This is a genomic window from Streptomyces sp. NPDC054783 (assembly GCF_053611725.1).
In genome coordinates, this window is sequence record NZ_JBSHAY010000009.1 from 167,128 (window position 1) to 249,053 (window position 81,926).

General features: G+C 72.1%; 73 protein-coding genes, 1 pseudogene and 1 riboswitch (1 of these 75 running past the window's edge). Of the genes and pseudogenes, 43 read left to right on the forward strand and 31 right to left on the reverse strand.

The window, feature by feature from the left end; translation table 11 throughout:
- On the forward strand, positions 1–2,079 hold the 3' portion of the coding sequence (gene pcrA, locus ACWGJ5_RS18480) for a DNA helicase PcrA (RefSeq protein ID WP_453310722.1). It extends 438 nt beyond the left edge of the window; the window shows 2,079 of its 2,517 coding nt (coding positions 439–2,517); its start codon lies off the left edge, out of view; it ends in the stop codon at positions 2,077–2,079.
- A gap of 27 nt (positions 2,080–2,106) precedes the next feature.
- On the opposite strand, the gene ACWGJ5_RS18485 is transcribed toward pcrA, so the two are convergent.
- Positions 2,107–3,618: a peptidoglycan DD-metalloendopeptidase family protein gene (locus ACWGJ5_RS18485; RefSeq protein ID WP_453310723.1), complete on the reverse strand. Its 1,512-nt coding sequence runs from the start codon at positions 3,616–3,618 to the stop codon at positions 2,107–2,109.
- A 222-nt stretch (positions 3,619–3,840) separates the two neighbouring features.
- Positions 3,841–4,692 (reverse strand): esterase/lipase family protein, encoded by an 852-nt coding sequence (locus ACWGJ5_RS18490; RefSeq protein WP_453310724.1) that lies wholly within the window; start codon positions 4,690–4,692, stop codon positions 3,841–3,843.
- 225 nt (positions 4,693–4,917) lie between these two features.
- On the opposite strand from ACWGJ5_RS18490, the gene ACWGJ5_RS18495 reads away from it, so the two are divergent.
- Positions 4,918–5,340, forward strand: coding sequence for a cobalamin B12-binding domain-containing protein (locus ACWGJ5_RS18495; RefSeq protein ID WP_228621150.1), 423 nt, complete (start codon positions 4,918–4,920; stop codon positions 5,338–5,340).
- Here ACWGJ5_RS18495 and ACWGJ5_RS18500 read toward each other — a convergent pair.
- Positions 5,316–7,067, reverse strand: coding sequence for a DUF5691 domain-containing protein (locus ACWGJ5_RS18500; RefSeq protein ID WP_453310725.1), 1,752 nt, complete (start codon positions 7,065–7,067; stop codon positions 5,316–5,318). The two genes, ACWGJ5_RS18495 and ACWGJ5_RS18500, sit on opposite strands and share 25 nt — an antisense overlap.
- 317 nt (positions 7,068–7,384) lie before the next feature.
- Positions 7,385–8,740, reverse strand: a complete 1,356-nt coding sequence (locus tag ACWGJ5_RS18505; RefSeq protein WP_453310726.1) for an SWIM zinc finger family protein — start codon at positions 8,738–8,740, stop codon at positions 7,385–7,387.
- A 141-nt stretch (positions 8,741–8,881) separates the two neighbouring features.
- Between ACWGJ5_RS18505 and ACWGJ5_RS18510 the strand changes: the two genes are divergently transcribed.
- From ACWGJ5_RS18510 to sucD, 7 genes and pseudogenes are all read left to right on the forward strand, one after another.
- Positions 8,882–10,024, forward strand: coding sequence for an ATP-binding protein (locus ACWGJ5_RS18510; RefSeq protein WP_453310727.1), 1,143 nt, complete (start codon positions 8,882–8,884; stop codon positions 10,022–10,024).
- A pseudogene (locus ACWGJ5_RS18515) lies at positions 10,021–12,660 on the forward strand (DUF5682 family protein); the annotation flags it as partial. The gene ACWGJ5_RS18510 and the pseudogene ACWGJ5_RS18515, both read left to right, overlap by 4 nt.
- Before the next feature lie 398 nt (positions 12,661–13,058).
- A complete protein-coding gene (locus ACWGJ5_RS18520) occupies positions 13,059–14,237 on the forward strand; it encodes a VWA domain-containing protein (RefSeq protein ID WP_453310728.1) in 1,179 nt (392 codons plus the stop codon).
- Between the two features lie 152 nt (positions 14,238–14,389).
- Entirely contained in the window at positions 14,390–15,247 is an 858-nt protein-coding gene (locus ACWGJ5_RS18525) for a hypothetical protein (protein ID WP_453310729.1), read from the forward strand.
- Positions 15,248–15,445: 198 nt separating this feature from the next.
- A complete protein-coding gene (locus ACWGJ5_RS18530) occupies positions 15,446–17,656 on the forward strand; it encodes a hypothetical protein (protein WP_453310730.1) in 2,211 nt (736 codons plus the stop codon).
- A 452-nt stretch (positions 17,657–18,108) separates the two neighbouring features.
- Positions 18,109–19,287: an ADP-forming succinate--CoA ligase subunit beta gene (gene sucC, locus ACWGJ5_RS18535; RefSeq protein WP_453310731.1), complete on the forward strand. Its 1,179-nt coding sequence runs from the start codon at positions 18,109–18,111 to the stop codon at positions 19,285–19,287.
- 28 nt (positions 19,288–19,315) lie between these two features.
- Positions 19,316–20,200: a succinate--CoA ligase subunit alpha gene (gene sucD / locus ACWGJ5_RS18540; protein WP_453310732.1), complete on the forward strand. Its 885-nt coding sequence runs from the start codon at positions 19,316–19,318 to the stop codon at positions 20,198–20,200.
- A 285-nt stretch (positions 20,201–20,485) separates the two neighbouring features.
- On the opposite strand, the gene ACWGJ5_RS18545 is transcribed toward sucD, so the two are convergent.
- The gene (locus ACWGJ5_RS18545; RefSeq protein ID WP_453310733.1) at positions 20,486–21,562 is read right to left on the reverse strand and encodes a sigma factor-like helix-turn-helix DNA-binding protein; all 1,077 of its coding nucleotides are present in this window, start codon (positions 21,560–21,562) and stop codon (positions 20,486–20,488) included.
- Between the two features lie 96 nt (positions 21,563–21,658).
- Here ACWGJ5_RS18545 and ACWGJ5_RS18550 point away from each other — a divergent pair, with 96 nt between their 5' ends.
- Positions 21,659–23,767 carry a cell division protein PerM gene (locus ACWGJ5_RS18550; protein WP_453310734.1) on the forward strand — a complete coding sequence of 703 codons (2,109 nt, stop codon included), beginning with the start codon at positions 21,659–21,661 and terminating at the stop codon, positions 23,765–23,767.
- A 26-nt stretch (positions 23,768–23,793) separates the two neighbouring features.
- Here ACWGJ5_RS18550 and ACWGJ5_RS18555 read toward each other — a convergent pair whose 3' ends face one another.
- The gene (locus tag ACWGJ5_RS18555) at positions 23,794–24,612 is read right to left on the reverse strand and encodes a hypothetical protein (protein ID WP_453310735.1); all 819 of its coding nucleotides are present in this window, start codon (positions 24,610–24,612) and stop codon (positions 23,794–23,796) included.
- 293 nt (positions 24,613–24,905) lie between these two features.
- Between ACWGJ5_RS18555 and purN the strand changes: the two genes are divergently transcribed.
- A complete protein-coding gene (gene purN, locus ACWGJ5_RS18560; RefSeq protein ID WP_453310736.1) occupies positions 24,906–25,544 on the forward strand; it encodes a phosphoribosylglycinamide formyltransferase in 639 nt (212 codons plus the stop codon).
- A complete protein-coding gene (purH, locus tag ACWGJ5_RS18565; protein WP_453310737.1) occupies positions 25,541–27,112 on the forward strand; it encodes a bifunctional phosphoribosylaminoimidazolecarboxamide formyltransferase/IMP cyclohydrolase in 1,572 nt (523 codons plus the stop codon). Before purN ends, purH begins: the two co-directional genes overlap by 4 nt.
- A gap of 60 nt (positions 27,113–27,172) precedes the next feature.
- On the opposite strand, the gene ACWGJ5_RS18570 is transcribed toward purH, so the two are convergent.
- Positions 27,173–28,447, reverse strand: coding sequence for an MFS transporter (locus tag ACWGJ5_RS18570; protein ID WP_453310738.1), 1,275 nt, complete (start codon positions 28,445–28,447; stop codon positions 27,173–27,175).
- A gap of 66 nt (positions 28,448–28,513) precedes the next feature.
- On the opposite strand from ACWGJ5_RS18570, the gene ACWGJ5_RS18575 reads away from it, so the two are divergent.
- Positions 28,514–29,461, forward strand: coding sequence for a DUF5937 family protein (locus ACWGJ5_RS18575; protein ID WP_453310739.1), 948 nt, complete (start codon positions 28,514–28,516; stop codon positions 29,459–29,461).
- A gap of 9 nt (positions 29,462–29,470) precedes the next feature.
- Here the strand turns inward: ACWGJ5_RS18575 and ACWGJ5_RS18580 are convergent, their stop codons facing one another.
- Positions 29,471–29,839 (reverse strand): ATP-binding protein, encoded by a 369-nt coding sequence (locus ACWGJ5_RS18580; protein ID WP_453310740.1) that lies wholly within the window; start codon positions 29,837–29,839, stop codon positions 29,471–29,473.
- Entirely contained in the window at positions 29,836–30,045 is a 210-nt protein-coding gene (locus ACWGJ5_RS18585) for a hypothetical protein (protein WP_453310741.1), read from the reverse strand. The genes ACWGJ5_RS18580 and ACWGJ5_RS18585 overlap by 4 nt, the downstream gene beginning before the upstream one ends.
- Positions 30,046–30,151: 106 nt before the next feature.
- Between ACWGJ5_RS18585 and ACWGJ5_RS18590 the strand changes: the two genes are divergently transcribed.
- Entirely contained in the window at positions 30,152–31,006 is an 855-nt protein-coding gene (locus tag ACWGJ5_RS18590; protein WP_453310742.1) for a helix-turn-helix domain-containing protein, read from the forward strand.
- Positions 30,984–31,220, forward strand: a complete 237-nt coding sequence (locus ACWGJ5_RS18595) for a DUF397 domain-containing protein (RefSeq protein ID WP_453310743.1) — start codon at positions 30,984–30,986, stop codon at positions 31,218–31,220. The genes ACWGJ5_RS18590 and ACWGJ5_RS18595 overlap by 23 nt, the downstream gene beginning before the upstream one ends.
- An 11-nt stretch (positions 31,221–31,231) precedes the next feature.
- On the opposite strand, the gene ACWGJ5_RS18600 is transcribed toward ACWGJ5_RS18595, so the two are convergent.
- The 4 genes from ACWGJ5_RS18600 to ACWGJ5_RS18615 form a co-directional block, all read right to left on the reverse strand.
- The gene (locus ACWGJ5_RS18600; protein ID WP_453310744.1) at positions 31,232–31,717 is read right to left on the reverse strand and encodes a hypothetical protein; all 486 of its coding nucleotides are present in this window, start codon (positions 31,715–31,717) and stop codon (positions 31,232–31,234) included.
- Positions 31,718–31,824: 107 nt separating this feature from the next.
- A complete protein-coding gene (locus tag ACWGJ5_RS18605; protein ID WP_453310745.1) occupies positions 31,825–33,366 on the reverse strand; it encodes a serine/threonine protein kinase in 1,542 nt (513 codons plus the stop codon).
- On the reverse strand, positions 33,363–34,112 hold the full coding sequence (locus tag ACWGJ5_RS18610) for an FHA domain-containing protein (protein ID WP_453310746.1): 750 nt from the start codon (positions 34,110–34,112) through the stop codon (positions 33,363–33,365). The genes ACWGJ5_RS18605 and ACWGJ5_RS18610 overlap by 4 nt, the downstream gene beginning before the upstream one ends.
- Positions 34,113–34,265: 153 nt before the next feature.
- The gene (locus tag ACWGJ5_RS18615) at positions 34,266–34,823 is read right to left on the reverse strand and encodes a hypothetical protein (protein ID WP_453310747.1); all 558 of its coding nucleotides are present in this window, start codon (positions 34,821–34,823) and stop codon (positions 34,266–34,268) included.
- Between the two features lie 261 nt (positions 34,824–35,084).
- On the opposite strand from ACWGJ5_RS18615, the gene ACWGJ5_RS18620 reads away from it, so the two are divergent.
- From ACWGJ5_RS18620 to ACWGJ5_RS18645, 6 genes are all read left to right on the forward strand, one after another.
- The gene (locus ACWGJ5_RS18620) at positions 35,085–35,939 is read left to right on the forward strand and encodes a bifunctional methylenetetrahydrofolate dehydrogenase/methenyltetrahydrofolate cyclohydrolase (RefSeq protein WP_453310748.1); all 855 of its coding nucleotides are present in this window, start codon (positions 35,085–35,087) and stop codon (positions 35,937–35,939) included.
- Positions 35,929–36,393 carry a DUF3017 domain-containing protein gene (locus tag ACWGJ5_RS18625; RefSeq protein WP_453310749.1) on the forward strand — a complete coding sequence of 155 codons (465 nt, stop codon included), beginning with the start codon at positions 35,929–35,931 and terminating at the stop codon, positions 36,391–36,393. Before ACWGJ5_RS18620 ends, ACWGJ5_RS18625 begins: the two co-directional genes overlap by 11 nt.
- Positions 36,394–36,621: 228 nt before the next feature.
- Positions 36,622–37,782 carry a sensor histidine kinase gene (locus tag ACWGJ5_RS18630; protein WP_453310827.1) on the forward strand — a complete coding sequence of 387 codons (1,161 nt, stop codon included), beginning with the start codon at positions 36,622–36,624 and terminating at the stop codon, positions 37,780–37,782.
- 50 nt (positions 37,783–37,832) lie between these two features.
- Positions 37,833–38,501, forward strand: a complete 669-nt coding sequence (locus ACWGJ5_RS18635) for a response regulator (RefSeq protein WP_453310750.1) — start codon at positions 37,833–37,835, stop codon at positions 38,499–38,501.
- A 338-nt stretch (positions 38,502–38,839) separates the two neighbouring features.
- The gene (locus tag ACWGJ5_RS18640; RefSeq protein WP_453310751.1) at positions 38,840–40,468 is read left to right on the forward strand and encodes a DUF2690 domain-containing protein; all 1,629 of its coding nucleotides are present in this window, start codon (positions 38,840–38,842) and stop codon (positions 40,466–40,468) included.
- Between the two features lie 624 nt (positions 40,469–41,092).
- Complete coding sequence (locus ACWGJ5_RS18645) at positions 41,093–42,082, forward strand: malate dehydrogenase (RefSeq protein WP_453310752.1); 990 nt, start codon at positions 41,093–41,095, stop codon at positions 42,080–42,082.
- Between the two features lie 82 nt (positions 42,083–42,164).
- On the opposite strand, the gene ACWGJ5_RS18650 is transcribed toward ACWGJ5_RS18645, so the two are convergent.
- Complete coding sequence (locus ACWGJ5_RS18650; RefSeq protein ID WP_453310753.1) at positions 42,165–43,562, reverse strand: MFS transporter; 1,398 nt, start codon at positions 43,560–43,562, stop codon at positions 42,165–42,167.
- A gap of 102 nt (positions 43,563–43,664) precedes the next feature.
- On the opposite strand from ACWGJ5_RS18650, the gene ACWGJ5_RS18655 reads away from it, so the two are divergent.
- Positions 43,665–44,591 (forward strand): LysR family transcriptional regulator, encoded by a 927-nt coding sequence (locus ACWGJ5_RS18655; RefSeq protein ID WP_453310754.1) that lies wholly within the window; start codon positions 43,665–43,667, stop codon positions 44,589–44,591.
- Here ACWGJ5_RS18655 and ACWGJ5_RS18660 read toward each other — a convergent pair.
- The 3 genes from ACWGJ5_RS18660 to ACWGJ5_RS18670 are packed head-to-tail and all read right to left on the reverse strand — an operon-like array spanning position 44,568 to position 46,345.
- Positions 44,568–45,491 (reverse strand): GNAT family N-acetyltransferase, encoded by a 924-nt coding sequence (locus ACWGJ5_RS18660; RefSeq protein ID WP_453310755.1) that lies wholly within the window; start codon positions 45,489–45,491, stop codon positions 44,568–44,570. The genes ACWGJ5_RS18655 and ACWGJ5_RS18660 overlap by 24 nt on opposite strands.
- A 54-nt stretch (positions 45,492–45,545) precedes the next feature.
- A complete protein-coding gene (locus ACWGJ5_RS18665; protein WP_453310756.1) occupies positions 45,546–46,157 on the reverse strand; it encodes a DUF2637 domain-containing protein in 612 nt (203 codons plus the stop codon).
- Positions 46,158–46,180: 23 nt separating this feature from the next.
- Complete coding sequence (locus ACWGJ5_RS18670) at positions 46,181–46,345, reverse strand: hypothetical protein (RefSeq protein ID WP_453310757.1); 165 nt, start codon at positions 46,343–46,345, stop codon at positions 46,181–46,183.
- A gap of 324 nt (positions 46,346–46,669) precedes the next feature.
- Between ACWGJ5_RS18670 and ACWGJ5_RS18675 the strand changes: the two genes are divergently transcribed.
- The 5 genes from ACWGJ5_RS18675 to ACWGJ5_RS18695 are packed head-to-tail and all read left to right on the forward strand — an operon-like array spanning position 46,670 to position 53,737.
- Positions 46,670–48,190, forward strand: a complete 1,521-nt coding sequence (locus tag ACWGJ5_RS18675) for an aldehyde dehydrogenase family protein (RefSeq protein WP_453310758.1) — start codon at positions 46,670–46,672, stop codon at positions 48,188–48,190.
- 37 nt (positions 48,191–48,227) lie between these two features.
- Positions 48,228–49,760, forward strand: a complete 1,533-nt coding sequence (locus ACWGJ5_RS18680) for a GMC family oxidoreductase (RefSeq protein ID WP_453310759.1) — start codon at positions 48,228–48,230, stop codon at positions 49,758–49,760.
- On the forward strand, positions 49,757–50,857 hold the full coding sequence (locus ACWGJ5_RS18685; protein ID WP_453310760.1) for a quaternary amine ABC transporter ATP-binding protein: 1,101 nt from the start codon (positions 49,757–49,759) through the stop codon (positions 50,855–50,857). Before ACWGJ5_RS18680 ends, ACWGJ5_RS18685 begins: the two co-directional genes overlap by 4 nt.
- The gene (locus ACWGJ5_RS18690) at positions 50,857–52,782 is read left to right on the forward strand and encodes an ABC transporter permease (protein WP_453310761.1); all 1,926 of its coding nucleotides are present in this window, start codon (positions 50,857–50,859) and stop codon (positions 52,780–52,782) included. Before ACWGJ5_RS18685 ends, ACWGJ5_RS18690 begins: the two co-directional genes overlap by 1 nt.
- Position 52,783: 1 nt before the next feature.
- On the forward strand, positions 52,784–53,737 hold the full coding sequence (locus ACWGJ5_RS18695; RefSeq protein ID WP_453310762.1) for an ABC transporter substrate-binding protein: 954 nt from the start codon (positions 52,784–52,786) through the stop codon (positions 53,735–53,737).
- Between the two features lie 5 nt (positions 53,738–53,742).
- Here the strand turns inward: ACWGJ5_RS18695 and ACWGJ5_RS18700 are convergent, their stop codons facing one another.
- The 3 genes from ACWGJ5_RS18700 to ACWGJ5_RS18710 are packed head-to-tail and all read right to left on the reverse strand — an operon-like array spanning position 53,743 to position 55,402.
- Entirely contained in the window at positions 53,743–54,465 is a 723-nt protein-coding gene (locus tag ACWGJ5_RS18700; protein ID WP_453310763.1) for an isocitrate lyase/PEP mutase family protein, read from the reverse strand.
- Positions 54,462–54,905 carry a carboxymuconolactone decarboxylase family protein gene (locus ACWGJ5_RS18705; protein ID WP_453310764.1) on the reverse strand — a complete coding sequence of 148 codons (444 nt, stop codon included), beginning with the start codon at positions 54,903–54,905 and terminating at the stop codon, positions 54,462–54,464. The genes ACWGJ5_RS18700 and ACWGJ5_RS18705 overlap by 4 nt, the downstream gene beginning before the upstream one ends.
- Positions 54,902–55,402, reverse strand: a complete 501-nt coding sequence (locus tag ACWGJ5_RS18710) for a carboxymuconolactone decarboxylase family protein (RefSeq protein WP_453310765.1) — start codon at positions 55,400–55,402, stop codon at positions 54,902–54,904. The genes ACWGJ5_RS18705 and ACWGJ5_RS18710 overlap by 4 nt, the downstream gene beginning before the upstream one ends.
- A 47-nt stretch (positions 55,403–55,449) precedes the next feature.
- Between ACWGJ5_RS18710 and pdxR the strand changes: the two genes are divergently transcribed.
- Positions 55,450–56,838, forward strand: a complete 1,389-nt coding sequence (gene pdxR / locus ACWGJ5_RS18715; protein WP_453310766.1) for a MocR-like pyridoxine biosynthesis transcription factor PdxR — start codon at positions 55,450–55,452, stop codon at positions 56,836–56,838.
- A 15-nt stretch (positions 56,839–56,853) separates the two neighbouring features.
- On the opposite strand, the gene ACWGJ5_RS18720 is transcribed toward pdxR, so the two are convergent.
- Positions 56,854–57,681, reverse strand: a complete 828-nt coding sequence (locus ACWGJ5_RS18720; protein ID WP_453310828.1) for a DMT family transporter — start codon at positions 57,679–57,681, stop codon at positions 56,854–56,856.
- A gap of 126 nt (positions 57,682–57,807) precedes the next feature.
- On the opposite strand from ACWGJ5_RS18720, the gene ACWGJ5_RS18725 reads away from it, so the two are divergent.
- Together ACWGJ5_RS18725 and ACWGJ5_RS18730 are read left to right on the forward strand one after the other, a co-directional pair.
- Complete coding sequence (locus ACWGJ5_RS18725) at positions 57,808–58,155, forward strand: hypothetical protein (protein WP_453310767.1); 348 nt, start codon at positions 57,808–57,810, stop codon at positions 58,153–58,155.
- 12 nt (positions 58,156–58,167) lie between these two features.
- Entirely contained in the window at positions 58,168–59,352 is a 1,185-nt protein-coding gene (locus ACWGJ5_RS18730) for a glutathionylspermidine synthase family protein (protein ID WP_453310768.1), read from the forward strand.
- A 10-nt stretch (positions 59,353–59,362) separates the two neighbouring features.
- Here ACWGJ5_RS18730 and rocD read toward each other — a convergent pair whose 3' ends face one another.
- The gene (gene rocD / locus ACWGJ5_RS18735; RefSeq protein ID WP_453310769.1) at positions 59,363–60,568 is read right to left on the reverse strand and encodes an ornithine--oxo-acid transaminase; all 1,206 of its coding nucleotides are present in this window, start codon (positions 60,566–60,568) and stop codon (positions 59,363–59,365) included.
- A gap of 92 nt (positions 60,569–60,660) precedes the next feature.
- Positions 60,661–60,749, forward strand: a riboswitch (ZMP/ZTP riboswitch).
- 32 nt (positions 60,750–60,781) lie between these two features.
- Between rocD and ACWGJ5_RS18740 the strand changes: the two genes are divergently transcribed.
- The 3 genes from ACWGJ5_RS18740 (at position 60,782) to ACWGJ5_RS18750 (ending at position 64,159) form a co-directional block, all read left to right on the forward strand.
- Positions 60,782–62,233 (forward strand): glycine hydroxymethyltransferase, encoded by a 1,452-nt coding sequence (locus tag ACWGJ5_RS18740; RefSeq protein WP_453310770.1) that lies wholly within the window; start codon positions 60,782–60,784, stop codon positions 62,231–62,233.
- Positions 62,234–62,349: 116 nt separating this feature from the next.
- Entirely contained in the window at positions 62,350–63,375 is a 1,026-nt protein-coding gene (gene trpS, locus ACWGJ5_RS18745) for a tryptophan--tRNA ligase (protein WP_453310771.1), read from the forward strand.
- Between the two features lie 202 nt (positions 63,376–63,577).
- On the forward strand, positions 63,578–64,159 hold the full coding sequence (locus tag ACWGJ5_RS18750) for a 2'-5' RNA ligase family protein (protein WP_453310772.1): 582 nt from the start codon (positions 63,578–63,580) through the stop codon (positions 64,157–64,159).
- A gap of 14 nt (positions 64,160–64,173) precedes the next feature.
- On the opposite strand, the gene ACWGJ5_RS18755 is transcribed toward ACWGJ5_RS18750, so the two are convergent.
- Positions 64,174–64,914, reverse strand: a complete 741-nt coding sequence (locus ACWGJ5_RS18755) for a decaprenylphospho-beta-D-erythro-pentofuranosid-2-ulose 2-reductase (protein ID WP_453310773.1) — start codon at positions 64,912–64,914, stop codon at positions 64,174–64,176.
- A gap of 116 nt (positions 64,915–65,030) precedes the next feature.
- Between ACWGJ5_RS18755 and ACWGJ5_RS18760 the strand changes: the two genes are divergently transcribed.
- Complete coding sequence (locus ACWGJ5_RS18760) at positions 65,031–65,951, forward strand: YihY/virulence factor BrkB family protein (protein WP_453310774.1); 921 nt, start codon at positions 65,031–65,033, stop codon at positions 65,949–65,951.
- Here ACWGJ5_RS18760 and ACWGJ5_RS18765 read toward each other — a convergent pair.
- The gene (locus tag ACWGJ5_RS18765) at positions 65,899–67,119 is read right to left on the reverse strand and encodes a D-alanyl-D-alanine carboxypeptidase family protein (RefSeq protein ID WP_453310775.1); all 1,221 of its coding nucleotides are present in this window, start codon (positions 67,117–67,119) and stop codon (positions 65,899–65,901) included. The genes ACWGJ5_RS18760 and ACWGJ5_RS18765 overlap by 53 nt on opposite strands.
- A 91-nt stretch (positions 67,120–67,210) precedes the next feature.
- Here ACWGJ5_RS18765 and ACWGJ5_RS18770 point away from each other — a divergent pair, with 91 nt between their 5' ends.
- Complete coding sequence (locus tag ACWGJ5_RS18770) at positions 67,211–67,450, forward strand: SCO4848 family membrane protein (protein WP_228621101.1); 240 nt, start codon at positions 67,211–67,213, stop codon at positions 67,448–67,450.
- A gap of 241 nt (positions 67,451–67,691) precedes the next feature.
- Positions 67,692–69,251, forward strand: coding sequence for an ABC transporter substrate-binding protein (locus tag ACWGJ5_RS18775; protein ID WP_453310776.1), 1,560 nt, complete (start codon positions 67,692–67,694; stop codon positions 69,249–69,251).
- Here the strand turns inward: ACWGJ5_RS18775 and ACWGJ5_RS18780 are convergent, their stop codons facing one another.
- The 7 genes from ACWGJ5_RS18780 to ACWGJ5_RS18810 form a co-directional block, all read right to left on the reverse strand.
- Positions 69,252–70,031: a TetR family transcriptional regulator gene (locus tag ACWGJ5_RS18780; protein ID WP_453310777.1), complete on the reverse strand. Its 780-nt coding sequence runs from the start codon at positions 70,029–70,031 to the stop codon at positions 69,252–69,254.
- 39 nt (positions 70,032–70,070) lie between these two features.
- Positions 70,071–70,481, reverse strand: coding sequence for a VOC family protein (locus ACWGJ5_RS18785; protein ID WP_453310778.1), 411 nt, complete (start codon positions 70,479–70,481; stop codon positions 70,071–70,073).
- A gap of 113 nt (positions 70,482–70,594) precedes the next feature.
- Entirely contained in the window at positions 70,595–71,374 is a 780-nt protein-coding gene (locus ACWGJ5_RS18790; RefSeq protein ID WP_453310779.1) for a succinate dehydrogenase iron-sulfur subunit, read from the reverse strand.
- A complete protein-coding gene (gene sdhA / locus ACWGJ5_RS18795) occupies positions 71,374–73,128 on the reverse strand; it encodes a succinate dehydrogenase flavoprotein subunit (protein WP_453310780.1) in 1,755 nt (584 codons plus the stop codon). The genes ACWGJ5_RS18790 and sdhA overlap by 1 nt, the downstream gene beginning before the upstream one ends.
- A 19-nt stretch (positions 73,129–73,147) precedes the next feature.
- Positions 73,148–73,630: a succinate dehydrogenase hydrophobic membrane anchor subunit gene (locus tag ACWGJ5_RS18800; RefSeq protein WP_228621095.1), complete on the reverse strand. Its 483-nt coding sequence runs from the start codon at positions 73,628–73,630 to the stop codon at positions 73,148–73,150.
- A 5-nt stretch (positions 73,631–73,635) separates the two neighbouring features.
- Positions 73,636–74,016: a succinate dehydrogenase, cytochrome b556 subunit gene (gene sdhC / locus ACWGJ5_RS18805; protein ID WP_076087831.1), complete on the reverse strand. Its 381-nt coding sequence runs from the start codon at positions 74,014–74,016 to the stop codon at positions 73,636–73,638.
- Positions 74,017–74,207: 191 nt separating this feature from the next.
- A complete protein-coding gene (locus ACWGJ5_RS18810; protein WP_453310781.1) occupies positions 74,208–74,780 on the reverse strand; it encodes a 2-oxo-4-hydroxy-4-carboxy-5-ureidoimidazoline decarboxylase in 573 nt (190 codons plus the stop codon).
- 154 nt (positions 74,781–74,934) lie between these two features.
- Here ACWGJ5_RS18810 and ACWGJ5_RS18815 point away from each other — a divergent pair, with 154 nt between their 5' ends.
- The 7 genes from ACWGJ5_RS18815 to ACWGJ5_RS18845 all read left to right on the forward strand — a co-directional run bounded on the left by ACWGJ5_RS18815 (position 74,935) and on the right by ACWGJ5_RS18845 (position 81,560).
- The gene (locus ACWGJ5_RS18815; RefSeq protein WP_453310782.1) at positions 74,935–76,596 is read left to right on the forward strand and encodes a beta-N-acetylhexosaminidase; all 1,662 of its coding nucleotides are present in this window, start codon (positions 74,935–74,937) and stop codon (positions 76,594–76,596) included.
- A 101-nt stretch (positions 76,597–76,697) separates the two neighbouring features.
- Complete coding sequence (locus ACWGJ5_RS18820) at positions 76,698–77,255, forward strand: hypothetical protein (protein ID WP_453310783.1); 558 nt, start codon at positions 76,698–76,700, stop codon at positions 77,253–77,255.
- Between the two features lie 169 nt (positions 77,256–77,424).
- Positions 77,425–77,811 (forward strand): hypothetical protein, encoded by a 387-nt coding sequence (locus ACWGJ5_RS18825; protein WP_453310784.1) that lies wholly within the window; start codon positions 77,425–77,427, stop codon positions 77,809–77,811.
- A 177-nt stretch (positions 77,812–77,988) separates the two neighbouring features.
- Positions 77,989–78,621 (forward strand): RNA polymerase sigma factor, encoded by a 633-nt coding sequence (locus ACWGJ5_RS18830; RefSeq protein ID WP_453310829.1) that lies wholly within the window; start codon positions 77,989–77,991, stop codon positions 78,619–78,621.
- Positions 78,622–78,732: 111 nt separating this feature from the next.
- Entirely contained in the window at positions 78,733–79,479 is a 747-nt protein-coding gene (locus ACWGJ5_RS18835; RefSeq protein WP_453310785.1) for a hypothetical protein, read from the forward strand.
- A 279-nt stretch (positions 79,480–79,758) separates the two neighbouring features.
- Complete coding sequence (locus tag ACWGJ5_RS18840) at positions 79,759–80,421, forward strand: RNA polymerase sigma factor (protein ID WP_453310786.1); 663 nt, start codon at positions 79,759–79,761, stop codon at positions 80,419–80,421.
- Positions 80,421–81,560 carry a hypothetical protein gene (locus tag ACWGJ5_RS18845; protein ID WP_453310787.1) on the forward strand — a complete coding sequence of 380 codons (1,140 nt, stop codon included), beginning with the start codon at positions 80,421–80,423 and terminating at the stop codon, positions 81,558–81,560. Before ACWGJ5_RS18840 ends, ACWGJ5_RS18845 begins: the two co-directional genes overlap by 1 nt.
- Positions 81,561–81,926 lie beyond the last annotated feature (366 nt).

Genomic DNA, 81,926 nt, shown 5'->3' on the forward strand with positions numbered 1-81,926 from the left:
GCGATGTGGGTCATGACCTTCCACAGCGCGTGCGTGCGCATCCTGCGCCGCGAGTCGAAGAGGCTCGGCTTCACGTCGTCGTTCTCGATCTACGACGCCGCCGACAGCAAACGCCTCATGGCCCTGGTCTGCCGCGACCTGGACCTCGACCCCAAGCGCTTCCCGCCGAAGTCGTTCAGCGCCAAGATCAGCAACCTGAAGAACGAGCTGATCGACGAGGAGGACTTCGCCGCCCAGGCCACCGACGGCTTCGAGAAGACCCTCGCCCAGGCCTACGCGCTCTACCAGTCGCGCCTGCGTGAGGCCAACGCGCTCGACTTCGACGACCTGATCATGACGACGGTCAACCTGCTGCGTGCCTTCCCGGACGTCGCCGAGCACTACCGCCGCCGCTTCCGGCACGTCCTGGTCGACGAGTACCAGGACACCAACCACGCCCAGTACGCGCTGGTACGGGAACTTGTCGGCACGGGGGAGCGGTCCGCCGAGGAGGGCGGCACCCCGCCCGGCGAGTACGACCTCCCGCCCGCCGAACTGTGTGTCGTCGGTGACGCGGACCAGTCGATCTACGCCTTCCGGGGCGCGACGATCCGCAACATCCTGCAGTTCGAGGAGGACTACCCGAACGCGACGACGATCCTGCTGGAGCAGAACTACCGCTCCACGCAGACCATCCTGTCCGCCGCCAACGCGGTCATCGAGCGCAACGAGTCCCGCCGCCCGAAGAACCTGTGGACCAACGCGGGCGCCGGCGCGCGGATCACCGGTTACGTCGCCGACACCGAGCACGACGAGGCCCAGTTCGTCTCCGACGAGATAGACCGCCTGGTGGACGCGGGCGATGCCAAGGCCGGCGATGTCGCAGTCTTCTACCGCACCAACGCCCAGTCCCGTGTCTTCGAAGAGGTCTTCATCCGGGTCGGCCTGCCCTACAAGGTCGTCGGCGGTGTCCGCTTCTACGAGCGCAAGGAGGTCCGGGACGTCCTGGCCTACCTGCGCGTCCTCGCCAACCCCGAGGACTCGGTGCCGCTGCGCCGCATCCTCAACGTGCCCAAGCGGGGTATCGGCGAGCGCGCCGAGGCGATGATCGACGCCCTCGCCCAGCGGGAGAGGATCAGCTTCCCGCAGGCGCTCAAGCGCGTGGACGAGGCGTACGGCATGGCCGCGCGCTCCACCAACGCCGTCAAGCGGTTCAACACGCTGATGGAGGACCTGCGTACGATCGTCGAGTCCGGCGCGGGCGCCGCGACCGTCCTCGAGGCGGTGCTCGAACGCACCGGCTACCTGGCCGAGTTGCAGGCCTCCACCGACCCGCAGGACGAGACCCGTATCGAGAACCTCCAGGAACTCGCGGCCGTGGCCCTGGAGTTCGAGCAGGAGCGCGGCGAAGGCGCAGTGACATCGGGGGCCGCCGCCCCGGGCGCCACGCTGGCCGACTTCCTGGAGCAGGTGGCGCTGGTCGCCGACTCCGACCAGATCCCCGACGAGGACGAGGAAGGCTCCGGCGTCATCACCCTGATGACCCTGCACACCGCCAAGGGCCTGGAGTTCCCGGTCGTCTTCCTGACCGGCATGGAGGACGGCGTCTTCCCGCACATGCGCGCCCTCGGCCAGACCAAGGAACTGGAGGAGGAGCGGCGCCTGGCGTACGTGGGCATCACACGCGCGCGGGAGCGGCTCTACCTCACGCGGTCGACGATGCGCAGCGCCTGGGGCCAGCCGTCGTACAACCCGCCCTCCCGCTTCCTGGAGGAGATCCCGGGCACCCATGTGGACTGGAAGCGGACGGGAGCGACGGCGCCGGTGTCCTCCGGGCCTGCCTCGGGGATCGCGGCCTCGCTGTCCTCGACCCGCTCGCGGTCGTCGGCGTCGGGCGCGTCCGGGTTCGCCACGCGGCGCACCACGGAGAAGCCGGTGGTCGCGCTGACCGTCGGGGACCGGGTCACCCATGACCAGTTCGGGCTCGGCACGGTCGTCGCGGTGAAGGGCACGGGTGGGAACGCGGAGGCGACGATCGACTTCGGCGACGCCAAGCCGAAGCGACTGCTGCTGCGGTACGCGCCGGTGGAGAAGCTGTAGGGGTCCGGGGGCGAAAGCCCCCAGGTTCTACGTCGGGTCGAGCCCGTGGCTGCGCAGCCACGGCAGCGGGTCTATGGCCGCCCCGCCCGCGGGCCGTACCTCGAAGTGCAGGTGCGGGCCGGTGGAGTTGCCGGAGTTGCCGGAGTAGGCGATCGGCTCACCGGCCTTGACCGACGTCCCGGCGGGGACGCGGTAGCTGGACAGATGGCAGTACCAGGTCTCCGTGCCGTCCTTCGCCGTCACGATCATCATGTTGCCGTAGGCGCTGTTCCACTTGGTGGAGACGACACCGTCGGTCGCGGCCATCACCGTGGTGCCGTACGAGACGGGGAAGTCGATACCCGTGTGCACGGACATCCAGTTCACCCCGGCCTGGCCGAAGTAGGCGCTGAGCCCCCGCTGTGTGACCGGCAGCACGAACTTGGGGCGCAGCCGCTCCTTGAGCGCGGCCGCGGCAGCCGCCTTCCTCTTCTCCAGCTCCTGCTGGTTCTTGAGGTCGAGCCGCTCCTGCGTCCGGCTCGCCCGGTCGGCGAAGTCGTGGGCGCCGGCGGACAGGGTGTTGAGCTGGGTGTCCAGCTTGCTGTTGGCGGCCGAGGCCTTGACCGTGTGCGCGTCCGGCGCGGAGGCGGAGGTGTCCTGACCGTCGTCGGTCAGCGCGCCGACCGAGGCGGCGGCGATGCCGGCGACGCCCATCACACAGGCCGAGGGCACGGCGACGGTCAGCAGCGCGGAGCGCTTGGGGGTGGTACGACGTCGGGAGCGCGCGGCGTTGCGCGCGCCGGCGCGGGTCGTCGGCGCGCTTTCTTCCTGGTCGTCCAGCAGGCCGGGCCCGGCGGGCGGTTCGTCCGTGGCCCCCGACTCGTCGTCCCCGGCGTGGTGTTCGCCGAACGCGGTGTCCTCGTACGGCGCCTCGTCCTCGTACGGACCCTGCTGGTACGGCACCTGCGGGAAGGCCGCGGTCGACTGCGGGTCGCCGGCCTGGTCGAAGACGGTGGTGGCCTGCTGGCCGAACGGTTCGCCGGCCTGCTCGGCCGCCGCCGGCACGGCCTGGCCGCCGGAATTCCACTGCGTGGCGTCGAATGTGCCCGACTCGAAGGTCTGGGTGCCCCACGCCCACTGCTGGGTCGGTTCGGCGATGCCGGACTGGTCGGGCTGCAGCCAGGCGCTCGCGTCCCACTGGCCGCTGATGTCGTTGCCCGTCGCCTGGGCGGGGATGGTCCACGCGGTGGAGTCGTAGACGCCGGAGTCGTAGGCGGTGTGGTGCTGGGCCGCGTAAGGGTCGTAGGTCAGGCCCTGGCCGGTCTGCCACTGCGTGCTGTCGTACGTGCCGGTGTTCTGCTCGCCGGGCAGGCTGCCGAACAGCGGGTCCGCGGAGAAGGCGCCGGTGCCGTCCGGAAAACCGGTGGTGCCGTAGCTGCCGTACGTGGTGAAGTCACCGTAGACGGCTCCATGCGTTCCGTACGGCGCGTAGTGCGCGTCGGAGGCGTCGGAAGCCGGGGCCGGGGTGGTCATGGTCCCCGACGGGTGACGGTCGTTCACCAACTTCTCTTTCGCCTCGACAACAGGGGCTGCCAGAGCAGTGCGGCGACTGTACCCGCCGGTACCTGGGCGCGACAATCTTCGGCTGGTTTCGCGCCTGCCGTAAACGGGCATTCGGCGGTGTTTCGGGGGGCGCCGGACACGAGTTTGGCCGAGAGTTCGATTGGCGTTCGATGTGCGGTGACTGTTTGTCACCTGTACGTCACTCCGCCGTCGGATATGTCACGCCACCGTCAGATCGCCGGCGACCCGGTCTCCGGGGCGCGGGGTGTCGAGGGCCTCGCGTATCCCGGCCGCGACGGCGGGGTGTACGGGCAGGGCGAGATGCCCGATGCCGGTCACCCGGACGTTCTGCGCGTCGAGGTCGGGGTGCTCCAGGCAGGCCGTCTGCAGCGGCACCATCACGGAGTCCAGGTCGCTCCAGAAGCTGACGAACCGGGTACGGCAGCCGGGCGCGGGCCGAGTCAGCTCCTCGATGACCCCCGAACCGGGCCGCATCTGGCGCACGATGGGATGTGCGTTGGCGAGAGGTGCCGCGCTGGTCCCGGAGTGCGGTGTACCCAGCGTGACGAGGGTGCGCACCCGCAGGTCACCACCCAGACACTGAACGTAGTAACGGGCGATCAGTCCGCCGAGGCTGTGCCCCACGATGTCGACCCGGTCGCTGCCGGTGCGCTCGCAGATCTCCTCGACGTGCCGGCCTAGCAGCTCGGCGGCGGCGCGGATGTCGCAGGTCAACGGGGAGTAGTTGAGCGAGACGACGCGCTGCCTGCCGTGCTGGGCGAGGTTGCGGCGCAGTAACACGAACACGGAGCGGTTGTCGATGAAACCGTGCAGCAGCAGCACCGGCGGGCCGGACCGGACCGGCAGCGGGGCGGTGCCGTCGTCGGCCGGCGGGGCGGGGGAGCGGCGCTCCTGGGTGAGGCCGGTCGGATACAGCAGGAGATGGCCGGCCAGGATCGCGGCCTCGAGGGCGGTCGCCTTCAGCAGCGCCACGGAGATTCCGGCGATTCTGCCGGGCCACAGGCGCCGGCAGAACGGGAGAAAGAGTGGCAGTACCCCGGTGACCTTCATGGGCCGACCTCCTGTCGGCACGCCGGAGGACGGCTCGATCCCCCGTGTGCCCTGATGTCCCACCATGTGATTTCCCCCTCGCTGCGCACCGTAAAACTGCCGGTTGCGGGATGCTGGAGATAACGTTCGTTCACTTCGCGACGGGTGGCGGAACGCGCCAAAAGTGCGGTACTTGTCGTTACGGACGGAAGCGATCGCTTCCGTGGTCGTTTGATGGAGGCAGTGATGGGTGTGGCAGCCGGTCCGATCCGCGTGGTGGTCGCCAAGCCGGGGCTCGACGGCCACGATCGGGGGGCCAAGGTCATCGCGCGGGCCCTGCGCGACGCCGGCATGGAGGTCATCTACACCGGGCTCCACCAGACGCCGGAGCAGATCGTGGACACCGCCATCCAGGAGGACGCCGACGCGATCGGCCTGTCCATCCTCTCCGGCGCGCACAACACGCTGTTCGCCGCGGTGATCGACCTGCTCAAGGAGCGCGACGCCGAGGACATCCTCGTCTTCGGCGGCGGCATCATCCCGGAGGAGGACATCCCGCCGCTGAAGGAGAAGGGCGTCGCGGCGATCTTCACGCCGGGTGCGACGACCGCGTCGATCGTGGAGTGGGTGCGGGAGAACGTCCGTCAGCCGGCCGGGTCCGGCGGCTGAGCGGCTGCCGCCAGTGACTGAGCGGCTGCCTCCGGCGGTTGAGCGGCTGCCTGCGGCGGTTGGGCCGGCGGCTCGGTGCGGTCGTTGAGCGGGGGCCGCTCCGGGGTGAGTTCCGCGGCCATCTCCGCCCGCAGCCGCAACGTGGTCACCAGACGCTGGAACGCCTCCGCCCAGTAGCCTCCGGCTCCCGGCGCGGCATCCTCCCGTTCGTCCGGTATCGCCAGCAGCGCCTCGAGCCGGGTGGCCTCCGCGGGGTCCAGGCAGCGCTCGGCCAGCCCCATCACCCCGCTGAAGCTCCAGGGGTAACTGCCCGCGTCCCGCGCGATGTTGAGTGCGTCCACGACCGCCCGGCCCAGCGCCGCAGCCCAGGGCACCGCACACACCCCGAGCAGCTGGAACGCCTCCGACAGCCCGTGCGTGGCGATGAACCCGGCCACCCACGCCGCCCGTTCCGCCGGATCCAGGGCGGCCAGCAGCTTCGCGCGTTCCGCCAGCGACACCGCGCCCGGCCCGCCGGCCTCCGGCGCCGACGGTGAGCCGAGCAGCGCCCTCGACCACTCGGCGTCCCGCTGCCGCACCGCCGCCCGGCACCAGGCCGCGTGCAGTTCGCCCTGCCAGCCGTCCGTCACCGGCAGCGCCGTGATCTCCTGCGCCGTCCGTCCGCCGAGCCGTCCCGGCCACGTGCCCAGCGGTGCCGCCTCCACCAACTGCCCCAGCCACCATGAGCGTTCCCCTCTCCCTGCGGGAGGTGTGGCCACCACACCATCGCGCTCCATGCCGGAGTCGCACTCGAGCGGCGCCTCCACCACGATCGCCGGCGGGTTCCCCGTGCGGTCGAGGGCCACGCACGCCGCGGCCCGTACGGCCATGCGCGCGGCGAGCGCCGAAGCGGGCAGCGCCGAGAGCAGTTCCGCCGCGGTCGCCCGCACATTGCGGCTGCGGTCGCCCAACGCCTGTTCCAGGAAGGGCTCGTCCGCGGCGGACAGGCCCGTGCGCAGCGAGTCGAGGAACATCAGCCGGTCCTCCGCCCGCTCCGTCGGCCAGGTCGACGCGAGCAGTCCGCGCGCGAGCGCGGGTGTACCGGCGCGCAGGGCGCCCAACAGGGCCACCCGCTCGGCGAACAGTCCCTCCTGCCACAGCCTGCGCACCGCCTCGGTGTCGCCGGGCTCGGGCAGCGTGGCGCCACCGCCGGGTGCCGCGCGCAACGCGAAGCGCCAGTCCGCGTTCAGCCGGGCCAGCCACAGCGCCCGCGGGCCCGCGAACGCAAGCGCCGCCGGGCGCAGGTCCGTACGGCCACGGGCCGCGTCCAGCAGGGCGGGGAGCGTCTGCGGGGGTGCCGCGTACCCGTGCGCGTTGGCCGCCGCCAGCCACTGCGGGAGCAGCTCCATGAGGTCCGGCGAGCTGCCCCGGCGGCCACCGCTTCCGCCACCGGAACGGTCGGCCAGCAGCGTGGTGAGTCTGCGGGCCGCAGCGGGAGGCAGGGCCGGGCGGGGATCCTCGGGTGCCGGGTCCGGCCGGCGTGCCGAGCGTGCGGGACGCAGCCCGGCACGCCGCCGTACGGTCGCCACGGCGGCCTCGTCGAGCAGCGCCAGGGGTGCCTCGCGGCCGGACCCGGCGTACGCCACGGGGCGCCGGTCGGTACCGAGAAGAGCGGTGGTGACCAGGTCTTCCCAGGAGCCGGCCGGGGCCCTGCCGTCCACGTCGGTCGGGGTCGTCGTCCCGTTCATCGCGTTCCCTTCCCTGCGGGTGTCCGAGGGGTAGCCAGTGCGTTCTGCGTTCCGGCAGGCCGGTCAGCACGGCGGTGTTGCTTCGATGGGGTGTGCCCAGTGCTGTTGGTGCGGTACTGGTGGTTGGTCCGTGGCACCGGGCCGGCTCGGTGTGTGTGCCTAGCCGTGCCGGCGTTGTCCTCGCGGGCGGGTCGGCCGGGCCGGCTCGGCTGGGTGCGCCTGGCCGTGTTGGCGCGGTTCGGGCGCGTTGACCGGTGGCGCCGGGCCGGGGCGGTGTGTCTGGTCGTGCCGGTGCCGGTGCCGGGCCGGTAGGCCGGTCAGCACAGTGGAACCGGCTCGCCCGTGCCCTTCGGCCAGGCCGTGAGCGGGGTGAAGCCGCGGTGGCCGCACTCGCCGAAGACCGTGACCGGGGTGCCGCCCGACAGGGCGACCAGCCGCCACAGGCCGGGGCGGGAGCGGGCGGCCCGGGTCAGCGGCAGGGCGGAGTCCGCGTCGGCGTCGGCCAGCTGCCACTCGTCACCGTCCGGGACCGGTATCACCCGGCCCAGCGTCACCGGGACCGACTCCAGCCAGGGGTCGTCGCGCAGCGCCTCGCCGTACCGGGCCGCCGCCTCGGCCGTGCTCGTGCCCGGCGGGCGGAACGCGGCCGGTGCCGCAGGGGCGAACCGCTCGCCCAGGGCGGACCGGGACCGGCCTGCCCCCGGATAGGCGGACAGCTCCGCGTCCAGGGCCAGCCCGACCGGCAGGGACAGCTCCGGAGCCCGGCCCGCCGCACCGTAGGACAGCAGCAGCCGGGTGAGGCCCGAGGTTGCGCCGTGCACCCATATCCGGCGGGTCGTCAGTTTCGGGTCCACCTTGTCGTACTGGGCGAGGACCAGCCAGCGGTCGCGCAGCGGCGTGCCGTCGGCCGTGCCGGGCAGGCCCAGCCGGGAGCGGACCGTGGCCGCGAGGGCGTCCGGCAGGCGGTCGCGGCGCAGCCAGCCCTGGTCAAGCAAATGAAGCAGCGCGCACTCCTCCAGCAACCGGGCCGGCCAGCCCGCCCCCGATGCCGGGATGGCCCCCAACTCCCGTATTCGCGAGGCCAGTCCGGGCGCCTGGGCGTCGACCATACGGGCCGCCGTCTCGTCCCACAGGGCGTATCCCGCCTGTTCGGCCGCGGCCAGGCCGCCGCGCAGCAGGTCCGCGAGCCGATGCTCCAGCTCCGTGGCGCCCGCGGTGACCCGCTCGGTCCGGCGCTCGGCCCGCCGCCGAGCCGCCTCCGGATCGGCGGACCCGCTTCCGGAACTCCCCTCGCTCCGGCCCTGCTTGCTCTTCGCGCGCCTGCGCCTGCCCTCGAGCCACTGCTCGGCCCAGTCCGGCGGTTGCGCGGAAGCGGGCACCGAGCTGTCGTCAACCGTCCACAGCAGCAGCAGTCCGAGCGCGTGCTTGCACGGGAACTTACGGCTCGGGCAACTGCACTTGTACGCCGGTCCGTCCACGTCGGCGAGGTCGACCACCGTCTGGTACGGCCTGCTGCCACTGCCCTTGCACAGTCCCCACACCGTCCCTTCTCCGCTCCCCGCCTCGGACCACGGACCGGCCGTGCCGAGCTTGCCTCCCGCTTTGCGTGACACGGCGTCAGGCGCCAGTGACAGCACCTGCTCCGCAGTCCAGCGCAGCCCCTGCTCAGTCATGCCTCCGACGGTAGGTCCCGCCACTGACAATCCGTCCGGAGCGGGCGTTTGTGCAGGTCAGAGCGATTGTCAGTGGCGTGGTGCACGGTGGATGCCAGATCCGAACCGGCCGAGCTGGAGGGGGCCTCAGCCATGTCAGCCATGTCTGCGTCCGTGCGACCGACGACCGCCGAACCGACCGACGACGAGAACGCATCCGAGACCGCACAGGCGCTCCGGCCGCACGCCGAGCAGGCCTTCGCCGCCGAACTCGCTTCACTCGCCGCGCAGGACGACCGCCCGCGCCCGGCCCGCTGGAAGCTGTCGCCGTGGGCGGTGGCGACGTACCTGCTCGGCGGCACCCTGCCGGACGGCACGGTGATCACACCCAAGTACGTCGGCCCGCGCCGGATCGTCGAGGTCGCCGTCACCACCCTCGCCACCGACCGCGCCCTGCTCCTGCTCGGTGTGCCCGGCACGGCGAAGACCTGGGTGTCGGAGCACCTGGCGGCCGCCGTCAGCGGTGACTCCACCCTGCTGGTGCAGGGCACGGCAGGCACCCCGGAGGAGGCGATCCGGTACGGCTGGAACTATGCGCGGCTGCTCGCGCACGGACCGAGCCGCGACGCCCTCGTGCCCAGCCCCGTCATGCGCGCCATGGCCGAGGGCATGACGGCGCGCGTGGAGGAGCTGACCCGTATCCCGGCCGACGTGCAGGACACCCTGATCACGATCCTGTCCGAGAAGACCCTGCCCATCCCGGAGCTGGGCCAGGAGGTCCAGGCGGTCCGCGGGTTCAACCTCATCGCCACCGCCAACGACCGGGACAGAGGGGTCAACGACCTCTCCAGCGCGCTGCGCCGCCGCTTCAACACCGTGGTGCTGCCGCTGCCGGAGAGCGCGGACGCCGAGGTGGACATCGTCACCCGCCGGGTCGAGCAGATCGGCCGCTCCCTCGACCTGCCGGCCGCACCCGACGGCATCGAGGAGATCCGCCGGGTGGTGACCGTGTTCCGCGAGCTGCGCGACGGCATCACCGCCGACGGCCGCACCAAGCTGAAGTCACCCAGTGGCACGCTGTCCACGGCCGAGGCGATCTCGGTCGTCACCAACGGCCTTGCTCTGTCCGCCCACTTCGGCGACGGCGTGCTGCGCTCGGGCGATGTCGCCGCCGGCATCCTCGGCGCCGTCGTGCGCGACCCGGCGGCCGACCGGGTCGTCTGGCAGGAGTACCTGGAGACGGTCGTCCGGGAGCGCGAGGGCTGGACGGACTTCTACCGCGCGTGCCGGGAGGTAAGTGCATGACGGACGACGACAGCCGCTGGCCCAAGGCTCAAGGCTCCGGACCGCTCCTGCTGGGCGTGCGGCACCACGGCCCCGGCTCCGCCCGCGCGGTGCGCACCGCCTTGGACGCCGCCCGGCCCGCCGCCGTCCTGATCGAGGGCCCGCCCGAGGCCGACGCGCTGATCCCGCTGGCCGCCGACCCGGGTCTGCGGCCCCCGGTCGCCCTGCTCGCCCATGCAGTGGACGAGCCAGGCCGCTCGGCGTTCTGGCCGTTCGCCGAGTTCAGCCCCGAATGGGTGGCGATCCGCTGGGCCCTGGCACACGGTGTCCCGGCCCACTTCATCGACCTGCCGGCCGCGCACACGCTCGCGTGGGAGAAGGAGAAGGAGAAGGAGAAGGAGAAGGAGAAGGACCAGGAGCAGGACCAGGAGCAGGGGGACGCCGATGACGGCCGGGGCAGCGGCGAGCAGGTCCGGATCGATCCGCTCGCCGCGCTCGCCGAGGCCGCCGGACACGACGATCCCGAACGCTGGTGGGAGGACGTGGTCGAACACCGGGGCCCGGGGGAGCGGGACCCGTTCGCGCCCTTCGCCGCGCTGGAGGAGGCGATGGGCGCACTCCGCGAGCGGTACGGCGTCGGCGGGCACTCCCGGGACCTGGTCCGCGAGGCGCACATGCGGCTCCGGCTGCGTGCCGCACGCAAGGAGTCCGGCGACGAGGTGGCCGTGGTCTGCGGGGCCTGGCATGTGCCCGCGCTGCGCGAGAAGACCACCGTCACCGCCGACCGGTGCATGCTGAAGGGGCTGCCCAAGGTCAGGGCAGACCTGACCTGGGTGCCCTGGACCCACCGCAGGCTCGCCCGGTCCAGCGGGTACGGCGCGGGCATCGACTCGCCGGGCTGGTACGGCCATCTGTTCCACGCCCCCGACCGGCCCGTCGAGCGGTGGCTGACCAAGGTGGCGCGGTTGCTCCGCGAGGAGGACCGGATCGTCTCCTCCGCCCACGTCATCGAGGCCGTCCGGCTCGCCGAGACCCTGGCGGCACTGCGCGGGCGCCCGCTGCCGGGGCTGGGCGAGACCATCGACGCGGTGCGGGCGGTGATGGGGGACGGCTCGGAGGTGCCGCTGGCTCTGGTGCACGACCGGCTGGTGGTCGGGGACGTCCTCGGCGAGGTCCCGGAGTCGGCGCCCGCGGTGCCGCTGCAGCGCGACCTGGCCCGGCAACAGCGATCGCTGCGGCTGAAACCCGAGGCGCTGGAGCGCGATCTGGAGCTGGACCTGCGAGGTGACACCGACGCCGGCCGCAGCAGGCTGCTGCACCGGCTCCGGCTGCTCGGCGTCGGCTGGGGCGAGCCCGCGCGGTCACGGGGGAGCACGGGCACGTTCCGGGAGACGTGGCGGCTGCGCTGGGAGCCGGAGTTGTCGGTGCGGGTCGCCGAGGCGGGTGTGTGGGGGACGACCGTACTGGACGCGGCGCAGGCCAAGGCCGAGGTGGACGCGACCGCCGCGGGCACCCTCGCCGACGTCACCGCGCTCGCCGAGCAGTGCCTGCTGGCAGGGCTGCCGGACGCCCTGCCCGTGGTCATGCGGGCCCTCGCCGACCGGGCCGCGCTCGATGCCGACGTGGGCCATCTCGCCCAGGCCCTGCCCGCCCTGGTCCGCTCCCTGCGCTACGGCGACGTGCGCGGCACCGACACCGGCGCGCTGGCCGGCGTCGCCGCGGGCCTTGCCGAACGCATCTTCGTCGGCCTGCCCCCGGCGTGCACCGCACTCGACACGGACGCGGCGGCTGAGATGCGCGCCCATGTGGACGCCGTGCACACGGCGGTGGGTCTACTGGCGGAGACGCTGGCCGCGGCGGGCTCGGGGGCGGGTGGGAGCGCGGGTTCGGGAGCGGACGAGCACGCCGGTGCCGGTCCTGGTGCCGGTGCCGGTGCGAGCGCCGGTGAGCCGGGTGGCTCTGGTACGGGGGTCGGTGCGGGCGAGGGCGCCGGTGTCGGTGGCCCGGTCGGGCCGGGTGCGGGTGCCGATCAGGATGTCGGTGTGGATGCCCGCGGTGGTGGCGGTGCCGGCGTCGTCGGTGCCGGCGATCCCGGCGCGGATGCCGGAGGGCGCGCCGGGGTCGGTGCGGGTGGCGGTGCTCTCGTCAGTGCCGGACGCGGTGATCTGCGTGACCGTTGGCGAGCGGTGCTACGGGCCTTGTCGTCGCGCGACAGCGTGCCCGGTGTGCTGCGCGGGCGAGCAGCGCGATTGCTGTTGGACGACGGTGAGTTGGGGTCCGACGAGGCGGCCCGGCTGATGGGGCTCGCGCTGTCGCCGGGGACTCCGCCCGCCGACGCCGCCGCCTGGATCGAGGGCTTCGTCGGCGGCGGGGGCGGACTGCTGCTGGTGCACGACGAGCGGCTGCTCGGCCTGGTGGACAGCTGGCTGACCGGGGTCTCGGCGGAGTCGTTCACGGACGTACTGCCGCTGTTGCGCCGCACGTTCGCGGCGTATGAGCCCGGGGTGCGCAGAACGCTCGGCGAACTGGTCCGGCGCGGACCGGGAGAGCGGTCGGCCGGCTGGGCGGCTCCCGGGGCCATGACACCCGGCTTCGCCGCCGAACCGGACACCGAGCGCGCCGACGCCGTACTGCCGGTGCTGCGCCTGCTGCTCGGCCTGACCGACCCGACCGACCGGGACCCGACCGACCGGGACCCGACCGACCGGGACCCGACCGACCGGGACCCGACCGACCGGGACCCGACCGAGCGAAAAGCGGTCCGGGGGAAAACGGCCCAGCAGGAAACGGCTCCGCGGTCATCGGCCGAGTGCGCCCCCGTCCGGCGTGGCCCGACCGGGTGCGAGCCGCCTGCGCGGGGGATTTCCGGGACGGGGATACCCGAGGCTGGGATTCCGGGGATGGGAGAAGCCGAGACGAGGACGGCCGAGACGAGGACGGCCGAGCCGGATACCGATGAACGAGCCGGGTGTCACACGAGCAGGTGTGACACGAGCGGCTGTGAGACGAGTGGGTGTGGCACGACCGAGGACAGCAGCCTTGCGGTGGTGGGTGCATGACGGGCGAAACGGTGTCGTTGGAGGTCGACGAGCCGACGCGGGAGCGGTTGCGGCGCTGGCGGCTGGTGCTCGGTGGGGATCAGGCCGACGGGACCGGATGCGCACTGTCCGGCCGGGACGCGGCGATGGACGGCGCACTCGCCGCGCTCTACGGCAAGGGCGACAAGCCGCAGGCGGGACGGGACCGTTCGGCAGGGCTCGGGGCCTCGGCGCCGTCGGTGGCACGCTGGCTCGGGGACATCCGCACGTACTTCCCGTCCTCCGTCGTCCAGGTCATGCAGCGCGACGCCATCGACCGGCTCGGCCTCGCCTCCCTGCTGCTGGAGCCGGAGATGCTGGAAGCGGTGGAGGCGGACGTGCATCTGGTCGGCACGCTGCTCTCGCTGAACAAGGCGATGCCGGAGACGACGAGGGAAACGGCACGCGCGGTCGTGCGCAGGGTCGTCGAGGACCTGGAGAAGCGGCTCGCGAACCGTACGCGGGCCACCCTCACCGGCGCCCTCGACCGCAGCGCGCGGATCAGCCGCCCGCGTCACCACGAGATCGACTGGAACCGCACCATCGCGGCCAACCTCAAGCACTACCTGCCCGAGTACCGCACGCTCGTGCCGGAACGGCTCGTCGGATACGGGCGGGCCGCCCAGTCCGTGAAGAAGGAGGTCATCCTCTGTATCGACCAGTCCGGGTCGATGGCCGCGTCCGTGGTCTACGCGTCCGTGTTCGGCGCGGTCCTCGCCTCGATGCGGTCGATCGGCACCCGGCTGGTCGTCTTCGACACGGCGGTGGTCGACCTCACCGACCAACTGGACGACCCGGTCGACGTCCTCTTCGGCACCCAGCTCGGCGGCGGCACGGACATCAACCGGGCGCTGGCCTACTGCCAGTCGCGGATCACCCGGCCCGCCGAGACCGTGGTCGTGCTGATCAGTGACCTCTACGAGGGCGGCATCCGCGACGAGATGCTCAAGCGGGTGGCGGCGATGAAGGCGTCCGGGGTGCAGTTCGTGGCGCTGCTCGCGCTGTCGGACGAGGGCGCACCCGCCTACGACCGGGAGCACGCGGCGGCGCTCGGCGCGCTCGGTGCACCGGCCTTCGCCTGCACGCCCGATCTGTTCCCCGAGGTCATGGCCGCCGCGCTGGAGAAGCGGCCGTTGCCGATACCGGACACCGTGTGACGCCGGACACGAAAGAGGCGAGAACCGGACACGAAAGAGGCCAGAAAAGGGACATGACTACCCATCGGTAACAGGGGGCTTGCGCGGCCTCGGGCGCGCCGTGCAAGGATCGGCGGAGCCCATGTCGTGCCGAGCCGAGGATGTCCAGCTCCTTGACCTTCCCAGCAGCCCTCCTTGGTACCACCGTGCGCGCGCTGCGTACGGCGGCCGGGCGGCGTGCGCTCCAACTGGTGCTGCTGGTGGGCGGACTTTTCGCGCTGGGTTTCCTCTGCGGCGAACAGGCACACGCGGCCGACGGGACCCTGGTGCCGGCGCAGGCGACTTCGGTGCGGTCCGCGGGGACCGCCGCGCAGGAAGAGGGCGCGGTACAGGCCGTAGAGGCGGTCCGTACGGCGACCGGGCGGGTCGCCGGCCAGGTCCACACGGTCGGCGAACGGACCGTCACCCCCGTGCGCGACGTGCTCGACACCGTTTCCCGGACCGTCGAGACCACGGCAGCCCAAGCTGTGGCCGACGACCCCCGGACCTCGGCGCCCACCCTGCCGCTGCCCGACGTCACCCAAGTCACTGACGTGCCCGGCCGGCTGACGCCGGAGCCGAAGTCCACGGCACCCGCCCCGCAACGGCACAGCGGTACGGCGGCACCCGCTCCGGTGGAGCGGCAGAAGCAACGGCACGCCCGCGCCCATGGCCGTACCGCCGTCGGCGCACCGGCGCCGGTCGCCGTGTACGGCCCTGGGACCGCCCTCGTGCCGCAGCCCGTGATGCACACCTTCGCGCGCCACGGCTCCGCCGCCCTGGGCGTCCCCGGCCGGCCCACGCCCACCGGAGACTCCGAAGGCGTGCTCGGCAAGCAGGCCGCCGACGGCGGTGCGTCCCGCCACGGTGACGCGCACGCCGTCACCCTCGACGACCGGGCGCCCCTGCGGCTCGCGCCCGGCGCCGCCGCGCGCCTCGACGCGCCCCGTACCCGGGACCGGCACCGGGACATCCCCGTCTTCCCCGGCTAGGCAACAGGGCCGACCTCCCCGCCACGGACCTGTCGCGCGGGGGCGGAACAGGTCTGCCCCGTCCGTCCGGACCCTTCCAGCGATCAGCGCTGCCGGCCGTCGACGCGTTCAGCGCGACCGGCGGTCAGCGGTCTCCGGACGGCACCCCCAGCCGATTCCAGACGTTTCCAGCCGTTTCCGAAGGACTTGACGCACGCAATGAACAAGAACATTCGTCGTTCGATCGTGATAGCCGCCGGTGTCACCGGTGCCTGGGCGCTCGGCTCGACCGTCGCCAGCGCCGACGAGCTGTCCGCCACCTCCGTCACCGTGCCGGACGCGGGCACCGCGGCCGACGGCGCCACCGACTCCGTCGCCGGGACGGTCGACGGCGTCCTCACCGGCGTCCACGACACCGTCTCCGGCGTCCAGAACACCGTCACCGACACAGTCACCGACACGGTCTCCGGCCTGACCGGCGCGGCCGGCTCGGCTGCCTCGACCGCGAAGACCGGCACCGGTACCGGCACCAGCACCACCGACCAGGCCCGCCGCTACGTCGACGCCAAGGTCCCGACCGCCGCGACGATCCGGGGTGCGGAGGCCTTCCGGGGCGCTCAGGCGGCCCGCAAGGCGCGGGTGCACGTCCAGGCCGACGGCACGCAGGTCGACAGCGCGCACGTCGGCGGCACGCACCTCGACGGCGACGTTGCCCATGCCGCCCACACCGCCGCCCACGCCGCCTCGACCGCGTCCCGGGCCGTTGCCCAGGGCACTTCCGAGGACGAGATCGACTACCTCTTCGGCCCGCTGTCCTCCTTCGCTCCCGAGGTGGAGGAGGCCCTGGCCGCCGCCCAGAGCAAGCTCCAGGCCACCCAGGCGGCCGCGCGCCTGAAGGCGCGGGGCGTCGAGGGCGTCGTACGGACGACGGCGCAGCAGACAGCCGTCGCGGCGCAGGGCCGGACCTCCGGTGCCGCGAACGCCGTGCGCGGCACGGCGGCCGGGGCAGCCGGCGCGGGCCAGGCCTCCGTCGCCGGTGTGCCCGCACATGTCACCGGTACGGCCACCGGCGCCGAGGAGCGCGTCGTCGGCACGGTCCGGGCCGTGCCCGGCGCGGTCACCCCGGTGGTGCACGAGACGACCGCCGCGGCTGTCCCGCCGGTGGCCGCCACGGCGGTGAACGGCGCCGTGCCGGTCGTCGGCCGGGCGGCGACGGGCGTCCGGGGCACGGCCGGGCACGCGGTGGCGGGCGGGTACGGAACCGCCCAGGGCACCGTCACCGCCGTGCACGGGGTCGCCGGGGGCGCCGTCGCCGGGGCGCTGGGCGTCGCCGAGGGATCCGTGTCCGGTGGGTACGGAACCGTCGAGGGCGCCGTCCACGGGGTGCACGGGGTCGCCACGGGCGCCGTCGGCGATGTGCGGCCGGTGGGCGCGGGTGCGACGGCGTACGTCGGCGGGCCGGCCGGGCATGTCGGGCGGGACGCCACGGACGCGGTGCTGCCGCCGGTGGCCGCCGGTGCCGTGCACGGGGTCGGGCCGGTCGCCGGGCAGGCCGTCGTGGACGCGGGCGCCCTCGGTCACGGCGTGGTTGGTGACGTCCACCCCTTCGCCGGCGGCGTCGTCGGCGCCGTACCCCCGCTCGCGCACGGTGTGACCACGCGGACCGGAGCCTTCGCCGAGGGCGTCACGGCCCAGCTGCCGCCCTTCACGGCCGGGGTCACCGGTGCGACGGCACCGGTGACCGACACCGCGACGTACACCGCCGCACAGACGGCGGACACGGCCACGGGGACGGCGTACCAGGCGGCCGGTACAGCGGCGGGGACGGCGTATCAGGCGGCCGGCACTGCCACCGGTGCCGCGCACCAGATGTCCGGCACCGCCACAGGGACGGTGTACCAGACGGCCGGCACCGCCACCGGGACGGTGTACCAGACGGCCGGCACCGCCACCGGGACGGTGTACGAGACGGCCGGTACCGCCACCGGGACGGTGTACGAGACGGCCGGTACCGCCACCGGGACGGCGTACCAGACAGCCGGTACCGCCACCGTTGCCGCGCACCAGGCGGCCGGCACCGTCACCGGAACCGTGGCGCCGACCGTGGCGCCCCTGGCCGGTCAGGTCACCGGGGTCGTGCTGCCGGTGGCCGGTGGTGTCGGGGGGAGCGCCGGCGGGCTGGGCCGTGGTGTCGCGGGCGAGGCCGAGGCCTTCGCGGCCGGGGGCGCCGGTGTGGCCGCGCCGGTCGGCCGGCAGGCCGGAGGCTTCGCCCACGACGTCCACGGCACCGTCCGGGACGCCGGTGGCTCGCTCGCCGGGCACGCCGTCGGCGGGGCCGAAGGGGTCGCCCGTCCGGCCGTACCCCTGCGGGACTTCCGGGACGGGTACGGCGTGCCGGGCTTCGCATCGGGCATCCCGTACCAGGGCTGAGTACCGAACAGGGCTGAGAGCCCCAACCGCTCCGCGGGGTGTCCGGACCCGGATGGCCGAATGCCGTCGGCCCGTCCGGCCGGGGCCCCGCGGCCCGGGTGGGTGGTCCCCATTGGGGTGGGGATCAACCGCCCCGGCCCCGGCGCCACCGGGGCCGCCCCAGAGGCCTCACCGGGTCAACCCCAGCCCGGTGAGGCCTCGCACATCGCCACCAAGGCCGCCCCTCTCGGCACGCCGTGCCAGGAAACCAGGCATCATGTGACAGGTATCACCGCTCGTGTGTGACCCTCGATTTAGGGCGCCCCCTCAAGCGGCGATAACCTGCGAGACGGACATGCCGCGCGCTCGGACACCGTGTGCGCCTCCCTTGTGACAAGCGGACGTCACGTTGCCCTTCGCGGCACGCCCACGCATCCAACGAACCGCGAGATCACTGATAGGGACGGAAGCGCGTGGACCTGTTCGAGTACCAGGCGAGGGACCTCTTCGCCAAGCACGATGTACCGGTGCTGGCCGGTGAAGTCATCGACACGCCTGAGGCGGCGCGCGAGATCACCGAGCGTCTGGGCGGCAAGTCCGTCGTCAAGGCGCAGGTGAAGGTCGGTGGTCGTGGCAAGGCCGGTGGCGTGAAGCTGGCCGCCTCCGCGGACGAGGCCGTCGCCCGCGCGACGGACATCCTCGGCATGGACATCAAGGGCCACACGGTCCACAAGGTCATGATCGCCGAGACCGCTCCGGAGATCCTCGAGGAGTACTACGTCTCCTTCCTCCTCGACCGTGCCAACCGCACCTTCCTCTCCATCGCCTCCGTCGAGGGTGGCATGGAGATCGAGGAGGTGGCGGCCACCCGTCCGGAGGCCGTCGCCAAGACGGCGATCGACCCGATCGACGGTGTGGACGAGGCCAAGGCCCGCGAGATCGTCGCGGCCGCCAAGTTCCCGGCCGAGGTCGCGGACAAGGTCGCGAACGTCCTCGTCAAGCTGTGGGACACCTTCATCAAGGAGGACGCCCTCCTGGTCGAGGTCAACCCGCTGGCCAAGGTCGCCTCCGGCGAGGTCATCGCCCTCGACGGCAAGGTGTCGCTCGACGACAACGCCGAGTTCCGCCACCCCGACTTCGAGGAGCTCCACGACAAGGCCGCGGCCAACCCGCTCGAGGCCGCCGCCAAGGAGAAGAACCTCAACTACGTCAAGCTCGACGGCGAGGTCGGCATCATCGGCAACGGCGCCGGTCTCGTCATGAGCACCCTGGACGTCGTCGCGTACGCCGGTGAGAAGCACGGCGGTGTCAAGCCCGCCAACTTCCTGGACATCGGCGGTGGCGCCTCCGCCCAGGTCATGGCGAACGGCCTGGAGATCATCCTGGGCGACCCGGACGTCAAGTCCGTCTTCGTCAACGTCTTCGGTGGCATCACCGCCTGCGACGAGGTCGCCAACGGCATCGTGCAGGCCCTGAAGCTCCTGGAGGACCGCGGCGAGAAGGTCGAGAAGCCGCTCGTCGTCCGCCTCGACGGCAACAACGCCGAGCTGGGCCGGCAGATCCTCACCGACGCCAACCACCCGCTGGTGCAGCGCGTCGACACCATGGACGGCGCGGCCGACAAGGCCGCCGAGCTGGCCGCCGCCAAGTAAGCACTCAGGACGAGGACACCAACACACCATGGCTATCTGGCTCAACAAGGACAGCAAGGTCATCGTCCAGGGCATGACCGGCTCCACCGGCATGAAGCACACCAAGCTCATGCTCGGTGACGGCACGAACGTCGTGGGCGGCGTGAACCCGCGCAAGGCGGGTCAGACCGTGGACTTCGACGGCACCGAGGTACCCGTCTTCGGCAGCGTCGCCGAGGCCGTCGAGAAGACCGGCGCCAACGTCTCCGTCATCTTCGTGCCGGAGAAGTTCACCAAGGACGCGGTCGTCGAGGCCATCGACGCCGAGATCCCGCTGGCCGTCGTGATCACCGAGGGCATCGCCGTGCACGACACGGCGTCCTTCTGGGCGTACGCCGGCAAGAAGGGCAACAAGACCCGCATCATCGGCCCGAACTGCCCCGGCATCATCACCCCGGGCCAGTCGAACGTCGGCATCATCCCGGGCGACATCACCAAGCCGGGCCGCATCGGCCTGGTGTCGAAGTCCGGCACGCTGACGTACCAGATGATGTACGAGCTGCGCGACATCGGCTTCTCGACGGCCGTCGGCATCGGTGGCGACCCGATCATCGGCTCCACCCACATCGACGCCCTGGCCGCGTTCCAGGACGACCCGGAGACCGAGCTCATCGTGATGATCGGTGAGATCGGCGGCGACGCCGAGGAGCGCGCCGCGGCGTTCATCAAGGAGAACGTGACCAAGCCGGTCGTCGGTTACGTCGCGGGCTTCACGGCGCCCGAGGGCAAGACCATGGGTCACGCCGGCGCCATCGTCTCCGGCTCCTCCGGCACGGCGCAGGCCAAGAAGGAGGCCCTGGAGGCCGCGGGCGTCAAGGTCGGCAAGACCCCGACCGAGACGGCGAAGCTCGCCCGCGAGATCCTGGGCGGCTGAGCTTCTCAGCCGACCGTTGGCAGGCCCGTCCCGTTGGCCGGGGCGGGCCTTCCGGCGTCTATGCGAGCACAACGCCGCGAAGGGGCGTGGGGAACCGCACGCCGCGAAGGGGCGTGGGGAACCGCGCGACCAGCCACCACGCACCCGCACCCGGCAACGGCAAGGCACCCCCACGGCGGTCGGCCCTGTCGCGCCCGTCGACGAGTGGTCCTGTCGCGCCTGCCGGCGGTCGGCCCTGTCGCGCCCGCCGGTGAGTAGTCCTGTCGCGCCCGTCGGCGGCCAGTCCTATCGCGCTTCCGGAGCCAGCCGGTCCGGCCCCTTCGCGGCAGCGCTCCGCAACTTCGCCTGCAACGCCTGTTGCCCGCGCGACAGCGGCCCCATCACCCCCACCGGCGGAACTCCCTGCACCGCCTGCGCCGGCGCGATCGGCGCCTCGTAGTGCGTCGGTGCCGACCGCACCGTGAGCGTCGTCGCGCCGATGATCCCCACCGTGAACGCGATCGCCGCGCGCGTCCAGAACACGTTTCGCCGTTCGCCCTCCCGCCGTACCGGCTCCGGCCCGGGCGCGGGCAACTGCTCCGCCGAGGCCAGTACCAGCAGCCGGCGATGCAGCTCGGCGGGGTCGGCCAGCTCCGGCAGCCGCGCGGTCAGCGCGTCGCGGGCGTGGGTCAGCCGGCTCGCGGCGGCCGGCGTGCTCGCCTCGGTCTCCGCCGCTGTCTCCGGCAGGTCGAGGCCCACACCGTCGTACAGGACGAGCGTGCGCCGGTACGTCGGCGGCAGCTCCAGCAGGGCCCGCAGCAGCGCCCGGTCGGCCGGGTCGGTGGGCGGTGGCTCCGGGTGCCGGTACCGGGGCCGGAAGGGGTGCCAGGGGGAGAGCGCGCAGTCATGCGCCGCCGCCCGCACCCAGCCGCCCGGATCCCGGTCCCGGGCCACCTCGGGCCAGCGCTGCCAGGCCAGCTGGAACGCCCGCTCCACGGCCTCGCGGGCCAGTTCCCGGCGGCCGGTGAGCAGATAGGTCTGGCGTACGAGGGCGGGGGCACAGAACGCGTAGAGCGCGTCGAAGGCCTGAGCGGGCGTCAGCTGATCGGGAGCGGCTGCCAGAGGGGTCTCGGGGCCGGGGCCCGGTTCGACGGCTGTCGCCCTCTCGAGGGTCTCCTGGAGGACGAACGTCGTCAGCAGCCGGGCGTACGCCTCGCCCTCGCCGCCCTGCGGGACCCGGCGGCCGGCTTCCCAAGCGCGCAGCGTCGAGCGGCTGACACCGGCCCGGGCGGCGACCTGAGCCCGCGTCAGCGACCGGGAGCGGCGCAGGCGTCGGCGCTCCTTCGGCGGTGGCAGCGGACTGGCAGCGTTCTGCGTCGTCACCGTACGCCCTTCCGTGCGGAAAAGAACATAAACGTATATTGGGCGACACTACGGCGGTTCGCCTGTTACGACGGGAATGTGTGTGCCGTTGGGAGCATGGTGTACGTGAATCTGATGACCGCTCGCCGACCCTCGCTGTCGCCGCTGCTGACCCGGATGCGGGACCGCGAGCCCGGACTGGCCGCGAGCCTGCTGGGCGGCGCCGTCGCGGCCGGACTCGGCTTCGCCTCCTTCGCCGCGCTGCTGATGGTGCTGTGGGTCAGCTCTCCGTACCCCGACAGCGGTCCGGGCGGCGCACTGCATGTCGCCGGGGCGCTGTGGCTGCTGGCCCACGGCGTCGAACTGGTCCGCACCGAGACGCTCTCCGGCGCGCCCATGCCGGTGGGGGTGACTCCGCTGTTGCTGCTCGTGCTGCCCGTGTGGCTGGTGTACCGGGCGGCCCGGGACGCGGTGGACGCGCCCACCGAAGCCGACGGCCCGCCGCCGGTACCGGCGCACACGGTGTGGACCGGGGTCGTCCTCGGCTACCTCGGCGTCGGCGGCGCGGTCGCGCTGTACTGCTCGGGCGGCGAACTGCAGCCCTCCTGGTCCTGGGTGACGGTGTGTCTGCCGCTGGTCGCGGCCACCTCGGCGGCGGCCGGGGTGTGGTCGGCGTACGGCCGTCCGCGCGAGCCGGTGCTGAGTGCGCTGGGCGTGCTGCCGGGGCGCGTGCGCCGGGTGCTGTTCGGCGCGGACGAGCGCGCCCGGCTGGGTACGGCCGTACGCGCCACCGGTGCCGCCACGGCGGTGCTCCTCGGCGGCGGGGCGCTGCTGCTCGGGGTGTCGCTGGTGTGGCACGGCGGAGTGGCGCGGGTGTCCTTCGGCCAGTTGACAGAGGGGTGGACGGGACGGTTCGCCGTGCTCCTGCTCGGCGTCGCGCTGATCCCCAACGCGGCGCTGTGGGCCGCGTCCTACGCCCTCGGCCCCGGTTTCCTCCTCGGCGTCGGGCATGTGGTGCAACCCTTCGCCTCCGACCCGGCCCCGCTGCTGCCGCCCTTCCCCCTGCTGGCGGCGGTGCCGGACGCCGGTGCCGGTACGCCGCCGAACTGGGCGGCGGGGCTGGTGCCGGTGGCGGCCGGGATGACGGCGGGATGGTTCGTGGCGCGCGGGGCGGCAGGACGGCCGGAGCCGGGCGCACCGGCGTCGGCCCGCTGGTCGGTCGCCGGTACGGCCGGGGCCGTGCTGCTGACGGCGACGCTCTGCGCGGCCGGCCTCGCCCTGCTCGCCGACCTGGCCGGCGGCCCGCTGGGCGTGTCCGCGCTGGCCCGCTTCGGACCGGTGTGGTGGCAGACCGGGGGAGCGGCGGGGGCGTGGACGGCGCTGTTCGGGATGCCGGTGGCGCTGATCGTACGGGCGTGCCGGCTGTGGGCCGGGCGCGCGCGGGGCGGGCAGATCCCGGCGCAGGGGGCGGGGACGGAGAACTCCGGGAGCGGAAAGGAACAGGGGAGGACTACGGAGACGGCGAAGAAGCAGGAGAAGCAGGAGAAGCAGGAGAAGCAGGAGAAGCAGGAGAAGCAGGAGAAGCAGGAGAAGACCGCCACCGCCGAGGCCGAGAAGGCGGGTCGGGAGGAGGAGACGACCAAGGGCAAGGAATCAGCCAGGGGGAAGGAGCCGGGCAGGACCAAGGAGTCGGGCAAGGGCAGGACCCCCGCCCCCCGACCAGGGGTGGCCGTTCCCGACGAAGAGGAGATGTACGACTTCCTCCCGGCCGACGACCCGTTCCCCACGGACTGGCACGACGACCTCGCCCGCGCCTCACGCTGGGCGGCCCTGCGAGAGGCGGCCGCCCCCTGCGACCTGCCCGAAGCCTGGGCAAGCCCCGCAGCCCCTCCAACGGCCTCCACGGAATCGACGGATCCGGCGGAGTCGACGCCCGGTGTGGAGTCAACGTCGCGTGTGGAGTCAACGTCGCGTGTGGAGTCAACGTCGCGTGTGGAGTCAACGCCGTGTGTGGAGTCGATTCCCCCTGCCGAGTCCAAGTCCACGGCAGACTCAACGCCCATGGCGGACTCATCGGCCACTACAGGCTCGCCCACTGCAGACCCGATGCCCACGGCAGGCGCAGACCCCACCGCTGACGCAACGCCGCAGCCGGAGCCTCGGCCCGACCTCACCGGCCCGTCGTCCGGCATCCAGGAACCCCCTGACACCGCGACGGCCCGTTGACCGACCGGCGTGCGCCAGGCGGAGCCTCAGCTGTTGCCGACGCCCAGGACCCCCCGCAGCTCCTTCGGCAGCTGCTGCTGGCAGGACTGTTTGGCCTCGTGGGTGAGGGCGTCGTTCACGCACGTGTAGTAGTCGCGGTAGACGAACTGGACCGTGAACGTCGAGGCCACCAGGACCAGGGCCAGCGACGCGGTGACCAGACCGCCGACGGCTGCCGTGACCTGGGGGCGGCCGCCCGCGGGGGCCGCGGTGTTCGGGTCGGGTGTGCGCGGCTTGGCGCGCAGGGCGCTGACGCCCCAGTACAGCGCAAGCGCGCCCAGCAGCAGGGCCACGTACGGCCAGCTGAACAGGGCGAAGAAGACGGCCCACATGCCGGACAGCAGGGCGTAGCGCGCGCGGCGCTGGGCGGGGTCGGTCGGGTCCCAGCGCATGCCGCCGGGGCCGGCCGGCCCGCTCGGACCCTGGGGGCCGCCGCCGGGCCGCTCGCCGAAGCCACCGGGGGAGCGCCCGGGCTGGCGGTCGCTCCACTGGTCGCCCCACGGCGAACCGCCGCCGTGACCGGAGCCGTGCCCCTGGCCTTGACCGGAGCCCTGCCCCTGGCCCTGTCCGTGTCCGTGCGAGCCCTCGGGGCGGCGCGGCTGCCAGGGCCGGTCCGGCGCACCCTCGGGCGGCGGCGCGAAGGGATTGTCGTCCTGCGGCCCGCTGCCCCGTCCGTCACCGTCACGCCCGCCCTGGGGCGCATCCGGCGGCGAGGCCGGCCGCTCCCGCAGCAGTACGGCGCGACGCTCGCCTCCCCGGGCCGGGCGCAGAGGGAACGTCAGGAGTCGCAGGCTGCGATCGGGCATCAAAAGAGCGTCTTCCCCTAGGTCAATACGGCAGTCCGACGTGCGCTTCCACCCCGTGAACGCGCCGCATGACGACCGCGTTCCCGGGGCTGCCGGAGACAGCCCCCTTCTTGATTCCCCACGAACGCTACCTTCCGGCCACGCCCCCGTCCCGAGGGGGCCTTCTCGTGTGCCGGTATCGTTGCTGACGGTCGGCCGCTTCGTAGACTTCCCTGTATCGAGGGGCGTAACGCATTCGTGCGAATGTACAAAGCGCCGGCCGGAATCGTCGCCACCCCAGAAAGGGCCCCATCGTGGCCGCCACCCCCGCTGGCCCAGCGGTCAAGCGCCTCGTCGTGCTGGTCTCCGGATCCGGCACCAATCTGCAGGCGCTCCTGGACGAGATCGAGCGCACCGGAGCCGAGCGGTACGGCGCCCGGATCGTCGCCGTAGGGGCCGACCGCGCCGGCATCGAGGGGCTCGCCCGCGCCGAACGGGCCGGGCTGCCGACCTTCGTGTGCAAGGTCAAGGACCATGCGAGCCGCGAGGAGTGGGATGCCGCCCTCACCGAGGCCGTGGCCGCGTACGAGCCGGACTTCGTGGTCTCCGCCGGGTTCATGAAGATCGTCGGCAAGGAGTTCCTCGCCCGGTTCGGCGGGCGGTTCGTGAACACGCACCCCGCCCTGCTGCCCAGTTTTCCGGGGGCCCACGGCGTCCGTGACGCGCTCGCGTACGGCGCCAAGGTCACCGGCTGCACCGTCCACTTCGTCGACGACGGCGTCGACACCGGCCCGATCATCGCCCAGGGCGTGGTCGAGGTCCGGGACGAGGACGACGAGAGCGCGCTGCACGAGCGCATCAAGGAAGTCGAGCGAAGGCTGCTCGTCGAGGTCGTGGGGCGGCTCGCCCGCAACGGCTATCGCATTGAGGGACGAAAGGTAGTTATCCAGTGACCGCCGAGAGCATCGAGAGCGGCAAGCGGGCCATCCGTCGCGCGCTCGTCAGCGTCTACGACAAGACCGGGCTGGAAGACCTCGCGCGCGGGCTGCACGAGGCCGGTGTGGAGCTGGTCTCCACCGGGTCCACGGCCGGCCGTATCGCCGCCGCCGGCGTCCCCGTCACCAAGGTCGAGGAGCTGACCGGCTTCCCCGAGTGCCTGGACGGCCGGGTGAAGACCCTGCACCCGAGGGTGCACGCGGGCATCCTCGCCGACCTGCGGCTGGAGAGCCACCGGCAGCAGCTCGCCGAGCTCGGCGTCGAGGCGTTCGACCTCGTCGTCGTCAACCTCTACCCCTTCCGCGAGACCGTCGCCTCGGGCGCGAGCGACGACGAGTGCGTGGAGCAGATCGACATCGGCGGCCCGTCGATGGTCCGCGCCGCCGCCAAGAACCACCCTTCCGTCGCCGTGGTGACCAGCCCCGAGCGGTACGCCGACGTGCTCGCGGCCGTCAAGGACGGCGGCTTCGACCTCGCCGCCCGCAAGCGGCTGGCCGCCGAGGCGTTCCAGCACACCGCCGCCTACGACGTGGCCGTCGCCTCCTGGTTCGCCTCCTCCTACGCCCCGGTGGACGAGTCGCGGTTCCCCGACTTCCTCGGCGCCACCTTCGAGCGCAAGAACACCCTGCGCTACGGCGAGAACCCGCACCAGCCGGCCGCCCTCTACGTAGACGGCAGCGGCGGGCTCGCGGACGCCGAGCAGCTGCACGGCAAGGAGATGTCGTACAACAACTACACGGACACGGACGCCGCCCGCCGTGCCGCGTACGACCACGACGAGCCCTGCGTCGCGATCATCAAGCACGCCAACCCCTGCGGTATCGCGGTGGGTTCGGACGTCGCCGAGGCGCACCGCAGGGCGCACGCCTGCGACCCGGTCTCCGCGTACGGCGGTGTCATCGCCGTCAACCGGCCGGTGAGCCGGGAGATGGCGGAGCAGGTCGCGGACATCTTCACCGAGGTCATCGTCGCCCCGGACTACGAGGAGGGGGCCCTGCAGGCCCTCACCAGGAAGAAGAACATCCGGGTCCTGAAGGCCCCGGGCGCGCCCTGCAACCGGGTCGAGGCCAAGCAGGTCGACGGCGGTCTCCTGCTCCAGGTCACCGACCGGCTCCAGGCCGACGGCGACGACCCCGCGAACTGGACGCTGGCCAGCGGCGAGGCGCTGTCCGCCGAGGAGCTCAAGGAGCTCGCCTTCGCCTGGAAGGCGTGCCGCGCGGTGAAGTCCAACGCGATCCTGCTCGCCAAGGACGGCGCCTCGGTCGGCGTCGGCATGGGCCAGGTCAACCGGGTCGACTCCTGCAAGCTGGCCGTCGAGCGGGCCGGCGAGGAGCGGGCCCGCGGCTCCTACGCCGCCTCGGACGCGTTCTTCCCCTTCCCCGACGGGCCGGAGATCCTCATCGAGGCCGGTGTCCGGGCGATCGTCCAGCCGGGCGGCTCGATCCGTGACGAGCAGGTCGTCGAGGCCGCCAAGAAGGCGGGCGTCACGATGTACTTCACGGGCACGCGCCACTTCTTCCACTGAGCCGGCACCGGGCTGACACTGGGCCGACACCGCGTGACGCCGGGTCGGCCCAGAACCAGTTCAGCCGCCGAGTTCATGCAGGTGACGCACGTTCCGCAGCGGTGAGCAGAAGACGACGAGCCAGCTGCCGGTGATCAGTACGGCACCGGTGCAGATCGCCGCGCGGACCCCGGCGCAGGTCCCGATCACCCCGGCCAGCAGGGCGCCGACGGACAGCGCCCCGGTGAGCAGGAACCGGAACGTGGCGTTCATCCGGCCCAGCATCGCCGCCGGCGTCACCCGCTGGCGAGTGCTGACCGCGAGGACGTTGGCCAGGCCGGTCTGGACGATGGTGACCGTCCAGCCGGCCGCGCCCACCCACAGCAGGGGCCCTCGGGCCATCAGGGCGGTGAGCAGGGCGAAGGGTCCCGTGACCGCGCCGACGATCCACAGGGCCCGGCCGTGCCCGAGGCGTCGGCCGACCGCCGGCGCGACGAGCGCGCCGAGGAGGCCGCCGATGCCGCCGGCCGACAGCAGCAGCCCCAGCAGCCCTGCCGACAGGTGCAGCTCCTGCGTGAACAGCAGCACGAACGACACCTGGCAGAGCTGGATCGCCAGGTTGGTCACGGCGCCCTTGAGGGAGAGCGCGCGCAGCACCGGGTGGCCGAGCACGAAGCGCAGCCCCGCCGCCGTCTCAGCCCAGAGCCGGGGTTCAGCCGTACGCCGGGCCGGGCCCGGCTCGACGGCCCGGATCCGCGCGATCCACCACGCCGACCACAGAAAACCGAGCGCGTCGACGACGACGGCCGCCGCCGGCCCGATCAACTGCACCACCAGGCCGCCGAGCCCGCGCCCGGAGACGTCGGCGGCCTGATTCAGCCCGGCGAGCCGGGAGTTGGCGGCGACGAGCCGGTCCGCGCCGACGAGGCAGGGGACGTACGACAGGTGCGCGACGTCGAAGAAGACCGTCGCCACCCCGGTCAGGAACACGACCGCGTACAGCTGCGGAAGGGCCAGTACGCCGCAGGCCCAGGCCACGGGTATCGAGCCCATCAGCGCGCCCCTGCCCAGGTTGGCCGTGACGAGCACGGTCCGCCTGGGCATCCGGTCCACCCACGCGCCCGCCGGCAGGCCGACGATCAGGAAGGCCACCGTGCCGAGCGCGGACAGCAGGCCGACCTGTGCCGCCCCCGAGTGGAGCGCGGTCTGCGCCAGGACGGGGAGCGCCAGGAAGCTGACCTGCGCGCCGAGCCGACTGGCCGCGTCGGCCGTGTACAGAAGCCGGAAGTCGCGCTCGGTGAGGACACCGGGGTACCGCCGGTCCGCGGCGGGGGGTGCGAGGAGTGTGCGAGTCATGGCGCCCGAGGCTGGCGGGCGGACCGCACCGTCCGCCATGAGTTCAGAAATACCTAAACTCGGCAGGTGCTTGAGCTGGAGTTCACCACCGAGGACCTTGCGCTGACCCGTCTGGCGATCTCGCCGCTGTGGGAGACGATCGCGAGCCTGCGTGTCCTGACCCTGCCCGACGGCCACACCCTGCACGGCCCGTGGCTCGCGGCCGTACGCCCCCGGCTGGCGCGGGCGCGGCTGGACCTGCGGCCGGTCGCCGAGCTCCTCACCCCGAAGATCGCCGCGTTCGTCGCACCGGCCCCGCTGACCTCGGCCCCGGACATCCGGCTCGAGCTCGCGGCGCTCCGCGCGCACCCGGTGGAACGGATCCACGCCGACCTCGACACCCTGGGCCTGCCCCGCTACCCGGACCCCGCCGCGGCCGTCGACCGGGTCGTGACGACCATCGAGGCGTACTGGGAACTGGCGGTGGCACCGTACTGGCCGCGCATCCGCGCGGTCCTCGAAGCCGACGTACGGCACCGGGCCCAGCTGCTGTCCACCGGCGGCAGCCGTCGGCTCTTCGCCGACCTGGACCCGGGCCTGAGCTGGGAGGACGGCAGGCTCGGGGTGCGGCTGCGCAGCAACCGCACCGGCACCTTCGAACTGGGCGGACGGGGCCTGGTCCTCGGCCCGTCCGCGTTCGCCCGGCCCGGCGTGTGGCTGCTCGCCACCCCTCCCTGGCAGCCGCTCCTGCGCTACCCGGCGCGTGGGACCGCGACCATCTGGGAGTCACGCCCGGCCGCTCCCTCGGAAGCGCTCACCCGAGTGGTCGGCCGCCCCAAGGCGCGCCTGCTCACCCTGCTCCACGAACCCGCGACCACCACCCAGCTCGCCGCCCTCGCCGGGCTGACGGTCGGCGGTGCGTCGCAGCACCTGACGGCACTCCGTGACGCGGGCCTGCTCCGCACCACCCGGCTCGGCCGCAGCATCCTGTACGCCCGGACGGAAACGGCCGAGGCGCTCGTGGCCCAACGCTGAGCGCGGGGCTCATACGGTGCACTCGCACCACACGGTTTTGCCGCCGGGGCGGTGTTCCACGCCCCAGCGCTCGGCCACCGCGTCGACCAGTAACAGGCCCCGGCCGGACTCCTCCTGGGCGCCGGGGCGGCGTCGTACGAGCCAGGCTTGGGCGTCGGGGTCGCTGACCTCCAGTCGGGTACGGCCGCCGGTCACGCGCGTCAGCCGTACGGTGACCGGGGTGCCCTCGCCGACGTGGTTGATCACGTTGGTCAGCAACTCGCTGACGCAGAGCTGGAGTTCGGGGCACGGGGTGTCGTTCAGGTGCTCGCGTACGGCACGACGGGCCTCCGGTACGGCCTTGGGTTGCGCGAGCAGGTCCAGGATCAGTGGGTTCACCGGTGGGCGGCCTTGTTGAGGGCCTCGGCCAGCGCGCACGCAGTCGCCGCGTCGCAGTTCCCGAGGTAGACGAGCGGCGCGGCGTACCCGCTCGCAAAGGTCACCAGGTCGACACCCAGGGACGGCAGGGTGATGCCGTTGGCTTTCAGGGCATCGCGGAGTTGTACGACGCTGGATTCCGTGTCGGGGTGGGGGCGGGGGAGCATGGCGTATGCCTTTCTGTGACGATTCGCTCACAGAATGGCGTCGGCTGCTCTACCGTGAAAGACGTTTCGGTTGCGCACGGTAACTGGTAAACGGCGGTGGTGGGTTGTGCCTCCCAAGAAGGATCCCGACGCTTCGATGAGCGTTCCCTGCTTCTATGGCGCCGAGTTGCGCTACAGGCGGGAGCAGGCCGGGCTGACGCTTGAGCAGTTGGTGGAGGGCAGCTTTCGGGGGCTCTCGTTCCTCAGCCAGATCGAGCGCGGGGAACGGGGGATGCCGGTGGATCTGGCCCGCCATGTGGACCAGAAGCTCGGCACGGACGGGTTTTTCGAGCGGCGGTGTGAAGACGTCGCCAAGGCGCGGCAGGTGGGGCACGCGTGGTACTACGCGGACGTCCCCGACATGGAGAGGCAGGCGCAGACGCTTGAGGAGTGGGCGCCCAATGCGGTCCCGGGACTTCTGCAGACCGGGGCGTATCACCGGGGTCGCATTCCGTACGGGGACCCAGAGGTGTCACCGGAAGTGGTCGAGGAGCGTGTCCGCGCACGGTTGAAGCGTGCCGAGTTGTGGCAACGCAAGGACCGGCCCAGTTACTGGGGGATCCTGAGCGAGTCAGTCATTCGGAGAACGCCGCTTCCTCCGGCCGTGATGGCCGAGCAGGTGGAGTACATCCTCGACGTTATGCGGTCCACGCAGAGCATTCTCCAGATCGTTCCGGAAACGACCCCCTGGCACCCGCTCGGTCATGGCATGGCCAAGATCATGACCTTCGCCGACGCCCCGCCGCTCGTGTACACGGAGGGCGATTGGACCGGACACATTGTCGACTATCCGGCCCACGTTCAGCAGTACCGTCGTAGATACGATTTGCTCAGGGCCGTCGCGTTGTCACCCGAGGCGTCCCTGGCCTTGATGGACGACGTGGCAAGGACCTACAGAAATGAAGCGCAGCAAGGGGATTGACCTGACGTTCGTTACTTGGCGCAAGAGCAGCTACAGCAACGAGGGCGGCGGCGACTGCGTCGAAGTGGCCGACACCATCCCCGGCGCCGTCCCCGTCCGCGACTCCAAGACCCCCCACGGCCCCGTCCTCCTCTTTCCGGCCCCCGCCTGGACATGCTTCATCGACGGCCTCCGGCCCTCCCCCGAGGGAGCCGGAGACCGTCGGTCCTGCTAGCCGTCAGGCGTTCAGCAGGGGCGCAGGGACCAGATCGGGTCCCAGGTGGCCGTGCCGGCCTCGTACGCCGTGGAGGTCCAGCGGACGCTGCCGTCCTGGTTGAAGAACCTGGCGACCGTGCCCGGCGTCTGGTTGTTGGTGAACGGGCCGTCCCCGGTCCAGTTGTTCACGGTCCAGGTCTGGCACTTGTAGAAGTCGAACTTGGTGCCCTTGACGACCATGCACAGGTGGCCGTAGGCGCAGTCCAGGTCCTTGGCGGCAGTCTTGCCCCGCGGGGCCTTGGTGAGGGTCAGGCCGTCGTACCGCACCTTGTCGGCGGAGGCCGAAAGCGGCTTCGGGTGACCCGCGAGCACCTGGTCGGCCACCTGCTGGACGCTGGTGACCCGGGTGCCGTCCGGCGTGACGGCGGCGGTGGCCGCGACCGTGGAGCCGGCGAGCAGGGCGGTGGCCGCGACGAGCAGCGCGGCGGGCTTGGCGATGTTCACGTGTTCCCCCATGTGAACGAACGGTGTCGGTCGCTCCCCCGTGACGTCCGTGACGCCCTGGCGGAGTGGTCCCACCGTCGCAGCCGTATCCCTTCGCCGGTACCTCGGACGTCTGAGGGTCACTTCCTGCCCGGGGGCGCGTACTCCTTGAGGTAGTGGGCGACACGGGCGCAGTAGTCGCGGTACTTCGGGGGAACTCCGTTCGTGTCGTTCACCTTCTTGTACGACGTCCGGTATGCGGCGGACAGCAGCACCCGCCTGTCGCCGGGCAGGCCGGTCTTCAGAAGGGGCGCCATGAAGCAGAGGTAGCGGCCCATGGCCGGGATGGAGACGGAGGGGGTGAGGGGCGGGGTCGGCGTGGCCGACGCGGGAATGCCGTCGTCGCGCATGTACCAGCGCAGGACGGAGGGGGTCCAGCGGGCGATGCCGAACTCGTGCTTGGCCGGGTCGGAGAGGTTCGGGTCGAAGTTGCTCTCGGCCTTGAGCATCGCCGCCATGAGCGCGGGCGTCACGTCGCGCTCTGGGCAGGCGTGCGCGGAGTCGACGATGAGCTTGCGGTACTGCACCGGGACGCCCTGGTCCGTACGGAGTTCGGAGGCGCCGTAGGCGGCCAGGGCCTGGTCGCCCGTGGTGTCGCCGCCGTTGCCCGCCCAGGTGCTGATGCCGTAGCCGAGGGCCGCGACGGCGACGGTCGCGGCGGCGGCGCCCGCGACGGCCGTGCGCCGGCGTCCGCGGCGCGGGAACAGCCGGCGGGGCAGGCGCGGCGAGCGGCCCGTGCCGGCGGCCGCCTCGACGCGGCGCAGCAGCGCCTCGGTGCCGATGCGTGCCTCGTGCGTGCGGGCCAGGCAGTCCCGCACGATCTCCCGCCAGGCGTCCGGGAGTTGGGGTGACAGGCGCAGTTCGTCGGTGCCGCGCGCATAGGCGGCGGCCGCGTCGCGGCGAGCCGTCGGAGTGGCGCCGGACAGCGGGAAGGAGTCGGTGAGGACGAGATGGGCGAGCACGCCGAAGGCCCAGACGTCGGCGGACGGGCGGATCCGCCGGCCGCGTTCGCCGATCTCCGCCCACAGCAGCTCGGGCGGGGTGTAGTCCGGGGTGGAGAAGGCCGGGGTGTAGGCGTGGGTGCCCTCCAGCTCTGCGGCCATGTTGAAGTCGGCGAGCCGCGCCGAACCGTCCGCCATCAGCAGCACGTTGGCCGGTTTCAGGTCCCCGTGCACCCAGCCCGCCCGGTGCAGTTGCGCCAGCCCCTCGCAGATCTGGGCGAGCAGGGCGGGCCCTGCGTCCGGGCGCGGCGCGGCGGCGAGCAGGGCGGACAGGGAGCCCTCGGCCCGCTCCAGGACGAGGACGGTGGCGCCGTCGAGTTCGGGGCGGTCCGGGTCGTCGACGACGAGCGACTCGTACATCCGGATCAGCCGCGGCCTCCTGAGCCGCCGGTGCAGGTCGATCTCGCGCTCGATGAGCTCGCGCAGATGGGTCAGTTGGCGCGGGGTGCCGGTGCCGGTGGGCAGGAACTTCAGCGCGGCGGTGCCGGGCAGCTCCTCGCGGTCGCCGGTGCGCCGGCCCGTGTACACGCTGCCGAAGGCGCCCGTCGCGATCGGTTCGCGCACCTCCCAGGCGCCGACCCGGTAACCCCGCGGCACCGGCACGGCGTACGGCTCGGTCACCGGGCCGTACGGCCGGCGTCGGCGGCGGCGGACAGGACGACCAGGTCGTCCTCCCGTACGAGGTCGAAGCGGAGCGCCAGGGACACCAGGGACTCCTTCTTGCCGTTGAGGCGCGGACCGGTGTCCGCGGTCTCCGGGCCGGGCTTGAGCCGCAGCTTCACCGCCAGGTAGTCGATGTTCCACTGCACGGAGGTGCGCGAGGCGGCCGGCCAGGCGGGGCGCAGCCGGTCGACGACCTGGTCGACCGTGGGCAGCGGGGCGTGCGGGTCGCCGCGCAGCCGCGGTTCGCACAGGGCGGCCAGGACGGCGAAGTAACGCTTGGTGCGGTCGACGGAGAAGGCGGGCGCGGTGGTGTCGCCGTCCGGTCCGGCCCCCTCCCGCAGATAGTCGTGGCGCGGCGCCCACACCTCGATCGTCAGCAGGTCGCCGGCGGCGGGCAGCACGATCCTGGAGAACTCGAACGGGACGGGCGCGTCGAGCCGGCCCGGGCCGACCTTGATGTGCTCGCCGGCGCCCTCCGGGTTCTCCACGACGTAGGTCTGCCGCGCGGACAGGTTGCTCAGTATCCAGAACGCGCCCTGGGCGCTGAGTTCGCCGGCCCGGCGGGAGACCCCGTCGTGCGGGATCGACAGACCGTTGCCGGACGCCCGTCCGAAGCTGAGGCGCTCACCCGGGGCGAGCCGGATCTGGGTGCTGTGCTGTCGGTCCTCCGGGGTCGGCGGAGGTACGACGATGATGCTGTACAAGGTGCGTCTCCCCGTGCCTGACGGCCACCTCGGCCGGGAACGGCTCCGTCGGCCAGCCTAGGGGGAGACACCAGGGCCGTGCCTCCCCCTGGACGGGTGAGACACGGCCCTCTGCGTTGAAATGGCGCGAACTGTTCCGTTGCGCGGGCGTGTTCAGTAACGCGCGCGGTTGAACCAGGCCTTGCCGTTGGAGCCGCCCACGAAGCAGGCGATCAGGATGCCGAGCACCAGGTGGATGATGCCGAGCAGCGTGAACGGGTAGAGGGCGAGCACCGCGGTGATGATGCCGAAGACCAGGGCCGTGACGCGCAGGCTGTTGCCACCGGTGGTGAACTTCGACGCCAGGACGGCCGCCCACACCAGCCACGCGAGGGCGAGCGCCGCGAAGGCCCACATCACGCCGACCGGGTAGTCCCGGAGGGTCGACGGGACGGAGCTGTCGTTGTTGGCCTTGTTGAGGGCCACGCCGGCGAAGGCGAAGATCACCACGCCGATCACCTGCAGACCGACGATCACCCACAGCAGCACGCGGGCCGCGCTGACGTTGCCCGGCATGGCGGTCATCGGGGCGCCGACGCCGTACGGCTGCTGGACCGGAGGGGCGGCCGGGTAGCCGTAGCCGGGCTGCTGCTGCGGCTGGGACGGGTAGCCGTAGCCGGGCTGCTGGCCCTGCGGCGGGCCGTAGGGATTGTTCGGGTCACCGAAGCTCATGGCGGTGTTTCCTCCGTTGGTCGAGTGCGGGGACGAGGCGCGGCACTGCACGGAGGAGAGTTTCTACAGATGCGGTCGTCCCCCCGATGAGCTGCCCGCTGCACTGTGCTTCTCATCGTTCTTGACCGGTTACTGACTTGTCCAGCCAGATGACGCAGGTGTTGTGCAAGTGCAACATCGTCGATCATCCCCCGACATTGCGGTACCGCGCCCGGCCACCCGGATTGGAACCGGGGGCGGGTCATCCGCGAGGATGGGGGTATGACCGCCCAGATTCTCGATGGCAAGGCCACCGCAGCCGCGATCAAGTCCGATCTGACCGCCCGCGTGGCGGCGCTGAAGGAGAGGGGCCTCACGCCCGGCCTCGGCACGATCCTGGTCGGGGACGACCCCGGCAGCCAGAAGTACGTCGCCGGCAAGCACCGCGACTGCGCGCAGGTCGGCATCGCCTCCATCCAGCGCGAGCTGCCGGCCACCGCCACCCAGGAGGAGATCGAGGCGGTCGTTCGCGAGCTGAACGAGGACCCGGCCTGCACCGGCTACATCGTCCAGCTGCCGCTGCCCAAGGGCATCGACGAGAACCGCATCCTGGAACTGATGGATCCGGCCAAGGACGCCGACGGGCTCCATCCGATGAACCTCGGCCGGCTGGTCCTGAACGAGCCGGCCCCGCTGCCCTGCACCCCCAACGGCATCCTCACCCTGCTGCGCGCGCACGGCGTGGAGATCAAGGGCGCCGAGGTCGTGGTCGTCGGCCGCGGTGTCACGATCGGCCGGCCGATGCCGCTGCTGCTCACCCGTCGCAGCGAGAACGCCACCGTGACCCAGTGCCACACCGGCACCCGCGATCTTTCCGCCCACCTCAAGCGGGCCGACATCATCATCGCCGCGGCGGGCTCCCCGCACCTGATCCGCGCCGAGGACGTCAAGCCGGGCGTCGCCGTCCTGGACGTCGGTGTCTCCCGCAACGCCGAGGGCAAGATCATGGGTGACGTCCACCCGGACGTCACCGAGGTGGCCGGCTGGATCTCCCCGAACCCCGGTGGCGTGGGCCCGATGACCCGGGCGCAGCTGCTGGTCAACGTGGTCGAGGCGGCGGAGCGCAGTGCCGGCTGAGGACGCCCGCGCGGGGGCGGTCACCCGCGGTACGCACAGCGCCGAGGAGCGTCCGAAGCGGGTCACCCGCCGCTTCCCGAGGATCACCAGGGACACCGCGCGGCCCGAGGGCGGCGGCCGGGCCGCGCCCGGTGACGCCCCGGCCCCGGCGCGGCAGTGGCCCCTGCTCGTGGTGCTCGGCGGGGTCGCGTTCGGCCTGCTGCTGACCTCCCTCGACGCGTTCCGCGCCGGCACCCTGCTGATCGGTGCGGCCCTGCTGGCCGGCGCGGTCATGCGCTGGATACTTCCGAGCGTCGGCATGCTCGCCGTGCGCTCCCGTTTCACGGACATCGCCACCTACGGCGTCCTCGGCCTCGCGATCATCCTGCTGGCGTTGATGGCCCAGCCGGATCCGCGGCTGCAGATCCCGTTCCTGAAGGACCTCCTGCACGTCACGCTCAGCAGCAACAAGTAGCCGAGTCCGTGCCGCCGGTGGCCCGCGCCTCCCCCTGGGACGCGGGCCACCGGCGCATCCCCCGTCCCTGCGAGCGTACGGCTGCCCGCCCGGACCCCGCCTCCACCGGCGGGCCGAACTGCCGTACCTCCCTGGGCGGTAGGCCGCCGGTTCCTGCAACTTCCGCGGTACCGCGCAGGGTTGACTCCCGTCTCCGGCGCCCGGCGTTACCCTGCGGCGATGCGACCGATGACCCCCCGCCCGCTCGTCGTGGACACGCTGATCGCGGTCGCCATGGCCGTGGTCGCCGTCCTGCTCGGGCAGGAGTCGCGGTCGCAGGGCTGGCCGGAACTCGACGCCCGCGCCTATGTCCTGGTCGCCCTCGCCCATCTGCCGGTCGCCCTGCGCGGCCGATGGCCCCTCGCCGCCTTCGCCGTCGTGCAGGCCGCCGCGATCGTCTACATCACCCTCGGCTACTGGCCGGTGGTGTGCACCTTCGGCTCCATGCTCGCGCTGTACACCGTGGCCTCCGTACGCCCCGTGCGCACCGCCCTGGTCTGCGCCGCCTGCATGACCGGGGTCTGGGCGTACGCCGGGGTGGTCAGCCACACCCCGTCCATGGCGTCCGTGCTCGGCCAGGCCCTGCTGTACTGCTCGGTGCTGGTCTGGTTCGGGCACCTGGCCCGCCGCTCAGCCGAACTCACCCGGCGGCTGCGCGCCGAACAGGCCGAGCGGGCCCGGCGCGCGGTCACCGAGGAACGGGGGCGCATCGCCCGCGAGTTGCACGACGTGGTCGCCCACCACATGTCCGTCATCTCGGTGCAGGCGGGCCTCGCCCGGTTCGTCTTCGACTCCAACCCGGGCCGGGCACGCGGCGCCCTCGGCACCATCGCGGACACCAGCGGCGAGGCCCTGGAGGAGCTGCGCCGCATGCTGCAGGTGCTGCGCGAGGCGGACCCCGAGGCGCCCGAGCGCGCCCCCATGCCCACGCTGGCCCGGCTCTCCGAACTCCTCGACCGGGTCCGGGCCGGCGGACTGCCCGTGGACCTCGCCGTGGCGGGCACCGAGCGCCCGCTGCCGCCCGGCGTCGAACTGTGCGCCTACCGGGTCGTCCAGGAAGCCCTCACCAACGCCCTCAAACACGCGGGTCCGGCGCACGCGCGCGTGGAACTCCGGTACGGCGCCCACGAGCTGACCGTGTGCGTCACCGACGACGGGCAGGGGACGATTCCGGCCAGAGTGCCGGTGGGCGGTGGCCACGGCTTGATCGGCATGCGCGAACGGGCCAAGCTCTACGGCGGGACGATCACGGTGGGCCCACGCTCCGAGGGCGGCTTCGAGGTCCTGCTGACCCTGCCCACCTCGGCCGCCGAGCGCGGCGGCACCGGCGCACCGGAGGCGGAGCGGTAGGGACGGCGCCGGCAACGGGACGGCGCACGGCGAGGGGACGACCGTACGGCATGACCAGAGTGCTCGTCGTCGACGACCAGTTCCTCATCCGCGCCGGACTCGCCGGCCTGCTGGAGGCCGCGCCCGGCTTCGAGGTCGTGGGCGAGGCCGCGGACGGCGAGGAGGCCGTACGGCTCGCCGCCGAGACCCGCCCCGATGTGATCCTCATGGACATCCGGATGCCCGGGGTGGGCGGCATCGAGGCCACCGAGCGGATCCTCGCCGAGGCCGACGGCCGCCCGCCCCGGGTGCTGGTGCTGACCACCTTCGACCTCGACGAGTACGTGTACGGGGCCCTGCGCGCCGGGGCCTCCGGGTTCCTGTTGAAGGACTCCGGGCCCGAGCGGCTGCTCGCCGCGGTCACCGCGGTCGAGGGCGGCGACGCGCTGTTCGCGCCCAGCGTCACCCGGCGCCTGGTCGAGGCGTTCGCCCGTCGGCAGGCCCCGGACCCGGCCGAGCCGGCCCCGCCCGACCTCGCCGTCCTCACCTCCCGTGAGACGGAGGTTCTCAAGCTCACCGCCCGCGGTCTGTCCAACGTGGAGATCGCCGACCGCCTCTACATCAGCGAGGCCACCGTCAAGACCCACCTCAACCGCACGATGAGCAAGCTCGACCTGGGCAGCCGGGCCCAGGCGGTCGTGCTGGCGTACGAGACCGGACTGGTGACGCCGGGCGGCTGAACGGGTGTGCGGTCAACGGTGGCCCACCCCCTCCCCCGATGAGGGGCGGGCCGCCGTCGCAACTCAGCCTTCCCCGACGGGAACTGCCTGTTCAACGGCTGTCTGTGCGCTGTGGCACGGAAGTGACCGTTCCGCTACCGTGTCCGCGCACTGCCACATGTGTCCTCACCATGTCGATGTCTTGACAGTTCGGGATACGTTGGGGCATGACCGGCGGCCGTGGTGCTCCCGTGCGCCCCCACTCCGGGAACTGGGATCCCGAGTCGGCGCATCCTTGTGGGTAGCCAGGACGGGGAAACGCCGGGGGTATGCCGGGGGGAAGCAAGAGGGGGGAATCGATGCCTCGCTGGAAGGATCTGCCCGAGGATCTGGACCCGCAGATCAAGGAGTTCACCCAGCAGGTGCGGCGGCTGGTGGACCGCAGCGGCCTGAGCGTCGCGGCACTCGCCGACCGCACGGGCTACAGCAAGACGTCCTGGGAGCGTTACCTGGGCGGCCGGCTTCTCGCGCCCAAGGGCGCGATCGTCGCGCTCGCCGAGGTCACCGGCACCAACCTCGTGCACCTGACCACGATGTGGGAGCTGGCCGAACGCGCCTGGAGCCGGGCGGAGATGCGGCACGACCGCACCATGGAGGCGATCCGCATCTCCCAGGCGCGCGCCGCGCTCGGGGAGTTCGGGGCGGCCGAGGCGACCGGTGGCCCGTCCGGCCGCAAGGGCGCCGGCGCACCGATGGGCATCGCCGGCGTGGCCGGCGTCTCCCCGACGATCCCCACCCAGCCGACGGCCCCCGACGCCGACGCGCGGGACGAACCGGGACGCGGACGAGACCGCACCGACGGTTCCCTCCGGGGACCGGGCGGTGGCGTGGGGCAGGGGTCGGGCGGCGGCTCGGCGCGTGGTGGCCCGGGCGGCGGTTCGGGGCGTGGTCCGGGAGATGGATCCGGGCGTGGCTCGGGCGACGGCGTGGGCCCGGGGCCGATCGACGCAGCAGGTCTGGGTGCCGCCGACGGCGTGGGCCGGGGGCCGGTCGACGCAGCAGGTCTGGGTGCCGCCGACGGCGTGGGCCGGGGGCCGGTCGACAGAGTGGGCCCGGGTACGGCTGACGGAGCGGGCCGAGGGGTGTCCGACAACGTGGGCCGGGGGGTGTCCGACAGCGCGGGCCGGGGGGTGTCCGACAGCGCGGGCCCGGGGACGGACGATGCGGTGGGCCTCGGTCAGGCCGGTCGGGACGGAGTCGGGCGCGCCGGGACCTCGGGGGGCAACTCCTGGGGGCTGGCCGGGTATCAGGGGCCGTCCAAGGCGAGCGCCCGTCCCGGTGACGGGGTGTCCGCAGGGGCCGGCGCCACTGGCGCGAGCGGTGCACGGCCGGTCGGCTCGCCCGAGGGTCCCGGCTGGACCCAGGCCACCCCGACCCCGTACGACGGCCGGCCACAGGAGCCCCGGCCCGCTGGGGGCACCCCAACCCCGGGGAACGCCGGCCGGCAGCGGGTGATCATGTTCCTCGCGGGGCTCGTCGGCGTGCTCGTCGTCATCGGAGCCGTCTTCTTCTTCACCAACCGGGGCGGAGCGAAGCACGACAACGCCGCCAACCGGCAGTCCCCGAGTGCCACCGCGCACGCGACCCCGCCGCCCGGGGTCAAGTGCACCGGCTCCGCCTGCGACGGCAAGGACGCCGAGGCCATGGGGTGCAGCGGTGACCTGGTGACCACCGCCAAGACCGCCACCGTCGGCACCACCACCCTGGAGGTCCGCTACAGCAAGGCCTGCGGCGCCGCCTGGGGCCGTATCACCGGCGCCGCCCAGGGCGACAAGGTCCAGGTCTCCGCCGGGAAGGCCCGGCAGACCGGCGAGACCTCCGGTGTAGGCGACACCATCGCCTACACCCCGATGGTCGCCGTGAAGGACGCGGCAGCGGCCAAGGCCTGCGCGACGCTGGCGTCCGGGCGGACGGGGTGCACCAAGTAGGGCGAACGGCGCACCGGGCAAGGCGCACCGCACAGGGCGCTACGGACAGGGCACGGTCGGGGCGCAGGCAACGCACCCTGCGGTGCGCCCCCGCTCGCTGCGGGTGCGTCGCGCCGAGCCCTGACGGCGCCCCGGAAGCAGACGCGGCCGGCGCCGCCGTTCCGCCCGGCACGGCACGGCACGGCACGGCCCCGACAGAGTGCTCGAGCCGTGGCGATCCGGGCGACGGGGCGGCTCCAACAAGGCAGACGGGGGCGGCACATCGCCCTACGCCGTGCGTAAGGCGCGCGTGGACGGCGTGCGGGAAATCGGGAGGATGAAATTCCAGGGCCGGGTGCATGGCGGGCCGGATTCTGGGCACGCGGCCCAATACCCCCCACGGGAGTCCGGCGATCCGGTACCCCCACCTGGCGGCCGCCTCCGTCCTCTCCCCCCTCTCCTGGACGGGCGGCCGCCCCTTTGTCCGGCACTCCTCCGACTTGTGGGGTGAGCCACAGGGCCCTGCGCGTCTCGTATGCCGGATGCGCGATAGCCTGACCGCTGGATCGATCTCTTGACGCCAAGAGATCGATCATCCGCCCGGGGCAGGGACGCCCCACCGCCAGCTGTCATACGGAGAACGCCATGACCCGCACTCCCGTGAACGTCACCGTCACCGGCGCGGCCGGCCAGATCGGTTACGCCCTGCTCTTCCGCATCGCCTCCGGCCAGCTGCTCGGCGCGGACGTTCCGGTCAAGCTGCGCCTCCTGGAGATCACGCCCGCCCTCAAGGCCGCCGAGGGCACGGCCATGGAGCTGGACGACTGCGCCTTCCCGCTGCTCCAGGGCATCGACATCACCGACGACCCGAACGTCGCCTTCGACGGCGCCAACGTAGCCCTGCTGGTCGGTGCCCGGCCCCGCACCAAGGGCATGGAGCGCGGCGACCTCCTCGCGGCCAACGGCGGCATCTTCAAGCCGCAGGGCAAGGCCATCAACGACCACGCCGCGGACGACATCAAGGTCCTGGTCGTCGGCAACCCGGCCAACACCAACGCGCTCATCGCGCAGGCCGCCGCGCCGGACGTCCCGGCCGAGCGCTTCACCGCGATGACCCGCCTGGACCACAACCGCGCGCTCACGCAGCTCGCGAAGAAGACGGGTTCGACGGTCGCCGACATCAAGCGCCTGACCATCTGGGGCAACCACTCCGCCACCCAGTACCCGGACATCTTCCACGCCACGGTCGCCGGCAAGAACGCCGCCGAGGTCGTGAACGACGAGAAGTGGCTGGCCGAGGACTTCATCCCGACCGTCGCCAAGCGCGGCGCCGCGATCATCGAGGCCCGCGGTGCCTCGTCGGCCGCGTCCGCCGCCAACGCCGCGATCGACCACGTGTACACCTGGGTCAACGGCACCGCCGAGGGCGACTGGACCTCCATGGGTATCCCGTCGGACGGCTCCTACGGCGTCCCGGAGGGCCTGATCTCCTCGTTCCCGGTCACCACCAAGGACGGCAAGTACGAGATCGTCCAGGGCCTGGACATCAACGAGTTCTCCCGCGCCCGCATCGACGCGTCCGTCAAGGAGCTCGAGGAGGAGCGCGAGGCGGTTCGCTCGCTGGGCCTCATCTGAGTTCCGGGGATACGGCAGAGCTCGGCATCCCGCCGTTGGGGTGCCGAGCTCTGCCGTGTGCGGGTCATGGCTGGTCGCCCCCCTAGGGAGCCGCGGTGCCGTCGGCTGTCTCGCGCAGCCGCACCCCGTCGGCGCGGGCGAACGAGCCGTACCCCGCCACCACCAGCGCCGTTGCCCCCAGCACCACCACCCCCACCGTCCGCAGCGCCGGCCCCATGCCGTGGAGCAGGTCCGTGTGGGCCGACAGCACCGTGCCGGTGACGGCGACGCCCAGCGCGGCGCCCGTCTCGCGGGCCGTGGTGCCGAGGCCGGAGCCGAGGCCCGCCTGGTGGGCCGGGAGGGAGGTGACCACGCCGACGGTCAGCGCGGGCATGGACAGTCCGGCGCCGGCCGAGATGACCAGCAGCCAGCAGACGAACACCGCGTACGGTGTGCCCGCGTCGGCCGTGGAGGCGCCGAGCAGGCCGAGGCCGATCAGGGCGAGACCGGTGCCGATGACCGCGCGGGGGCGGCCGGCCCACCGGGTGGCCAGCTTCTGGGCCACGGCCATCCCGAAGACCAGGGGCATGATCGCCACCCCGGTGACGGCGGCGCCGTAGCCCTTCACGTCCTGCAGGTACTGCGAGTTGACGAAGAACAGGGAGAACAGGCCGAAGAAGCCGGTGGCCGTGCCGAGGGAGGCCGCCCGCAACCGTGCGGAGGCGAAGACCCGCGGGTCGAAGAGGGGAGCCGCCGAGCGCAGGGCGTGCAGGGTGAAGGCGGCGATCAGCAGCGCGCCCGCCGCGAAGGCGCCCAGGATGCGTGCGGAGGTCCAGCCGTACGCCGGGCCCTCGATGATGCCGAACAGGATCGCCACCAGGCCCGCCGTCAGCAGCAGGGTGCCGAGCGGGTCGGGGCTGCTCCGGGTGGAGCGTTCGGTGCGCGGGACCGTGGTCGAGACGGCCACCGCGAGGACGGCGGCGAGCGGGACCATCACCGCGAACAGGGCGCGCCAGGTGAGGAACTGCCCGGCCAGGCCGCCGCCCAGGTTGCCGGCCGCGCCGCCCAGGCCGATCGACAGGGTCCAGGCGCCCATCGAGCGGGCCCGGTGCTCGGGCGCGGACAGCTGCATCAGGATCGAGACGGTGGCCGGGGTGATCAGGGCCGCTCCGGCACCGGACAGGCCGCGGCCCGCTATCAGGACGGCCGGGCCGGTCGCGAGCGCGCTGGTGGCGGCGCCCGCCGCGAACAGGGAGAGCCCGGCGAGCAGGGCGCCCTTGCGGCCGTACCGGTCGCCGAGCGCGCCGGCCGGGACGAGCAGGCCCGCGAAGACGATGACGTAGGCGTCGACGGTCCACAGGACCTCGGTGTGCGAGGGGTGCAGGGACGACGAACTCAGCTGCGGAATGAGGAGGTTGATGGCGGCGACCATGCTCTGCGCGACCAGGACGCAGGCGCACAGTGCGAGCAGGACGGGGCGTTTCAGGGCGTGCGTGGGCACGGCTCCTCCCGGGAGCTTCGGCGGGTGGTGTGGGATGCGCCCTCACCGTAGGCTCGCCGGTGACCTGCTTTCCAGTGCAACCTCCGCAAGGGATACCTGCACATGACGCAATCCGCCGGGCTCGACCTGAATCTGCTGGTCGCGCTGGACGTGCTGCTGGAGGAACAGAGCGTGCAGGGCGCCGCCCACCGGCTGCATCTGTCCGAACCCGCCATGAGCCGTACCCTCGGCCGGATCCGCAAGGCGCTCGGCGATCCGGTCCTGGTGCGCGCCGGACGCCGGATGGTGCCCACTCCGCACGCGCTGGCCGTACGGGCCGAGGTGAGCGCGGTGGTGGAGCGCGCCCGGGCCCTGTTCGCGCCGGGCCGCGACACCGACGTGCGGACGGTCTCCCGCACCTTCACGATCCTCGGCCACGACGCGATCGCCGCCACCCACGGCGCCGCCCTCTTCGCCCGCGCCGCCCGCGAGGCCCCCGGCATCCGGCTGCGCTTCCTGTCCGAGAGCCATGTGGACGTCCCGCTCCTGCGTCAGGGCACCGCCGACCTGGAGGTCGGGGTGGTCGACACGACCGCGCCCGAGGTGCACCGGGAGACGGTGTACGAGGAGCGCATGCTGGGCGTCGTACGGCCCGGACACCCGCTGCTCGACGGGGAGTTGACGCCCGGACGGTTCGCCGGGGAGGCCGGTCATCTCGTCGTCTCCCGGCGCGGCAGGCAGCGCGGCCCGATCGACGACGCCCTGGCCGAACTCGGTCTCGCCCGCCGGGTGGTGGGCAGCGTCGGCACCTACCCGGCCTCGCTGTTCGTGCTGCGCGAGACCGACCTGATCGGGCTCATCACCACCTACAGCCGCCCGATGGCCGACTCCCTCGGCCTGGTCACCTTCGAGATCCCGCTACCGCTGCCCGCGGTCGAGGTGGGTTTCGCCTGGCATCCCCGGCACGACGCCGACCCCGCCCACGCCTGGCTGCGCGGCTGTGTACGGGAGTTGATGACCGAGGTGTCAGGCGCCGTCCTCGGCAGGTAGCCGCTTCTCGAACCAGTGGCCGCCGTAGACGTCGTCGTTGTAGCGCGGGATCTCCGCGTACCCGCACGCCCGGTACATCGCCTGCGCCTCGGTGAGCACGGTGTGCGTGTCCAGGCGTACGACCGCCAGACCGCGCGCCAGCGCCGCCTGCTCCAGCCCCGCCAGCAGCCGCCGCGCGAGCCCCAGTCGGCGCGCCTCGGGGTGCACCCACACATGCCGGATCTCGCCGGCCCCGGGGGCGAGGCGTCTGAGGGCCCCGCAGCCCACCGGGCGCCCCTCCTCGTACGCCACCAGGAAGGCGCCGGCGTCGCCGGTCACCTCCTCGGGGCGTACCAGGGCCGCCTTGTCGTAGCCCTCGGGGAAGCGCGCGTCGATGTCCGCCGCGTACGCGTCCAGGCAGGCCCGCGCGTCCGCCGAGGCGCCGTCGACGGTCTCCACGGTGATCCCGGCCAGCCGCAGCAGCCGCTCGGCGGTCGCCATGGCGGCGGTCAGCTCGGCCCGCTGGGCGGGGCCGAGGCCTTCGAGGAGACCGGCGGCGAGGGCGTCCGACCGGCGGTGCTGCTCGGCGACCTCGGCGCGGCCGGCCGGGGTCGGCTCGACCAGCCGCAGCCGGTTGTCGTGCGCCGGCACCACAAGCCGGATCATGCCCTGCGCCTGAAGGGCCTTCGTCATCCGGCTCAGGTAACCGGCGTCCAGACCGAGCCGCCGGCGCAGCTCCCGCAGGGACGCGCCCTCGCCGATCTCGAACAGCAGCCGGGCCTCGCCGAGCGGACGGTCCTGACCGAGGTAGTGGTCGTCCAGGACGCCGATGCGGCGGGTGAAGTACCGGTTGAAGCGGCGGAAGGCGGCCACGTCCTCTGCCCGGACCGGTGGTCTTTGACTCTGGTCAAAGTCTTCCATTCTTTGACTGTAGTCAGAGACCACTGCCGCGTCCACGGCACCGACGGCCCGGTCTCACGGTGTGGAATCCGGCGGATCGCTGTGCGTGGCGTGCCGGGGACGGCTCCTGGCCGAGATCTGGCCGACGAGTTCCCAGAAACACACCAGGGCGGTGACCGGCGGAATCCCGAAGATCACTAACGAGAGCAGCGCATGCGACGAGTGGCTGACGCACAGCGCCACGGCCATCGCGGAGGCGGCCAGCACGACGCACCAGGACCGGCGCGCGCTGCGGCGCTGAGCGGTGGCCCGCAGGACGGAGAGGGCGGCCACGAACCACGGCCCGTACACCGTCAGCGGCCAGCACTGCGCCAGTCCGGACGGCAGCACCGACGAGGCGATTTCGCGGAGCTGTCCGTAGGAATAGCAGACGGACCAGCCCAGCATGCACACCGCGCACACGGAGACCGTCGCGATCAGCAGCGTGATGTGGGTGACGCGCCGGCCGCCGTCGAGCAGATGGTCCTGCCGGAGCCGGCGGCGGCTGACCCTGCGCGGGTGCGGCAGGTCCAGGGGGGTGGCGACGGGGCTGACGCTGGTCGGCGTGGACAGTATCTGGGCCAGTTCCTCGACGGGGTCCCAGTCGTTCGGCGCGATGTCCTGTTCCGGGATGTTCCAGGTGTCCATCGGTTTACCTCCGTACCCCCGCCTCAGGACGCCCTGTACAGAGCCGCCATCGTCCGCCGATATTCATTTTCCATGGTGTTGATTTTTTTCAGGAAATCGTCGAGAAGGTCCGAGCACGAGGTGAGATCCGCCTCCACGCCCCAGCGCAGCGTGGTCGTCGTATGATCCTCGGCCGTGAGCCAGTCCAATCGCATCACGGTCAGCTAACGACGGCCGATGGAGGTGGGCTCTGGGGCATTCGGGGGAATGCAGTGACCCGGAAGTGGGGACTATTGAGTTCCTGTTGACGCGTGATCGAAGGAATTATAAATGCACGGCCAATTGTATTCCGTGAATACTCGAATCAAATGGTCGGGATGTTGATGATCGGGTGCGGGTCGATGTGACGCCGCGCACTTTCGGGCCTCGATCACGCATGCGGGACGCCGGTCCTGGGCAGGCGGCGACGGTCCCCGAGCGTGACACGCATGTCACACAGGGGCATGGATCAGGAACGGAAGGCAACACCGATCATGGCGGACACAACGGCACGACAGGCCCAGGCGACCATCCACGCGGGAGGCGAGTGGCTGGCAGGGATCTCCGGCGCGACGCGCGAGATCCTCGACCCCGCGGACGCCCGGCCGTTCGCCGTGGTCGCCGAGGGCGACGAGAAGGACGCCGAGCGCGCGGTCGCCGCGGCCCGGCAGGCCTTCGACCACGGCCCCTGGCCGCACACCCCGGTCGCCGAACGTGCCGCCCTGCTGCGCCGCGCCGCCGACCTCCTCGTGCGCGACCGCGAGGAACTCGGCCTGCTGGAGAGCCGGGACGCGGGCAAGACCGTCGAGGAGGGCCGGATCGACATCGACTGCGTCGCCGACGCCTTCCGCTACTTCGCCGACCTGGTCGCCGCCGAGGCGCCGGGCCGGGTCGTGGACGCGGGCTCCCCCGACATCCACAGCGTCGTCGTGCACGAGCCGGTCGGCGTCTGCGCGCTGATCACCCCCTGGAACTACCCGCTCCTGCAGGCCAGCTGGAAGATCGCCCCGGCGCTCGCCGCCGGCAACACCTTCGTGATCAAGCCCAGCGAGATCACCCCGATGACCACCGTCGCGCTGATCGAGCTGCTGGCGGAGGCCGGACTGCCCGCAGGCGTGGCCAACCTCGTCACCGGCCCCGGCCACACCGTGGGCGCCCGCCTCGCCGAGCACCCCGACGTCGACCTGGTCTCCTTCACCGGCGGCCTGGCCAGCGGCACCAAGGTGGCCCAGGCCGCCGCCCCCACCGTGAAGAAGGTCGCCCTCGAACTCGGCGGCAAGAACCCCAACGTCGTCTTCGCCGACGCCTGCGCCACCGAGGAAGGCTTCGACACCGCCGTCGACCAGGCCCTCAACGCCGCCTTCATCCACAGCGGCCAGGTCTGCTCGGCCGGCGCCCGCCTCATCGTCGAGGAATCGATCAGGGACCGCTTCGTCGCCGAACTCGCCCGCCGCGCGCGGAAGATCAGGCTCGGCCGCGGCACCGCGGACGGCGTCGAGTGCGGCCCGCTCGTCTCCGAGCAGCAGCGCGCCAAGGTCGAGGCGTACGTCGCCTCCGCGCTGGAAGAAGGCGCCGTACTGCGCTGCGGCGGCAAGCGGCCGGAGCCCGGTGAGGAGCGCCCGGAGTCCGGCTACTTCTACGAGCCGACCGTCCTCGACGCCTGCCACCGCGAGATGCGGGTCGTCCGCGAGGAGGTCTTCGGCCCGGTCCTCACCGTCGAGACCTTCCGCACCGAGGAGGAAGCCGTCCTCCTCGCCAACGACACCGAGTACGGCCTCGCCGGCGCCGTGTGGACCACCGACGCCGGCAAGGCCCGCCGCGTCGCCGGCCGGCTGCGCCACGGCACCGTCTGGATCAACGACTTCCACCCCTACCTGCCGCAGGCGGAGTGGGGCGGCTTCGGCCGGAGCGGTACCGGCCGCGAGCTGGGGCCCGCCGGACTCGCCGAGTACCGCGAGACCAAGCACGTCTACCAGAACCTCGCGCCGAAGCCCGTGCGCTGGTTCGCCGGCTGAGCCCCTGCCTTTTCCGCACCTCTGGAGTAGTACCCCCATGCCCGAGATCCCCCACGTCTACGACTACATCGTCATCGGCGGTGGCACCGCAGGCTCCGTCATCGCCTCCCGCCTCACCGAGAACCCGGACGTCACCGTCGCCGTCATCGAGGGCGGCCCGAGCGACGTCGGCCGCGACGACGTCCTCACCCTGCGCCGCTGGATGGGCCTGCTCGGCGGCGACCTCGACTACGACTACCCGACGGTGGAGCAGCCACGCGGCAACTCCCACATCCGGCACAGCCGCGCCCGCGTCCTCGGCGGCTGTTCCTCCCACAACACCCTCATCTCCTTCAAGCCGCTGCCGTCCGACTGGGACGAGTGGGAGGAGGCCGGCGCCAAGGGCTGGGGCGCCGTCCCCATGGAGGCCTACTTCGCCCGCCTGAAGAACAACATCGTCTCCGTCGACGAGAAGGACCGGAACGCCATCGCCCGCGACTTCGTCGACGCCGCCCAGGCCGCGCTCGGCGTCCCCCGCGTCGAGGGCTTCAACAGGCAGCCGTTCACCGAGGGCGTCGGCTTCTTCGACCTCGCCTACCACCCCGAGAACAACAAGCGCTCCTCGGCCTCGGTGGCCTACCTGCACCCGGTGATGGACGAGCGCCCCAACCTCACCATCCTGCTGGAGACCTGGGCGTACCGGCTCGAGCTGAACGGCACCCGCGCCGAGGGCGTCCACGTACGCACCAAGGACGGCGAGGAACTGCTGGTACGGGCCCGGAGCGAGGTCGTGCTGTGCGCCGGCGCCGTGGATTCGCCCCGCCTGCTGCTGCACTCGGGCATCGGGCCCCGCAAGGACCTCGAAGAGCTGGGCATCCCGGTCGTCCACGACCTGCCCGGCGTCGGCGAGAACCTGCTGGACCACCCCGAGTCGGTCATCGTCTGGGAGACCCACGGCCCGATCCCGGAGAACTCCGCGATGGACTCCGACGCGGGCCTGTTCGTGCGCCGCGACCCCGGACACGCGGGCCCGGACCTGATGTTCCACTTCTACCAGGTCCCGTTCACGGACAACCCGGAACGGCTCGGGTACGAACGCCCCTCGTACGGCGTCTCGATGACCCCGAACATCCCCAAGCCGAAGAGCCGCGGCCGCCTCTACCTCACCAGCGCCGACCCGTCCGTCAAGCCCGCCCTCGACTTCCGCTACTTCACCGACGAGGACGACTACGACGCCCGGACCCTGGTCGACGGCATCCGCACCGCCCGTGAGATCGCCAGGACCGAGCCGCTGACGGGCTGGCTCAAGCGCGAGGTGTGCCCCGGCCCCGAGATCCAGGGCGACGCCGAACTCGGCGAGTACGCCCGCAAGGTCGCGCACACCGTCTACCACCCGGCCGGCACCTGCAAGATGGGCGCCGCCGACGACGAACTCGCCGTAGTGGACCCGGAGCTGAGGATCCGCGGCCTCGACGGCATCCGCATCGCCGACGCATCCGTCTTCCCGACCATGACCGCCGTCAACCCGATGATCGGGGTGCTCATGGTCGGGGAGAAGGCCGTCGACCTTATCGGAGGTGACGCCCGATGACCCTCACCGTCCCCACCCGCAAGCCGCCCACCAACGACACCCCCGTGTTCTCCGTCTCCGGCCTGTGGAAGGTCTTCGGCCCCAAGCCGCGGCGGATACCCGACGACCCCGAGCTGGCCGCCCTCGAACCCGCCGACCTGCGCGCCCGCACGGGCTGTACGGCCGCCGTCCGCGACGTCTCCTTCGACGTCCGCAAGGGCGAGGTCTTCGTGGTCATGGGCCTGTCGGGCTCCGGCAAGTCCACCCTGGTCCGCTGCCTCACCCGCCTGATCGAACCGACGGCGGGCACGATCTCCATCGACGGCGAGGACGTCCGCGCGATGGACAAGACCCGCCTGCGCGAACTGCGCCGGCACCGGGCCGCCATGGTCTTCCAGCACTTCGGCCTGCTCCCGCACCGCACCGTCCTGGACAACGTGGCGTACGGCCTGGAGATCCAGGGCGTGGGCAAGGCCGAGCGGCGCGAGCGGGCCGCCGAGGTCGTCGCCAAGGTCGGCCTCGAAGGCATGGAACACCGCCGCCCCGCCCAGCTCTCCGGCGGCCAGCGCCAGCGCGTGGGGCTCGCACGGGCGCTGGCCGTCGACCCCGAGGTGCTGCTGTTCGACGAGCCGTTCAGCGCCCTCGACCCGCTCATCCGGCGCGACATGCAGGACGAGGTGGCCCGCCTGCACCGCGAGGAGGGCCGCACGATGGTCTTCATCACCCACGACCTCGCCGAGGCCCTCAAGCTGGGCGACCGCATCGCCCTGATGCGTGACGGCAAGGTCGTCCAGCTGGGCAGCCCCGAGGAGATCGTGGGCTCCCCGGCCGACGACTACGTGCGCGAGTTCGTCCGGGACGTGCCGCGCGAGCAGGTGATGACGGTGCGGACGGCCATGAAGCCGGGCACCTGCGGCGGCCCGGAGCACCCGGGCGCGCTGGCCCCGGACGCGGTGGTCGCGGACGCGATCAGGACCGTGGCCGAGACCGGCACACCGGCGTGCGTGGTGGAGGACGGCACCTGCGTCGGGACCGTGGACCACGAGCTGCTGCTGGACGTCGTGGCCGGCATCGACGTGGGCGTACCCGGCCCCCGGACCAGCCCGGAGGCCGTCTGATGGCAACGCTGACCGTTTCGGCTTCCCGCACGAACATCCCCCGCCTACTCAAGAGCAGAACCGCGGCCAAACTGCTCCTCCTCGCGCTCGTCACCGCCGTACTCCTGCCCCTCCTCCACGGCGGATCCTGGCCCCACGACCTGACCGTCAGCCTGGACAAACCCCTCACCAGCGCCAGCAACTGGGTGATCGACAACCGCGACAGCCACCCCCTGTTCCTCTACTTCTTCGGCTACATCAGCAACGCGGTCGTGCTCTCCGTACGAGCCGTCTACCTCACCCTGCTCGCCGCGGGCTGGACCGGCGTCACGGCGTTCGGCGCCCTGCTCGCCTGGCGCGTCGCCGGCGCCCGCCTGGCCGCCGGCACCGCGATCGCCTTCCTGGCCTGCGGCGCCCTCGGCATGTGGGTGCCGACCATGCAGACCCTCGCGCTGATGGTCATCGCGGTCCTCGCCTCCGTGGTCGTCGGCGCGCTCCTCGGCCTCGCCGCCGGCCTGTCCGACCGCCTGGACCGCGCCCTGCGCCCGGTCCTGGACACCATGCAGGTGCTCCCGGCCTTCGCCTACCTCCTCCCCGTCGTCCTGGTCTTCGGCATCGGCGTCCCCGCGGCCGTGCTCGCCACCGTCGTGTACGCCGCCCCGCCGATGGCCCGCCTCACCGCGCTCGGCCTGCGCGGTGCCGACCCCGAGGTCCTGGAGGCCGTGGAGTCACTCGGCGCGACCCGCCGCCAGCGGCTGCTGACCGCCCGTATCCCGCTGGCCCGGGGAGAACTCCTCCTCGGCCTCAACCAGACGATCATGATGGCGCTGTCCATGGCCGTCATCGCCTCGGTCATCGGCGCCGGCGGCCTCGGCGACCGCGTCTACCAGGCACTCGCCTCGGTCGACGTCGGCCAGGCCCTCGCCGCCGGCATCCCGATCGTGCTGCTCGCGATCGTCCTCGACCGCGTGACCGGAGCGGCAGGCGACGGCACCACACGCCCGAAGACCATCGGCTGGGCCTACGCCCTGGCCGTCACCGTGGCCGTCGCCCTGGCCGCCCGGCTCCTCGGCCGCCTCGACTGGCCCTCCGGCTGGACCCTGAACATCGCCGAACCGGTCAACCGCGCCGTCGACTGGATGACCAACCACCTCTACTCCGGCGTCCCGGTCATCGGCGGTACGGCCGACTGGGCAGGCCACTTCACCACCTGGGTCCTGGACCCCGTCCGCGGCGGCCTGCAGTGGCTGCCCTGGTGGTCGGTGCTGCTGATCGTCGCCGCGCTGGCCTGGACGATCGGCACCTGGCGCACCGCCCTGACCGCCGTCCTCGCCATGGCCGCGATCGGCGTGCTCGGCGTCTGGGACCCGGCCCTCGACACGCTTTCCCAGGTGCTCGCGGCCGTCGCCGTCACCCTGGTCCTCGGCTTCGCGACCGGCATCGCCGCCGCCCGCAGCGACCGCGTCGAACGCGCGCTGCGCCCGGTCCTGGACGTCTTCCAGACCATGCCGCAGTTCGTGTACCTGATCCCGGTCGTCGCCCTGTTCGGCGTCGGCCGCGCCCCCGCCGTCGCCGCGGCCGTCGTCTACGCGCTGCCCGCCGTCGTCCGGATCACCGCGCAGGGCCTGCGCCAGGTCGACCCGGCCGCGCTGGAGTCGGCCCGCTCGCTCGGCGCGACCGGCCGGCAGCAGCTGTGGCAGGTCCAACTCCCGCTCGCCAAACGGTCGTTGCTGCTCGCCGTCAACCAGGGTGTGGTCCTGGTCCTCGCCGTCGTCATCATCGGCGGCCTGGTCGGCGGCGGCGCCCTCGGCTACAACGTCGCCTTCGGCCTCGCCCAGGGCGACCTCGCGACCGGTCTGGTGGCCGGTGCCGCGATCGTCTGCCTGGGCCTGATGCTCGACCGGGTGACCCAGCCGACCGAGCGACGCGCGGCGAAGGGAGCCTGACATGCGCGCACGTACGACACTCGCGGTGGGCTCGCTGCTGCTGCTGACGGTGACCGGCTGCGGCGCCGCCGACATGACCAAGCAGGCCAGCCCGTTCGCGAACGCCCGGGGCTCGAAGACCGTCACCCTGTCCGTGCAGTCCTGGGTGGGCGCCCAGTCCAACGTCGCCGTCGCCCAGTACATCCTGGAGCACAAGCTGGGCTACCGCGTCGACACCGTCCAGGTCGACGAGGTGCCCGCCTGGGACGCGCTCAGCCAGGGCCGCGTCGACGCCATCCTGGAGGACTGGGGACACCCGGACCAGGAGAAGCGGTACGTCCAGGACAAGAAGACGATCACGCGCGGCGGCGGCCTCGGCGTGACCGGCCACATCGGCTGGTACGTCCCCACCTACCTCGCCAAGCAGCACCCGGACATCACCGACTGGAGGAACCTCGACAAGTACGCCTCCCTCTTCCGCACCGCGGAGAGCGGCGGCAAGGGCCAGCTGATGGACGGCTCCCCGTCGTACGTCACCAACGACAAGGCCCTGGTGAACAACCTGAAGCTGAACTACCAGGTCGTCTTCGCCGGGTCCGAGGCCGCCCAGATCACCCAGATGAAACAGTTCGCCAAGCAGCACAAGCCCTTCCTGACGTACTGGTACGCCCCCCAGTGGCTGTTCAAGAAGGTCCCCATGACGGAGGTGAAGCTGCCGCCGTACAAGGACGGCTGCGACGCGGACGCCGCGAAGGTCGCCTGTGCCTATCCGCACACCCCGCTGCAGAAGTACCTCAACGCCGGCTTCGCCAGGTCGGGCGGCAAGGCGGCGGCCTTCCTGAAGAAGTTCAGCTGGACGACCGAGGACCAGAACGAGGTCTCCCTGATGATCGCCGACCAGAAGCTCTCGCCCCAGGACGCGGCGAGGAAGTGGGCGGACAGCCACCCCGACGTGTGGAAGAAGTGGCTGTCCTGACGCCGTTATCCCTTGAGGGCGTCGGCGAGGTCCCGGACCGCCGCGGTGGCCCGCCGCTGCAGTCCCGGGCCGAACGTGATGCGGGTGGCCCCGAGTTCGCCGAGTTCGGCGGATGAGGGGCCCTCCCCGTCCAGGCGGGCCAGCGCGTTCAGCGGGCCCTGGATGCCGGACCGCAGCAGCGGCAGCACGCCGGCGGGGGCGAGGATCGGATAGATGCAGTCCGCGCCCGCCGCCACGTACAGCGCGGCCCGCTCGATGGCCCGTTCGGGATCCTTGTCGCCGTGCACGAAGACGTCCACGCGGGCGTTGACGAACAGCCGGTCGGCGGCGGCCGAGCGGACCTCGGCGAGGAACTCGGCCTGCTCCTGCGGGTCCTTGAGGACACCCCCGCCCGAGTCCTCGAGGTTGCAGCCGACGGCGCCGGCCTCCAGCAGCCGCTCCACGATCTCCTTCGGCGCGAGCCCGTACCCGCACTCGATGTCCGCCGACACCGGCACGTCCACCGCCCGCGCGATCCGGGCGACCGCGGCGAACATCTCGTCGGCCGGGGTGGCCCCGTCCGCGTACCCGAGCGCGGCGGCCACCCCGGCGCTCGGCGTGGCCAGCGCCGGGAACCCCGCGTCCTCGAACACCCGCGCACTGGCCGCGTCCCAGGGGCCGGGCAGGACCAGCGGATCACCCTGGGGGCGCCTGAGGTGCAGCGCCCGGAACACGTCCACCTTGCTCACGGCTGGTAACCCCCTGGTGGGATCCGACGGCTGACCATGATCCGGTTCCAGCCGTTGATGACGGTGATCAGGCCGATGAGATGGGCGAGGCCGGCCTCGTCGAAGTGCTTGGCGGCGCGCTCGTACACCTCGTCCGGCACAAACCCCTCGGTCAGCACGGTGACCGCCTCGGTCAGCGCGAGCGCGGCCCGCTCCCGTTCGCTGTAGAGGCCCTCGGTCTCCTCCCAGGCGCTCAGAAGCTGGATACGGTCGTCCGACTCCCCGTTCTTCCGGGCCAGCCGGAGGTGCATGTCGAGGCAGAACGCGCAGTGGTTGAGCTGCGAGGCGCGGATCATCACCAGTTCGGCGAGGACCGGATCACCGAGCCCCTTCTTCGCGGCCGCGCTGAGGCCGGACATCGCCCGCCCGACCTCGCGGTCGAGCAGTTGCGTACGGCTCACTTGTGCTGCCCGGGCTGGTAGTGGCCCGGGGTCATCCGCGTGGTCACACCGAACCGGTTCCAGGCGTTGATCACCGTGATCGCGGCGATCAGCTGGGCCAGCTCGGCCTCCCCGAAGTGCGTGGCCGCCTTCTCGTACACCTCGTCCGACACGAATCCGTCGGTCAGGACGGTGATCGCCTCGGTCAGCTCGATCGCCGCCAGCTCCTTCTCCGTGTAGAAGTGCCTCGACTCCTCCCAGGCGCTGAGCTGCACGATCCGCTGCACGCTCTCACCGGCCGCGAGCGCGTCCTTGGTGTGCATGTCGAGGCAGAAGGCGCAGTGGTTGAGCTGCGAGGCGCGGATCTTCACCAGCTCGTACAGCTGGGGGTCGAGCCCCTGCTTGGCGGCGGTGTCCAGCCGGATCATCGCCTTGTAGACCTCGGGCGCGTGCTTGGCCCAGGCAAGTCGCGGGGCCTTCTCGGTGGCGCACTCGACGGTTTCCTCTGCCGCACTCATGCCTTCGACCCTATGAGCGAGGCAGCCCAGGAGTATGGTCCATTTCCATGGCGGAATCCTGGGCCACTCTGGGCGTCGACCTGCACCTCGAACCGGCCGGCTCCGGCGGCCTGCGCCGGGGCCTGACCGACGCCCTGCGCGAGGCCGTCCGCACCGGCCGCCTCGCCCCCGGCACCCGGCTGCCCTCCTCCCGCACCCTCGCCGCCGACCTCGGCATCGCCCGCAACACCGTCGCCGAGGCCTACGCGGACCTGGTGGCGGAGGGCTGGCTCACCGCCCGGCAGGGCTCGGGCACGCGGGTGGCGGACCGTGCCGTCGTCCCGCCGGCGGATGCGGCACCCCGGCGCAGGGAACCCGTCCGCCCCACCTACAGCCTCATCCCCGGCACCCCGGACCTGGCCGCCTTCCCCCGCACGGAGTGGCTCAAGGCCGCCCGCCGCGCCCTGACCACGGCCCCCTACCAGGCCCTCGGCTACGGCGACCCGCGCGGCCGCCCCGAGCTGCGCGAAGCCCTGGCCGGTTATCTCGCCCGCGCCCGGGGCGTGCGCGCCCACCCGGACTCCGTCCTGATCACCGCGGGCTTCTCGCACGCCCTGCGGCTGCTCGGCACGGTGCTGCGGGCGCGGGGGGTGCGCACGGTGGCGGTCGAGTCGTACGGCCTGAAGGTGCACTGGAACCTGCTACGCGCGGCAGGCCTGACGACCCCCGCACTCCCGTACGACCAACTGGGCACCGACACGACCCCGTTGACGGACGCGAGCGCGGTCCTCCTCACCCCCGCCCACCAGTTCCCCATGGGCACGCCCCTGCGCCCCGACCGGCGGGCCGCCGTAGTGGAGTGGGCGCGGCGCACCGGCGGGCTGATCCTGGAGGACGACTACGACGGCGAGTTCCGCTACGACCGCCAGCCCGTCGGCGCCCTGCAGGGCCTCGACCCCGACCGCGTGATCTACTTCGGTACCGCCAGCAAGTCCCTGGCCCCCGGACTGCGACTGGGCTGGATGGTGGTGCCGGCGTCCCTGGCGGAGGAGGCGGCCTCGGCCAAGGGCGGCGTGGACACCGTGGGAGTGCTGGAGCAGCTCACCCTCGCCGAGTTCATCACCTCCGGCGTGTACGACCGCCACGTCCGCTCCTCCCGGCTGCGCTACCGGCGCCGCCGCGACGCCCTCGCCGCCGCCGTCTCCGCCCGCGCCCCCGAGGTGACGGTCACCGGCATCGCCGCCGGCCTGCACGCGGTGCTGCGGCTGCCGGCCGGCATGGAAAAGTCGGTGGTCCAGGCCGCGGCCTGGCAGGGCCTGGCCCTGCACGGCCTCGCCTTCCACCGCCACCCGGAGGCCGTCGCCGAGCCGCTGGACGCGCTGGTGGTGGGCTACGCGACGCCGCCGGACAGCGCGTGGTCGGGGGCGTTGGACGCGCTGTGCAGGGTGTTGCCGTAGGACACCGAGGCGACCTCAGGCTTCCTCGGCCACCACCGGCGCCTCCCCGAACCGGGCCAGCGCCAACGCCCCCACCACGGCCACCAGGAATCCCAGCACCGCCAGCCAGGCGAGCCCCTCCTTCGTGCGGTCGCCCAGCCACACCACGCCCACGGCCGCCGGACCGATGGTCTCGCCGATCACCAAGCCGGCGGTGGCGGTGGTCACGGAACCCCGCTGCAGGGCCGAGGTCAGCAGCATGAACGCCGCGCCTCCTCCGATCAGCAGCGCATAGGCCGCAGGGTTGGTCAGGAGATCCAGCGGCACCAGGCTGTCGATCAGCCGGACCGACACCTCCACCACCCCGAACCCGAAGCCGGCCCCGAGCCCGAGCACGAGCGCCCGGCTCGTGCCGGACAGCCGGCCGCCCGCGAACGCGAGCAGCAGCATGCCGACCGCGACCGCGAGCATCACGTACCGCAACGTGTCCGAACCGTCCTGGTTCCCCTCCGGCCCGGACGCCAGCCCCAGCATCGCGAGGCCTGCGCACACCACGCCCACCGCGCCCCACTCCGTGCCGCTCAGCCGCACCCGCAGCAGCCGCGCCGCGACCACCGCGGTCACCGCCAGGCTGGAGGCCAGCGCCGCGCTGACCGCGTAGATCGGAAGCGACCGCAGTGCCGCGATCTGGAAAAGGAAGCCGAGCCCGTCCAGCGCGAGCCCCGCCAGGTACCGCCACTGCCGCAGCGCCCGCAACAGCAGTGCCGCCTCACCCCCGCCGTCCGTACCGACCGCCCGCGCGGCCACCGCCTGCAACACCGTCGCGGTGCCGAAGCAGACCGCCGCGCCAAGGGCGCACACCATTCCAAAGAGCACAAAGGGACTCTAGGAGAGGGGCGACGTGGCAACCCACTGCGGCCTGCTCTCTTACCGTTCTCTAGGCTGATCCGACAGTCCTACGAACAGGCCGACATGCGGGGGAACACCACGATGGAGAACACGCGCCGCCGGCTGCGCTCGGGCACGGTCGTCCTCGGCGGCATGGGCCTGCTGGCCGCCGCCCTCACCGCCTGCTCCTCCGACCCGGACAAGCGCTGCGTCGACCGCGACAGCTACACCTACGCCAAGGGCTACAAGGTCGTCTCCGAAAAGAACTGCACGTCCTCCTCCCTGAAGACCTCCGTCGACGGCGGCTGGTACTACGGCGGCAGGAAGAAGGGCTCCTGGGTGAGCGGCGGCTCCTTCACCAGGCCCAGGTCGGGTTCGGGCGGCAGCCACGGCGGCAGCGGGGTCCACCGCGGCGGCTTCGGCGGCGGCCACCACAGCTCCGGCGGCTGACGGCACCGGCCCATGGAACGCCGTACCACCACACCCCGTCCGGGCTGGCAGCAGACCGTCGAGGAGCAGGGGCTGATCTACCCCCTCACCCGCCACCCCGACGGCTCCCTGCGCCCCTACTGGGACGAGAGCGCCTACTACGTCTTCACCCTGGCGGAGGTCGAGGCGCTGGAGGAGACCGTCGAGGAACTGCACCGCATGTGCCTCGCGGCCGCCGAGCACATCGTGGCCGAGGACCGGCTCGCCGACCTCGGCATCACCGACCCGGCCGTTGCAGCCGCCGTCACCGAGTCCTGGCGGCGCCGCGCCGAACTCCCCTCCGTCTACGGCCGGTTCGACCTCCGCTACGACGGCACCGGCCCGGCCAGGCTGCTGGAGTACAACGCCGACACCCCGACCTCGCTGGTGGAGGCCGCCTCGCCGCAGTGGTTCTGGATGGAGGAGCGCTTCCCGGGCGCCGACCAGTGGAACTCCCTGCACGAACGCCTCGTCGAGGCCTGGCGGACGCAGGCCGCGCTGCTGCCCCCCGGCAGCCCGCTGCACTTCGCGCACTCCTCGGCCGACGAACTCGGCGAGGACCTGATGACGGTCGCCTACCTGAAGGAGACGGCCGAACAGGCGGGCCTCGACACCGACTGGCTGTCCATGGAGGAGATCGGCTGGGACAGCCTCTCCGGCCGCTTCGTCGACAACCAACTCCGGTTCATCCGAGGCATCTTCAAGCTCTACCCGTGGGAGTGGCTGACCACCGACGCCTTCGGCGGACACGTCCTGGACACCCTCGACAACGGCGGCGGCACCGGCAGCACCCTGTGGATCGAACCCGTCTGGAAGATGCTGCTCAGCAACAAGGCCCTGCTGGCGATCCTCTGGGAGCTGTACCCGGGCCACCCCAACCTCCTCCCCGCCTACCTCGACGGCCCCCGCGAGCTGGCCTCCGCACCCGGCTACGTCGCCAAACCGCTGCTCGGCCGCGAGGGCGAGGGCGTCACCGTGCACCGGCCGGGCGCCCCGGCCGTACTCCGCGACGAGCCCTGCTGCTACCAGCAGCTCGCCCCGCTGCCCGCCTTCGACGGCAACCACGTCGTCCTCGGCGCCTGGGTCGTGCAGGACGAGCCGGCGGGCCTCGGCATCCGTGAGTCCTCCGGCCTGATCACCGACGAGTACGCCCGCTTCCTGCCCCATGTGATCCTCTGACCCCTGCGCCTCAGCCGCTCAGCGCCGCCCGGAACTGCTCCAGCCCCCAGTCCAGGTCCTCCTCACCGATCACCAGCGGCGGAGCGAGTCGTACGGTGGCGCGGTGGGTGTCCTTCACCAGCACCCCGCGGTCCATCAGCCGCTCGGAGACCTCCCTCGCCGTGCCGGCCTTCGGCGCGATGTCCACGCCGGCCCACAGCCCGCGCCCGCGCACCGCCGTCACCGCGCCCGTGTCGAGCAGCGTCCGCAGCTCCCGGTGCATCCGCTCGCCCAGCTCGGCCGCCCGGGCCTGGAACTCGCCCGTGCGCAGCATCGCGATCACCTCCAGCGCCACCGCGCAGGCCAGCGGATTCCCGCCGAACGTCGAGCCGTGCTCGCCCGGCCGGAACACCCCGAGCACCTCCGCGCTCGACACCACCGCCGACACCGGCACGATCCCGCCGCCCAGCGCCTTGCCCAGCACGTACATGTCCGGGACCACCCCCTCGTGCTCGCACGCGAAGGTCCGCCCGGTGCGGCCGAGACCCGACTGGACCTCGTCGGCGACGAACAGCACGTTCCGCTCGCGGGCCAGCTCCCGGACCGCGGGGAGATAGCCGGCCGGCGGCACGATCACCCCGTTCTCGCCCTGGATCGGCTCCAGCAGCACCGCCACGGTGTTCTCCGTCAGCGCCTGACGCATCGCCGTCAGATCGCCGTACGGCACGATCTCGAACCCCGGCGTGTACGGCCCGAAGTCCGCCCGGGCCTCCGGGTCGGTGGAGAAGCTGATGATGGTCGTCGTACGCCCGTGGAAGTTGCCGCCCGCGACCACGATCTTCGCCATCTCCGCGGGCACCCCCTTCACCCGGTACCCCCACTTCCGGGCCGTCTTCACCGCGCTCTCCACCGCCTCCGCGCCGGTGTTCACGGGCAGCACCATCTCCATCCCGCACAGCTCGGCCAGCTCCGTGCAGAACGCCGCGAACCGGTCGTGCAGGAAGGCGCGGGAGGTCAGCGTCACCCGCTCCAGCTGGGCCTTCGCCGCCTCGATCAGCCGCCGGTTGCCGTGCCCGAAGTTCAGCGCCGAGTAGCCCGCCAGCAGGTCCAGATAGCGCCTCCCCTCCACATCCGTCATCCACGCCCCCTCCGCCGTGGCCACGACGACCGGCAGCGGATGGTAGGTGGGCGCACAGTGGGCTTCGGCGGCGGCGACGAGGTCTTCTGCAGCGGTCATGGCCTCTCCCGGAAAGGACGGTGGCCCCCTTCCTATCGTCGCTCGCATGGTGGACGCGGGACCTGCGCCGTCCGGCTCGCCCGGTAGGCTGATCAACGGGTCGTGACTGGCGCGCTGGGATGGGACGGACCATCGGGGAGCGGCCCGAGTGTGATGTGTGCCGTGCGCCTGGGCCGAACGTGAACGCTGTACACACGCCGTCCGGAGGTCCTCATGCCAGAGCAGCAGCCCCTGTCCACCGAGTCCACCGCCTTCCGTGCCGCCCTCGACGTCGTCCGCGCCGTCGAACCGCGCGTCGCCGACGCGATCGGCCAGGAGGTCACCGACCAGCGCGCGATGCTCAAGCTGATCGCCTCCGAGAACTACGCCTCCCCGGCCACGCTCCTGGCCATGGGCAACTGGTTCAGCGACAAGTACGCCGAGGGCACCGTCGGCCGCCGCTTCTACGCCGGCTGCCGCAACGTCGACACCGTGGAGGCCCTGGCCGCCGAGCACGCCCGCGAGCTCTTCGGCGCCCGCCACGCCTACGTCCAGCCGCACTCCGGCATCGACGCCAACCTCGTCGCCTTCTGGGCCGTCCTCGCCGACCGGGTCGAGGCCCCCTTCCTGCAGAAGACCGGCGCCCGCCAGGTCAACGACCTGACCGAGGCCGACTGGGCCGAGCTGCGCCAGGCCTTCGGCAACCAGCGCATGCTCGGCATGTCCCTGGACGCCGGCGGTCACCTCACCCACGGCTTCCGCCCGAACATCTCCGGCAAGATGTTCGACCAGCGCTCCTACGGCACCGACCCGGCGACCGGCCTCATCGACTACGAGGCCCTGCGCGCCCAGGCCCGCGAGTTCAAGCCGCTGATCGTCGTCGCCGGCTACTCGGCGTACCCCCGTCTGGTGAACTTCCGGATCATGCGCGAGATCGCCGACGAGGTCGGCGCGACCCTCATGGTCGACATGGCGCACTTCGCGGGCCTCGTCGCCGGCAAGGTCCTGACCGGCGACTTCGACCCGGTCCCGCACGCCCAGATCGTCACCACCACCACCCACAAGTCGCTGCGCGGCCCGCGCGGCGGCATGGTCCTGTGCGACGACTCCCTCAGGGACCAGGTCGACCGCGGCTGCCCGATGGTCCTCGGCGGCCCGCTGCCCCACGTCATGGCCGCCAAGGCGGTCGCCCTCGCCGAGGCGCGTCAGCCCTCCTTCCAGGACTACGCCCGGCGCATCGTCGACAACTCCCGCGCCCTGGCCGAGGGCCTGATGCGGCGCGGCGCCACCCTGGTCACCGGCGGCACCGACAACCACCTCAACCTGATCGACGTCGCCACCTCCTACGGCCTCACCGGCCGCCAGGCCGAAGCGGCCCTGCTCGACTCGGGCATCGTCACCAACCGCAACGCCATCCCGGCCGACCCCAACGGCGCCTGGTACACCTCCGGCATCCGCATCGGCACCCCCGCGCTCACGACCCGCGGGCTGGGCACGGCGGAGATGGACGAGGTGGCGGGCCTGATCGACCGCGTCCTCACCACCACCGAGCCGGGCACCACCAAGTCGGGCGCCCCGAGCAAGGCGGCCCACGTCCTGGACGAGAAGGTGGCCCAGGAGATCGCCCAGCGGGCGACGGACCTGGTGGCGGGCTTCCCGCTCTACCCGGAGATCGACCTGGGCTGAAGCGCCCCCTGAGAGGCGCGGGGCCGCATCCGATATGCGGCTCCGCCGCGGGGCGCGGGCAACCACGGTGCACGCGCAGTTCCCCACGCACGGAACCCCCCGTGCTCTCTGCAACAATGAAAAACATGGCCTCTGCTGACCGACCCCGCGTGCTCTCCGGCATCCAGCCCACCGCCGGTTCGTTCCACCTCGGCAACTACCTCGGCGCCGTCCGCCAGTGGGTGGCCCTGCAGGAGACCCACGACGCGTTCTACATGGTCGTCGACCTGCACGCGATCACGCTCCCGCAGGACCCGAAGGAGCTGCGGGCCAACACCCGGCTCGCCGCCGCGCAGCTGCTGGCCGCCGGTCTGGACCCGGACCGCTGCACGCTCTTCGTCCAGAGCCACGTCCCCGAGCACGCCCAGCTCGCCTGGATCATGAACTGCCTCACCGGCTTCGGCGAGGCCAGCCGCATGACCCAGTTCAAGGACAAGTCCGCCAAGCAGGGTGCCGAGCGGGCCTCGGTCGGCCTGTTCACGTACCCGATCCTCCAGGTCGCCGACATCCTCCTCTACCAGGCGAACGAGGTGCCGGTCGGCGAGGACCAGCGTCAGCACATCGAGCTGACCCGCGACCTGGCCGAGCGCTTCAACGGCCGCTTCGGGCAGACGTTCACGATCCCGTCGCCGTACATCCTCAAGGAGACGGCGAAGATCTACGACCTGCAGGACCCGTCGATCAAGATGAGCAAGTCGGCGTCCACGCCGAAGGGCCTGATCAACCTGCTCGACGAGCCGAAGACCACCGCCAAGAAGGTCAAGAGCGCCGTCACCGACACCGACACCGTGATCCGCTACGACGCGGAGAACAAGCCGGGCGTGTCGAACCTCCTCACCATCTACTCCACGCTCACCGGCAAGTCGATCGCCGACCTGGAGCGGGAGTACGAGGGCAAGATGTACGGCGCACTCAAGACCGACCTCGCCGAGGTGATGGTCGAGTTCGTGACGCCGTTCCGGGAGCGCACCCATCAGTACCTGGACGACTCCGAGACGCTCGACTCGATCCTGGCCAAGGGCGCGGAGAAGGCGCGCGCGGTCGCCGCGGAGACGCTGGCGCACGCCTACGACCGCGTCGGTTTCCTGCCGGCGAAGCACTGAGGAGCACGGACCGGCGCCGAGGCGCACGACCGTACACACGTCCCGGTCGGCAGAGCGCTGCACATCACTTCCGCTGCGCCTGCCCACGGGACACCCGTGGCCGTACAGTCGATAGCCAACGGCCCGAACGTGACGAAACGGGACGGCCGCGCAGACGACGGACGGACGACAGACGGACGAGAGACCGACGACAGGAGACGACGTGGGGACCGTAACGATCGGCGTGTCGATCGCGGTCCCGGAGCCTCACGGCGGCCTGCTCCAGGAGCGGCGCGCGGGCTTCGGCGACGCCGCGGCTCACGGCATCCCCACGCACGTCACGCTGCTGCCGCCGACCGAGCTCGACGAGAGCGAACTGCCGGCCGTCGAGGCGCACCTCACCGAGGTCGCCGCGGGCGGACGGCCGTTCCCGATGCGGCTGTCCGGCACCGGCACGTTCCGTCCGCTGTCCCCGGTGGTCTACGTCCGTGTCGTCCAGGGAGCCGAGGACTGCACCCTGCTGCAGCAGCGGGTGCGGGCCGCGTCGGGACCGCTGGCGCGGGAGCTGCAGTTCCCGTACCACCCGCATGTCACGGTCGCGCACGGCATCGACGAGGCGGCGATGGACCGTGCCTTCGAGGAACTGGCCGGCTTCGACGCGCAGTGGCCGTGCACGGGTTTCGCCTTGTACGAGCAGGGCGCTGACGGTGTGTGGCGCAAGCTGCGGGAGTACACGTTCGGGGGAACGGTGGTACCGCCGCAGGCCGGTGCGCTGCGTGGAGTGGGCCGCAGCGCGGTGTCGTAGCGAGGCGTGGGGCCTCAGACGGGCAGCCGTCGGAACAGCGCCCTCGGCAGGTGCCGCAGCGCCGCCATCACCAGCCGCAGCGCCCCCGGTACCCACACCACCTCCGAGCGTCTACGCAGACCCAGTTCGATGGCCGTGGCCACCGCCTCCGGGGTCGTGGTGAGAGGTCCTTCTCCCCGGACGTACCCGGGCCGTACGACCATCACGTGCACGCCCGTGCCGTGCAGGGCGTCGCCGAGGCCCTGGGCGAAGGTGTCGAGGCCGGCCTTGCTGGAGCCGTAGATGAAGTCGGCGCGGCGGGCCCGCTCGCCGGCGACGGAGGACAGGACCACGAGGGAGCCGTGCCCCTGGTCCTGCAGGGCGCGGGCGGCGACCAGGCCCGCGGAGACGGCCCCGGTGTAGTTGGTCCGGGCGACCTGGACGGCGCGTACCGGGTCCCGTTCGTCGTGGGCCTGGTCGCCGAGGATGCCGAAGGCGAGCAGCACCAGGTCGATGTCGCCCTCGGCGAAGACCTTGCCGAGGGCCATCTCGTGGGACTCGGGGTCGAGGGCGTCGAAGGCGACGGTACGGACGTGCGCGCCGAGTGCGCGCAGGCTCTCGGCCGCCTGTTCCAGGGCCGGTGAGGGGCGGCCCGCCAGCCATACCGTGCGGGTGCGGCGGGCGATCAGCCGGCGCGTGGTGGCCAGCGCGATCTCGGACGTGCCGCCGAGGACGAGCAGGGACTGGGGGAGGCCGAAGGCGGTGTCTCCAGGCATGTCGGTGACCGTATCGTCCCGATATGAGGGATTAGTTACTGAACATTCGGCCGCTCCACACAATGGGTGATTAGTGGGATGTCTTACGAGCGCGCGGTCAGGGGCAGGAGGGGATCATGGACTGGCTGAAGAGACTCCCCGGCATCGGGCCGATCGTGGTCCGGCTGACGGAGACGCACGCGTGGCACTGCTACGAACGGCTGGACCGGGTGAAGTGGGCACGGCTGGCGGCCGCGATGACGTTCATCAGCTTCGTGGCGCTGTTCCCGCTGCTGACCCTGATCGCCGCGATCAGCGCCGCCACGCTCAGCCCGGACCGGCAGAAGACGGTCGAGCACAAGATCGCCGAGCAGTTCCCCGGCGTCCTCTCCAGCCGGCTGGACCTGACCTCGCTCGTCCACAACGCCGGCACGGTCGGTGTCATCGCGGGTGCCCTGCTGCTGCTCACCGGCATCGGCTGGGTCGGCCAGATGCGGGACTGTCTGCGCGCGGTGTGGGAGCTGCCGGACCAGCAGCAGAATCCGGTGGTGGCCAAGGCCAAGGACGCCGGCATCCTCCTCGGCCTGGGCGGGGCCCTGCTGGTCACGCTCGCCGCGTCCACGCTCGCCTCGGCCGCCGTCGGCCTGGTGTCGCGCCATCTCGGCCTGGCCGCGCACAGCTGGGGGAGCCTGCTGCTGCGGATCGCCGCGTTCGCCGTCGCCGCGTCCGCCGACTTCCTCGTCCTGCTCTACGTCCTGACCCTGCTGCCCGGTGTCGAGCCGCCGCGCCGCCGCCTGGTGGTGGCCGCGCTGCTCGGCGCGGTCGGCTTCGAACTGCTGAAACTGCTGCTGAGCGGCTATATCCAGGGAGTCGCCGCGAAGAGCATGTACGGCGCGTTCGGCGTCCCCGTGGCGCTGCTGCTGTGGATCAACTTCACCGCGAAACTCGTGCTGTTCTGCGCCTCCTGGACGGCGACGCAGGGTACGGAGGCCGAACCCGCCGACGTCACGGACGCGACCGACGGCGCATCAGGTCCGGCAGCGGCCACCGGCGATTGACCAGGAACGCCGCGCCCGCGAGCAGCACCAGCGCCCCGCCGGTGATGGCCGCGGCGGTGCCGACGCCGGATCCGGAGGAGGCGGTGGCACCGGCCACCGGCTTGGTGCCGGATCCCTCCTTGCCCGCCTTCCCGCCGGAAGCGCTGGGCCCCGGGCTCGGCAGCGCGCTCTTCGGCGGCACCAGCTCGCCCACCGGACTGACCTTGCCGGCCGCCTGGAAGCCCCAGTCGAACAGCTTGGCCGTCTCCTTGTAGACCTCGTTGTGCTCAGGCTTCTCCGGATGCATCACCGTGACGAGCAGCACCCTGCCGTTGCGCTCGGCGACCCCGGTGAAGGTGGCGCCCGCGTTGGTGGTGTTGCCGTTCTTCACGCCCGCGATGCCCTGGTAGACGGGCACGTCGCTGTCACCGCTCAGCAGCCGGTCGGTGTTGCGGATCTCGCCCGACTCGAACTTCGCGCTGACGGTCGAGCAGTAGTCGCGGAAGTCCTTCTTCTGCAGCCCGGACCGGGCGATCAGCGTGAGGTCGTACGCCGACGACAGCTGGCCCGGCTCGTCGTAGCCGTCGGGCGAGACCACGTGCGTGTCCCGGGCCTGCAGTTCGCCGGCGTGGTCCTGCATGTCCTTGACGGTCTGTGCGACACCCTGGTTCATCGCGGACAGCACGTGCACCGCGTCGTTGCCCGAGCGCAGGAAGACCCCGAGCCACAGGTCGTGGACGCTGTAGGTGTGCCCCTCCTTTATCCCGACCACGCTGGAGCCGGCGCCCATGCCCGCGAGGTCGGTCGGCGCCACCTTGTGCCGCTCCTCCTTCGGGAAGCGGGGCAACAGGGTGTCCGCGAACAGCATCTTCAGCGTGCTCGCCGGGGGCAGCGGCCAGTGCGCGTTGTGCGCGGCGAGCACCTCCCCGGACTCGGCGTCGGTGACGATCCAGGAGCGCGCGGTGAGGTCCTTCGGCAGCACCGGGACACCGGGCGCGAGATCGACCTGCGTGCCGGGCTGTCCCAGCCGGACACCGCCCACGGTCGACATGCCGGCCGGGGGCGTGGCCGTGGGACTGGCCGGGGGGGACGGGGCGGCGAGGGCGGCGGGCGCGGTGGCGGACAGGGACAGCAGGGTGGCGGAGGTGACCAGCAGGGATCGCCGGCCGGTCTTCTTCGGAGCGGACACGGCCGAGAACGTACCGTTTGCCAGCCGTGAAGTCCCATGACCCACCTCACCCCCGACACGGAACCGGACGGCGAACGGCGATACTGGTCGCATGAAGCTCAGCCGCCCGGTCTCCTGGTTCCTGCTCGCTTTCGGGGTGTGGTCCTGGGTCATCTGGGTCACTTTCGTCAAGAACCTGGTCAAGGACAGCAGCGGGCTCGCCTTCGACAACGGTCACCCGACCGCGTACTTCTGGGTGCACCTGCTGCTGGCGGTCGTTTCCTTCGTATTGGGGACGGTCGTCGGGGTCATCGGGTTGCGCGGACTGCGGGCACTGCGCCGTACGTCATAGCGGAGACCCGGGACTTCGCACCGAGCCCGCCGTCCCCCCTGGCCGAAACCGCTCCCACACCTGTGAAGGCGCTGTGAAACCCGGGGGAAACAGCGCCTCGGTAAGTTCTTTCCCCATCTGGTCAGAAAGCCCTTCCCCCAGGCGAAACCCGTGTGATTAGGTGAGCCGCGCCACTAGGGGAGTGGCGAAATCGTGCTGGCCAGGGGTAGGGCCTCTGAAGGGGCCTGGGGAGGGCACCACCATGCGATCTGTTCGCATGCGCGTTCTCGTGGCACTGCTCGTGCTCGCGATCGCGGGAATCGGCGGCTGGCAACTGCTGCCGTCGCAGGACAACAAGAACAAGACCATCGCGGTCGGTACGACGGACGCCGTCACGGACCTCGACCCGGCGGGCGCCTACGACGCCGGCTCCTGGGCTCTGTTCAGCAATGTCTTCCAGACGCTGCTGACATTCGAGCCGGGTGGCGTCGAGCCGGTCCCGGACGCGGCGAAGAGCTGCGCCTTCCAGGGCAGCGGTCTGCGGACGTACCAGTGCACACTGCGCCCCGGGATCACCTTCCCGAGCGGGCGCACGATGACGGCCGAGGACGTGAAGTACTCGTTCGAGCGGGTCAAGAAGATCAACTCCGATGTCGGTCCGGCGTCGCTGTTCTCCACGCTCGCCTCGGTCACCGCGGACAACGCGACGACCGTCACCTTCCACCTGTCGTCCGCGGACGCCACCTGGCCCCTGAAGGTCGCCACGGGCGCCGGCGCGATCGTGGACAAGGACAAGTACCCGGCCGACTCCCTGCGCAAGGACACCGCCGTCGACGGCACCGGCCCGTACACCCTGACGTCGTACACCGAGAACCAGGAGGCGGTGCTCCAGCCGAACGGCGGCTACAAGGGCTACCTCAGCGGCACCGGCCGCCCGATCGAGCTGCGCTACTACGCGGACTCCGCGAAGCTGTACAGCGCCTGGAAGGCGGGGCAGGTCGACGTCGCCACCCGGGAGCTGCCGCCGGGCGTGCTCTCCGCGCTGAACCCGAGCGACCCCAACCAGCGGGTCACCGAGTCCGACAGCGCCGAGACCCGCAACCTGTACCTCAACACGCGCGCCGGCTCCCCCTTGCACGACGCGCGGGTGCGTCGTGCGATGGCCTGGCTGGTCAACCGCGAGGAGCTCGCCTCGACGGTCTACGAGGGCACGGTCGACCCGCTGTACTCGCTGATCCCGACCGGCATCCCCGGCCACACCACCTCGTTCTTCGACGACTACCCGACGCAGAGCCTGCAGAAGGCGCGCGCGCTGCTCACCCAGGCCGGGGTGTCCCTGCCCGTCCGGTTCACCTTCGGCTACGGCAGGAACCGGGGCGTGGGTGAGCAGGAGGCCGCGGCGCTGAAGAGGCAGCTGGAGGCCGGCGGCCTGTTCAAGGTGGACGTCCAGGGGTACGAGTGGACCGACTTCCAGAAGCGCTGGGCCACCGGGAAGATGGACGCGTGGGCGGTCGGCTGGGTGCCCGACTATCCCGACGCGGACACCTTCGGTGCGGCGCTCGTCGGCACCGGCTCCACGATGAGCACCGGGTACAGCAACAAGCTGGTCGACCATCTCATCCTGGACAGCCAGCAGTACGCCGACCGCAGCCGGGCCGCGAACGACTTCAAGGACATCCAGGCGGACGTCGCCCAGGACGTCCCGCTGATCCCGCTGTGGCAGCGCAAGGAGTACGTGGTCAGCATCGAGGACGTGGGCGGCAGCCAGTACCTCGACGACGGCACGGGTGTCTTCCGCCTGTGGCGTCTGCAGTGGATCTGATCAGCCGCCCTGCTCGTCGCGCCCCTTGGTCCCACTGGTGCCCTCGGTCCCCTTGGTCCGCGGGTCCGGCAGTGCCTTCGTCATGCCGGGCAGGAAGTCCGTGAACAGCTCGTGGATCTCCAGGACCAGGGGGCGCAGCACGCGGAAGCGGGCGAGCGCCACCCCGCGGGCGGTCAGCCGGGCGCCGCGCCGGGCCAGCCGGTAACTGCGCTCGCGCCCTTCCGTCCGGTCGAAGACCCAGTACAGGACGAGGCCCATCTGGGCGAGCCACATCAACTCCGGGAGGACGTCCCGGAGTTCGGCCGGAACCTTGGACCTGGACCCGGCCAGCACCTCGCGGTGGACGGCGATGGCCTGCTCGCGGGCGTGCTCGCTCTCCGGGGAGAAGGGGCTGAGCGGGCTGTCGGGGTCGGCGGCGTTCTTGAAGAACTGCACGGCGAACTCGTGGTAGGGCCGGGCGATGTCGAGCCAGACGGTCAGCACGCCCGCGAGCCGTGCCTCCAGGTCGCTCTCCCGGTCCAGGACCTCGCGGACCGCCCTGCGGTGCTCGGCGGCGATCCGGTCGTAGAAGCCCTGGATCAGGTGTTCCTTGCCCTCGAAGTAGTAGTACGCGTTGCCGACGGAGACCCCGGCCTCCTTGGCGATGGCCCGCATGGTGGTCTTGTCGTACCCGCGCTCCTGGAACAACCGCATCGCGGTCTCGAGGATCAGCGCGCGGGTCTGCTCGGACTTGCTGCTGGGGGAGTCGGCCGTCTCGGGGCCGTCGTTCATCGCGGGCACGGCAAAGAGCCTAACGAGTGACTCGGGTGCCCCGGGTGGTCAGCTCCGGCGGCCCAGTTCCGGGCGCTTGGTGTAGTCCGTGAAGCCGAGGACGTTGCCCCAGGGGTCGGCGAACTCCACGGTCCAGCCGGTGGCCACCTGGAAGACCCCGTCCAGCGGCGGGATGCCGGCGGTGGCCAGCTCACGTGCCGCCGCCCGGGCGTCCGGCACCTCCAGCCAGACGCGCGGCGAGGGCCAGGGCGGGGTCCGGCGGCCCACCGCCTCCTCCGCCTGCAGCAGGATCCCGGGTGTCTCCGCCCCGACCTTCAGCAGCGCGATACCGGCCTCGTCGAAGCGGAACCCCACGGTGAACCCGGCCCGCTCGTAGAAGCCGACGGCCTCGCCGAGGTCGCCGACGGGAAGCAACACGTTGTCGAAACCGAGCAGCTCGTAGGACTCATCGTCTGCCATGTCGTCAGATTAGAGCCGCAGGGAACGCAAAGCGCGCAAACCCGGTCAAAAACGCCCGAGGGCCCCGCTTCCGGAGGATCGGAAGCGGGGCCCTCGGCGCGGGACGGGCAGGATCAGTAGCGGCGCGTGATCAGCGCGCGCTTCACTTCCTGGATCGCCTTGGTGACCTCGATACCGCGCGGGCAGGCGTCCGTGCAGTTGAAGGTGGTACGGCAACGCCACACGCCGTCACGGTCGTTGAGGATCTCCAGGCGCTGCTCGCCCGCCTCGTCACGGCTGTCGAAGATGAAGCGGTGGGCGTTCACGATCGCGGCCGGACCGAAGTACTGGCCGTCGTTCCAGAACACCGGGCAGGAGGAGGTGCAGGCCGCGCAGAGGATGCACTTCGTCGTGTCGTCGAAGCGCTCGCGGTCCTCGGCCGACTGCAGCCGCTCACGGGTCGGCTCGTTCGTGTCCTTGGTGACCAGGAACGGCATGACGTCCCGGTACGCCTGGAAGAACGGCTCCATGTCCACGACCAGGTCCTTCAGGACCGTCAGGCCCTTGATGGGCTCGACCGTGATCGGCTTCTCGGGGTTGATGTCCTTGATCAGCGTCTTGCAGGCAAGGCGGTTCTTGCCGTTGATCCGCATCGCGTCCGAGCCGCAGATGCCGTGCGCGCACGAGCGGCGGAAGGTGAGGGTGCCGTCGAGGTCCCACTTGATCTTGTGGAGGCCGTCGAGGACACGCTCCTTCGGGTCGAGCTCCAGCTGGAAGTCTTCCCAGCTCGCCTCCGCCGAGACCTCCGGGTTGAACCGGCGGACCCGGAAGGTGACCGTGATGTAGGGGGAGTCGGCGAAACCGGGCTCGGGCTTGCCGGCCGCCTCTTCCTTGTCCAGAACAGGGGTAGCCATCAGTACTTACGCTCCATCGGCTGGTAGCGGGTCTGGACGACCGGCTTGTAGTCGAGACGGACGGTTTCCGAGCCGTCGGCGCCGACCTCGCGGTACGCCATGGTGTGACGCATGAAGTTGACGTCGTCGCGGTTCGGGTAGTCCTCGCGGTAGTGACCGCCGCGGGACTCCTTGCGGGCCAGGGCCGACACCGCCATGACCTCGGCCAGCTCGAGCAGGTTGCCCAGCTCGATCGCTTCCAGCAGGTCCGTGTTGAACCGCTTGCCCTTGTCCTGGATCGCCACGTTCTTGTAGCGCTCGCGCAGCTCGGCGATCTTCTCGACGGCCGTCTTGATCGTCTGCTCGGTGCGGAACACCATGACGTTCGCGTCCATGGTCTCCTGCAGCTCGCGGCGGATGGTGGCCACCCGCTCGCTGCCGGTGGAGTTGCGCAGCTGCTCGATCTGCTCGACGACGAAGGCCTCCGGGTTCTCCGGCAGTTCGACGAAGTCGGCCGTGTGGGAGTACTCGGCGGCGGCGATGCCCGCACGGCGGCCGAAGACGTTGATGTCCAGCAGCGAGTTGGTGCCGAGGCGGTTGGCGCCGTGCACGGAGACACAGGCGACCTCGCCGGCCGCGTACAGACCCGGGACGACGGTGGTGTTGTCCGACAGGACCTCACCCTCGACGTTCGTCGGGATGCCGCCCATCGCGTAGTGCGCGGTCGGCTGGATCGGGATCGGGTCCGTGTAGGGCTCGATGCCGAGGTAGGTGCGCGCGAACTCGGTGATGTCCGGCAGCTTGGCGTCCAGCTGCTCCGGCGGGAGGTGGGTCAGGTCGAGGTAGACGTGGTCGCCCTCGGGACCACAGCCACGGCCCTCGCGGATCTCCGTGTAGATGGAGCGGGAGACGACGTCACGGGACGCGAGGTCCTTCATGACCGGCGCGTACTTCTCCATGAAGCGCTCGCCGTCCTTGTTGCGGAGGATGCCGCCCTCACCACGGGCGCCCTCCGTCAGCAGGATGCCCATGCGCCAGATGCCGGTCGGGTGGAACTGGAAGAACTCCATGTCCTCCAGCGGCAGCCCGCGGCGGTAGACGGCGGCCTGGCCGTCACCGGTCAGCGTGTGGGCGTTCGACGTCACCTTGAAGAACTTGCCGGTGCCGCCTGAGGCGTAGATGACCGCCTTCGCCTGGAAGACGTGGATCTCGCCGGTGGCCAGCTCGTACGCCACCACACCGGCCGACTTCTTGACGCCGTCGACCTCGGTGATCAGCTGGTCCAGGACGTAGAACTCGTTGAAGAACTCCACGCCCTCCTTGACGCAGTTCTGGTACAGCGTCTGGAGGATCATGTGGCCGGTGCGGTCCGCGGCGTAGCAGGACCGGCGGACCGGGGCCTCGCCGTGGTTGCGCGAGTGACCGCCGAAGCGGCGCTGGTCGATGGTGCCGTCCTTGGTGCGGTTGAACGGCAGGCCCATCTTCTCCAGGTCGAGGACGGCGTCGATGGCCTCCTTCGCCAGGATCTCGGCGGCGTCCTGGTCGACCAGGTAGTCACCGCCCTTGACCGTGTCGAAGGTGTGCCACTCCCAGTTGTCCTCCTCCACGTTGGCGAGCGCGGCGGCCATACCGCCCTGCGCGGCGCCCGTGTGGGAGCGGGTGGGGTAGAGCTTGGTCAGCACGGCGGTGCGGCTGCGCTTCGTCGCCTCGATGGCGGCACGCATGCCCGCGCCGCCGGCGCCGACGATGACGGTGTCGTACTTGTGGATCTTCATGATTCTCGCAGCCCCGTGCCTAGCGGATGTTCGGGTCGAAGGTGAAGATCACCAGCGTGCCCAGCAGGATGGTCCACACCGTGGCGGTGTACAGCAGGGCCTTCAGCCACATGCGGGAGCTGGCGCGCTCCGCGTAGTCGTTGATGACCGTGCGCAGGCCGTTGGCGCCGTGCAGCATCGCGAGCCACAGCATCAGCAGGTCCCAGACCTGCCACCAGGGGGAGGCCCAGCGGCCGGCCACGAAGGCGAAGCCGATCTTGGAGACGCCGCCGTCCAGCACGAGCTGGATGAGCAGGTGGCCGATGACCAGGATGACCAGCACGATGCCGGACAGGCGCATGAACAGCCAGGCGGCCAGCTCGAAGTTGCCCCGGGTCGACTTCGGGGACTTCTTGGTGCGCTTGCGGGGCGCCTCGATCAGCGGGGCCGGGTTGTCGACGGTGTAGACGGGGGCACCCTCGACGGGGCCGACTCCGGACGCGGTGGTTTCAGTCGTGGACATCGGCGTCAGCTCCCGAACAGGACACGAGCGGCGTGGCCGAGCACGGGGTAGATCGCGCCGGCCATCAGGACGACCCAGACACCCATCACGGTCCAGAACATCTGCTTCTGGTAGCGCGGGCCCTTCGACCAGAAGTCGACGGCGATGACGCGCAGGCCGTTGAGCGCGTGGAAGAGGATGGCGGCGACGAGGCCGTACTCCAGCAGCGCGACGATCGGCGTCTTGTACGTGGCTACGACTTTGTCGTAGTCCTCTGGGGAGACACGCACGAGAGCGGTGTCCAGCACGTGAACGAACAGGAAGAAGAAAATGAGGACGCCGGTGACTCGGTGAGCCACCCAGGACCACATTCCTTCCCGGCCGCGGTACAGCGTTCCAGCCGGCACGGAAGTCCCTCCGGGAGCGGGGATTGGGGCCGCGCCGGCTTCGGTGTCGGGCGGGCCCGGCCGGGTACGGTCCACCGGCCCCCAGCATCGTAGCGAGACGCTGCGCTGTGCCTTACGGGGGGCCTACCTGTGTGATCAAACTGGCACCGGATGGGGGAGCGGGTGGGCGGCACCTGGGGTGGGGTGTCCCGCTATCTCCCCGGTGCCGATGCGTTGTGGCTGGTCGCGCCCCGCGGCGGAGCCGCTGAAGGATGCCGCCCCGCGCCCCTCAGGTAGGTGCCCAGCCTGCTTCTTGCCAGGCGCCGGAGTTCCTCCGCCGCTATCACCCGCTCCTCCTCCGGATCGTTTGTCAATCGTGATCGGATGCCTTCGAGGATCCGGTCGAGGGATTCGTCCGGGTGGGTGTCGCCCAGGTAGATGACGAACGCGTGTCCGAATCTGGCCTCGTAGGCCGCATGGGCCGCGCTCAGGGCCATGTGGGCTGCCGAGTAGGTGTCCTCGGGCAGGTCCGGGAGGGTCTCTCCGGCCAGGGCCTCCGACAGGTCGCTCGGTGACAGGTCGTATGCCGCCTCGTCCGCCGCGGCCAGGAGGGAGTCCAGGTCGGGGTAGGGGCGGTGGTCCGCGACGCGGTGGGACCAGCGCAGGCTGTGGAGGCAGTGCAGCAGGAGGGCGCGTGCCTCGTCGGCGGGTGCCGCGTTGAAGGCATCGAGGGGCTTGGGGAGATACGGAAGACGGTGGGCGGGCAGCGTGGGTCCTCGCGTCACATGTGGCGTGGCAGGGGATGCTGTGAAAGGTGTGTCGTCAGGTTATCGAGAGTGGTCACTGTGTGTCGGTGTGATGCCTGAAATTCACCCGGACGGGAGAGTTTCAGAACGTCTGAGTGACGGGTGAAGCCCGGACCGGTCGTACGTTGGCAGGGTGACCCAGCACAAGCGCCGCGCTTCGGCGCAACAGGTGATACGCAAGCGGGCGGTCGTGGCCGCCGCGGTCGTCGGGACGGTCGCGATCGGCACGGGGGTCGGCGTCTGGGCCTCGTCGGGCGGGGACGGCGGGACGTCGCAAGGGGGTGCGCGGCAGTCGTCGTCCGGCCGGATGGCCGGTACCGCCTCCGGCGGGGCGGCCGCGCCGTCGGCGAGTCCGACGCCCGGCCGGTCCTATCCGCTCTCCCGGGCGCCGCGCACGATACCCGCGGTGCGGTCCCACACTCCGGCGCGCGGGCCCGGCTGGAAGCCGCAGAAGGCGGACCGGGTGGTGATCAGCGACGGGGAGCTGGCCGACGAGGGGCGGCTGGTGGCCGGGGAGCTGGGGCTCACCTACGCGGGGGAGAAGGACGACGTGCGGGCGGGGGACGTCCGGCTGGCGCTCGGTGGCGGGGGCGGGAACCAGGAGTCGTACGCCATGACCGTCCGCGACGGGCGGGTCGACATCAGCGGGCCCGGCGAGGCCGGGGTCTTCTACGGCACCCGCACCCTGAAGCAGGAGGTGCACGGCGGCGGCACGGCCCCGGAGGGGGTCGTACGGGACGAGCCGGCCAAGCCGGTGCGCGGCTTCAATCTGGACATCGCACGCAAACCGTACTCCGCGTCCTGGATAGAGGACCGAATACGGGAGCTGGGGGACCTGAAGTTCAACGAGCTGGGGCTGCACTTCTCCGACGACCAGGCCTTCCGGATCGAGTCCAGCACCCACCCCGAGATCGTCTCGCCGAACCATCTGACCAAGGCGCAGGTCAAGCGGATCGTGGACCTGGCGAACAGCCGGCACATCACCGTCGTGCCCGAGATCGACTCGCCGGGGCACCTGGGCGCCGTCCTCGCCGCCCATCCGGACCTTCAGCTGCGCAACGCGAGCGGGGTCGCCACCAAGGGCGCCATCGACATCTCCAAGCCCGCCTCCGCGAAGCTCGTGGACGATCTGCTGAACGAGTACGCGGGGCTGTTCACCGGCAGCCAGTGGCACCTCGGCGGCGACGAGTACCAGGCGCTGACCGTGAAGGCCCCCCAGGTCTCCTATCCGCAGCTCGCGGCCGCCGCCCGGCAGAAGTACGGCTCCGGCGGCACCGTCGCCGACCTCGCCACCGGCTGGCTGAACGACCGCGCCGCCACCGTCCGCGCCCACGGCAGGACCATGCGCGCCTGGAACGACGGCTTCTACCGCGGTACGTCCGTGCAGGCGGCCAAGGACCTCCAGGTCGCCTACTGGACCGGCAAGGAGATCGGCGCCCGGCAGCCGGTCGCGTACCTGAGCGCGGGCCGGAAGGTCATCAACTACAACGACGAGTTCCTCTACTACGTCCTCGGCCAGCCGCAGACCTTCGTCTATCCCACCGGGCAGCGGATCTACGAGCAGTGGAACCCGCGGGTGCTGCGCGGCACGACCGCCGTACCGGCGAGCTACGACGGCCAGATCCTCGGCGGGTCGTTCGCGGTCTGGAGCGACTTCCCGAACGCCCAGACCGAGGCCCAGGTCGCGGCCGGCATCCGGATGCCCCTGCGGGCCACCGCCCAGAAGCTGTGGGACCCGGGCGCGCCGGCGTTGTCCTGGACCGGCTTCCGGAACCTGGCGAACCGGCTGGGCTGACTTGGCTCAAAACATCCGCTGTGACACTCCCGCGCCGTATCACGCAGTAAAGGGAAGTGCGGGCTCCGTAACGGTCGGCGCCCCGGCGAGGGAGACAATTCATGAGCCTCGTGGAACGGATCGCACAGGCCGACGAACGCGGACTGGCCGCCAGTGGGCTGGCTTGTTTGGATCGGTGCCTGCCGCTGCTCGGCGCCGACGACGAGCTGCTGCGGCCGCTGTGGGCGAGCCTTGCCGACGGCTCGGACTGGGCCGCGAGCCTGGAGAAGGCCCGGGATGCCCTCGGCGCCGAGGAGCCCGGCGACGACGAGGCCGCGCGGCTGGCCCGCCGCATGCTGCAGGCGGCCCCGGCCGAGCGCACCGCCGACGCGGTACGGCCCTGGGCCGACGCCTGCTCGGTCGCATCCCTGCGCATACACCGGCTGCTCGACCCCGCCGCGGACGGTACGTCGGCGACCGAGGGACTCGACGCCGGGCGGGCCGGGGACACCGAGGATCTGCCTCCGCTGGTCGCGGCGGAGCTGCGCCGGCAGACGGCGGTGCTGGACCTCCTCGCCGAGCACGGCCCCAACGGCCTGCGCCGCGCCCTGGACCTGTCGATCGAGGGACGGCGGATCCTGCGCGCGGTGGTGTCACGGCGGGCCCGCAGCGGGGCCTGAGCAGCGCCGCGGCTACGGCGATCCGACGGTCAAACCCCTCTGTGTGCGCGAGTCCTGTGCCTGTCGTGCGGTGGACGTGGGGTAGTTCCGCGACGGTTGCCGATACGTTTCGGAATGGCGTGACGGATGATCGGTCCGGCTCGCTCTTCCCTATGTGACAGCCCAGTACGTGACAGCACAGCAGGAGACCAGGCCGCACGCCGCGGCGAAGCCCGTGCGGTGGGCCGCGGACGCCGTGGCGACCATGCGCGAGGGCGCGCGGGTGCGGCTCGACTACTCGGCGCAGAGCCTGTGGCGGGTGGACCGGATGATCGAGGAGATCCGGCGCGAGGGACCGCCGTACGCCGCCGTCGAGAGCGTGCTGCGCGGCTTCGGCGCCTACGCCGGTGAGGTGATCGTCCGGCAGAGCGGCGCCGAGTGGTGGACGACCGGCGGCGACCACTGGGTGCGCACCCCCGACGGCCGGCTCTGGGACCCCATCGAGGAGGCCCGGCGCGTCTACGACGGCCAGGGCTCGCTGCGCCTGCTCTGCCGGGACGCCACGGGCTCGCGCTGACGGCCGGCGACCCACCGGAGCGCCACTTCCGCCTTCGGCAAGGCACATCGCCTCGCTGTGACACTTCTGTGAGGTCCGACGCTGATCATCGTGGAGGGCGGAGACACGGCCGGAGCGTGTCGGACCGTGAGGGACGTGCCACGCAGTGGCCATGAACTCGGCGCGAACGAGGACGTCTTGGGCCAGGCAGGGGAACCCCGCCGCCCGCAGCCGCGGGACGGGGAGCTGGGTGCGGCCGTCGCGCTGGCCCAGGACGGCGACGAGACCGCCTTCGCGGTCGCCTACCGGATCGTGCAGCCCGGCCTGCTCGGCTATCTGCGGGGCCTGGTCGGCGAGGACGCCGAGGACGTGGCGTCCGAGGCCTGGCTGGAGATCGCCCGCGACCTGGGCCGCTTCAGGGGCGACGGCGCCGGCTTCCGCGGCTGGACCGCGACCATCGCGAGGTACCGCGCCCTGGACCATCTGCGCCGCCGGCGGGTACGGCCCCAGGCCGCGCCGCTGGAGCACGACGTGCTGGAGCTGCCCGGCCGGCTCGACACCCACGACCAGGCCGTGGAGTCGCTGTCGACCGCACGGGCGCTGGAGCTGGTGCGCACCCTGCCGCGCGACCAGGCCGAGGCCGTACTGCTCCGGGTGGTCGTCGGTCTCGACGGCCCGGCCGCCGCACGCGTCCTCGGCAAGCGCCCCGGTGCCGTCCGCACGGCCGCGCACCGCGGGCTGAAACGCCTCGCCGGGCAGCTGGGCGTCCGGGACGCGGCGGACCAGGGCGTGACGGACGGCGGCACCCGGACGCTGGGTGAGTCGACATGAACGGTCCCGGCCGCGAGCCGTATGGACACGGGAGGGCGGTCGGTCCCGGAGCCCGCACGAGGCCCGGGAGGCGGTACGTCTGCGGTGAGCCGGACGAGGGCGGGAACGGGCATGGGTGAACGGCGCAGCGGCGACGGCCCCTTCGGCCGCCGGCGCGCGCACCCCGGCGGCACCCTCTTCGCACCGGGCCAGGCCCATGCGGACCAGGCCGACGAGGACCGTGCGGACTCCCGGTTCGAGGAGCGGCTCGGTGCCGCCCTGCGTGCCCGCGGCGTCGACGCCGAGGCCGAGCGCCGGGCCGTGGCCGCCTTCCGCGCCGCCCACGCGACGCAGGCGTCCCGCGCCCGCACCCGGCGCCGGGACGACTGGCGGCCCGCCGCGCCGAGGCGTGCCCGGGTGTCGCTGAAGGCCGCGCTCTCGGTGGTGCTCGCGAGCCTCACGCTGGGCGGTGTCGCCTTCGCGGCGATCGGCTCCGCCGGATCCGGCACCCACGGCCGCCCCGGCACCTCGCATCCGGCCCACCAGCGGGCGAGCACCCCGCACCGGCCGTCCGCTCCCGGCACGTCCGCCGGGACCGTCGGGCCGCCGTCCGGCATCCCGTCCACGCGCCCGCACCATCCGGACACCGCCCGGGACACCGTGGCCCACTGCCGTACCTACGAGCGGGCCGGGGACCGGGGCGCCGCCCTGGACGCGACGGCCTGGCAGCGGCTCGTCGGGGCGGCGGGCGGCGAGGACAAGGTGGCGGCCTACTGCGCGGCCCAGATGAAAGCCGCACAGGGGAAGAAGAGCGACAACAGCGGCAACGGCGCCGGAAAAGGCGGCAGTTCGGACCGTAGGGCCCCCGGGAAGAAGTAGCCCTCGCCACCCGGGCGTACCGCGAAAGGCAACGGCCGGGGCCGCCACCCCCCACAGGAGAGGCCCCGGCCGTCGCGCTGACGGGCCGCGAGCGGCCCGTACTCTCTACAGCGCCGTGCGTGCTGTTTCTGTCACACCCGGCCACCGCCGAACCTCACCCTGCGCACATCCGCACCCGGTCACGAGTTAGTTGCATCTTCTACGGACATGGACGTGGAACGGTTTCACGCCGTAACGTGCCTTTCGCGCCGACCGGGACAGAGGCGTAAAGGGAGTCAGGTGCTGGGGGACGACGCGGAGCTGACCGCCGCGGTGCGATCGGCGCAGGACGGTGACGAGACCGCGTTCCGTACTGTGTACCGCGCGGTGCATCCACGGCTGCTCGGATACGTACGCACGCTGGTCGGCGATCCGGATGCCGAGGACGTGGCGTCCGAGGCCTGGCTGCAGATCGCCCGCGACCTCGACCGGTTCAGCGGGGACGCCGACCGCTTCCGCGGCTGGGCCGCCCGGATAGCCCGCAACCGCGCCCTGGACCACATACGCATGCGCGGCCGCCGTCCCGCCATAGGCGGCGACGAGACGGAACTGACCGGCCGGGCCGCCGAGTCCGACACGGCCGGCGAGGCCCTCGAGGCCCTGACCACCGACAGCACCCTCTCCCTCATCGCCCGGCTGCCCCAGGAGCAGGCCGAGGCGGTCGTCCTGCGGGTCGTGGTCGGCCTCGACGCCAAGAGCGCCGCCGAGACCCTCGGCAAACGCGCCGGTGCCGTCCGCACCGCGGCGCACCGCGGCCTGAAGCGGCTCGCGGAGCTGCTCGGCGACGATCCGGAATCGGCGGGCGTGCTCGACGCGCTCCCGCCCCAGCGAGAACCGCGCGGCCGCGCGGTGTCGTCCGCAACTGTGACGGATACGCGTGCGCGGACGCAGAAGGACATGTGATGGCCGACGAGCAGTACAAGTGGCTGAACCGTGAGACGGCGGAACGCCTGCTGCGCGGTGAGCCGCTGGAAGCCGTCGACGCCTCCACCCGTGACCAGGCCGAACGCCTCTCCCGGGCACTCGGCGCGCTGACCTCTCGGACGGCCCCCGCCACCGGTGAACTCGCCGGCGAGGAGGCCGCCCTGGCCGCGTTCCGCAAGGCCCGCGAGGCCGCCGTCGCCGAAGGGCCCGCCGTCGGCCGTGCCGAGGACACCTCCGGCCTGCCCGTGCCCGGCAGCGACGCGAGGCTGGTCCGCATCGCCGCCCCGGCCTGTACCGGAATGCCCGTCCGCCGCCCCCGCTGGGGCCGCCCCGTGCGGCTGGCGCTGGCCGCGGCGGTGGCCGTGGGCACGGTCGGCGGGGTCGCCGTGGCCGCCGGTACCGGGATGCTGCCCACGCCCTTCGGGCCCGAGCGCCCCGCCGCCTCCGTCTCCGCCGACCCCTCCTCCCCGACGCCGCTGGCCTCGGTGCCACAGGGCAGCCCGGGTGCGACTTCGGGGCCCGGCACGCCGAGCGGCAGCGCGGGCACGAACCGCGGCGGCACCTCCGGCGAGGCCGTGGTACCGGGCGACGGCAACGGCCGGAGCACCTCTCCCGGCACCGGCGACTCCTCCGGCACCCCCGGCGGCCGGTGGCGGGACGTGGCCTCGGCCTGCCGGGACATCCGCGACGGCAAGGAGCTGGACTCCGGCCGCCGGCGCGCCCTGGAGCACCTGGCGGGCGGCAGCGGCCGGGTGAGCCGGTACTGCAAGGTCGTCCTGGCCACCGTCGACTCGGCCGACGGCGCGGCGGGCGGCGGCAAGGGCGACGAGAACGGCAACAAGGGCAAGGGCAACGGAAACGGCCAGGGCGGCGACGAGGAAGGCAACCCCGGCCACGGCGGTGACGGTCACCACGGCTGGGGCGGCAACCCCGGCAAGGGCAACGGCGGCAAGGGCAACGGCGGCAAGGGCAACGGCGGCAAGGGCAACGGCGGTGGCAGGGGCCGGCACGGCGACGATGTCGCGCCCGCTCCCACGGCCTTCGCCCCGGCCCACCCCACCCGGACCACCGGCACCCGACTCGGCCCGACGCCGAGCCCGACGTACACCGCCCTCTGATCCGACCGGATCGGAGGATGATCCGGTCGGCCCGCAGTCCGCTCAGGCGGTCGGTGCACTCCCCCCTTCCCCTCCGTCCCCCCTTCCCCTCCGTCCCCCTTTACCCATCTGACCTGCGCTTTTGCGGGCCGCGAAAATTTCTTCGCGCGGGGTGTGACGTTTTTGGCACCCGGTACGCAGTACTGAGTGAGCCGACTGGTCATCGGCCGTCGCACTGAGCCGGGGTTCCCCCCGTACCCACGGCTCGTGCACCTGGCGCGGGGGGGGCCCCGGGCCCCCGGCCCCCCCCCCCCCCCCCCCCCCCCCCCCCCCCCGGGCCCCCCCCCCCCCCCCCCCCCCCCCCGCGGCCCCCCCCCCCCGGCTGGG

Excerpts from the sequence above, each read along its gene's own strand:
- ACWGJ5_RS18490 (WP_453310724.1), bottom strand. The coding sequence starts at position 4,692 with ATGAAGGTCACCGGGGTACTGCCACTCTTTCTCCCGTTCTGCCGGCGC.
- ACWGJ5_RS18495 (WP_228621150.1), top strand. The coding sequence starts at position 4,918 with ATGGGTGTGGCAGCCGGTCCGATCCGCGTGGTGGTCGCCAAGCCGGGG.
- ACWGJ5_RS18500 (WP_453310725.1), bottom strand. The coding sequence starts at position 7,067 with ATGAACGGGACGACGACCCCGACCGACGTGGACGGCAGGGCCCCGGCC.
- ACWGJ5_RS18505 (WP_453310726.1), bottom strand. The coding sequence starts at position 8,740 with ATGACTGAGCAGGGGCTGCGCTGGACTGCGGAGCAGGTGCTGTCACTG.
- ACWGJ5_RS18510 (WP_453310727.1), top strand. The coding sequence starts at position 8,882 with ATGTCTGCGTCCGTGCGACCGACGACCGCCGAACCGACCGACGACGAG.
- ACWGJ5_RS18520 (WP_453310728.1), top strand. The coding sequence starts at position 13,059 with ATGACGGGCGAAACGGTGTCGTTGGAGGTCGACGAGCCGACGCGGGAG.
- ACWGJ5_RS18530 (WP_453310730.1), top strand. The coding sequence starts at position 15,446 with ATGAACAAGAACATTCGTCGTTCGATCGTGATAGCCGCCGGTGTCACC.
- sucD (WP_453310732.1), top strand. The coding sequence starts at position 19,316 with ATGGCTATCTGGCTCAACAAGGACAGCAAGGTCATCGTCCAGGGCATG.
- ACWGJ5_RS18550 (WP_453310734.1), top strand. The coding sequence starts at position 21,659 with ATGGTGTACGTGAATCTGATGACCGCTCGCCGACCCTCGCTGTCGCCG.
- ACWGJ5_RS18555 (WP_453310735.1), bottom strand. The coding sequence starts at position 24,612 with ATGCCCGATCGCAGCCTGCGACTCCTGACGTTCCCTCTGCGCCCGGCC.
- ACWGJ5_RS18570 (WP_453310738.1), bottom strand. The coding sequence starts at position 28,447 with ATGACTCGCACACTCCTCGCACCCCCCGCCGCGGACCGGCGGTACCCC.
- ACWGJ5_RS18585 (WP_453310741.1), bottom strand. The coding sequence starts at position 30,045 with ATGCTCCCCCGCCCCCACCCCGACACGGAATCCAGCGTCGTACAACTC.
- ACWGJ5_RS18595 (WP_453310743.1), top strand. The coding sequence starts at position 30,984 with ATGAAGCGCAGCAAGGGGATTGACCTGACGTTCGTTACTTGGCGCAAG.
- ACWGJ5_RS18600 (WP_453310744.1), bottom strand. The coding sequence starts at position 31,717 with ATGGGGGAACACGTGAACATCGCCAAGCCCGCCGCGCTGCTCGTCGCG.
- ACWGJ5_RS18615 (WP_453310747.1), bottom strand. The coding sequence starts at position 34,823 with ATGAGCTTCGGTGACCCGAACAATCCCTACGGCCCGCCGCAGGGCCAG.
- ACWGJ5_RS18620 (WP_453310748.1), top strand. The coding sequence starts at position 35,085 with ATGACCGCCCAGATTCTCGATGGCAAGGCCACCGCAGCCGCGATCAAG.
- ACWGJ5_RS18630 (WP_453310827.1), top strand. The coding sequence starts at position 36,622 with ATGACCCCCCGCCCGCTCGTCGTGGACACGCTGATCGCGGTCGCCATG.
- ACWGJ5_RS18635 (WP_453310750.1), top strand. The coding sequence starts at position 37,833 with ATGACCAGAGTGCTCGTCGTCGACGACCAGTTCCTCATCCGCGCCGGA.
- ACWGJ5_RS18640 (WP_453310751.1), top strand. The coding sequence starts at position 38,840 with ATGCCTCGCTGGAAGGATCTGCCCGAGGATCTGGACCCGCAGATCAAG.
- ACWGJ5_RS18645 (WP_453310752.1), top strand. The coding sequence starts at position 41,093 with ATGACCCGCACTCCCGTGAACGTCACCGTCACCGGCGCGGCCGGCCAG.
- ACWGJ5_RS18655 (WP_453310754.1), top strand. The coding sequence starts at position 43,665 with ATGACGCAATCCGCCGGGCTCGACCTGAATCTGCTGGTCGCGCTGGAC.
- ACWGJ5_RS18660 (WP_453310755.1), bottom strand. The coding sequence starts at position 45,491 with ATGGAAGACTTTGACCAGAGTCAAAGACCACCGGTCCGGGCAGAGGAC.
- ACWGJ5_RS18665 (WP_453310756.1), bottom strand. The coding sequence starts at position 46,157 with ATGGACACCTGGAACATCCCGGAACAGGACATCGCGCCGAACGACTGG.
- ACWGJ5_RS18675 (WP_453310758.1), top strand. The coding sequence starts at position 46,670 with ATGGCGGACACAACGGCACGACAGGCCCAGGCGACCATCCACGCGGGA.
- ACWGJ5_RS18680 (WP_453310759.1), top strand. The coding sequence starts at position 48,228 with ATGCCCGAGATCCCCCACGTCTACGACTACATCGTCATCGGCGGTGGC.
- ACWGJ5_RS18685 (WP_453310760.1), top strand. The coding sequence starts at position 49,757 with ATGACCCTCACCGTCCCCACCCGCAAGCCGCCCACCAACGACACCCCC.
- ACWGJ5_RS18690 (WP_453310761.1), top strand. The coding sequence starts at position 50,857 with ATGGCAACGCTGACCGTTTCGGCTTCCCGCACGAACATCCCCCGCCTA.
- ACWGJ5_RS18695 (WP_453310762.1), top strand. The coding sequence starts at position 52,784 with ATGCGCGCACGTACGACACTCGCGGTGGGCTCGCTGCTGCTGCTGACG.
- ACWGJ5_RS18710 (WP_453310765.1), bottom strand. The coding sequence starts at position 55,402 with ATGAGTGCGGCAGAGGAAACCGTCGAGTGCGCCACCGAGAAGGCCCCG.
- pdxR (WP_453310766.1), top strand. The coding sequence starts at position 55,450 with ATGGCGGAATCCTGGGCCACTCTGGGCGTCGACCTGCACCTCGAACCG.
- ACWGJ5_RS18720 (WP_453310828.1), bottom strand. The coding sequence starts at position 57,681 with ATGGTGTGCGCCCTTGGCGCGGCGGTCTGCTTCGGCACCGCGACGGTG.
- ACWGJ5_RS18725 (WP_453310767.1), top strand. The coding sequence starts at position 57,808 with ATGGAGAACACGCGCCGCCGGCTGCGCTCGGGCACGGTCGTCCTCGGC.
- ACWGJ5_RS18730 (WP_453310768.1), top strand. The coding sequence starts at position 58,168 with ATGGAACGCCGTACCACCACACCCCGTCCGGGCTGGCAGCAGACCGTC.
- rocD (WP_453310769.1), bottom strand. The coding sequence starts at position 60,568 with ATGACCGCTGCAGAAGACCTCGTCGCCGCCGCCGAAGCCCACTGTGCG.
- ACWGJ5_RS18740 (WP_453310770.1), top strand. The coding sequence starts at position 60,782 with ATGCCAGAGCAGCAGCCCCTGTCCACCGAGTCCACCGCCTTCCGTGCC.
- trpS (WP_453310771.1), top strand. The coding sequence starts at position 62,350 with ATGAAAAACATGGCCTCTGCTGACCGACCCCGCGTGCTCTCCGGCATC.
- ACWGJ5_RS18755 (WP_453310773.1), bottom strand. The coding sequence starts at position 64,914 with ATGCCTGGAGACACCGCCTTCGGCCTCCCCCAGTCCCTGCTCGTCCTC.
- ACWGJ5_RS18760 (WP_453310774.1), top strand. The coding sequence starts at position 65,031 with ATGGACTGGCTGAAGAGACTCCCCGGCATCGGGCCGATCGTGGTCCGG.
- ACWGJ5_RS18770 (WP_228621101.1), top strand. The coding sequence starts at position 67,211 with ATGAAGCTCAGCCGCCCGGTCTCCTGGTTCCTGCTCGCTTTCGGGGTG.
- ACWGJ5_RS18775 (WP_453310776.1), top strand. The coding sequence starts at position 67,692 with ATGCGATCTGTTCGCATGCGCGTTCTCGTGGCACTGCTCGTGCTCGCG.
- ACWGJ5_RS18785 (WP_453310778.1), bottom strand. The coding sequence starts at position 70,481 with ATGGCAGACGATGAGTCCTACGAGCTGCTCGGTTTCGACAACGTGTTG.
- ACWGJ5_RS18790 (WP_453310779.1), bottom strand. The coding sequence starts at position 71,374 with ATGGCTACCCCTGTTCTGGACAAGGAAGAGGCGGCCGGCAAGCCCGAG.
- sdhA (WP_453310780.1), bottom strand. The coding sequence starts at position 73,128 with ATGAAGATCCACAAGTACGACACCGTCATCGTCGGCGCCGGCGGCGCG.
- ACWGJ5_RS18800 (WP_228621095.1), bottom strand. The coding sequence starts at position 73,630 with ATGTCCACGACTGAAACCACCGCGTCCGGAGTCGGCCCCGTCGAGGGT.
- ACWGJ5_RS18820 (WP_453310783.1), top strand. The coding sequence starts at position 76,698 with ATGAGCCTCGTGGAACGGATCGCACAGGCCGACGAACGCGGACTGGCC.
- ACWGJ5_RS18835 (WP_453310785.1), top strand. The coding sequence starts at position 78,733 with ATGGGTGAACGGCGCAGCGGCGACGGCCCCTTCGGCCGCCGGCGCGCG.
- ACWGJ5_RS18845 (WP_453310787.1), top strand. The coding sequence starts at position 80,421 with ATGGCCGACGAGCAGTACAAGTGGCTGAACCGTGAGACGGCGGAACGC.